The following is a 115,343-nucleotide window of genomic DNA, read 5'->3' on the forward strand; positions in this document are numbered from 1 at the left end:
TATTCAAATATGGATTAGATTATTTATCCAAATTCCTTTTAACGGGATTTAATTCATTAGAAAACAATATGTTCAGTTTTTTGTCATGTACTTAAACATAAAAGACAATTTGATGTTTGTAAACGATGTGAATAAAGGATTTCATGTTTACGACTATTCTAATCCAAAAAGTCCAGTCCGTACTAATTTTATAAATGTTCCCGGAGCTACCGACTTAGCTATTAGAGACAACACTATTTATATTAATCAAGCAGTCGATTTAGTTACTGCTACCTACAATATCACTACAAAGAAGTTTACGGTTACTAACAGAAATAAGAACGTTTTTCCGCAAAAGCAGGCTCCAAACGGACAATCTGAATACACTAAAGATAATCAGGTAATAATTGACTGGACTTTAATTAAATAAGCAATGAGAAAAATTTTATCTTTTTTAGTATTAGCAGTTTTACTAGGCTGCTCGGACGGTGATACCGCTTCAAACGGCGATGTAGGTCAAGGTGGATCACTTGCCGTATTTGCTATCAAAGGAAATTATCTGTACGGAGTGGATCAAATGAAACTTAATGTTTTTTCTTTAATAGATGGTGAAAAACCTGTAAAAGTCAATGAAGTCCAAATAGGTTTCGATATTGAAACCTTATTTTCTTTCGGCGATAATCTTTTCATCGGAGCTAGAAGCGGAATGTTTATCTATTCGATAAAAAATCCAGAAAATCCAATTAAATTGTCAGCAGTGCAACATTTTACAGCTTGTGATCCAGTAATTGCGAATACTACGCACTCTTACGTAACTTTAAGCTCTAATGCAACATGTGGAAATAATATAAATGTCCTACAAGTTTATGATACTAAAGATTTAACAAAACCCAAATTAATTCACAGTAGAACACTTACTCAACCTCGGGGAATTGGTTTTTTTACTTCTAAATATTTATTGGTTTGCGATGATGTGATAAAAATCTTCGATATTACTAATCCAGCTGAGCCAATATTAGTAAATTCAATACGGAATAATTGCTTTGATGTGATAGTAAGAGACAATACTTTATTTGCTGTGGGCGACACAGGAGTATTTTGTTACGAACTAAACCCAAATAATATAAGCGACATAAAATTAGTAAGCGAAGTTAAATTCTAATTCTCTAAAAAATACCGCTCTTCAATACGCTTTATATCTTTGATTGAATTCTTTGCCCAAGCCAAACGTTTTTCTAAAATTTCATCTTCGGATAGATGCCAGTTGATGTTTGAACTGCGCAAACGGTTTGTCAAATTTTGAATAATGATCGCTGCAGAAACCGAAATATTTAAGCTTTCTGTAAAGCCAACCATTGGGATTTTGAGAAAACCATCGGCACGTTCTAAAATTTCTTCAGACAATCCGTCTCTTTCTGTGCCAAAAAACAAAGCACTTGGTTTTGTGATATCAAAATCTTCCATCGAGCAATCCGTTGAGTGCGGCGTTGTTGCAATGATTTGGTAGCCTTGCGCTTTTATGGTGTCGATACAATTTGTAATGGAATTAAATGTGTTGATATCAACCCATTTTTGGGCGCCCATTGCAATCTCCTTATCAATGCTTTTTCCATAGCGTTGCTCAATCACATTTAATTCTTGAATACCAAAGATTTCGCAACTGCGCATCACCGCGCTTGTATTGTGCATTTGGAAAATATCTTCCACAACAATTGTAAAATGCTTTGTTCTATTTTCCAGCACTTTTAGAAATTTTTCTTTTCGATTGTCTGTTAAAATGTTTTCAAGAAAAGTAAGGTACTCGATGTCAACCATTATAGAATATTTTTTTTGCAAAAATAGCAAAAAGTCCAAATTCACTACTCTAAAATCGAAGTAATAAAAGTAGAGATGATTTTCTCTCCTAAACTTTCTTGTTCAAATTCGGGAAAAATTGGCTCTTGCTCTATATTTTTCATTTCGTTTCCAAGTAGATTTGCTGTATTTGTAAAAGAATAAAAATGTTTTGAAACTATTTTGGTAGCATTAAATCCAGGTTTCGGATTATAAATTGAATATCGACTTTCCTGACTGTAACTATTTACAGAAACCTTTTTAGTTTCAAAATAATTAGCTTTTTCGTTTAAATAACTTTCATTATTGCTAGAAAATCTAGATTTAAAATCAACTTTTTGAGCGAAGCAAAATGAGGAACTTAAAATTATAAAAAGCAGAAAGTATTTATTCATAATTTTCTCATTTTTGGCAAACCAAAAATACTAAATAGTTTTAACACCAGTGACAGTTTTTTAAACTCAATTCCATACTGTTTAAACTCTTTATTAATGAGTTGTATTGTGCATTTGGAAAATATCTTCCACAACAATTGTAAAATGCTTCGTTCTATTTTCCAGCACTTTTAGAAATTTTTCTTTTCGGTTGTCTGTTAAAATGTTTTCAAGAAAAGTAAGGTACTCGATGTCAACCATTATAGAATATTTTTTTTGCAAAAATAGTAAAAAAGAGTAGCTTTATCACTTTAGAATTGGTTTCTGATACCCTTAATTGTTACTTTTGACTAGAAACGGAATTTTGATTATTTACGGGATTTGCGTGAGGGATTGAGGCGATATCCTTTTTAGGGCGTTTTAGCCCAAAAAAGATAAAGCCGAAAGCCCGGTCGCTTTTGCGAACACGCCCAAACAAAAAGGATAACTTCAGTTTTAACTACTCTTCGTTTTATACTGTAGAATAGAAACGGAATTTTGATTATTTACGGGATTTGCGTGAGGGATAGAGGCGATATCCTTTTTTAGGCTTTTTTCAGCCTGAAAAAGATAAAGCCGAAAGCCCGGTCGCTTTTGCGAACACGCCCAAACAAAAAAGATATGAAAAAGAAATTAGTAGTTTTGACAGGTGCCGGAATTAGTGCGGAAAGTGGTATCAAAACCTTTCGTGACAGCGACGGACTCTGGGAGGGTCACAACGTTCTTGATGTGGCGACGCCTGAGGGTTGGCATAAAAATCCTGCTTTAGTTTTAGATTTTTACAATCAAAGGCGCAGGCAACTCAAAGAAGTGTTTCCTAATCGTGCTCATCAAATTTTAGCTGAGTTAGAAAATGAATTTGAGGTTTACGTTATCACTCAAAATGTAGATGACTTGCACGAGCGCGCTGGAAGTACGAATGTGTTGCATTTGCATGGAGAATTATTGAAAGTGAGAAGTTCTGTGGATATGAATTATATTTTAGACTGGCAGGATGATTTGAATTTTGGAGATTTTGACAAAGACAAAAACCAATTGCGACCTCATATTGTATGGTTTGGAGAAGAGGTTCCGGCTCTGGAAGAAGCATTGCAACTAACTCAAAACGCCGATTATTTTGCGGTAATTGGAACTTCCCTACAAGTTTATCCTGCGGCCGGATTAATAGATTATACACCAAGAGAAACACCCATTTTTTACATTGATCCAAAGCCTATTCAGATTCCGAATCTTAAAAATCCATTAGAAGTAATTGCTGAAATGGCTTCAACAGGAGTCGAAATCATGAGAAACAAGCTGCTATCACATCGTTAAAAACTGTAGTTGCTGTCAACATACCTTTTAATTCCAGTCAAATGTCTCAAATAGTACTGCTAATTTCTAAGTTCTGCTTATATTTGCGACTTTCGAACAAACAACAAAACAATGACTACTTTAAACGAATTGAATGCTATCTCGCCTATTGACGGACGGTATAGAAACAAGACTATGTCGCTGGCTCCATTTTTCTCTGAAGAGGCTTTAATAAAATACCGCGTGCTGGTTGAAATTGAATATTTTATTGCTTTGTGCGAAATACCTTTACCTCAACTGACGTCAGTTAATGCTGATTTATTTGAAAGTTTACGTAACATTTATAAAAATTTCTCCACTGAAGATGCGCTTTGGATCAAAGAAACCGAAAAAGTAACCAATCACGATGTAAAAGCAGTTGAATATTTTATCAAAGAAAAATTTGAAACTTTAGGTTTATCACAATATAAAGAGTTTATCCATTTTGGACTGACCTCTCAAGACATAAATAATACGGCGATTCCGCTTTCGACAAAAGAAGCTTTTGAGAAAGTGTATATGCCATCATTGATCACATTAACTTCTAAACTAAAAGATTTAAGTGTGGAATGGAGAGACATTCCGATGCTAGCGCGTACGCACGGACAGCCAGCTTCGCCTACTCGATTGGGTAAAGAAATAGGTGTTTTTGTAGAACGTTTAGAGGAGCAAATGCGTTTGTTGTTCAACATTCCGTTTGCGGCTAAATTTGGTGGTGCAACTGGAAATTACAATGCACATCACGTGGCCTATCCTCAGATTGACTGGAGAAAATTTGGAGGCAAATTTGTTGAAGAAAACCTAGGTTTACATCACTCGTTCCCTACGACACAAATTGAACATTACGATCATTTTGCTGCCTTTTTTGATGCTTTAAAAAGAATAAACAGTATCATTATAGATCTAGACAGAGATATTTGGACGTATGTTTCAATGGAATATTTCAAACAAAAAATAAAAGCGGGAGAAATAGGATCGTCGGCAATGCCGCATAAAGTAAACCCAATTGATTTTGAAAATTCAGAGGGAAACTTAGGAATTGCAAATGCAATTTTCGAACATTTGTCGGCTAAATTGCCAATCTCAAGATTGCAACGTGATTTGACTGACAGTACCGTTTTAAGAAATATTGGAGTTCCAATAGGTCATACGATTGTCGCTTTTGAAGCGACATTGAAAGGATTGAATAAATTGCTATTGAACGAATCTAAGTTCCATGAAGATTTAGAGAAAAACTGGGCTGTGGTTGCAGAAGCTATTCAAACCATATTGAGACGAGAAGCATACCCTAATCCTTATGAAGCATTGAAAGGATTGACAAGAACTAATGAGGCGATTGACAAAAAAGCAATTCACGGATTTATCGCAACACTCACTGTTTCTGATGAAATTAAAAACGAATTAATGCAAATTACACCAAGTAATTTTTTGGGAATATAGAAAAAGTTAAATAAAACAATCCATTTCCCATTGACGAGATTAAATCATTCTTTTCAATGGGATTTTTTTTTAGCTTTTAATTATAGGTAGGCAGCATTAGAAAAATTATAATTTATAAAAAAAAATATTTATCTTACCAAAAAACGTAAAATCACTATCCACATATAAATTTTTATGGACACAGTTGAAGCAGTAGTAAACGTATCGCACCACTTACAGCCTCTAATACGAGATTTAGGATTAATCCTAATGACCGCTGCGGTTGCAGTTTTATTATTTAAAAAAATTAAGCAACCGCTTGTGCTTGGTTATTTAATTGCTGGATTTTTAGCTGGAAACCATTTTGACTTTTTCCCTTCTATTAAAGATATTAAAAGTGTTGAAGTTTGGGCAGAAATTGGGGTGATATTTTTATTATTTAGTTTGGGACTTGAATTTAGCTTTAAAAAGCTAATGAAAGTAGGTGGAACCGCCTCTATTACTGCTATTACCCAAATTATAACAATGGTTGCTTTAGGCTATCAAGCTGGTATGTGGATGGGCTGGAAATCTATGGACAGTATTTTTCTGGGGGTTATTCTATCTATATCTTCAACTACAATTATATTGAAAACCTTTGAAGAACTGGGAGTAAAAACTCAAAAATTTGCTGGAATAGTTCTTGGATCCCTTATTGTACAAGATGTAGTCGCGATCTTGATGATGGTTTTACTTTCTACAATTGCTGTGAGTCAGCAGTTTTCTGGAACAGAATTATTGTTTTCTGTTTTAAAATTAATTTTTTTCTTAACTATTTGGTTTGTTGGCGGTATCTTTTTTATTCCAACGTTACTCAAGAAAGCAAAAAGTCTTTTAACCGATGAAATGTTACTAATTGTTTCATTAGCTTTATGCTTAATGATGGTTATTCTAGCTGCTAATGTTGGCTTTTCTCCTGCATTAGGTGCTTTTATAATGGGTTCTATCATTGCCGAAACCACGCAAGCCGAGCATATTGAACATTTAGTAAAACCAGTAAAAGATTTATTTGGCGCCGTCTTTTTTGTTTCTGTTGGAATGCTTATCAATCCTGATACGCTTTATGAATACGCTTTACCCGTTGGTATATTAACGCTAGTCGTAATTTTTGGACAGTCCATTAGCTCTACTATTGGCGCCTTGCTATCTGGCCAGCCATTAAAGCAATCTGTCCAAACTGGTATGAGCTTATCGCAAATTGGAGAATTTTCTTTTATCATTGCTACTTTAGGAATGACACTCAATGTAACGAGTGATTATTTATATCCTATTGTTGTAGCAGTTTCGGCGGTTACTACGTTTACAACGCCATTTATGGTTAAATTTGCAACGCCTTTTTCAGAATATTTGGAGAAAAAACTACCACGTAAATGGACAAAAAGAATTGAACGGTACAGTGCTAATGCGCAGTCGATCAAACTAGTATCTAATTGGCAAATAGTTTTTCAAGCTTTTCTAACGCAAGTAATTATCCACTCCGTTATAATTGTTGCCGTAATTTTACTTTCCTCGCAATTTATTTCGCCATTAGTGCAAGGATCTAAATTTGGAAACTTAATCGCGGCTCTTATAACACTTGTAATATTATCTCCATTTCTCTGGGCACTATCACTGCGGCGAGTTGCTGTAAACGAAGTCGCGATTTTGAGAGAAGAGCGCAAATACCGCGGTCCTATTTTGATGATGATTTTGATGCGAATTGTACTTACATTGTTTTATATCGGATTTTTACTTAATATATTTTTCTCTCCAATAATTGCCATTATAGCCTTAATTGTGGCTGTAATAGTATATTTAGTTTTTCCAAAAAGATTAAATGCGCAATATCACAAAATTGAAGATCACTTTTTAAAAAATCTTAATGCGCGAGAGGTTAAAAAAGGAGTTAGAAGCAGAAGTGATTTAACGCCTTGGGAAGGTCACATGTCAACTTTTGAGATTGCTGCAGCTTCAAATGTAGTCGGTAAAACATTAAGTGAGTTGCGTATTAGAGAAGAATTAGGTGTCAATATTGCATTTATCAAAAGAGGGGAATTCACCATTAATATTCCAAATAAAAACGAGCGTTTGTTCCCAGGAGATGAGATTTGTATCATTGGAACGGATAACCAAGTGAAAGAATTTGACTCTTACTTGCATAAAAATGAAATTCAAAATCCTGAGGTAATTGAGACTGATATCATTTTAAAACAATTAGAACTAAAAGAGGAAGAATTTATTGGTGCAACTATTAAAGATTCACAATTGCGTGAAAAAACAAATGGTTTGATTGTGGGAATTGAACGAAGAGGAAAACGTATGTTAAATCCCGAATCCAATATGATCTTAGAAAAACATGATATATTGTGGGTGGTGGGAAGCAAAAAACTACTGCGAGATTTTTTTAGAAATTAGAAATAAAAAAAGGCAAAATTAAAATTCTTACGAAAATTAATTTTGCCTTTTTTTATAATTAAATGATTTATTTCACTGGAATATTCGCCAAAATTTCCAGAACAAATTTCCAAAATTTTTGAGAAGATGAAATGCTCGCTCTTTCATCTGGAGAGTGGGCTCCGTGTATTGTTGGTCCAAAAGAAATCATATCCATATCAGGATAATTAGTTCCTAGAATCCCACATTCCAATCCAGCGTGACAAGCCACCACTTTTGGTTTCTCGCCGTTTTGTTTTTCATAAATTGGAACTAAAACATCTAATATCTCCGACTCTGAATTAGGCGTCCAGCCGGGATACGATCCTGAAAATTCTACTTCGCAACCCATTAATTCAAAAGCAGAACGCAAGGCGTTAGCCAAATCAAACTTAGAAGTCTCAACCGAAGAACGCGTTAGACATTGAACCGAAAGTTGTCCTTGACCCAAAATTACTTTAGCAATATTATTAGAAGTTTCTACAAGATCATCAAAATCAGCACTCATTCTGTAAACGCCATTATGAGCAGTGTACATCGATCTCACAAAGTAAAATTGTGCAATTGACGGCATTACTTTGGCTGGAGTAACATCCATTTTCTCAAAAACCACTTCTAAATTAGGTTCCGTTGTTTTAAACTCCGTTTTGATTTCGTTTACAATTTGCTGCATGTCAAAAACAAAGGCTTCGTCATATACTTCGGCAATGATGACTTTGGCCGAGCTTTCGCGCGGAATCGCGTTACGCAAACTTCCCCCAATAATCTCTGAGATTTGCAGTCCAAAATTATCAAAACCATCAAATAACAATCGGTTCATAATCTTGTTAGCATTACCCAAACCTTTGTGAATATCCATTCCTGAATGACCGCCATTCAAACCTTTTACCGTAATTGTATATCCCACAGAACCTTCTGGGGTTTCCTCTTCATCGTACTCAGCAGTTGCTGTTACATCAATACCTCCTGCGCAACCTACGTCAATTTCGTCATCTTCCTCAGTGTCCATGTTCAATAAAATCTGACCTTGAAGAACACCACCTTTTAAGTTCAAAGCTCCAGTCATTCCTGTTTCTTCATCAATAGTAAACAAAGCTTCTATAGCAGGATGCGGAATGTTAGTACTTTCTAAAATTGCCATAATCGCAGCAACGCCAAGACCGTTATCAGCACCAAGCGTAGTTCCTCGAGCACGAACCCAGTCGCCATCCACATACATATCAATTCCAGTGGTGTCAAAATCAAAAACAGTATCCGCATTTTTTTGATGCACCATATCTAAATGCCCTTGAAGCACAATTGCTTTGCGATTTTCCATGCCTGCCGTAGCGGGTTTACGGATAATTACATTGCGTATTTCATCTTCAAAAGTTTCTAATCCCAGGCTTTCGCCAAAGTTTTTTATGAACGCAATTACTCGGTCTTCCTTTTTAGAAGGACGTGGAACGGCATTCAAATCGGCAAACTTATTCCAAAGCGCTTTTGGCTCTAAATTTCTTATTTCTTGACTCATTTATGTTTGTTTGATGTTGAACAATTTAAGTTTCCAAAGTTACAAAGTTTAAAATCGTTTTTCCCTTTACAAAGTTAATTATCATTTAAAATTCGCGAAATCATTTGGGCGTGCCACCACAATAAAAAGGGGCTTCCTATTTTTGTAAATACAAAGCCCCTTTCTATAGTGCTGTCAGGTGATACACACTACTTCGGTAGTTTGCTTCTCCCCTTCACGCGAGAACTGGAAATAGAAAATATTATAAGAAAAGAGAACAGATCTACGAATAATATTTAGAAATAAAATTTGTATTTAGCTTTGATTATTTATTGAATTCCTTCGATTCTATCTTGGAACACATTTACTAATTTATGTCCCTCATTCATTTCGACAACATCGTCCCAGAGTTTAGAAATTGCATTGTAATATTGATTCATTTTCATTTGTAGATACTATTTGTTTTTTATTGGAATATGGAATTCGCATATCTTTATCGGTATTTGCAACCAAATCTAGGTAATGCTCATTTCATGTTCCCAAATCGAATATGAAGCACTTTTGGAGGAGGCGAACTCATGATTATTTTATTAGAAAAATCAGAATCTTTTGATATTATTGTGAGATTATTTTCTTTTGCATAATTCCATATTTTTTCATCTGACCATTCGTCATTGATGTCTTTTTGATGTATGAATTCATCAGTGTTCCAGATAGAAAAATAATAGGGAAGATTTACGTCAATCAGGAAACTTGGCATTACGCGAAAGTTTTGATTGTAAAATTTCTTTTCATTAAGTCACACGCAAATTTTAGGCAAGCATAAATATCTTCTTTTTCTAATGACGGATATTGATGTAATATTTCCTCCTGCGATTCGCCAACACTCAAAAATTCTAAAATAGTCTGCACAGTGATCAGTTTGTTACGGATAATAGGTTTTCCGTTGCAAATTTCAGAATCAACAGTAATTCTGTCTGTGATAAATTCCATAAAAATTATTTTATATTATAAATTTACATAAAAAGAAATGCTAGTTGTCTATTTATACTAATTTTATAACCAAATTAGAAATAATGCAGCGCAAATACATTCTCCCTTTATTCTTAGTTTTTCAAATAATTGCTTTACAAATTCTCCCTTACTTTCCTTTGCAGGTAGAACTTTATTACAGCAACGGCCTTTACCCTATTATTTCTAATTTTTCCAGAATTGTATTAGGAAAAATTCCTTTTTCAGTTGGTGACATGTTTTATTTTGTTTTGATTATTCTTGGCATTAAATGGCTTTTTACAAAAAGAAAAACGTGGAAATTAGATTGGAAAGATAATGTTTTGGCAGTTTTAAGTTTCATTTCAGTTTTCTATTTTTGTTTTCATCTACTTTGGGGTTTTAATTATTACCGCCAACCGTTATTTGAAAAAATGAATATCGAACGCGATTATTCTGATGCTGATCTTTTGACTTTTACCAAAAAAATAATTGCAAAAACTAATGCTCTTCAAAATTTAATAACAAAAAATGACAGTCTGAAAGTAATTGTTCCTTACTCACAAGAACAAGTTTTCACAATGAACTTGAATGGATATAAGACACTTTCAAACCAACATCCGTTTTTTGAATATAATAATCCAAGTATCAAGAAATCATTTTTTAGTTTACCGTTGACTTATATGGGTTTTGGGGGTTATTTGAATCCGTTTACAATTGAAGCCCAAGTAAATTATTTGGGACCTATGTACAGTTTCCCTATGACGACTAATCATGAAATGGCACATCAAATAGGTTTTGCTAGTGAAAGTGAATGTAATTTTATAGGATTTCTAGCTTCTGTAAGTAATGAGGATCAATACATTCAGTATTCTGGTTACAGCACCGCTTTGCGTTATTGCTTAGGTAATTGGTATGCTAGAGACGAAAAAATTTACAATGAATTATTAAAAACGATCAATCCTGGAATCTTAAAAAACTACAAAGAAAGTCAAGATTTTTGGAAACAATACGACACAATTATTGATAAAGGCTTCCATGCTTTTTATGACCAATTCCTTAAAATGAACCAACAAAAAGATGGTTTAGAAAGTTACAGCAAATACGTAGATTTAATGGTGAATTATTATAAAGGAAGGGAGTTATAAAATCCTCTCTCCCAGAGCCTCTTCGAAGGAGAAGGGAGCCGATACTCGACTATAATTCTTGCATATTTTGGACTAAGGACTTTTGAAATGATTTTTGATTGAAGATTAACGATTTTTGATTTCTGATTTCTGATCTGAGCTACAGTGAAGTGGCGAAGCATTTCAGATTTTGGACTAAGGACTAAAGACTAAGGACTAAAAATCTAACAACTCTTAAAATGATTTTTGATTGTAGATTAACGATTTTTGATTTCTGATCTGAGCGATAGCGAACTGGCGAAGCATTGCAGATTTTGGACTAAGGACTATTGAAATGATTTTTGATTGAAGATTAACGATTTTTGATTTCTGATCTGAGCGATAGCGAACTGGCGAAGCATTGCAGATTTTGGACTAAAGACTAAGCACTAAAAACCTAAGGACTTTTAAAATGATTTTTGATTGAAGATTAACGATTTCTGACCCGAGTGACGGCGAACTGGCAAAGCATTTCAGATTGTAGACTAAGTACTAAGAACTTTTGAAATGATTTTTGATTGAAGATTAACGATTTCTGATCTGAGCGATAGCGAATTGGCGCAGCATTGCAGATTTTGGACTAAGGACTATTGAAATGATTTTTGATTGAAGATTAACGATTTTTGATTTCTGACCTGAGCGACAGTGAACTGGCGCGGCATTGCAGATTTTGGACTAAAGACTAAGCACTAAAACCTAAGGACTTTTAAAATGATTTTTGATTGAAGATTAACGATTTCTGATTTCTGATCTGAGCGATAGCGAACTGGCGAAGCATTGCAGATTTTGGACTAAGGACTATTGAAATGATTTTTGATTGAAGATTAACGATTTTTGATTTCTGATCTGAGCTACAGTGAACTGGCGCGGCATTGCAGATTTTGGACTAAAGACTAAGCACTAAAAACCTAAGGACTTTTAAAATGATTTTTGATTGAAGATTAACGATTTCTGACCCGAGTGACGGCGAACTGGCAAAGCATTTCAGATTGTAGACTAAGTACTAATTACTTTTAAAATGATTTTTGATTGAAGATTAACGATTTTTGATTTCTGATCTGAGCGATAGCGAACTGGCAAAGCATTTCAGATTGTAGACTAAGTACTAAGAACTTTTAAAATGATTTTTGATTGAAGATTAATGATTTCTGATTTCTGATCTTAGCGATAGTGAACTGGCGCAGCATTGCAGATTGTAGACTAAGGACTATTGAAATGATTTTTGATTGAAGATTAACGATTTTTGATTTCTGATCTGAGCGATAGCCAACTGGCGAAGCATTGCAGATTTTGGACTAAAGACTAAGCACTAAAACCTAAGGACTTTTAAAATGATTTTTGATTGAAGATTAACGATTTCTGACCCGAGTGACGGCGAACTGGCAAAGCATTTCAGATTGTAGACTAAGTACTAAGTACTTCTCAATTTTTACCTTTTGGAAAAAGTCTTCTGAAAATTACTCGTGAAAAATAGCCCCGGTAGCAGCGGCATCCCTCGCTTTTTAGCGAGGATACAGCGAATAACGGGACAGCTCGTGTCATGGATGAATAACTTGAGCTCCTAAAAAAAAAGCGCTACTTTGTAACAAAATTAACAATGCCAGTACTAACGTATGTATGAGTGATAGTTTAGAACATTCTTTTGTAAAGCAGCTGCGGGAAAATCAGAATATAATCCACAAGATTTGTCGGTTGTATACTAATGATGATGATGCTCACAAGGACTTGTTTCAAGAAATTACTATTCAGTTGTGGAAAGCGTTTCCAAAATTTAGAGGCGATAGTAAATTTTCTACCTGGGCGTATCGAGTCGCACTGAACACGGCGATTACTCTATATCGCAAAACGAAGCGTTCGATCAATACGGTAGAATTTGAAGGGCGACAACATTTCCTTAATGATGTGGAATATGATTACGAAGAGGAAGAAAAACTGAAATTAATGTACAAAGCGGTTTACCAATTAAATGATATTGAAAAAGCGTTGATATTTATGTACTTAGAAGACAAGGATTATCACGAAATATCAGAAACATTGGGGATTAGCGAGGTTAACGCAAGAGTAAAAATGAATAGGATAAAAGGGAAATTAAAGAAAATATTAAATCCATTAGGAATATGAAAGAGCTGGATTTACTTAAAAAAGATTGGCAAAAGAGTGATAATTCTTTTGCGCAAGTATCAGAAAATGATATTTACAAAATGATTCATAGAAAATCATCTTCAATTGTGAAGTGGATTTTGATTTTTAGCATCTTAGAAGTTTTACTTTGGACTTTTCTAAGTCTTTTTTCTAATATTGATAACTATTTAAAAGAAATAAATCATATTGAATTAATTCTCTACTTTGATATTTTTAATTATGTAAACTATGCCATTATAATAGTTTTTATTTATCTATTTTATAAAAACTACGTTGTAATTTCAGCTACAACTTCTACTAAAAAGTTGATGCAGGATATTTTAAAAACTCGAAGAACAGTTCAGTATTATGTCTGGTATAATTTAGGAATGGTCCTTTTGTCCTGCATAATTGCATTTACAATTGCGTTTGTGTACAATCCTGAAATGGAGCTTGTGAAAGATAAAATTGCGGCAAACAATATTGCAATGTTAATTACGATAGGCTTCTTATTACTAACTAGTATTCTGTTTATTGGTTTGTTCTGGCTTTTTTACAAAGTAGTATATGGCACTTTACTCCGCCGATTATATGCTAATTACAAAGAATTGAAGAAAATAGATTTATGAAACAATACCGCACTACACCATTTACCTACTTAAATCGTTATTGTTGAAACTTTTTCTACGATTATGCAGTAGTGAGAAATTTTTATTGATGCACCGAAACTTTAGACAAACAAACCTTACCTTAAAATTGCTTGTGTTTTTCTAATAATCTATCTTTGCACTCATAAAATTTAAAAAATGATTAAGATTACTTTACCCGACGGGTCAGTTAAAGAGTTTGATGCAAATGTAACTCCTATGGATGTTGCCAAAAGCATTAGTGAAGGATTTGCTAGAAATGTGATTTCGGCTACTTTTGATGGTACAACTGTTGAGACCACAACTCCATTGACGACGGACGGAAATCTTATATTATTTACATGGAATGACGATGGTGGTAAAAAAGCTTTTTGGCATTCTACTTCGCATGTAATGGCGCAGGTTCTTGAGGATATGTATCCTGGAATAAAATTAACGCTTGGTCCTGCAATTGCAAACGGATTTTATTATGATGTAGATTTTGAAGATCATAAAATTACAGATGCCGATTTCAAAAAAATTGAAGATCGTGTTTTAGAAATTTCTAGAGGGAAACATGAATTTAAATTGCGACCTGTTTCAAAAGCTGATGCTTTAGAACTTTACAAAGACAACGTTTATAAAACTGAATTGATTACCAATCTTGAGGACGGAACGATCACTTTTTGTGATCACGATACGTTTACTGATTTGTGTCGTGGCGGTCATATTCCAAACACTGGAATCATCAAAGCGATGAAAATCATGAGTGTTGCAGGTGCGTACTGGCGAGGTGATGAAAAAAATAAGCAGTTAACACGCGTTTACGGAACTTCGTTTCCAAAACAAAAAGACCTTACAGAATACTTAGCGCTTCTTGAAGAAGCCAAACGAAGAGATCATAGAAAACTTGGGAAAGAACTTGAATTATTTGCTTTTTCAACAAAAGTTGGTGCGGGATTACCTTTATGGTTGCCAAAAGGTGCAGCATTAAGAGATCGTTTAGAACAATTTTTGAAAAAAGCACAGAAAAAAGGAGGCTATGAGCAAGTTATCACGCCACATATTGGTCAAAAAGAATTATATGTAACTTCTGGTCACTACGCAAAATACGGTGCAGATAGTTTCCAACCGATTACCACTCCGCATGACGGAGAAGAATTTTTGTTAAAACCAATGAATTGTCCGCATCACTGCGAAATTTATAATGTACGTCCGTGGTCTTACAAAGATTTACCAAAGCGTTATGCTGAATTTGGTACTGTTTATAGATACGAACAAAGTGGTGAACTACACGGATTGACTAGAGTGCGCGGTTTTACGCAGGATGATGCGCATATTTTTTGTACTCCAGATCAATTGGATGAGGAATTCAAGAAAGTTATTGACTTAGTGCTTTATGTATTTGGCTCGTTAGGTTTCGAAAATTTCACTGCTCAAATTTCGTTAAGAGATAAAGAGAATAGAGAAAAGTATATTGGAACTGACGAAAATTGGGAAAAAGCAGAGAATGCAATCATCAGTGCTGCGGCAGATAAAGGATTAAATACCGTTATTGAGTACGGCGAAGCTGCTTTTTATGGTCCGAAACTAGATTTCATGGTCAAAGATGCGTTAGGAAGACAATGGCAACTTGGAACTATTCAAGTAGATTACAACTTACCAGAACGTTTTGATTTGACTTACAAAGGATCTGATAATGAATTGCACAGACCAGTAATGATTCACAGAGCTCCTTTTGGCTCTATGGAACGCTTTATTGCTATTTTGCTAGAGCACACGGCGGGAAATTTCCCACTGTGGTTAATGCCTGAGCAGGCTATAATATTGTCCTTAAGCGAAAAATATGAAATATATGCGAAAAAAGTTTTAGATTTGCTAGAAAATCACGAAATTCGCGCCCTCGTTGATAACAGAAACGAGACTATAGGCAAAAAAATCAGGGATGCAGAAATGCAAAAAATTCCTTTTATGCTAATTGTAGGTGAAGAAGAAGAGAAAAATGGAACAATTTCTATAAGACGTCACGGTCAAGAAGGAAAAGGGAATATAACAATTACAATCGATCAATTTGTTGCTATTGTAAACGAAGAAATCAACAAGACATTAAAAGTATTTACCGTTTAACTTAAATTATAAAGTCATAGCAATAAGAAGCAACAGAGGTTACCAACCTCGCGTAGAAAAAAAAGATGCCCATAGAATAAATGGTCTTATTCGTGGGATACAAGAGGTAAGACTTGTAGGAGAAAACATAGAGCCTGGAGTTTTTAAACTTTCAGAAGCTTTACGACTAGCGGATCAATTTGAATTGGATTTGGTGGAAATTTCACCCAATGCCGAGCCGCCTGTTTGTAAGATCATGGATTATAAGAAATTTGTATACGAACAAAAGAAACGTGACAAAGTCTTAAAGGCAAAGTCTACGCAAGTTATTGTTAAGGAAATCCGTTTTGGACCTCAAACAGATGAGCATGATTACGAATTTAAGAGAAAGAACGCTGAGAAATTCTTAAAAGAAGGTGCTAAATTAAAAGCATTTGTATTCTTTAAAGGACGTTCAATTATCTATAAAGATCAAGGACAAATCTTATTATTAAGATTAGCTACTGATCTTGAGGAATTTGGAAAAGTGGAAGCGATGCCAGTACTAGAAGGAAAGAGAATGATTATGTTCATTGCTCCTAAGAAGAAGAAATAAAAGCCCCCTAACCCCCAAAGGGGGAAATGGGACCAATATATACTTTCCTCCCCTCCTTCGGAGGGGTTGGGGGAGGCCGATAAGTAAGTAAGAATAAATTAAAACACTAGGAAAAAATGCCTAAAATGAAAACCAAATCTAGCGCCAAGAAACGTTTCAAAGTTACTGGTTCTGGGAAGATTAAAAGAAAGCATGCTTTTAAAAGTCACATCTTGACTAAAAAATCTAAAAAACGTAAATTAGCATTGACACACTCAGCGCTGGTTCACAAAACAGATATGAAAAGCATCAAACAACAATTAAGAATTATATAATCCCCACCCCAACCCTCCCCAAAGGAGAGGGAGAAAAAAAGGAAAAGATTCTTTAGGTTAAAACAATTTAAAATAACCTTGGAGTATGGCCATTAAGTGCTTTTGATTCAATTCAAGCCGCCTGCTACAAAAAAACAATAAAATTATGCCAAGATCGGTAAATTCAGTTGCTAAAAGAGCAAGAAGAAAAAAAATAATGAAGCAAGCCAAAGGTTTCTTTGGTAGACGTAAAAACGTTTGGACAGTTGCTAAGAACGCGGTAGAGAAAGCAATGTGCTACGCTTACCGTGATAGAAAAGTGAATAAAAGAAATTTCCGTGCTTTGTGGATTCAACGTATCAACGCTGGAGCTAGATTAGAAGGAATGTCTTATTCTCAATTCATGGGTAAAGTGAAAAAGCATAATATCGAATTGAACCGTAAAGTTCTTGCCGATTTAGCAATGAACCACCCAGAAGCTTTCAAAGCAGTACTTAATAAAGTAAAATAAACGTTTTATAAACATAATTTATATTACTTACTTATTATATCTGAACTTGTTTCAGATTCTAAAAATCCTAGTCGAAAGACTGGGATTTTTTTTGATTAATTTTGACTACAGCACTATAAAGGCATGTCGCACTTTTGTTTATAGTATATATTAGGAATAACTGTGGCTGTGCATTCTTTTTACCAAGCGGAATAACGGGATTGAACTGAACTTTAAATCTCTTGCAGATATAGCTATAAAAGTCTTGAAGCTGTCAAAGCTGTATTTAACGAATTTAAACAAAGGTTTTATCAGCTCTATTTTAGATACTTACTGATTAATTTTAAACTCCACTTAGATTCTATAACCCATTCGAAAGACTGGGATATCTTGTATGTAAAGCCCCTAAATAAAGAAAATATCTTTTAATTTTATAAAAGTCAAATCACGTTTATGTTGTAATTAAAAATTGTACCTTCAAAAAATGATTCTGAAAAAGTTACGTCCCTTAGTCTATTTTTTATCATTGTTTCTTTTATTTATCCTTCATTCCTGTGAAAAAAAGATGCTTAACAATCCTAATGTAAAATCCAATACTGCGTAGATCAACAGATTAATTAGCTTAATAAGAAACAATTCAGGAGATGAATTGAAAAAATATTCTTTGGCGTTTATTCACATTAATGACAGCATAACTAAAGTAAGGCAGAAAGCCAAAAATCAATTTGCTAAAATTAAATACGATTCCACGAAAGAGAAGGAGGAAAATCTTAAACTTAAGGCCCAGAAAATACTTCAATTAGAGCTTCAAAGAAAGAAGAATCTACTAATGTATCTCATCGTAGGAGTCATCTTGGTGATAGGCATTGTTATCACTTACCTGCTTTTAGCTAAAAATAAAAGAGAAAAAACAAAAGCAACGTATGAAACTGAAATCCGGATTTCTAAAAAACTTCACGATGAGTTAGCGAATGATGTCTATCAAACCATGGCTTTTGCAGAAGCTCAAGATTTATCGACAAGTCGTAATAAAGAAATATTAATTTCCAGTCTGGACACTATTTACTCCAGAACACGAAATATTTCGCAGGAAAATAACGCCGTTGAAACTGGCCTATTGTTTCTATCCGATTTAAAAGAAATGATGACCGGTTTTACTACACAAGACGTAAACGTAATTACTAATGGATTGGATTTGATCAATTGGACGGCGTTGGAAAGTAATGTGAAAATTATACTTTATCGCATTATCCAAGAATTACTTGTCAACATGAAAAAACACAGTCAATGTAGTTTAGCGGTACTGACTTTTAATCAAAATGGAAAAAAAATAGAAATAGATTATATAGATAACGGCGTTGGAGCAACAGTAAAACAATTAAAATCAAAAAACGGACTCCAAAATGTGGAAAACCGTATTCTGGCTGTAAAAGGAATAATTAACTTTGACACTAAATCAAATAAAGGTTTTAAAGTACAATTTAGTATACCAATTTAATTCTCGATTCTATGTTCCAAAAAGTTTTAGTAGCCGAAGATTTAGACAGTATCAGTATAGCAGTTGTTCAAGCGCTAAAACAAATTTCTGTCTCAGAAATTCGTCACGCCAAATACTGTGACGATGCTTTTTTACAAATAAAAAAAGCGCTGCATGATCGAGTTCCTTATGATTTGATTATAACGGATTTATCTTTTAAAATAGACTATAGAAAAGAACAACTCACTTCAGGCGAAGAACTTATTGAAGCAGTAAAAAAAATTCAACCAACTATAAAAGCGATAGTTTTTTCTATTGAAGATAAATCTTTTAGAATTAAATCATTATTTAATAATTTGGGCATCGATGCTTATGTCTGCAAGGGTCGCGATAGTATTCAGGAACTTCAAACTGCGGTAAAACGTATTTATGAAGCTGAAGAGGTAAAAATTTCGCATGAATTATCGTTGACGTTAAGAGACAAAACACTTTTTGAAATTGAATCGTATGATATTTCAATATTGAAATCTTTAGCTAGAGGACTTACGCTAGAAGAAATTTCAATCGCGTTCAAAGATTCTGGAATTGCGCCAAACGGAAGTAGCAGCTTAGAAAAACGCATTAACAAATTGAAAGTGTACTTTAAAGCCAACAATAATGTGCATTTGATAGCGATAAGTAAGGATTTAGGATTGATCTAAAAATCGAATATTTATATTAGAACTTTCAAATTTTAAATTTGGCTGCAGCCAAAAGTTTTTCAAACGCAACTAAATTACTTAGCTTTTAAGAAAACTGGTGATAATACTAATTCCTATTTTATTTATAATCGCAGCAACAAGGTAAGCAAAGACCTTTGAATTATCAATTTTCTGTATCAAATTCAGAGAACTTATAAAGTTGCAAAGCTACTCCTGATTTAGACTTCGTCTTTCAAAGCTGTTTTTGTAACAAACTTTCTGAAAAATTTATAAATTTTGAATTTATAAATTCTTCAACTATTTACTGGACAGCGACTTTATGACAAAGCAACGTTTAATTCAGTATTTTTTTCTCTGCTTTACGGAAAACCGTATTCTTTTGATTTTTTGTAATTCTACTTTTGACTTTTCAAATTATTATTTCAACAATAGATGATCCACACACTAGATACAAAAGTAATATTATCCTTTTCTCTACAAAGAAGGCAACAAATTACTCTTAATAGTAGGCCGCCAATCCTAAGGAACCGCCACAATTACAGGAATGAATTTATAAAATTGTCTCAAAAATCAGTTATCCTAAATTGCGCAGTCTTCTCTAGACTATTACAAACAGCAGCACAATCAACAGCAGATAGAAAGAATTTGAATAGAATGCAGCAAAAAAAATTGATGATAAATGGGTCGTTGCAAAATAGTAGGCTTGCATTAAGCTATCACTGTTTATTTAATGTCAAAAAAATATAAAAAGAATACTGAGCATCAACATATCATTGTTGCTATTGCTTATTGCTTTATTTTCATGCCAAAACAAAAAGACAAATACTGTAAAAAATGAATCTACTGAAACTAAAGTTTATTATAAAAATGAAGCCATTAAATTACTAGAGCATAGAAAATATGATGATGAGCCTGCTACCACAAGTAAAAACCAAATCAATTATTTCAGCAAATATTATAGAAAACCCCCCTCCTATTTAAATGTAAATACCACTACTAAAAATTTATCACAATCTAGCCACAGAAAAGGAAAATTCATCTATATGCAAAGAATAACTATTCCCTAAAAAGCTGTGGTTATATTATTTAGAAAAGTTTAAAATTTAAATTTGTTTTTTTTTGTTGATATGATTTAAAATTTGCGATTCATTTTGCATGGTTTAAATATTGTTGGTCAGATAAGTAAAAGTGGTAGACTATTTTTCAATCTCAGCAATTTCAAAATTTATTATTTCCAAAGTATATCCAAAAATAAGTTCTAACAATTAATTTAACTGAAGTTTGTAATGGCAAATTAAGTATAGCATTAAACAATTGTGTAAAATTATTTTCCTGACAAAAGCTCAACAAGTATATACCTATTAGGAAACGTGTACAAGTGTATTTATACGTACGATGTCGTCAAAAACTGCCAAAGATAGTTCTAAAACACTATCTTGTGAGTTCATAAATTTTTGAATTTAAAAAAATTACACACATTAATAAGCAAAGATTTTAAAGCCAAATAAATTAAACCATGTTTTTGAAACAAAGCAAAGTTTTATTAGCGAGCATAAAAGAACATACACTTTGATTTGCAAATTTATTGTATCAAAAGAAAATTCAGTACTAAATAATTTTTTATTTTTTATTTAAATAGGTTGATGACGATGAAAATAATATTTTATTTCTTTCTCTTACTTGCTTCAACAGCACTATTCTCCCAACCCAAACTCCTTTCCTGGAATATTCAGAATCTTGGCAAATCTAAATCCAATATTGAAATTGCTTTTATAGCAGCAACTATAAAAGACTTTGACATCATTGCCATCCAAGAAGTCGTTGCGGGTTTTGGTGGGGCTCAAGCAGTAGCCAGATTAGCAGATGAACTAAACCGGAAAGGAAATAAATGGGATTATACCATCAGTGACCCCACAAGCAGTAGCGCTCACAAAACCGAGCGTTATGCATTTATATGGAAAACGAGTAAAGTCAAGAAAATAGGAAAAGCTTGGTTGGAAAAAAAATATCATTTAGAAATTGACAGAGAACCGTATTATTGTACGTTTCAATACGAGAACAAAAAATTTACAGTAGTCAACTTTCATGCAATTACCAAAAATAAACAGCCAGAAACAGAAATTAAATATTTCAAATTTTTACCCGAACAGTACACGAACTTGAACTTGATTTTTTTGGGTGATTTCAATTGTCCACAATCGCATACCGTTTTTTATCCTTTGAAAAAAATGGGTTATCAGTCTGTTTTCGTTGGTCAAAAAACATCGCTAAAAAAAGAATATAAAAATGGAAAGTGTCTCGCATCAGAATTCGATAATATTTTTTATAAATCATCTAAAATCAAAACTCTAAATTCAGGAGTTTTACATTTTTATAAAAACTTCAATTCGCTTAAAGAAGCGCGCACTATCTCAGACCACATTCCCATTTGGTTTGAGTTTTCTTTGAATTAAATAAACTAAAAGGAGACGCAATAATTAGAAGTGAGAACTTAACTTGCGACGCTGTTGTAAAGATACAAGTAGCTACTTTATTTTAGTTGTGAAATATTTACAGTACTATTTACCAACTCTAGCTTTTATTTAATCTATTGATGATTTATGGCATTTTAATTCAAGAATAAAAAAAACTTGTACTTTCTTCTATTTCTTACATGGTTTAAAAACGGTATTCCATTTTCTAAATACTGATCCATTTCACCGCATTAATAAATCAAAAATTTATTTATGTTTTCAGTTTCTTTTTCTTAGCCGCTGGAAATAGCACGTTATTTAAAATTAGTCGGTAGCCCGGTGAATTAGAATGTAGATCTAAAACCGTAGGAGGATCACCCACTTGATGCTGAAAATCTTCTGGATCATGTCCAGAATAGAACGTAAACATCCCTTTTCCTTTTTGACCATGAATGTAACGCGCTTCCCCGTTTAGCTCACAACTGCCCATAATCAAAACATTAGATTTAATGAACTCCGAGTCAAAAGCAGTAGTTTGTCCCATAAATCCTTTTACTAATTGCGTGTGATTCTGGCATAGCATACTAGGGATAGGATCCCATTTGGCTGAAAATTCCATCAATGTAAAATAATCTTTTTCCATTGGAATTTTGCGTTTTGCAGTCATATCAATATCTGAAAACTCATATACTTCGGGACGTCTTTCTAAAGTAAAATTCTTAAATGCAAAAGAGTGATTATAATCAATTTTTGACTGGTAACTTGCTTCGCTAGCATCGCCGTCAAACATTGCTTCGCAAATATCATGTCCATCAGCGGCAAGCGCAATATCAAAACTATCCGTTGCTGAACACATAGCAAACATGAATCCGCCACCAATTACAAAATCCCTAATTTTTTTGGCAACCGCTCCTTTTTCTTGCGAAACTTTGGCATATCCTAGCTTGTTTGCCAAGTCCTCAGCTTGTTTTTTTTGATCAATATACCAAGGCACATTTTTGAAAGAGGAATAAAACTTACCATATTGTCCAGTAAAATCTTCATGATGTAAATGCAACCAATCGTATAGCAATAACTGATCGCCTAATACTTCTTCGTCATAAATAGCTGTAAACGGAATTTCGGCATACGTTAATACTAAAGTTACAGCGTCATCCCAAGGTTGTTTACCTTTTGGAGTATAAACAGCAATCTTAGGTGCTTTTTCTAAAATAACAGACTCCATATTTTGTGATGCACTCGATATCTCGTTTAAAATATTAAATTGTTCACTGTCAGAAATTAATTCGAAACTAACGCCTCTAATTTGGCATTCTTTTCTAATTTCTGCTGCATCAGGCAATAAAAATGAACCTCCTCGATAATTCAGCAACCAGCTCGCTTTGTAATTTTTATCCAAACACCAAAAGGTAATACCATACGCTTTTAAATGATTTTGCTGCGTCGTTTCGTCCATTGGCAACAAAATAAAGGATGCTTTAGTTGTAATTGAAACTAATAAAAGGAATAGAATTAGAAATGATCTGTTCATACTGTAAAACTTTGGTCTCCCAAAGATAGAAACATAGCCGTTCAATTAGCTGAATTTTAACTATTAAATAAATTACAAAAAACAAAAAAATGATAAAAACACGTAAAAATACCTATAAAGTAAAGCTATTAAAATTTTAACTTTGCCCATGAAACAATTAATAATCTTAAAAACAAAGTGATGGATACTGATGAAAACAATACACCGCTCAATTTACTTGATGTTGTCAAAAAAATAGGAGTTTGTTTATTGATATTACTTATTGTTGCATTTTATGCGCTTTGCTACCATCAATTTACAAACTGATCGTTGTAACGAAAAAGAAAATCCTACGCAAATTTATGTTATAGATTTAGCAATTACATTATTCAGTAAAAACTAAAATTTTGTAGTAACGGAACATTTGCAAACGCTTCAACAAGAATAATTTTACAGATAAATCAATCTTTGAAAGCCTATTTATACAATAATTTGATTAAGGCAGTTTTTACAACACAAGTTAAAGGTGGCTAAACATCAAAATTAATAATCTCATTTTGAACCGCATAGACTACCAATCCCGCCATATTTCTTGATTCGGTTTTCAATAATAAATTATTCCTATGACCCTCTACGGTTCTGGGACTTATATAAAGTTCTTCGCCTATTTCAACTGTGCTTTTTTGGGAGCAAATAAGTTTGAGCACTTCAAGTTCTCGAGCAGTTAAAAAACTGTTGTCAAACATACTTTTTACTTTTTTTGTAGTCAACACATTATCCTGAATAATCTTCATTACATAATCAGTGTAATAAAATCCCTTAGCCGCAACTTCATTTATAGTGGTTAATAATTCTAAAGGCGTTGCATTCTTGATTAAATAAGAAACTGCCCCTACGTCTATCATATTAGCAACAAAAGATTTAGAATTATAACTCGTCAACGCGATAATTTTAATGTTTGGAAACTGTATATGGATAATTTTCGTTGCTTCAACTCCATTAACTTTTGGCATTTTTAAATCCATAATTATAATATCGGGGTGTTTATTTTTGTTCGTTTGAAGATATGCAATCAACTCTTCGCCATCAGAAGCCTCAAAAATAATATCAATATTTTCTTCACGAGCCAATAAAAATGAGATTCCTTTTCTAAAAAGAATTTCATCGTCAACTATAATTATTTTAATCTTATTTTTCATTGTTTAAAAATTAAAAACTACAGAAATTCCTTTATTCACTGCCGATTGAATTACCATAGTTCCTTTTAAAAAAGTAATTCTACTTTCAATATTTTTTAACCCAAGTCCTTTTTTACTTTCACTACTTTCTATTTCAAAACCAACGCCATTATCAGTGTAAGTGCAATTTGTAAAGCCATTTATGTCTTCAAAAAGGATTGAAATCGTCGTTGCTTTTCCATGTCGCACTGAATTATTCATCAATTCTTGAAGTATTCGAAAAACATGTAAATGCCTATCATTATCTAAAAGACTGAAATTGCTGTTGCAATTATAGTGTACCTCAACATCTTTTAAACTACTAAACTCCAAGCATAATTCTTGCAACCCCGCATGCAGTCCAAATTTATCTAAAACAGGAGGCAACAAACCGTGTGCAATTTTTCTTGCATTATCTAATGCTTTGCTTGTGAGATCAATGATATTTCTCGTTATTTCAAGAACCTCACTGTCAGTTAAATTAGGCCTTGTTAGTAAATGGCTATTCAGTGCTACGATATTAAGCTTAGAACTAATATCATCGTGTAGATCCTGAGCTATGCGTTTGCGTTCCTCCTCTTGCGTGATAATTACAGCACTCAAAAGTTCTTTTTGATACTGAATTTCTAAATCTTTTTTTTCGATTTCTTTTTGAGTAATTTTTTTTCTCGAAAAATAGAAGAATAAAACTAAAACAATCGCCATGACAATAAAAAAACCTGAGGTATAAAAAATGATAGTGACTATCTCTTTCTCGTATGGAGTGTTTTTTAACATAATTTAGTTTGAACTGCCTTTTTGTAAAAACTATTTTTCCATTCGAATAGTACAAATAATTGATTTAAAACAACTAAAATCGCGTTTAATGTCCACGTGAAAAATTTAAATTCCGTACTTAATCCAATGGTTAAGTTTCCAACAAAAAACAAAACCGTACTTCCTAACAGATAGATAATCATTCCAATTGTCACATAGTAAAATTCTTTTTCTCCGGCAAGTATGTTGTACAAGTGCATCATTGCGAAAACTACCACGAGTAAGGACGTTAGAGCAATTTGGAATAAATTAAATTTAAAAAATTGGCTTGGTTCTAAAAAAAAGTTGACACTTAGAACCATTAATCCCAATATAATACTGCATATTATAAATGTTTTTTGTCGTATGGTTTGCATCAATTTATTGTAAAACAGACCCAGTAATACCATTTGTCCAATAAAGAAAAAGTTAAATAAAACAAGATTATTCATTTTCAGAAGAAATAAAACCTCACTAATCATTTGCAGTAAAAAAGAAAAAACTAGAAAAACAACATAAAAGCTAATACCCTTTTTTTTAATAAAAAAGCTGTAAGAATACAGTATTAAGTTAACTAGTAGTAAAAGGTATCCTGAGTAAATGATAAAATCATCCATAATAAATTATTGTTCCAGTGGACTTGTGGGATCTCCATAGGGTGGGCAAGGTCTAGATAAATCATAGATTCCAATCTCCTCGTTTGTATCATTATCTGACGCAAGAGGTATCATATCCTCATATATTCCGGTTTCCAAATTTAACTTTGTAGCCACAAACATTAATTTTTCAACGTAAGTTGGTTTTTCCCCTTTTGTAGTTGGTGCAATCTTTTCTACGCCAATATACGCTCGTACATATTCAGAACCTTTTTCTGCTAAAACTTCGGCTAGATCAATACTGGGAATTAAAAAGGCACTGAGCTCGTTGTATTTATTGTAGCTACTTTCTTTGTTTCTCCATCTTTTCGCCCATTTTTGTGCTGTTTTTAATGGAATAGAATTAACTGTTTTTTTTTGGTTCTGATTTGTAACGGTTGGTTTTTGAGTCATGTATTTAATTCTTGGTTAGAAATATAATTAGTTAGATAGCTAAACTACTAATTTTTATTGTTTTACCAAAGGCTAATTTGTAAAGAACAGTAAAAAGCCTAAATCAATATTTATTAATTTAGGCTTTTTGTGTGTCTTCATAGTATTAGAAGATCAGCATTTAGTTAAAAAGGCACATCACTATCATCATCAGGATCATTAAAATTACTGCCAAAAGCTTCGTTAGCAGAAGGTAAATTTTTAGTAATAAATGGATTGTCATCCTGATTCATACTTGACGGTAAGTCATCATAGTTGCCATTATGATCTTCAAGATTATCAAACTTTCCAAGATGTCCTATAAATTTTAATCGCACGTTTTCAATGCTACCATTACGGTGCTTGGCTATCATAATTTCGGCCTGACCAGCAGTAGGCGAAGCTTCGTCATCATCCCATTCGTCTATTTTATAATATTCAGGTCGGTATAAAAAGGAAACAATATCAGCATCTTGCTCAATTGCCCCTGATTCCCGTAAGTCAGAAAGTAACGGTCTTTTACTCGATCCACGCGTTTCCACGGCGCGCGATAATTGAGAAAGCGCAATTACTGGAACATTTAATTCTTTGGCTAATGCCTTTAAATTTCGAGAAATTGTTGAAATTTCTTGTTCCCTATTTCCACCACCTTTCCCATTTCCTCCGGCTGTCATTAATTGTAAATAATCGACAATGATAATTCTAATTCCGTGTTGTGAAACTAATCTTCGTGCTTTTGCTCTTAAATCAAAAATTGATAACGATGGTGTATCATCAATAAATAAAGGTGCTTTTTCTAAATTCTTTACCTTAGTGCTTAGCTGTTCCCATTCGTGTTTTTCTAATTTTCCAGTACGTAATTTCTCTGATGACAATCCCGTTTCTGATGAAATCAAACGGGTGATTAGCTGTACAGAAGCCATCTCTAGTGAGAATAATGCGACAGGCATTCCATAATCTATCGCCATATTTCTAGCCATAGATAATACAAAAGCTGTTTTTCCCATTGCCGGTCTTGCTGCAATAATAATTAAATCACTTGGCTGCCAGCCCGAAGTTATTTTGTCCAATTTATCAAAACCTGTTGCAACGCCACTCAATCCCTCCTGTCCTGCAATTTCCTCAATTCGTTTCTTGGCTTGCAAAACTAAGCTTTGAGCCGTTTCGGAACTTCGTTTTATATTACCTTGTGTAATCTCGTATAATTTCGATTCAGCTCTGTCTAATAAATCAAAAACATCAGTAGTTTCATCATAAGAATCTTCAATAATTTCAGTTGAAATCCGAATCAAACTGCGCTGAATAAACTTTTGAAGAATAATCCGAGAGTGAAATTCGATATGCGCCGAAGATGAAATCTTTTGCGTAAGCTGAATAAGGTAAAAATCACCGCCAGCAAGCTCTAACTTAGCGTTTTTCTTGAGTTGCGCTGAAACGGTTAATAAGTCAATAGGCTGCGTTTCTGTAAACAGCTGAACAATAGCTTCAAAAATATGTTTGTGTGCTTCTTTATAAAAAGCATCAGGTTGAAGAATGTCAATTACATCATCTACTCCTTTTTTGTCAATCATCATAGCACCCAGCACAGCCTCCTCAAGATCAAGCACTTGTGGTTGCAATTTTCCCTTTTCAAGGCTTATAATAGTAGTTTTATCAACCCTGACTGGACTGATATTTCTAAAGTTTTCCATAAAGCGAAAGTAGCAAAAATTAAAAAAAGATAAGCTTTGAGTTGTTACAAATAATTGTTGATAACTAACTATTATTTGTTTATAACCAAAAAAAAATCCGAAACTGTAAGGCTTCGGATTAAATTTACTTTTGTAAGATTTTACTCTTTATATTCACCCATTTTACTGTATTTAGCCATTCTTTGAGCGATTAATTTTTCTGTTGATAAGTCTTTTAATTCATTAAATCCTTTCATGATGTATTGCTCTACAGTTTTAAAAGCCGTTGCTCTATCATAATGCGCTCCACCTAATGGTTCTGGGATAATATCATCTACTAATTTTTGCTTTTTCATGTCAGCAGATGTCAGTTTCAAAGCCTCGGCTGCCTGTTCTTTATACTCCCAACTTTTCCATAAAATAGACGAACATGATTCAGGCGAAATAACAGAATACCACGTATTTTCCATCATATAAACTTTGTCTCCCACACCTATTCCTAAGGCACCACCAGAAGCTCCTTCTCCAACAATAACTGTTATAATAGGCACTTTTAATCGAATCATTTCAAAAATATTTCTAGCAATAGCCTCTCCTTGTCCTCGTTCTTCAGCTTCCAATCCTGGATATGCACCAGGAGTGTCAATTAAAGTTAGAACTGGAATACCAAATTTCTCTGCCATTTTCATCAAGCGCAATGCTTTTCGATAACCTTCTGGATTTGCCATCCCAAAGTTGCGAAACTGACGCGTTTTGGTGTTAAACCCTTTTTGTTGCCCTACAATCATAAAAGATTGTCCATCAATTTTACCTAAACCACCAATCATCGCTTTATCATCTTTAAAACCTCTGTCTCCAAAAAGCTCAAGGAAAGTTTCGCCGCACAAAGCCCGTACGTGATCCATAGTGTACGGCCTACTAGGATGTCTCGAAAGCTGGACACGTTGCCAAGCAGTCAAGTTTTTATATATGGTTCTTTTGGTCTCTTCTAGTTTCTTATTGATTTGCTTACAAGTGTTAGTCACATCAACATCTGATTCTTGTCCAATAATGAGACATTTGTCTAACTGCTCTTCTAGTTCTTTTATTGGAAGCTCAAAGTCTAAATATTCCATAGGATTTTTGCGTTTTTGTTTTATTTCGAACGACAAAGATAAAATTTTAAATCGTTCGAATTGGCTATTTTTCTATTTATGTGTAAAAATTCAATTGTTTAAAGTAGAGTTATTTTTTTTGAATTTTGTCTTCTCATATTGTTTAATTACGCCATTAAATATTACTGTGAGAACAATAATCAATGCTCCAATATAAAACTCAAAACTCATTTTTTCTTTGCCACCAAGAATAAAATAAGCCAAAATAATTCCATAAACAGGTTCTAAATTTGTGGTTAGCATCACTGTGTAAGGCGTTAATTTCTGCATCACTTTTACCGAAGCTGTAAACGCATAAGCAGTACAGATTGAAGCCAAAATAAGAATTAAAATCCAGTTATTAGCAGTTAAAATAAAGAAGTCTGAAGTGAATTTTTGTTGAAACAAAAAGTAAATAGATATAAAAAAAACACCTGCTAAAAATTCATAAAACGAAATTACAGATGGATCATGATCAGCAATTAATTTGCCATTCATTAACGTAAATAAAACGCCTAAAATAATTGCTGCCAACGCGTAAAGCATTCCGTCTAAATAATTTATTTCGACTTTAATAATCAATGCTAAACCTGCGATAATAATTAAGCCAAAGAATACTTCATACCAAAGTACTTTTCGACCATAAAAAAGTGGCTCTAAAATCGAAGCAAAAAATGCACCAAGAGAAAACACAGATAAGGTAATAGAAACATTAGAAACATGGATCGCTTTGAAAAAAAAGATCCAATGCAGAGCGATGAGTAATCCAACGAAAATTAATTTTAAAAAGGATTTCAATGGAATTTTAAACGACTTTTTTTGGAATACCAGAAAAAAACCGAGAAAAATAGCCGCAAAAAACATTCTGTACCAGACTAAGGCATTAGCTGTGATGGTAATTAAAGCGCCAAGAATCGCTGTAAAACCCCAAATAAAAACAATTAAATGAAGATTGAGGTAACTTTTTAAATTATCGTTTCGCATTTCGTAATAAGTAAATGGCTAAAATTCCAAAGGCAATATTGGGCAACCAAACCGCTAATAATGGCGGAATACTCGATTTTTCAGCAAGTACTCCAAAGATTTTGTCAAAAAACACAAACGCAAAAGCTAGTGCAATTCCAATAGCTAGATTTGTTCCCATTCCTCCTCTTCTTTTCATAGAAGATACCGCAACAGCTATAATAGTTAAGATAAATGCTGATACTGGTACACTATATTTTTTATATAAAACTACTAAATACACGTTAATATTAGAAGAGCCACGCTCGCTTTCTTTTTTAATAAAGGCATTTAATTTCCCCAAACTTAAAGTCTCTGCAATATAAATTACTGGTGTCAAATCCTCCAAATCAAAACTGAAACGAGCGATTTTTTCAGGTGCTTTTTCAATTTTATCACTTAGTTCACCCACAGTTCTTTTTGTGTAATCATACATTGTATAATTCTTTTCCTTCGGGTTCCATTTAATTCTTGTAGCAGTAATTTTATGTACTAATTTCTCTTTATTAAATTTTTCGAGTGTAAAATAGAAAGCTGTTTTTGACTCTGTATTGAAGCTATTTACGTAAATAAATTCCGTATCGCTTATTTGGCGATAAACATCAGTATTATTTCCGCGCATTGCTTCCTTTCCTCCACCTTTTAAATAAGTGTATCTAAAGTTATTGAATCCTTCACTGGCAGCGGGAACAACAAAAAATCCCATTAACAAAACCACGACAGAAACAATTGAAGCGCCTATAATGTACGGACGCAAAAACCGAGTGAAGGATATGCCTGAACTCAAAATAGCAATAATTTCAGTATCATTTGCCAGTTTTGATGTAAACCAAATCACCGATAAAAATAAAAATATTGGAAAAAGAGAATTGGCAAAATAAATGGTAAAATTGTAATAGTAAAACGCAATTTCTAAAAACGGCACTTTGTTCTCAAGCAATTTATTGATTTTCTCGGATACATCAACAACAATCCCAATGGGAATAAACAACAATAACATTACCACAAATGTGGCTAAATATCGTTTTAGGATGTATTTATCAATTATTGTCAAGCCCCCTAACCCCCAAAGGGAGAACTTTCCAAATTTCTTTTTACTCATATCAATATTTTTTACACATCAATTATTCCTTTTTGGGGGACAGGGGTTTTATAATCTCTGATTCATATTTTTGACCATCATTTCTTTCCAAGGCTTGAAATCGCCAGCCAAGATATGTTTTCTGGCTTCCCGAACCAGCCACATATAAAAACCAAGATTATGGATTGTTGCAATTTGTTTTCCTAAGTATTCATTGGCAGCAAAAAGGTGACGTAAATATGCCTTAGTATATTCAGTATCGACAAATGTGATTCCCATTTCATCAATTGGAGAAAAATCAGCTTCCCATTTTTTATTTTTGATATTAATCGATCCATTTGCGGTGAAAAGCATTCCGTTTCTAGCGTTACGGGTTGGCATCACACAGTCAAACATATCTACACCAAGAGCAATATTTTCAAGAATATTAATTGGAGTTCCCACGCCCATTAAATAACGCGGTTTATCTTCAGGTAAAATTTCGCAAACAACCTCAGTCATAGCGTACATTTCCTCTGCAGGTTCGCCTACTGAGAGTCCGCCAATAGCATTTCCTACTTGGTTGCTATTTGCAATGTATTCTGCTGATTGCCTGCGTAAATCTTTATAAGTGCTTCCTTGAACGATAGGAAAAAAAGCTTGATCGTATCCATATTTTACTGGCGTTTTAGCTAAATGATCCACACAACGGTTCAACCAGCGGTGTGTCATGTGCATTGATCTTTGCGCGTATCTGTAATCGCAAGGATATGGTGTGCATTCATCAAATGCCATTATAATATCTGCACCTATTGTACGCTGAATTTCCATCACATTTTCTGGTGTAAAAAAGTGGTAGGAACCGTCAATATGTGATTTAAATTTTACGCCTTCTTCTTTGATTTTTCTATTGGCCGAAAGCGAATATACTTGGTAACCACCAGAATCAGTCAAAATGTTGCGATCCCAGTTCATGAATTTATGTAATCCGCCTGCTTTTTCCAAGATTTCAGTTTGTGGTCGTAAGTACAAATGATAGGTGTTTCCTAAGATAACATCTGGATTTATATCTTGTTTCAATTCTCTTTGATGCACCCCTTTTACAGAAGCTACAGTTCCTACAGGCATAAAAATAGGTGTTTCAATCACACCATGATCAGTAGTAATACTTCCCGCTCTAGCCTTGGACAACGGGTCTTTTTTCAATAAATCAAATTTCATCTGTCTTTCTTAATATTTCTTTACGGTTAAATTTCATTAGCCCTAAATACTTTTTGTCCCGACCATTCGGGTGCGCAAAGATAGCTTAATTAGACAATTGGGAAATTAGATCAAGTAAAAATTTAAGTAGTTGTCTAAATTTATGGCGTAAATGATTTTACAACAGCTATTTTCAATCTGCAATTCTCAAAAATAGGACCTCAAGCTCAGTACAAAGCACTCGCTATTGATTGATCAAATTCAGCTCCAACTGGAATAAATAATTGCGCCTTTTAGTTTTTAAAGTTGTTTGAATCCAATCCGTTTTTAGAAAAAATTTCATTTTTATTGCGGTTCACAGACATTATTTAACCGTTCAATGTATAAAAAAAATTAATAGACATGATAAAATATATATATAAAAACATTTTAACCTTAATTCTTAAATTTATAAAAAAATCATGAAAAATAAAATCATAATCTCCGTATTTTCCCTACTTCTTTTGCAAAGTTGTGTGGTTGTTCGTCCAGGTGAAGTTGGTGTTAAACAACGATTAGGAAAACTTTCCGATAAAATTACAACTCAAGGCCCAGCTTTATACAATCCATTTACTAGCAAAATTATAAAAGCGTCCATTCAGACTAATGATTTAGAGCAAAACCTCAGTTTACCTAGTAAAGAAGGATTAAGTGTAAATGCACAAGTATCTATTCTTTATCGTCTTGAACAAGAGCGTGTCGCAAAAATTATAGAAACATATGGTTTATCGTATGAGAATATAATTTCAAATGTATTTCGTTCTGCAGCAGCTGATGTAAGTTCTAATTTCTTTGCTAAAGACATGCACTCTGGTAGGCGATCAAATATTGAAGCTGAAATTAAAAGTAAAATGGGAGAAGTTTTAACAAAACAAGGAATAATTGTGGAGTCGGTTTTGATGAAAAGTATTCAACTACCTGCTGGTTTGGCAAGTTCAGTTGAAAGAAAATTGCAAGCCGAACAAGAAGCTATGCGAATGGAATTTGTGTTACAACAAGAAAAATTAGAAGCTGAAAGAAAAATTATCGCAGCTCAAGGAACACGAGATTCTCAAAAAATAATTTCGGAAGGTCTTAACAATGATATTATTAGATTACGATCAATTGAAGCGTTTCTAGAATTATCTAAATCACCCAATGCAAAAGTTATTATTACAGATGGTAAATCACCTTTCCTGATTCAATAATAAAATACGCATGATCACAAAATCGGTTTTAGTCACTAAAACCGATTTTTTTTTTGCTTTTAAAATTAAATTTATGGCAAAAGGTTCTTTCGCATATTAAGGAAGTGTGGCGTTGTTAAAAAAAACTACGAAAACATTTTTTATCTTTCAATTTTTATTTTGACTGTAGTTTTACAAATTCAATTATCTCCTCAAAGCGATCACTATTCGAATTAAAATATTGTGTCACCATAGCTGCATGTTTTTTATTTATCCTTATTTCAGTCACATCAGGTTGGAAAGGCTTCAGAGCTTTTAAAAAACGACTGTTAGCAACTTTAATTGAATTATAGGTTTTATCGCCAACATAAATAAGAAAAGGCGGTGTGCTGTTGTTCAAAAAATAAATAGGTGAAGCATCTTTCCATTGCTGTGGATCTCTTGTCCAAGTTGTTAGATAATTATTTTTAGCAGTTGGCGGATTTTCTTCTAAATAATTCTTCATGTCTAATCCAGCAGCATCGTTCAAAATAATTCCCGAAATACTTTTGGCATCGACTCCATATTTAGGATTCATAACCGCTAAAGCTGCTAGATGACCTCCAGCAGAGTGTCCAGTAATAAAAACTTGATTTGGATTTCCGTTGTATTGAATTACATTATTTTTAGCCCATTTTATTGCGGCAGCTACTTGTTTTGTCATACCATTATAATTTGCATCTGGACTCAAAGTATAATTTGGTATAATTGTAATTATTCCTTTCTTAGCAAAATTTCTACCTAGCAAATCATAAATCCCTTTTCGACCACTATCCCAATTACCACCATGTACAAAAATTAAAACAGGCAATGGCTTGGAGGGACGCCTTGCGCGGAATAAAAACATTTAATTTTGGATCAGGAATGCTGTTTTTGTCGTTATATCCAATATAGGAGATATCGGTAATTTTTTTCGAACTGCAATTCACTGAAAGGAAAGCACTAAACAAAACGATAATATAGACGGAAAAACGCATAGTTTATTTTTTACGAAGATAAGATTAATAAAAAAATTGTGGAAGATCTATTGCAAATTAGTATTTGTCAATAAATGAATAATTTAGTACTATGGAAACACTTAAATTATCTTGGTCTTTAGCGTAACGTAGCTTGAAACTTGACGAGCAGAGTGAATTATGTTGGTTGATAAAGAATAAATTATAAAGATTTTTAATTTCAGTGTCAATTGTCAAGGTGGAATATATTCGAAGAATGAATAACACTTTAATGAAAATATTAAACTTAGAGTCTTTCGCACATTTTAAAAAAAATTAAAATCCTCTTCTGTAACAAAAGTTACTAAACACAGTTTTGTGTTACATTACTTTTGTATAGTAAAAATTAAAACATCACGAATTGTGAAAATTTAATGAAGCTAATTTTTAAAATGGTAGAATTGATGAAAATAGAAAATTTAATTAAAGAAAAGGCATGTACGATTGTGGACGTGCGTTCCCATGAAGAATTTATGGGTGGTCATGTTGCTGACTCAATAAATATTCCTTTAGGGGAAATTCAACAAAGAATGCAAGAGATAGAAAATCTTAAACAGCCTTTAATATTGTGTTGCGCGTCAGGAAATAGAAGTGGACAAGCACAACAATATCTTTCACAAAAAGGAATTCACTGCCACAACGGCGGTTCATGGTTAGATGTAAATTATTATCAATCACAAACAAGTTAAAAAAATGTTCGATAAAATAAAAAAATTACTCGGTTTTGGTGCAAGTGTTAATTTCGCTGATTTAGTAAAACAAGGTGCTTTAATAGTGGATGTTCGTAGCAAAGGAGAATTTTCAAGCGGGCACATTAAAGGTTCAATCAATATTTCAGTTGATACTTTAAGTAGCAACTTGAACAAATTAAAAGATAAAAATAAAACGATTATTACATGCTGCGCTTCTGGTATGCGGAGTGCTTCGGCTAAAAGTATTTTGAAATCAAATGGTTATACGTCAGTTTATAATGGTGGTGGATGGAGCAGCCTTAAAAATAAAATATAAGTATTAAAAAAGTACTTATTCTTCTCTCTTGATTCGTTTATTTCAATATAAAAATTATTATTTTGTTCCAATATTCAAATAATTCTGCTTCATAAAACCTGCCTCGCGCAGGTTTTATTGTATGTAAAAAGTACTAAAATAAAAGGCTTTGAAGCCACGATAGCCATTTCAGTGTTGTTTAATTAATAAAAAAAGTATTGCCTTAACCCTAAATAAAATTTACATTTGCAGCACTTTAACACTTACACAAAAAATGAAGCCTAACACACAACAATTAAACGATTTAACGATCCAAGTTAGAAGAGACATTCTTCGAATGGTACATGCTGTAAACTCAGGTCATCCTGGAGGATCTTTAGGATGTACTGAATTTCTCGTAGCCTTGTACCAAAACATAATGGATCGCAAAGAAGGTTTTGACATGGACGGAATGGGAGAAGATATTTTCTTTTTATCAAACGGACATATTTCACCTGTTTTTTATAGCGTTCTAGCTAGAAGCGGCTATTTTCCAGTAGCAGAATTGGCTACTTTCAGACTAATTAATTCTAGATTGCAAGGGCACCCAACAACTCATGATGGTTTACCAGGAGTACGAATTGCTTCAGGTTCACTTGGTCAAGGGCTATCAGTAGCTATAGGCGCTGCACAAGCTAAAAAATTAAATGGTGACAACCATATTGTTTATACGCTTCATGGAGATGGTGAATTACAAGAGGGTCAAAACTGGGAAGCTATTATGTATGCTTCTGCAAAAAAAGTGGACAATCTTGTAGCTACAATTGATTTAAATGGAAAACAAATTGATGGTACTACTGATGAAGTTTTGGCTATGGGAAGCATCAAAGCTAAGTTTGAAGCATTTGATTGGGATGTTTTAGAAATTGAAAAAGGAAATGATCTGGAAGCAATTATCGCTGGAATGAATGATGCTAAATCAAGAACTGGAAAAGGAAAACCGGTTTGTGTATTGTTACATACTGAAATGGGTAATGGAGTTGATTTTATGATGTTTAGTCATGCTTGGCACGGTAAGGCACCTAATGATACACAACTAGAAATAGCGCTTGGTCAAAATTATAATGTTGGCGGTAATTTAGATTACAGCCCCCTAACCCCCAACGGGGGAACTCCAGTTGAGTCTCATAAAATAGAAAAAAATAGTATTGTAACAACAAATAAAATACCTCATTTAGTAATTCCCCCTTCGGGGGTTAGGGGGCTTAATACAGGAAGTAAAGATACGCGCTCAGGTTTTGGGGCGGGAATGACCGAGTTAGGTCAAAAAAATGAAAATGTTGTAGCACTTTGTGCAGACTTAATAGGTTCCTTAAAATTTGATGATTTTAAGAAAAACCATCCAGAACGTTTTTTCCAAATAGGTATTGCAGAAGCAAACATGATTGGAATCGCTGCAGGATTAACAATAGGTGGGAAAATTCCTTTTACAGGAACTTTTGCTAATTTTTCTACAGGAAGAGTTTACGACCAAATTCGTCAGTCTGTTGCTTATTCTGAGAAGAATGTCAAAATTTGTGCTTCACATGCAGGATTAACTTTAGGAGAAGATGGTGCAACACACCAAATCCTTGAAGACATTGGTTTGATGAAAATGTTACCTGGAATGACTGTGATCAATACTTGTGATTACAATCAAACTAAAGCAGCAACTTTAGCAATTGCTGATCATCATGGTCCTGTTTACTTGCGTTTTGGTCGTCCCGTGGTTCCTAATTTTATGCCAGCTGATCAGCCATTTGAAATTGGGAAAGCAATTGTTTTAACAGAAGGTTCTGATGTGACTATTGTTGCTACAGGTCACTTAGTTTGGGAAGCTCTTATTGCAGCCGAAGCATTAGAGGCTCAAGGAATTTCTGCTGAAGTTATCAATATTCACACGATTAAACCATTAGATGAAGAAGCAATTCTACAATCATTGGCTAAAACTAAATGTATTGTAACTGCTGAAGAGCATAATATATTGGGAGGTCTTGGCGAAAGCATATCTAGAGTTCTCGCATTAAATAGCCCATTACCGCAGGAATTTGTCGCTGTGAATGACAGTTTTGGAGAATCAGGAACACCAGAGCAATTAATGGATAAATACAAACTAAACAATCAAGCAATTGTTGCAGCTGTAGAAAGAGTGATGAAAAGAAAATAATCTTTCATTTGATACCAAAAAAAAACCAGTTCGCTTTATCAACGAACTGGTTTTTTTGTTTTATTCTATTTTAATTACACTTCACTAAATGTCGTTTTTTTCTACTAGGATCAGTTGTATTTCCGTCACAACTAGGAATTGATTCAAATGGAATTAAAACACCGTTCGCAGCTGTTATTTCTGTGCGGGTACTTACACCGTCACCGTCATCGTCAGTATCTATAAAATCAGGAAATCCATCTCCATCTGTATCATCAGGATTAACAACACCTGCATTTAACTCTTCTTTAAGCCACATATAACCATCGCCATCAATATCTTCATGATAGGACAGAATTCCATCGGGTGAAGGAGCAGATGTAACTATATTGATTTCATGATCTAAACGCAAAGTAGCTAACAATTTAAAACTAAAAATTAAAGGAACGTAACCCGGAATACTGCCCTTACCAGTTGCATAGTACGCTAATCCAGATGGAATAAACATGGCTCCTGCTCCAAAATTAATATTAGAAACTGTACCATCAGGATTAGAGCTTGCAGTTCCTGTTTTAAACTGAGGAAAAATCTCTTTCCATCCTCTGACCGAATTAATTAAATTTATGCGTTGCACCTCAAAAATCCATTCTATAAATTTAGTTGTTGTAAGTGTCGTTGCGCCTTCAACTTTTGCGCTTTGTAAATAATCACCTCTATACGTTGTGGAAACTTGATCTACGTTAGACGGAGATGTACCCGTTCCTTCTCTCAAAACTAAATAATACAAGGTATAATTAATTTCATGCAGCTTAACCTCTCTACTAAGCAATTTAGGGAAAGTTGCACTATTTTTATAAGACATAACAGATGGTTGTGTTCCTCCTGCTGGAATCTTAGTAAAAACTATATTTTGATCTTCAGGATTACCTGGACTATTGGTAACAGTGATATAATAGGTATTCAAATATTGCTCAATATCTTTTATTTCAGTTGCGTACTGCACTGCAAATTCTCTTGCCGGAACGGGTACAAAAACTTCTTGATCTTTTGTGCAAGAAAATAAAGTGATAGTTGTAATTAATAGAATAAAATAATACTTAAATTTGTTCATTATAGCTGAATTTTTTAAGTGCGCAAGATACAATATTGATTGATTTTTGTGAACTATTTAACTTTGATTTTTGAAAATATATGAGAATTGACAAATATTTATGGTGCGTGCGCTATTATAAAACTAGAAACATGGTTACTGAGGCTTGTAAAAAAAACCACGTAACAGTTAATGGTCTTGTGGCCAAGCCTTCTAAGGAAGTTTTTGCTACGGATAAAATTACGTTTAGAAAGGATCAAATCACTCAGATTATAACCGTTCTAGATATTCCTGAAAATCGTGTGGGCGCAAAGCTGGTAGATATTTATAGAAGAAATGATACATCTGCAGAAGCTTATCAGCACTTAGAACTTTTGAAATTATCGAAAGAGCATTATCGAAAAAACGGAACAGGAAGACCTACTAAAAAAGATAGAAGAGACATTGATGAATTTATCCCGTCCTCAAACCTCAATGAAGGAGAGGAAGCTGAGTCTTAAAATATGAATTTCAAAATATGGTAGTAGGGTTGCTTTAATTTTTAAGCGTATCAAAACTCTAATTTCCAAAATACTTTCAACAAAGCTTTAAAAAATAAAATGCAACAATAATGAGCAAGAAAATTATATTGACCCATCAAGAAATAGAACACAAAATAAAAAGAATTGCCTATCAAATCTACGAAACATTTGTTGATGAAGAAGAAATAGTCATTGCTGGAATCGAAGTTAATGGATATGTGTTTGCTGAAAAATTAGCAGCAGCATTAGAATTAATTTCCCCGATAAAAGTAACGCTATGCAAAGTACAGATTAACAAGCAAGACCCACAGTTGCCTATTCAAACTTCTATTACAAAAGAGCAATACTCAAACAAAGGCTTAATATTAGTAGATGATGTATTAAATTCGGGCACTACGTTGATTTACGCGGTTAGGCATTTCATTGATGTTCCTTTGAAAAAATTTAAGACCGCAGTTTTAGTAGACAGAAACCATAAAAAATATCCCGTAAAAGCTGATTTCAAAGGAATTTCGCTTTCAACCTCTTTATTTGAACATGTTCAAGTGGTTTTTGATGAAGATGATAATAGTTATGCTTATCTAAGCTAAAATTGTAATGATATCTTCAACGACCTCATCGATAGTCTTATCATCAACCACCACTTTATATTGCGCTTGATTATAATAAAAACTTCTTTCAAAAAGGTGAATGGCAATAAACTCCTTCATCTCTGAATCATTTTTATCTGCAATAAGTGGTCTTTTACTTTTATTAAGCGACAATCTATTGAATAAGGTGTCGATAGATGCTTTTAAATATATTGCGACAACACCTTTCTCTTTTAATAATTCGTGATTATTAGCGTAACAAGGAGTGCCGCCACCTAATCCTATAATTAAAGTCTCGGGAGAATTCAATAATTCAACAAATAATTGGTGTTCTAATTTTCTAAAATAGATTTCCCCATGCTTTTCAAAAATTGCATTTATAGATAAATTTGCTTTCTCTTCGATCTTTTTATCCAAATCGACAAAAGGGATTTCAATACAATTAGACAATTTATTTGCAATTGTCGACTTCCCGCACCCCATATAACCTAACAAAATAATTTTTTTCATCTTAATAAAACCTTACAAATTAAGGTGTTGAGAATTTATATTTAAAAAAGACAAATTTATAGCAAAATTGCTTGCAAAACTCTAAAAAAAGTCCTTATATTTGCACCCGCATTCAAGGAAAGAATATGACTCGATAGCTCAGTTGGTAGAGCACATCACTTTTAATGATGGGGTCCTGGGTTCGAGCCCCAGTCGGGTCACAATTTTAGTGATTAACACATAATTTTCTTGAAAGCATTGACTCGATAGCTCAGTTGGTAGAGCACATCACTTTTAATGATGGGGTCCTGGGTTCGAGCCCCAGTCGGGTCACAAGGATAAAGACGTTGCGTTGCAACGTCTTTATTTATTTTAGGCCACGTGGAGAAACGGTAGACTTGCCAGCTTGAGGGGCTGGTGCTCGCAAGGGCGTGTGGGTTCGAATCCCATCGTGGTCACGAATAAATAGAAATGCTCTAAAAATAATCAAGCTTGCTTGAAATTATTTTTAGAGCATTTCTATTTTCAAAACGGAGCTTTGTGGGAAAGACGCAGTCAATCCCAATTGTGTCTCATCCATAAAAATTAATGAGAAAATAATCAAGCTTGCTCGAAATTATTTTTAGAGCATTTCTATTCTCAAAGCGGAGCTTTGTGGGAAAGACGCAGTCAATCCCAATTGCGTCTCATCAATAAAAACTAATGAGAAAATAATCAAGCTTGCTTGAAATTATTTTTAGAGCATTTCTATTTTCAAAGCGGAGCTTTGTGGTAAAGACGCAGTCAATCCCAATTGTGAGTCATCAATAAAAACTAATGAGAAAATAATCAAGCTTGCTTGAAATTATTTTAGATCATTTCTATTTTCAAAGCGGAGCTTTGTGGGAAAGACGCAGTCAATCCCAATTGTGTCTCATCCATAAAAATTAATGAGAAAATAATTAAGCTTGCTTGAAATTATTTTTAGAGCATTTCTATTTTCAAAGCGGAGCTTTGTGGGAAAGATGCAGTCAATCCCAATTGTGAGTCATCAATAAAAACTAATGAGAAAATAATCAAGCTTGCTTGAAATTATTTTTAGAGCATTTCTATTTTCAAAGCGGAACTTTGTGGGAAAGACGCAGTCAATCCCAATTGTGTCTCATCAATAAAAACTAATGAGAAAATAATCAAGCTTGCTTGAAATTATTTTAGATCATTTCTATTTTCAAAGCGGAGCTTTGTGGGAAAGACGCAGTCAATCCCAATTGTGCGTCATCAATAAAAACTAATGAGAAAATAATTAATTAGCGATGATATAAGATTGCACAATCTTTATTTAATACAAAACATTTTTAGAAAGAGAATAAATCCGCCTCTATCCTTTTTCAATAAGTAGTCCAATTAAACTGCGTTACATTGTGTTAGCGGAAACAATTATATGCTAGAAAACGTGTTAACGCATCTAGTAACTTACCCAAAAAATCCTCTTAGTATATCTCACATCCTACTTTTAGCTGGCTTTTTTACTGATATATGCCAAAATCATATAAACATAAAGTGTTACTGGTAATTAATTATTTGAAATAATAATTTTTCAAAAAACGAATAATTTTAAATTGTTTGAGCTGTAGAAATCATTAAAACTATTTATATGTTTGATAAAAAATATAAATAATATTTATGTTATAAAAAACACAACCTTTGTAATAGATAACTTAAATAAATAAAAATGAAAAAAACTAGCACATTATTAGTCTTTATTATTGCGCTGCTTTCAACCTTAGCACAAGCGCAAGTTTCTGCAGATTCAGCATTAAAAAGTTTAAAAGAAGGAAATAAACGTTTTGTTGAAGGAAAAAGTATTAAACCTCACCAAGATTTACAGCGTATTAAGGAGGTGTCCTCGGGTCAAAAACCTTTTGCTATAATTATAGGATGTTCTGACTCTCGCGTCCCAAACGAAATTATTTTTGATCAAGGTTTGGGCGATCTGTTTATAATAAGAACTGCGGGTCAAGTTTCAACATTTGCCTCTTGGGGTAGCATAGAATTTGGTAATGCAGTTTTAGGAGCTAACCTTATAGTCGTTATGGGTCATACTAAATGTGGAGCTGTAGCCGCCGCTTGTCAAATACCCGATGTGCCAGGTCATATTGTTACGCTAATTAATGCTATTAAACCAGCGGCACAACTAGCTAAAACACAAAAGGGTGATGAGGTAGAAAATGCTGTTAAAATAAACGTAGCCATGCAAGTGCAACAGCTTGAAAATCTGGAGCCAGTTTTAACAAAAGCTGTGATAAGTAAAAATCTTAAAATTGTGGGTGCTGTTTACAATTTAGAAACTGGAAATGTAGATTTTCTAGATCCTAACTATTTACAAACGCTAAAGAAATAGAATGGATTTATTTTCAGCATTTGGATCTAGTTTAGCATCACCTATGGTGCTAGCATTTGCACTAGGTATTATCGCAACGCTTTTAAAAAGTGACCTTAAATTCCCAGAGGGAATGTATATGGGATTGACTATATATTTACTATTTGCCATTGGAATAAAAGGAGGCGTAAAGTTAACATCAGTAAATATCGTTGATTTTTATAAACCTTGTCTGACAGCTATAGCCATGTGTATTGCTATCCCCATTGTTTCCTATTTTATTTTAGTAAAGATTGGGAAAATGGATAAGTTAAATGCAGCCGCTATAGCCGCGCATTTTGGATCTGTATCGGCAGTAACTTTTAGTGAAGGGACTGCGTTCCTCGATTTAATGAAGATTTCGTATGAAGGATATATGCCAGCGATGCTGGCAATCATGGAAATTCCTGCAATTATCATCGCGATTTATATTGCAAAAAAAGCACTGCCAAAAACGCAAAGCAACATGGGTAAAGTATTGCATGAGCTTTTTACCAATAAAGGAACCATTTTATTATTGGGAGGGATTTGCATTGGCTTAATAACAGGAAAGAAAGGGTTTGAACAAGTTGCACCATTATATGATGGATTGTTTAGAGGAATACTTTGTTTATTTTTGTTGGAGGTTGGTTTGGTTGCTGGACGCCGACTTTACGACTTGAAAAAAGTAGGATTCTTTCTTTTTGCATTCGGTATAATAATGCCGGTAATTCATGCAACAGTGGGAATTTATTTAGGATATTGGGCTGGCTTGTCAATGGGAGGATCCACCATATTTGGACTTTTATGCGCTAGTGCAAGTTATATTGCGGCACCTGCGGCAGTGCGAATTGCAATACCAGAGGCTAATCCTACCTATTATCTAACAGCAAGTTTAGCCATTACATTTCCTTTTAATGTTACATTTGGACTTCCATTATATTTAACAATTGCGCAAAACTTGTATGCTTCATGACACAATTAGTACCTATTAAGATGATAACTATTATAGCGTTAGATTCGCTACAAAATCGCCTTGTAGCGGATTTAAAAAACTGCGGTATAAAAGGCTACACTATAGTTGAAGTGGAAGGAGAAGGGTTGTACGAACAACACTTCACAGATTGGGAAGGTCGCAATATAAGAATAGAAACACTTGCCTCTGATGAAAAGGTTTTAAGTATTATGAAAATTCTCAGCGAGAATTATTTTGAAAAATATGGTGTAATTGCCTTTGTAACTAATGTAGAGGTTTTTCGAAAAGAGCGTTTCGATTAGAATCATCAAAAATTAATTTCTATTATGTCAATGCAATCAACAGTAAACCGTTGACTGCATTGACTTTTTTTTCTTTCTTACTAGTCTGTGTCATCGGAAATATTAAATTCTTGTCAATGGCAAACTTATTCTTCAAAGCATGACAATCTTTTATCTGTTTCAATTATTTCTGCTTATTTAGAAAAACATTTCTTGGTTTTCGCTTTTGTTCTATTTTGGAAAAAAATGTTTTTTCACAAATGACTTTGCCTTTTTAAAATTTGTTGAAAAACAAGTCTTTAGTATCTGCCAAGATTACAATAAAAATAAAAGTTTCTAAATAATTTGAAATTAGTCAATAATTTTAAAGTTTCACTAAAGCAAGAAAGCCAGTCTCAATGGAACTGGCTTTTTTATTCATCTAATTTTATTTCCAACCGCCACCTAGATCGCGATACACATGAACTACTGCATTAAGTTGGGCTTTTTTGGTTTCAATCAATTCAAGCTTCGACTCTAATGCGTCGCGCTGGGTCATTAAAACCTCAAAGTAATCTACTCGAGCTGATTTAAATAAATCGCCCGCCACATCAATAGAACGGTTCAAAGCAGCTACTTCTTGAGATTTTAAATCATAGCTTTTTTCTAAGTTATTAATTTTAGAAAGCTGGCTAGAAACTTCCAAATACGCATTCAAGATAGTACGCTCATAGTTAAATAAGGCTTGGATTTGTCTGGCATTAGCAGAACTATACTCCGCTTTTAGCGCATTCCTATTAATTAATGGCGCTACAAGATCTCCAGCTAACGAATACAATAAGGATTCAGGCATTCTAAATAAATAATTAGGCTTGAACGCATTTACTCCCACTGCTGCTGTAATATCTAATGAAGGATAGAACTCAGCACGAGCCGTTTTTACATCTAGTTTAGCGGCTTCTAATTCTAATTCAGCTTGCTTTATATCAGGACGATTAGCAAGCAGTTGTGCTGGAACTCCAGATTGAACCATTGCAGGCAACAACTCATCAAAAGTAACGCTGTTGCGTTTGATCTCTTGCGGATATTGTCCTAGCAAAAAGTTGATCATATTCTCTGTTTCTTTGATACTTTGAAGAATCGTAAACTCCATACTTTTAGAAGCTAGCACCTCGGCTTGGAACTTTTGAACTGCTAGTTCTGTACTTCTGGAAGCTAATTTTTGGAATTTTACGATTTCCAATGCGTTTGACTGCAAGCTAATCGTTTGTTTTACAATTGCAAGTTGGTTGTCTAAAGCAACTAATTCAAAATACGAATCCGCTACCTCAGCAATCAGGCTGGTGATTACAAAGTTTTTACCTTCAACAGTTGCTAAATAACGCCTTACAGCTGCTTTCTTTGAATTGCGAAGTTTTTTCCAAATATCTACTTCCCAATGTGCATAAGCTGCAATTTTTAAATCGCCTAGTGGATCTGGCATTTCATTCCCAGGCATTATTTCAGTCGAGGCGTCGCCGGCTCCTTGGCTGGTATACCGACCTACTTTTTCAATACCGCCTCCTGCTCCCACGCCCAGTTGTGGCAGTAAGGCGCCTTTTCGAACCCGAATATCGTTTTTAGCAATTTCAATTTCTTGTAATGTGATTTGCAATTCCTGATTGTTTTTCAAGGCAATGTCAATCAAATTAATCAAATTAAGATCTTTAAAATAAGTTCTCCAAGGCTTTAAGGCAATGGTATTTGTATCCACACTCTTTTCAAAAGCTTCTGGAATAACTTTGGTCGCTGCCAATGGTGCTAGTGCTGGCGTACAACTTACCACCGCCAAGCATACGCCTAGCGGTATAATATATTTAAATGACTTACTTTTCAGCATGATTGTTATCAATTTCTTCGGTTAATGGATTTTCATTTTCGTTTTTTACTAATTTGTATTTTTCGGCAATTCGACCAAAAACATAGTACAATCCCGGGATAATAAACACTCCGCAAATTGTTCCTAACAACATTCCTCCTGCAGCGGCTGTACCTATAGTTCTGTTACCAATTTTACCGGGACCACTAGCAAATACTAAAGGAAGCAATCCTGCAATAAAGGCAAAGGACGTCATCAAAATAGGTCGGAATCTTGCTTTTGCACCTTCCATTGCGGCTTCTAGAACTGTTTTGCCCGCAGCATGTCTTTGTATCGCAAATTCAACAATCAAAACAGCGTTTTTTCCTAGCAAACCTATTAGCATGACCATCGCAACTTGCGCGTAAATATTATTCTCTAAACCTGTAAATTTAAGTAACAAGAATGCTCCAAAAATACCAGCTGGTAAAGAAAGTATCACTGATAATGGCAAAATAAAACTTTCATACTGCGCTGCTAGGACTAAATACACAAATCCCAAACAGATTAGAAAAACCCAAATGGCTTGATTACCTTGCGCCACTTCATCTGCGGAGATTCCCGCCCAGTCAATTCCAAAACCACGAGGTAATTTTGTTTGCGCCACTTCTTGAATTGCTTTTATGGCAGCACCACTGCTATAACCTGGCGCGGCTGATCCACTAATTTCAGAGGAGTTGTACATATTATGCCTTGTAATTTCTGAAAGTCCGTACACCTTTTCTAATTTCATAAAAGCAGAATACGGCACCATTTCGTCCTTATTATTTTTGACATATAATTTCAGAATATCCTCAGGCAAAGCACGGTATTCTGGCGCGGCTTGTACGATTACTTTATAATTGAAACCGTACTTGATAAAACTGATTTCGTAATTACTACCTACTAATGTAGAAAGTGTGCTCATAGCATTTTCTATGGAAACCCCTTTTTGTTGTGCCAAATCATTATCGACTTTCAACATAAATTGCGGAAAACTGGCACTGTAAAAACTAAAAACAGACGCTAATTCGGGACGTTTGTTCAACTCCTTAACGAAATCATTATTGACCGATTCCATTTTTTTATAATCTCCTGAACCTGCTTTGTCTAACAAGCGAAGTTCAAAACCGCCCGCAGCTCCATAACCAGGTACCGCTGGTGGTTGAAAAAATTCAATATTGGCTCCGGGCAGATCTTTGGTCTTCTCTTCTAATTCTGTCATAATCTCTTGTACCGAATGCTTTCGCTCACTCCAGTCTTTCAAATTAATCAAACATGTTCCTGCATTGGCGCCCGTTCCTTCGGTAAGAATTTCATATCCTGCCAAAGCAGATACCGACTGTACTCCTTCCACTGTTTCAGCAATTTTCTGAAGCTTTTCAGCAATATTATCCGTTCGCTCTAGTGATGAACCAGGCGGTGTTTGAATAATCGCATAAAACATCCCCTGATCCTCATTTGGAATAAATCCAGAAGGGACACTGCTACTTACCAACCAGATTCCCGCACAAAAACCTATAAGTGCAATAAAAGTGATTACTCTTCTATTGACAATACGGTTTAAAACCTTTTGATACTTCTCAGCAGTGTTATTAAACGTAGCATTAAAGCCATCTAAAAAACGGTTTATTGGTGTTCGTTTTCTGGGTTTTCCATGATTGTTTCTTAGCATAATCGCACAAAGTGCAGGTGTAAGAGTTAAAGCCACAATTCCTGAAAGTATAATAGCAGTTGCCATCGTGATGGAAAACTGACGATAGAAAATTCCAACGGGTCCTGACATGAAAGCCACTGGAATAAATACTGCTGCCATCAAAAACGTAATGGCAATAATGGCACCTGCAATCTCGTGCATCGCTTTTTTAGTTGCCTTCAACGGCGAAAGATGTTCTTCTTCCATCTTGGCGTGCACCGCTTCGATGACGACAATGGCATCATCGACGACAACTCCTATGGCTAAAACCAAAGCAAAAAGCGTGATTAAGTTTAAGGTTATGCCAAATAATTGCATAAACATAAAGGTTCCAATAAGGGAAACTGGAACAGCGATGGCTGGAATTATAGTAGATCTCCAGTCACCTAGAAAAATAAACACCACCAACCCTACCAAGATAAAAGCTTCGACTAAGGTGTGAATTACTTTTTCTATCGATGCATCTAAGAATTTAGAAACGTCATAGCTGATTTCATAATCCATTCCTTTGGGGAAAGAATTTTTCTTAATCTCAGCCAATTTTAACTTCACATCTTTAATTACCTGACTAGCGTTACTCCCATAGGACTGTTTCAACACAATAGCCGCAGAGGGTTTTCCGTTCAAATTTGAATAAATATCATACATCGAACTACCGAATTCAACATTGGCAACATCCTTCAACCGTAAAATTTCGCCTTCAGGATTAGATCTTAAAATTACATTTCCGTATTGCTCTTTGGTGGTAAATCGTCCTGAATATTTCAATACATATTCAAAAGCTTGGGATCTTTTACCAGAGCTTTCTCCTGTTTTGCCCGGCGAAGCTTCAAGACTTTGACTGGCCAAAGCTTCCATAATTTCATCTGTCGAGATTTTATACGCTAGCATTCTGTCGGGTTTCAACCAAATTCGCATTGCATATTCACGAGTTCCCAAAACATCGGCAAATCCTACCCCGTTTACCCTTTTTAATTCGGATAAAATATTAATTTCGGCAAAGTTGTATAAGAATTTCTGATCCGTATTTTTATCGGTACTATACAAATTTACGTACATCAACATACTGGACTCCTCGCGAGTGATCTTAATCCCTTCTCTCACCACTAATGGCGGCAATTTATTAACCACGGAGGCAACTCTATTTTGAACATTGATAGCAGCCTGATTGGGATCAGTTCCCAAATTAAATATTACTTGAATACTAGCTTCTCCATCATTTCCTGCATCAGAAGTCATGTATTTCATTCCCGGAACACCATTTAAGGCTTTTTCTAACGGAATAATAACTGATTTAATCATCAATTCCCCATTGGAACCCGGGAAATCAGCGATAACATTTACCCTTGGTGGCGAAATGGAGGGAAATTGGGTCACTGGCAAATTAGTTAGGGCCAGTGCTCCCAAAAAGACAATTATGAGCGATATTACTATCGACAGCACTGGTCTTTGAATAAATTTATTAAACATTATAGATATATTTTAATGATTAAACCAAATTGGAAATTGTTCTTATCCGTTTTAAATTTTCAGTGTTTTTGGGATTCATTATCATCTTTATAAACTAAAATTTTTAAAACGAATCATTTAAATTTACTCAGCTTTTAAGCGCAGGTGACTAATAACCTCTTTGGGCGACACATAATCATACTTAATTTTCTCACCGTCTTTTACTTTCTGAACTCCTTCCAAAACTATCTTATCATTAGCCGTAATGCCGCTAGTAATTACATATAAATCAGGTATTTCCCCAGTAACCGTAATTTCTTTAGATTCTAAAATATTATTTTTATTCAATACAAAAACATACTTCTTGTCTTGAATTTCATAAGTCGCTTTTTGGGGAATCACTATTGCGTTTTTAAAAGGGACAATCATTTGCACTGAACCTGTTTCGCCGTGTCTAAGTAATTTGTTAGGATTTGGAAATCGTGCCCTGAAAGCGATGTTTCCAGTTTCATTGTTAAACTCACTTTCAATAACCTCAACATTCCCTTTGGATTGGTACAACTCATTATTGGCTAAAAGCAAGCTGACATTAGTATTTGCTCGATCTTTTACATTCATTTGATAATCCAGATATTCTGGTTCGGAAACATTAAAATAGGCAAACATTTGACTGTTGTCTGAAAGGCTAGTCAACAATTCTCCTTCTTCAATTAGACTTCCTAGTTTTTTTGGAATTCGGTCAATTGTTCCGTCAAACGGAGCTCGGATTTCGGTAAATGATAAATGAAGTTGAGCCAGTGCTACTTCGGCTTTTGCTTGTTCTAATTTGGCTTGAGCCAAAGCTTGCTCATTTTTTGAAACAATATTTTTGTCGGCTAGCATTTTTGCGTTTTGCAGTTCTATTTCAGCACCCTTTGCTTCTGCCTTTGCTTTTAGCAATTCTGCTTGGTACATTCCTGGCATAATTCTAAACAAGAGCTGCCCTTTTTTTACAAATTGGCCTTCATCAACATAAATATTTTGTAGATATCCTTTTTCTTGCGCCCGGATTTCAATATTTTGGATAGAACGAATTTGAGAAACATATTTTTTAGTAAATGAAGTATCAATTTTAATCGGATTGGTAACAATAAATTTATCTCCTTCCTCTTTTTCTTCTTTTTTAGTTGTGCAGCTTGAAAGGCACAAAAAGGCAATTAAGCCCGTGCAAACGAGTAATTTATTCATGGTGTAAATTTGAAAATTAAGCAATAAATACTTGGAATTAAGAATTCCTAAGGATGTAAAAGGCATCGTTTATAAAATAATTTCAACGATCAAACAATGAATGTATATTTAACATTTTCACAAAGTTGATTAAATCAAAAAAAGTTTAAACAGAATGCAGCATTTATCAAATTCTTAATACTCGCTGAAGAATATAAATAGGATTGGATTGTCCACAAGATGGTGAGAAGATTTTACAATTCTGATGGTAGTAGTTTAAAAGCGATTGACAAGAAAAACGCTGGTACCAAACTTGCAGTAAATGATATTTTCCATCAGAAATGGAGGTATTTGTAACTTTGAAACTGTCACTGCTTGAAGATTCTTCTTCTAAATCAAATTCAGCTGTAGTAAGCAAAGTGCCGATAGGAACAGTTTTTATTGCTTTAACTTGGCTTCTATTTGATAAAAAAGCTTGTAGGTCGTTGGCAGTAACATTGCCATGCGAAACCGCATGATCAACATTTCCCCCGCCTAGCAGATGGAAAAACAGGTACAGAAAAAAAACAGCTATCTTCATTTAGTCGCCAAAAGTAATCAAAGTAGCGAAAGAAAAAAATAATTTAAAATATGTTTAACATGTAAAACAAAGCGAAATCGATTTCATCGAACCCACCAAAAAAACTTACAGCATAATTAGCTGTTCGCTGAATAGTAACAACCTTCTTTTTAACAATGATCAACCAAAAAGAATAAAAAACTTTAGAAAGACATATTTTGGTAAAATCATTTTCGCAATTGTTGAAATGATTATTGTATTAAAAACCAATAATATGATGAGATAATCTTGTTGGAATAGCAATCAATATAACTTAGTAACTTTTAAAAAGATTTTTTTAAAATATTTATAAGAAGCAAAACTGCTAAAATTAATATAGAAACAGTTACTGCCATCAAAATAAAAGTACCTATATATAAAAATACTTTGTTGTTTCTTTCTGAAAATGTTTTAGAAATGTAACTTCCTTGTGCTTGATCTTTCAATGAGTTTCAATTTAAATATGGTTAATGAGTAAAAAGTTGTTTTGAGTAAAATTACATGTCTAATAAGTCTTACACAATACCCGTTTTTAGTGATATTTACCACCTCGATCAAATTTATTTTAATTTTAATCACTTATTGTAAGAAATTTATTCTTTTCCTTCTAAAATTAACATTGAAAATATAAATCTTTCTTTTAATGACTTTAAGGAAGTAATTCGATTGGCGATCAAAAAATTACCTTAAAATATATTGTGAAATAATTTAGCACCCAAAAACTATTTCATAAAAAAAGCGTCTTGAATAATTCAAGACGCTTTTTGATTTTAGCAAAATTTACTTATTTCATTAATTGCTGCAGTGGTTTTAATTGTTCTAAATCAATCTTCGATTGCTGTAGAACGCTCATCATTGTCATGACAGCAGTGGGATTCATATCTTTACCTAAAACTCGAACCACGGCAAAACCATTTTCTTTTTTATTGGCATAAAAAACAAACTCGTCAATGTGTTCATCTGTTCCAACAAAGCATATCGAAGCGCCCTCCTTTCCTGAACTAAATTTCATTAGCTGTTGATACTTTTTATCTTTTAAGATTAAATCTACCTTCGCACGCTCCGTTTCGAACTCTGCTTTGTTTTTGTCAGTGAGTTTAAAAGCCAAAACATTCATTTTATCAAAGGATTTCAAAGCATCATTTTGAGCAACTGTCAATTTTGACGGATCGATATTCAGAATTTCTGGAGATAAATCAAGTGCAATAAAATTTTTGTTTTCGGTATTTTCTACAAAATATTTTTGCAGGGTGGGTTCCGCGTTGCAACTAAACAGTAACAAACTGAAAAGTGGAGCAACTCCATAGATTGCTTTCATCTTATTTTTTACCTTTAGTTGCTTTTTTCAAATCATCACCACCCGGAATTCTCATCTTATCTGTAAGAACTGAAATTTCGTTTAAATCAAAATTACCTGTCAATGACATTAATATCGTATCATCATCTTTCGCACCTTCGATAAACATTAATAATTCTCTGATTTGTGAATCTGCTGCTCCTGATTTGACCAAAATTTTAATATTTCTGCCATTTTCATTTACGCGCATCAATTCTTCTAAACCAGCCGACTTAATATATTTATCAGCAGCTAACTTCATTTCACTTTCTACTCGCGTACTCTTTGTGGTAAAGACTTTTAAGTTATCGAGTTTTTTGATCAATGCTAGATATTGTTGTGTTTGCTTATCAGTAGCGTCGACTTTGACCTTGCTCATTAAATCGAACATTTTTTTATTGACAATGATTGACGTCACATCATCTTGCCCATCAAATTTATCAAATGCTGCTTGCGCAAAAGCTGGACTTGCACAAATCACCAATATTAATGTTATAAAAAAGTTTTTAGCACCATTGAATCGGCTGTCGTTTTGGTTTTGTTTTCGTTTTGTGAAAACGCTTGCATTTAAATTGATTGCTTTCATTTTTTTGAATTTTATGTTTATTAATAGTGATTGTTATTCGTGTTATATTTTACAAAGGAAATCACAATCCCTCTGAATTATTTTCTGCTTTTCTAAATATCTTATTTTTTGTGACTTGGTACTCTCCGATATAGTGCACCGTTTTTATGCCAACATTTACGTTGCTTGACAACAAAGACAATGCTTTTTGTGTAGCTGCTAAAGCTACTTTTGGATCGTTGTACGTACCTAGTTCGTTAGTATTTTTTACAACTTGTGAACTATAGAAAATATAGCTTCCAATACCTATCATAACTACCACAGAAGCTGCGACCGAAATGGCATAAAAATTTAATTTCCTTAACCCCTTCTCACTACTAAATTCTTTTAATTTTGGCAGTGATTTTGTAAACTTATCCGTTTTGGCTGCAGCCAAATATCCAAAAATAGATCGATACTGAAATAAATGCGGGGCAATATCTTGAGAACAAAAATAATCGTGCAATTCTTTCTCTTCAATTAATGAAGTTTCGGCGTCAAAATATTTTTCTAATAGTAATTCAATTCTACTTAATTCCATAATTATTTATTTTTGTCATCTTTTCTCGTACTGTTTTTCGAGCTCGAGAAAGTGCTACCCTAATTGTGTTTTCACTTATCTCTAACATTTTTGCGATTTCTTCAAATTCGTATTGTTCCACATCGCGCAACTGAATAATCATACGTTGTTGTTCTGGCAATTGATTGATACTTTTTTCTACCCAAGTTAAACTATCGTGATCTTCCAGTTTTTTGTCTAAAGCTGGGCTAAAATCTTTAAAATCCGAAGCGTCAATTTTAATATTTGTTGATCTCTTGGCTTTAAGTTGGTCTAAACAATAATTTCGTGTCATTGTCATCGCAAATGCTTCAACACTTTTGTAAGATGCTAAACTTTCTTTTTTAGTCCACAATTTTACTAAAATCTCCTGCGTAACATCTTCAGCTTCCTCAGTGCTGACCAGCAACCGCTTGGCCAGTCGAAAAACTTTATCTTTAAATGCGGTGGTCAGTTGCACAAATTCATTTTGATTCATAAAGATTATTTATTGTGGGAATGCTATAGTGAAGACGATTGATTTAATTTTTTGTTACAAAAAAGATAAAATAAAAACTAAAGTTAGTATTTTTACGTTTATATCTAAATTAGATCTCAATAATATGAAAAAGACATACCAATTCGTACTTTTATTATTTGTAGTACTTTTTACTTTTCAAAGTTGTCAAGATAATGATGATGTAGCTCCCACAGCCAATTTAGAAATCCAAGATTTTATCTGGAAAGGATTAAATCAATATTACTTATGGCAAGCTGATGTTCCTAATCTAGATGACAAACGATTTGCAGATCAAGCTGCACTCAATGCTTTTTTAAGTGGATATCCAGAACCTGAAACTCTTTTTGATGCGTTAAGAGTAAATAAATCTATTGATAAGTTTAGCTGGATTGTTGATGATTACTTAGAATTAGAAGGACAACTTCAAGGGACAACAAAAAATAACGGAGTAGAATTTGGATTAAGTCGCATGCCAGGTAGTACAACTGAAATCTTTGGTTTTGTTCGTTATGTGATTGCTAATTCAGATGCTTCAAGTAAGGATATAAAACGTGGAGATATGTTTACCGCTGTAAATGGAACGGCTCTTACAACTAGCAATTATCAAGCTTTACTTTTTGGCGCAAATGAAAATTATATACTTAATCTGGCTGATTTTAATGGAACAACCATTGTAAGTAATGGTAAATCAGTTTCATTGACAAAGACCGTTTTATCTGAGAATCCAATTTTAGTTAAAAAGATAATAACTTCTGGCTCACGCAAAATTGGATATTTAGTTTACAATGCGTTTTTTGGCGATTATGACGTTCGATTAAACGATGCTTTTGGCGAATTCAAATCAGCTGGTGTTACTGATTTTATTTTAGATTTGAGATACAATAGTGGCGGATCTGTTCAATCAGCAGCTCGTTTAGCAAGTATGATTACCGGAGGATTTACAGGAAAAGTATTTGCAAAACAACAGTGGAATAAAAAAATCAATGATTTTTTTGAAGCTGAAAATCCTGCAGCTTTATTCAATTATTTTACTGATAAAATTGGTTCTACACCCATAAATAGTATCGGTATGTCCAAAGTATATATTTTAACCTCCAATAGTTCAGCATCCGCAAGTGAATTAGTGATTAATGGACTTGAGCCACACATCAATGTTATTCAAATTGGAGATGTTACTGTTGGTAAAAATGTAGGATCTGTTACGGTGTATGACTCACCTGACTTTAGTGACAAAAATAGAAATCCAGATCACAGATATGCTATGCAGCCTATTGTTTTGAAAATCGTAAATTCAGTTGGTTTTGGAGATTATTTTAATGGATTACAACCTGATTTCCCCATCAAAGAAACTATTAGCACATTTGGAACCCTAGGCGATACTTCAGAGCCTTTACTTAGTTTAGCAATTAGCAAAATTACTGGAACTGCTAGAATGATAAATAGAGTACCCGGGGTTGATTTTGAATTTTTTATAGATTCTAAATCAGTAAGAGGATTTCAAAACCAAATGTATATTGAGAAAGCGCCGGAAGGACTTTTGAAAGCTTTGGAATAAAAAGCAAACATATTTTAAATCTTGGAATCAAATTAAAGACATACAATTAAAAAAAGCGGACCCTTTTTGACACATTAATGAACAGGATAAATTGCATCCAATTTATCCTGTATATTTCAGAATTAAAATACTTTTAATAATATATCAAAAAAGGCGTTTTCAATTTAAGAAAACGCCTTTTGTATTTAGTAATACCAAAAAGTCTTTGAAATTATTGTCATGTTTTTGTCAAATCGAGCCCAGTCGAGATTACAAACGACTGACAAACAACGTTTCGTGATTGATTACAATCATTATCACGTGCGCAACCTGATAAATTTTAATTCTTTTTAACAGTAAATTCAAAACATAAATTATATAACTAATAATTTTTAGTTATTGAAATAAAAACCATTTGGTGCAACTCCTACTGTAAACTCTTTTTGTAGTGAACCGGTTAAAGAATAAACATATACCTTGCTATTTGATGCAAAATCACCACCATCAGCAATGTAAACTTTATCATTCTCAACGGCAAAACCATACATAACTCCATATTGCGAAGTAGAAGTATATTTAAAAATGGGAGTTTCTGCAGGTTGAACATCTGCTATATCCATATTATATACTCCTGTACCTTTTGTAAAGTAAATTTTAGTCCCATAAATATCTAGATTTTCCGCACCTTTCAAAGCCGCTGGAAAAACAACTTCAGTTACGGATTTATCAGATAATTTTATTTTTGCAATTTTACTTGCACCTCCAAAAGGTGAAGCCAACACATATAAAACACCATTTTTCACTTCCATAGTATTGGCACTTGCGCCCACAATTATTGGTGATTCTAATGTTTTTGTTACCGTATTAACAACTAAAACTTTGTCGTTATTGAAAGGCTCAGAAATATATAATTTATCTCCTTCTAAAACAATACGATTTGCTGTGGCATTCAAATTTATTTTCGACTCCACTTTATTGCTGCTCAAATCAATAACGGCTACAAAATCATCAATATTTCCTGTCGCAGGATTAGCAAAAGAATACGTATTTGCATTGGTCACGTACGCCTTACCGTTTCTTGCCACTCCATATCTTGGGTTGACTAAACCGGTTTCAATTTTGGCAATCAGCTTGAACGTGTAACGATTCACGACATTAATTACATTAGATCCCCCCGCAATGATATACGCTTTGTCTCCATCAAAAAAGATGTTTTGCATGTATTTTCCAAAAACATCGCCTGGATTCTCCGCTCCATATACATCTTGTTTGAAGGTTACCATATCATCTCCTAAAAAAGAAACAGATCCTCCCGAAGAATTTCCTTCATTCAAAACAAACACTCCATTATCATAACTGCCTTTGGACACATTTTCATTGTCGTCATTAGTACAAGACGACAAAAAAGCAATTGATAACGCTACAAATAATACTCTAGTTAACTTCATTATATTAAAATTTAAAAATTAGATACAGGTTGTAATTTCGTCCAGGCATAATTCTATTTTCTAGACTTTCATATTTTTCATTCCAAAGATTGAGGACTTGAACGCCTATTTTAGAATGAGCAAAAAACGGCACTTGATAATCAATACCTATCTGCCCAACTAAATAAGAAGGGACAACAGCGGTAGGATCATTATCTGACTGTGTATAAACGAATCCATTATAAAGCATTTGGTAATTAGCACTCCATTTTTTATAGGAAAGAGCCACAGCACTAGTTATTTTGTGAAAAGGCACAAAAAACAATTGCTTTCCAGTTGCTTCGTTTTTTGAAATCGTATAAGCATACGTACCATTAACTTCAATAATGCTTTTTCCTATTTCCTTTTTCCAAGAAATCATGGTTTCTGCGCCGTAGGCCTCTATTCTATCCGTGTTTTGAGGAGACCAAATACCATTATTTCCGGGAACCCAGCGCAGCAAATCTTTAATTTTATTGAAATAAGCCGTTTGGGTTAGCATTAAATTTTCATGCTTGAAAACATTCGCTATTTCCATCTGATAAGAACTTTCAGGTTTTAAATCCGGATTTCCTCCCTCTTCCCAGTACAAATCATTGTAAGTGGGAATTCTAAAATTGTGAGAGGCGTTGATTTTCAATTGGTATCCTTTTGTAAGTTGTAGCGCACTTCCTAGTGAAAAGAGCAAAGGCGATTTATAGTTATTAGTAAACTCTTTGCGAATTCCTAACTCATTCTGCCATTTTGACGATACCTCCTGCTTTATTAAGAGTGCCACACCAGTAATTTCCCGCTCATGATAACCAAAACCAGAGCCTTCACCCGTTGTCTTGTTGTATTCTAAAATCGTATTAAACAAGAGAGCTGTATTGGCTTGAAAACTCACATCGGCTTTCGAGATCAACATTTTAGTTCCGCCGTAACTAAATTGATTCATAGTATTATCTGGGAAATACTGGTAATCTTCGGTAATAAAAGCAGTTTTAAAATTGGCTATCCAATCTCCGAGCACATTATTGTATTCGAGTAGGTTACGGCTGAAATCGTTTTTGTACTTCGTTCTAGACTCTGACGACGAAAGCAAAGAAATATTTCTATCGGTGCTAGATGACTGACTGTATAGCTTCAGTAATTGTTGGTCATCGATTTTAAATCCGATGTTAGCATTAAGTGTATTGACTTGATATTCTCCATTTTCATTATACCGTTGGTTCCCTTTCCAATCAAAAGTATTTGGAAAATCATAATCATTATCTGAATAGTTACGTGAAAAGCCAATTTGAGTAGACCATTTTTTATCAGAAAAATGGCTTTTGTAACTGATGCCCTGCGTGTTAAAACTACCATAATCTAGTCGCAATTCATTTGAAAAAGAAGTGTCAAATTTCAAATCATTGTTCAGATGAACAGTTCCTCCAATGGCACCACTACCGTAAATGACACTTCCGCCGCCGCCTTTTATGTCAACGTAGTTGTAATCCATTGCAGAAAGCGTATTAAAATCGGTACTACCATTCATTTGAGAATTAATGTTAATACCATTCCAAATCACGGCTGTTTGTGATGCGGTCGTTCCCCGAAAAGCTACTGTAGATAGCATTCCACGGCCGTATTCTTTAAAATAAATAACGGAGTTGTAGTTGAGAAGATTGGTCAACAAAGCACCATTTTTTGAAATAATAGAGTCATTCAAAAGATGAATCGTTTGCGAGCTGGAAAATTTGCGCAATTTAGCATCAGACACGATTACTTCGTTTAAACGAGTAATAGTATCCTTATTTTGAGCCAACACGATTTGGCTTGCGATTATGCAAAAACAAAAAAAATGTTTAAAATAAGTCATAATGTCCTGAACCTTTTTTCCCGAAAGTTCGATATTCGTTAATAAAAAAAGGCAGGTCTCCTGGCTTGCGTCTTGTTGTTGACCTTCCCATTCGCCGCGGCAAACAGTGGTTTTGTAGATAACAACAAGCTTTGATAGCTTACAGTTGCGGGTACAGCGCTAGATTTTTGAATTTTGAATTTTAAATAATGATTTTAGATTTTAAATCTAGAATCAAAAATCATTAATCATCAATTTTCAATCACTCTCTTCCCTTTTAATGCGATTTAAAAAAAATTAAACCACAACCTTAATACGGTGCCAAAGATAGAATTATATTAATCTAATAACCTAAATAATTGCGAATTTTATAATATAATTTTAATTACCGCTCCAAAATCTACTTTATTCTGAAAAGCATCTTTTAAAGGCAAGTCTGAAATTTTACACAAAAAACTGCGAATCACGCCAGCATGTGCTACAATAATTACTGGTTTTGAATTAGTAGATTGAAGTTCATTATGTATAAAATCTATTACTCTATCGTGCAGATCAGTAAAAGATTCTCCATTTGAAACGCGAATATTTACAAAATCGATCATCCAAGGATTGAGTTCTTCTGGTTCGATTACGTCCCAATTTTTCATTTCCCAATCTCCAAAATTCATTTCCATCAAACGGGAATCTTGATTAACAGTAGTAATTTCTGAATTGTCCTTGATGTAATTTGCTAAAAGAACACAGCGCAGTAAAGGGCTGGTATACAATATTGCATCTTGAGGCAATTGACTCATTATAGAAAAAAAAACAGAGTCATAAGGTTCCCTGATACTTACATCCGATTGCCCATAACAAATTCCTTTTTCGCAAACTGTTTCCGTGTGACGAACTAAATAAACTTCCATAATGCAATAACTGATATATAAAATATTATTTCACAAACTTGTTGGGTGGCACCCAAACAATCCCCTGTATAGCCGTCAATCCATTTCTGAAAATAGCGTGCTAGAAAAAATCGTGCTAGAAAAACAGGTAGTACAACCAGAGTCATTTGCCATTGATCATAAGACAAAATAATCAAGGGAAGTAGTCCAAAAAAGAAAGCGCCCACCACTTCTCTCCACGAATAACTTTGCGCTATGGGCTTGCTTTTACTGGATGCATCCTCTCGAGAATATTGATGTGTAAAAACAATTGAAATTGCCGCTAACCGACTAAGAGAATGCGCTGTAATAAACAACAGCAACAATGTGAATTGTGAATTAATTATAAAATTAGAATTATCCGAGACATGAATTAATTGAGTCAAGACTTGAAATTTAAGCAGTAACAAAAGTACCAAACCTATTCCCCCATAAGCGCCAATAGCACTATCTTTCATGATAATCAATATTTTTTCTTTGGTCCAACCACCTCCAAAACCATCGCACACATCAGCAAAACCATCTTCATGAAAAGCCCCCGTCAATAAAACGGATGCAATCATAGAGAAGATTATTGCAATTTCTGGAGTCAGTAAATAATTAAAAATACAGTACACTCCAAAAGCAACGCACCCTACTATCCAACCGATTAATGGGAAATAACGAGAAGCTTTGTTTAAATAATCCGGATTGTGATCAATAGTTGCAGGACAAGAAATCCTAGTGTAAAACATCAATGCTGTAAAAAAAATATGTATTTCTTTCTTCATTTTTATAATTATTTGGCTTTAGCCAATTGTATCTCTACTTTTAAGTTAAAGTTTTTTACTACTTACTCCTGCGCTTTCAAAGCTGGCCATATCATTCAAAAAAGCAACCGCTGACTCGATAATGGGGAACGCAAGGGCGCAACCAGTACCTTCTCCCAATCGCAAATCGAGCTGAAGAATCGCATCAACTTTAAGATAATCCAACAATTTTTTGTGCGCTTGCTCTGCTGACTGGTGACTAAAAATCGTATTTTTCTTGATTAATGGGTTTTTAGTAAACGCAACTAAGTACGCCACCGTACAAATAAAACCGTCTACTAAAATAAGCATATTATTTCTGTAGGCTTCCAGCATTCCGGCCGCCATTTGAAGAATCTCAAACCCCCCAAAATAAGCCATTTTACTTTCTAGATCAGCTTCTCCCGTATAATTTTCAATCGATTTCTTTAAAATTTCTATTTTTTGTTGCAACTTTTCATCATTTATTCCTGTACCCTTTCCTACGCATTCTTCAATTAAAAAACCCGTAATAACACTCATTAAAACAGATGCCGTAGAAGTATTTCCAATTCCCATTTCACCAAAACCAATACAATTACTGCCTGTTTTTGCAATGGTTTTAACAATTGTCGCCCCTTTGCTAAAACACAATTGCATTTCGGTTTTACTCATCGCAGCGGTGTGTAAAAAGGATTGTGTTCCTTTGCCTATTTTTGCCGAAATCAAATCCATTTTCATAGGAAAATCATAATTCACACCTGCATCAACAATGGAAAGGTTAATCTCATTCTGTTTACAAAACACGTTTATCGCCGCGCCACCATCAAGAAAATTAGTAACCATTTGACGCGTAATATCTTGTGGATAGGCACTCACGCCATGATTTGCAATTCCATGATCAGCGGCAAAAACAACGATATTTGGTTGTACTATTTTCGGTTCTAAAGTTTGAAAAACCATTGCTATTTGTTTGGCAAGTACTTCTAAAACTCCTAACGAACCTGTCGGTTTAGTTTTTTGATCTATTTTATATTGAACGGCTTTTGCAAAAGCAGCACTATTTATTTCATTTGGAACTTCAAAAAATGTAGTTTCGACTTTACTTTGATGCAAAATAGAAAGTTCCTCAACCAATGGGTTTTGTTGTTTTTGCTTCCAATTGAGTTGCTGCAACATGGGCTGATTATCATAATCTGTGGCTGGTTTACCCACGCAGAAATACCCTATCGGCTCCATATTATCGGGTAAGCCTAATAATTCTTTGAACTGATAATAATTCAAGATCGAAACCCATCCCATGGAATAGCCTTGCTCCGTTAAGGAAAGCCAAATGTTTTGCGCCGCACAAACCGAACTAAATTTTATTGCTTCATTACTCCCAACGGTACCGATGGTAAAATTATTTAAAACGGAACGGTCATAGCAAATAACTAATCCGAGTGGTGCTTCCTCTATTGCTTCTAATTTCAGCGCTTTATAGGCTGCTTTTTGTGGTTCGTTCTCTGTCAGGGCAATTGCTTTTTGATCATAATCCAAAAACAAATCTTTAATGGCTTTCTTCATTTCGACCGACCTGATGAGATAGTATTTTGTAGCATCAGTCAAACCTACAGAAGGCGCCCAGTGACCAGCTTGCAGTGCTTTTTCAAGAACAGCATCCGGTATTTGTTCCTCCGTAAAATGACGCGTGTCCCGACGGGATTTTAAAATTTCATCTAAATAAGTCATCTTAAAATAATTTTTTATGTTTCTTCCCAAACGATGAAACAATAATTCTCATAGGTCATTCGAGTAAATTCAGGCAATTCAATTGCATCCAAAAACAACGGACAATTAAGCACCAAAGTATGAAACTCTCCATTTTCGCCGCAGGGATCAATTCCCTTCTCCAGTAATTCTTGCACTAATTCATTGGTCAATATTTTACCTAAATAGCTTTCTCCCATTGTTACATTACATGAAACAATCATCGTTTCAATACCATTTTCTAGCATTTCGTTTACCAAAATAAGGCGGTCTTGTTGCCACAAAGGCAGTAAAGCCTTTAGCGAGGCAGTAGCACAAACTTTGTCCTCCCAGTCTTTATGCGCTTGTAAATCAATATCCCCAAAAACAGCAATCTCCAAATCATATTTGGCTTTTAGCGATTTTAAAACAGTAATAAACTTGGCTTCGTAATCTCCCCAAGTTGCTGGAACAGTTTCTATAGGTAAACCCATTTTTTGAGCCTGTTGATTTAAAATAGATATAGGCAATCCGTGAGAACGGGAAACTTTTCCGTTCTCATTCATCATATTTAGCAGCACTTTTGGGACAAATCCTTGCTGTACTGACTGCATTACTGCATAACAACTGTCTTTTCCCCCACTCCAAGAAGTTACAAAATTCATTTTTTTTCTTTTATTGTTACAGGTATACCGGAAATCATTAGTACAACCGTAGTAGCATTTTTAGCTATGTATTGATTCATCCAACCTTGAAGCTCCGTGAATTTTCTTCCAATGAGAGTGTCTGCATGAACGCCCATTCCTATTTCATTGGTTACAATAATAATTGTCGCGTTTTCTTGTTTGGCGATAGCGTCAAATTCGGCTTTCGCTTGTTTTAAACACAAGGGAACGTCATTTTTAGTATCTACAAAAAAGTTAGTCAACCACAAAGTAACACAATCAACAACTGCAACTTTCCCAGAAAAATCAATTTCGCTCAAATGTTTTTCTTTTTCTATGGTCATCCATTGTTCATTACGGTCTTTTTGATGGCGATCAATTCTTTTTTGGAAATCATTATCCCATTTTCTGGCTGTAGCCACATACATTGGTTTTTCCGATAATTCTTTTGCTAAATTCTCGGCATAACTACTTTTGCCGGAGCGTTCTCCTCCTGTGATTAAAACTATCATTGTAATTATAATTGTTAATTATTTAAAATACCAATCTTCCTACCATTCATAGAAACACAATCCATTTTTAGATGAAATTACGATTTAAAATAAAACTCCCATTTTCTAAATAATAGTGGATTCCTTCTATCAGACTAGTTGTTGTTTTTTTCAATAATCTTTAACTTTATTATTTGTTTCATTTTTAGACGATAGCGTTGCAACTCATCTTTCAATTGCAGTTTAGCAAGCAGTCACACATACATGGGAATAGATAAAAATTCACAACTTCAAGAAGAATAAAAATTACTAGAGAATTATTGCTCTTAGCTTTACTTCCGCCAGCGGTGCCTCATCAAAAAAAAGAAGTTTTGCAGGTGGATCATTTTTTTCTCGAATAGTAATAAAATTTTCTCATGAATTACTTTACTTTTTCACTAGCGTGAAAAGAAAGGTATTTGTTTTCTAACTTCTTTGGAACTTCAAATAAATCAGGATGAAATAGTGCCGCAAGCAATTCAATTCCGTCTACAACAGTTGTACTAGGCTGCGTAAACAAATCGGCATCAGCCAAAAAAACTGCATTATTTTGGACTGCCTGTAGTGTATCCCAACCTTCTAATTTTGTCAATGCCTCCAATTCCTGACTGGAACGATTCACATCAAAGCCGCAAGGAGCCACCACCAATACTTCAGGATTATATAACAATATTTTTTCCCAAGCCGTAACTATAGAATATCCCGAAGGATTCGAAAGCATGTCTACTCCTCCCGCTTGTGCAATTTGGTAAGGTATCCAATGTCCACAATTGTATATTGGGTCGAGCCATTCCATAACCATCACCCGCTTTAGTGGAGCGTTATTTTTGCGAAGCGTATCAAGGATGAAATCGGTTCTTTTTTTGAGTTTTGCTAGTAATTCATACCCGCGTTCTTCTTGATCGAAAGCTTTGGCAATCGTAATTGCATTCTGATAAATGTCCTCTAAATTCCGCGGGATAAGTGGTATTAGTTCGGGCTCTTTGGTTAATTTATATACCGAACGAGCTACATGACTCGTATCTATTTGGCAAACGTCACACACGTCTTGCGTAAAAATAATATCGGGAGCTAAAGATGCTAATAAAGAGTCATCTATGTAATATAAACTTTTGCCTTGTGCCTTAGATTGCGATACAATCTGGTCAATTTCTTGGCTCGTGTGATTGGTACCTTCAAGGTAAGAACGCACTACTTTCGGTTTGTCAGAATGGCATTCAAAAGTAACACCAACTAATTGATTTTCTAATCCCATTTCGTAAATCATAGAAGTAGCAGCGGGCAAAAAAGAACAAATTTTAATCATCGTATCAGAGTTTAAATCCTTGTTTTGGTTTAAAATAGTTTTTAAATAAATTCATTTATGCACGACACAAAAGCGACACACAAAGCAAGCGAAAACAATATTTATTAAAGTAGCGTTCCGATCTATTTTTATTTCAAACAAAAAAAGCCAGATATCCAAATACAAATATAATCGTATGACTATAACTATTAGCATAGATATCTGTTTATGTTTTGCGTTGTACCGCGATTTTCAAAATACTTTAAAAAGTTTGTCCCTGATTATAAAAAAATTATAATTTACCTTTGTCTTCAAATTCGCAAAAAATTATGAACCAAAATTATATTAAATTTTCATTTTTCGTATTATTTTTAATGCTGATTGGGTGCAAAAAAAACGAACAAAATACCAATAAAACCAACACTATTGTTGGAAATACGATAAGCTATTCCAAAAATTTAGCTATTTATAAATACGAAGGCTATTCAGTAGTAACCGTTTCAAATCCTTGGCCGCAAGCCAATAAAAACTATACATACATATTAAAAGAAAAAAACAGCAGCATTCCTGACAGTCTACAAAAATACACTACAATTTCAGTTCCTTTGCAATCTGTTGTAGTTACATCAACAACCATTATTCCTTTTTTAGAAACTTTGAGAGTTGAAAAATTATTAGTCGGTTTTCCTAATACCGATTATGTTTCTTCCGAAAAAACCAGGAAATTAATTGACGATGGTGCTGTTAAAAACATTGGAAAAAACGAAAAATTAAACATAGAACAACTCATTGAATTGGATCCTAATTTAATTGTAGCTTATGGAGTTGACAACAACAATCCAATGTTAGATAACTTACAAAAAAGCGGCTTAAAAGTTCTAATTCAAGCTGATTGGATGGAGCAAACGCCACTGGGCAAGGCCGAATGGATAAAGCTGTACGGCGCTTTATTTGGAAAAGAAAAAGAGGCCAAAACGTTTTTTGATAAAATCCTTAAAAATTACAACGACGCCATAGATTTGGTTGCCAACAAAAAACCAACAGCTACCGTTTTATACGGTTCCATGTATCAGGATCAATGGTATGTGGCAAAAGGAAACAGCTGGGTAGCCCAATTTATGAAAGATGCCAGATCTAATTATTTGTGGGCGAATGAGGCAGGAACTGGAAGTCTTAGCTTGTCCTTTGAAAAAATATTAGACAAGGCAAAAACAGCAAGATATTGGATTGCAACGGGTTCTTTCAAAAATAGTGCTGAATTCGAAAACAGTAATCCGCATTACAGTCAGTTTGATGCTTTAAAATCTAACAATGTCTATACTTTTGAAAGTAAATTAGGCCGCACTGGAGGAACAATTTATTATGAATTAGCTACAAGCCGGCCAGATCTAGTCTTAAAAGATTATATTAAAATCTTCCATCCCGAAGTACTTCCCAATTATACTTTTACTTTTGCACAAAAACTAAATTAAATACTTACATGCACAGTAGTATAGGGGCTTTGCAAAGTAGAGGGCGGTGAAACTGAAAGTAAATATATTTTAAAATTAAATATTAAATCATCTTGCTGAAACAAATGACAATTGAATAATCAAAAACAAAATACGATTCTATTTTTCTTGCTCACTTTGGGTCTTGTGCTTTTGTTTTTCATAAACATCAGTTTTGGTTCCATCAAAATCCCTTTTAAAGATATTTATACTAGTTTGACGGGTGGACAAGCGAGTAAATCCAGCTGGGAATATATCATCGTTAATTATAGACTACCCAAAGCAATTACGGCAATTCTCGTGGGAATGGGATTGTCAATAAGCGGTTTGCTAATGCAAACTCTGTTTCGAAATCCACTGGCAGGACCGTATGTTTTAGGACTGAGTTCCGGCTCTAGTTTAGGCGTTGCTTTTGTAATACTAGGAGCGAGTTTACTTCCTCCTTTTTTAAGTACTATTTTATTGTCCTCTTATGGCGTGGTTTTAGCCTCCACTATTGGAAGTTCTATTGTATTGCTCGCAGTTTTAGCAGTATCACATCGGTTACGCGATACAATGGCTATCCTTATTGTAGGCTTAATGTTTGGTAGTTTTACCAGTGCAATAGTGGGCGTTCTTGCCTATTTTAGTTCGGCTGAACAATTGCAAAAATTCACTTTTTGGTCGATGGGAAACTTAGGCAGCTTGTCATGGTCTTCGATAATAGTATTAACGGTTTGTGTATCGATTGGCTTGCTATTAAGTGTCTTTAGCATCAAACCGCTCAATGCTTTATTGCTGGGTGAAAATTATGCTCGCAGTTTAGGTTTAAATTTCAAAAAAACACGATTGATTATTATTTTTGCAACCAGTATTTTGGCGGGAAGTATCACTGCTTTTGCAGGTCCAATCGCATTTATAGGATTAGCGGTTCCTCACATAGCAAAATTAGTATTTCAAACCAGCAACCACTCGGTTTTATTTTGGAGCACCTTACTTCTAGGAGCATCAATTATGCTTTTTTGTGACGTAATTTCAGAAATACCGGAATTAGAGATAACTCTACCAATCAATGCAGTAACATCAATAATTGGTGCTCCAGTTGTCATTTGGTTATTGGTTAGAAAACGAAAAATGATTGCATAATGGAAAATAAAATCATCTTAAAAGCTTCTCAAATTAACATTGGTTATTCTCATAAAAAAGAGAAAATCGTAGTGGCTTCTGATATCTCTATTTCTTTAGAAAAAGGAAAACTGATTGCTTTAATTGGTGCCAATGGCGTTGGAAAATCAACCCTTTTAAAAACGATAACAGGAATTCTGAAACCTTTGTCTGGCAATGTTTTATTAAATGAAAAGAAGATTACTGCTTATGATCCTTTGGAGTTAGCTCAAAACCTAAGTATCGTTTTAACAGAGAAATTACCACCCAGCAACTTGACCGTTTTTGAATTAATCGCCTTAGGAAGACAACCTTACACCAATTGGATTGGGAAATTAACAGCTACTGATTTAAGTAAAGTAAACGAAGCAATGGAGCTCACACAAATAAGTCATTTAGCTGATAAAAAGCATTATGAAATTAGTGATGGTCAATTACAAAAAGTATTGATTGCAAGAGCGTTGGCTCAAGATACACCGTTAATTATTTTAGATGAACCCACTACTCATCTCGATTTATTGCATAAAGTTTCTCTTTTTAAATTACTAAAAAAGCTAACGCAAGAAACAGAAAAATGCATTCTTTTCTCTACTCATGATATTGATATGGCAATACAATTGAGCGACGAAATGATCATAATGACTCCTGAAATTGTAATTCAAGATGAACCTTGTAATTTTATTTCCAAAGGAATTTTTGCAACATTATTCAACGATGAACATATTATTTTTGACCAAGAAAAAGGGAAGTTTATTATTGTTTAAGTTTTACTTTTTTAGCGCGATTTGTCTTTTTGCTTCACCAACAACAAATGCAACAGAATTGGCAACATTAAAACTTCGAATTAATGGTGACATGGGAATTGTCAAATGATTTTCGAATTGGGATAAAACTTCGGCACTCAATCCTACACTTTCTTTACCAAAAACCAACCAATCTCCATCCTGAAAATCAATTTCAAGGTATGATTTATTAGCTTGGGAACTCGTTAAGAAAACTCGGGATAAATCCGGCACAGTTGCTTTCCATTCCGCTACATTTTCATATTCAGTTACGTCAAGATGTGGCCAATAATCCAATCCGGAACGTTTTAAGTTTTTATCACTGATAACAAATCCAAAAGGGTGAATCAAGTGCAAGCGGCTTTCAGTACCTACGCACAAACGCCCTATATTTCCGGTGTTGTTTGGTATTTCGGGTTCTACTAAAACGATGTTTAACATTTCTTATTGATTAATCGGTTATTTGTTTATTCGGTTGTTTGAAAATCTTCCACTTCAACTACTTCTCCTGCCTGCAAATCATTAAGATGAATATTCCCTATTCGCACGCGCACTAACCGCAAAGTGGGAAAACCAACAGCAGCAGTCATTTTTCGCACCTGACGAAACTTTCCTTCATTGACAGTAATCGAAGCCCACGAAGTAGGACCATGACGCTCATCTCTTATTTTTTTTCCTCTAGCACCAAAAGCTGGAATTTGATCTATCAAAGAAGCTTTGCAGGGTTTGGTCATATATTTTGTACCATTAAAACCTATTTCAACTCCTTTTTGGATCTGCTCAATAGCCTCCTGATTGATAATTCCATCGACTTGAACATAATATTCTTTATCTACTTTTTTACTTCTAATGTTTTCACTCATCATTCCGTCTGTGGTCAGCAACAACAATCCTTCTGAATCTTCATCTAGACGGCCTATTGCCATAGTACCTTTTGGGAAATCGTATAATTCGCCAAGTAGTTTCTTCTTTCTTTTCAGTTCGTAAATAAACTGACTTAAATAGCCATACGGTTTGTGAATGATGAAGTGCGAATGAGCCATTTTATACTATTTTTAAAACTTGCAAAGATAGATTTGTTTAAAGAATTTAACAACAGAAGCGTATCACAATTCAACTAAAAATCCAAAATCCGCGTTAAATGATTTCACGAAACCATTAAAAAATCGTAATCTTATAAGTAATAACATTTATAAAAATTAAATAAATCACCATGGAAAATAACGATCTAGGTTCAAAAAAGACTAATAATAAGCAAAGTACTAATGAGGGTTTCAGCGGTAAAAATATTCCCGAAGATTATAATTCTGCTGATTTAAATTTAAAAGAAGAAGTTGAAACCGATGCCAAAGGAAATAAAAAAATTGTTCAACGTGCCCGTAATGTTGATGGAACTGAAGCCTCAATTCCCGATGAAGAAGAGAGAACATGGGATGAAAATGAAAGTTTGAGTAGAGGTGTAACCACCGAAAAAGAAGCAATGAAAACAGTCGAAAATGAAGACCTAAATTCGGATATTACCGCCCATCGATATCCAAATTCTCATCCTGACAATCACGAAGATAGAGGCAATATAAAGCTTGACGAATAGTATTTTAGATTAAATTTTTAAAGAAACCAGCAAGAATTAAATTTCTTGCTGGTTTTTTTGGTTTAAAAATTATTTTTAAGCCAAAAGAAAATTATGTTAAAAATGAAAAAAGCGACCCTTTTGAGGCCGCTTTGAATGTTTTCACAACGGAATAATCCTTATTGTGAATTGCTTCAAAATTGTTATGCAATAGTACAACAAAAATTTTAATATTGATTTACGGTTTCCCGTAGAGATGGTAAATTTCTTTTGATTATATTTCGAAACTAAAATTTTAATAGTAGAAATCTATATGAAAACATCTAAATTATGAAACGAATATTAGGATTAGATTTGGGGACAAATAGTATTGGATGGGCATTAACAAATAATGACTTTGACAATAAATTTGGAAATATTGAAGGTATTGGAAGTCGAATAATTCCTATGAGTCAAGACGTTCTTGGTAAATTTGATAGTGGAGTTTCCATCTCTCAAACTGCTGAAAGAACAAAATATCGAGGCACAAGGAGATTAGTACAGCGTTTTTTATTAAGAAGAGAACGTCTCCACAGAGTTTTAAATATTCTTGATTTTCTACCTAAACATTATGCAAGCGCCGTTGATTTTGATAAAAAGTTTGGACAATTTAAACCAGAGAAAGAAGAGAAATTTTCTTTTTTTAAAGATGAAAGTGGTAAAAACCAATTTTTATTTTTGGAAAGCCATCAAGAAATGCTTGCTGAATTTAAATTAACAAATCCTGATTTAAAACAAGTTCCTTATGACTGGACTATTTATTATTTGAGAAAAAAAGCATTAACTCAAAAAATATCAAGAGAAGAATTGGCTTGGATAATATTAAATTTTAATCAAAAAAGAGGTTATTATCAATTGCGTGGAGAAGAAAAAGAAGAGAATAAAAACAAACTAGAGGAATTTCATACGCTTACAGTTGTTAATGTTATTGAAAGAGAAAAAGGAAAATCAGGTATCTGGTATAATGTAATTCTTGAAAACGGTTGGGTTTATAAACGTGAAAGCAAAATAGGATTATTTGAATGGGTTGGTAAGCAAAAGAATTTTATCGTAACTACCGAATTAAATGATGATGGTACAGTAAAATTAAACAAGGACAACGAAGAAAAAAGAAGTTTTAGAGCTCCAAAAGAAGACGATTGGGGATTGGTAAAAATAAGAAGTGAACAAACTATTAATCAAAGCGGAAAATCAGTTGGTTCTTATATCTATGATAATTTACTTAAAAACCCGAATCAAAAAATAAAAGGTGAACTAGTACGAACTATTGAGAGACATTATTATAAAAGCGAATTAAAACAGATACTTGAAACTCAAATTGAATTTCATTCAGCTACGTTAAAAGACAGAAATCTTTATAAAAAATGTATTGATGAATTGTACAAACACAATGATTCTCATAAAAACAGCATAAAAGAAAGAGGTTTTGACTATATATTTTTAGATGATATCATCTTTTATCAGCGTCCACTCAAAAGTAAAACTTCGTTGATTAATGATTGTAGTCTGGAATTTAGACCTATTAAAGATAAAAGAGGTAATTTAGTTAAAGATGTTAATGGATATCAAATTCTAAAACCTTTAAAATGTATTGCTAAATCAAATCCTATTTTTCAAGAATTTAGACTGTTGCAATTTGTAAAGAATCTAAAAATATATAAAAAAGATATTGCAAATGATGTTGATGTAACTAATGATTATTTAAAAACAGAAGAAGATGTAGTCGAATTATATAATTGGCTAAATGATAAAGCTGAAATAAGTCAAAAACAATTTTTAGCGTACCAAAAATTTAAATTAAAAGAAGATAAATTCAGGTGGAATTTTGTAGAGGATAAGATATATCCTTGTAATGAAACCAGAAATCAATTTTTAAATGCAATTGCAAAAATCGATATGGACAAATCATTTTTTGATGCAAAAAACACTCAGGATTTGTGGCATATCCTATATTCTGTAACTGATAAAATTGAAATTTCTAAAGCAATTACAACTTTTGCCAAACGATATAGTTTACCCGATGGATTCATAATAAATTTTTCAAAATTAAAGCCATACAAAAAAGATTATGGCGCTAATTCTGAAAAAGCAATAAAAAAATTACTGCCGTTAATGCGTTTCGGAAATCATTGGAATGAAAAAAATATCGACACCAAAACATTGGCAAGAATTGACAAAATAGAAACAGGAGAATTTGACGAAAATATTAAAACTCGAGTTCGAGAAAAAGCATTGCATTTAAATGTCCTTTCAGATTTTAAAGGACTGCCTTTGTGGCTGGCTTCCTATATCGTTTATGATAGACATAGCGAAACTAGTGATATTTCAAAATGGAAAACTCCCGCAGATATTGAACACTTTTTGAAACACGACTTCAAACAACATTCACTTCGCAACCCTATTGTAGAACAAGTTATTACAGAAACTTTACGAGTTGTAAAAGATATTTGGCAATATTATGGAGAGGGAAAAGAAAACTTCTTTAATGAAATTCATATTGAATTGGGTCGTGAGATGAAAAACAATGCGGCCGATAGAAAAAAAATAACTGACAATATTAGTCACAACGAAAACACAAACTTGCGAATTAAAGCCATTTTAACAGAATTGAAAAATGATGGCATTAGTGACATTCGTCCTTACTCACCGAGTCAACAAGAGATATTAAAAATTTATGAAGAAGGTATTTATAGCAGTGAAAACAGTAAAGAAAAAATAGAAGAAGTTGATAAAATCAGAAAAAATGCAAAGCCAACAACTTCTGAAATCATCAAATACAAACTTTGGCTGGAACAAGGATACATTTCTCCTTATACAGGAAAGCTGATACCATTAAGTGATCTTTTTACAACAAAATATCAAATCGAACATATTATTCCGCAATCAAGATTATTTGATGATTCATTGTCAAACAAAGTCATTTGTGAATCTGAAGTGAATGATTTAAAAGGAAATAAGACTGCATTAGAATTCATTCTAAAAAATGAGGATAGAATTGTGACTTTAACTGGTGGAAAAACGGTTAAAATATTTACTAGACAAGCCTATAATCAACATATAACTAGCTATTACAGTAAAAACAAAAGCAAGCAAAAAAGACTTTTAAGTGAAGATATTCCAGAAAAATTTATCGAAAGACAATTAAATGATACTAAATACATCAGCAAAATTGTAAAAAATCTTTTGAGCAAAATAGTTCGAGAAGACGACGAACAAGAAGTAACATCAAAACATATCATTTCATTGAATGGGTCAATAACTTCAAAAATGAAACAAGATTGGGGACTGAATGATGTTTGGAATAACATAGTTACCCCTCGCTTTAAACGATTAAATACCATTACAAATTCCAGTGACTTTGGAAAATTAGAATTCAAAAAGGATGAATTTGGAAACACAGGCAAGCAAGTATTTCAAACTACTGTTCCAGATGCTATAGCAAAAGGGTTTTCTAAAAAAAGAATTGATCATCGACATCATGCTCTTGATGCTTTGGTAATTGCGTGTGTAAGCAGAGCGCACATTAACTATTTAAATAATCTAAATGCAAGAGATGAAAATGACAAAACAATTAAACACGAATTAAGGAATAAACTTTGTTTAAAAACTAAACCCGATGCAAATGGAAATTACAACTGGGAATTTCACAAACCTTGGGAAAATTTCACCAAGCACACCGAAGACGAATTAAATCAAACCATCATTAGTTTCAAAAAAAATACTAGGGTTATCAATAAAACGGTAAACAAATACGTGAGCTATAAAGATGAAAATGGAAATTTAAATTTAAATTTAGGTAAGAATGGATTGGTAGAAAAGAAGATTATACCACAAAAAAAAGGTGATAACTGGGCGATTAGAAAACCAATGCACGCTGAAACTGTAAGTGGAAAAGTGTTTTTAAAGCGAATTAAACAAAGTCATATTACCATTGCAAATGCAATCGAGCAAATTGAATTGATTGTTGATAAAGAAGCTAAAAAACAACTGGCGGTAAGAATAAAGCAATATCCAAACAATGCTGAAGGTTTAAAAAAACACCTAAAAGCTTTTCCTGTAATGATTGATGGAAAAGCTATTGATAAAGTTCAGATTTATGAAAATTTAGAGGCAACTGCAACAAGAAAAACGCTAGATATTACTTTTGATGAAAAAAGAATTGAAAAAATAACCGATACTGGAATTCAAAAAATTCTATTGAATCATCTTAAACAAGAAATCTACCAAAATACTATTGATGAAAATGGCAAAAAAATTCCAGCTCACGAAGTTGCTTTTTCTGAAAATGGTTTAGATGACTTAAATAAAAACATCACTGCATTAAATGACGGCAAAAAACATCAGCCTATTATAAAGGTTCGCGTTTTTGAGGAAGGTGGCAAATTTAGCTTAGGACAAACTGGAAACAAAGCTGATAAATATGTAGAAGCTGCAAAAGGAACAAACTTGTTTTTTGCAATTTATCAAGATGAGAAAGGGAAACGAAACTATAAAACAATCCCTTTCAATGAAGTTATTGAAAGACAAAAACAAGGATTAAGTTCAGCTCTAGAAAAACACGAAAACGGAAATCGTCTTTTATTTACGTTGTCTCCAAATGATTTAGTTTATGTTCCAACTGAAGATGAAAAGGAAAATTTGACTCTCTTAGATTTCAATAAATTATCTAAAGAACAAGCAGAACGCATTTATAAATTTGTAAGTTGTACTAGTGGTGAAGGACATTTTGTTTCCCATAATTACTCAAAAGAGATAATTTCTAATGAAAATGGCTCCAATAATAAAAATGAACGAATGTTAGAATTTAACCCCTCAAATACTATTTATGATGAAAAGGAAAAACCTGTGATGATCAAATCTGTTTGTTGGAAATTAGAAATCGACAGACTTGGAAAAATTAAAAAAATTATCAGATGATAAATAATGATTTCAAAAATCAATAAAATTGGGTTTTAACCCAATCAATAAAAATAAATTAAAATAGGCTTCAGCCAAAATAATTCGGCTAAAGCCTAATTTTTATAATATCAAATATCCCTCCAGCTAAAGCTGGAGGCAATTCAAAAGCTGATGGCAATTCAAAACATGAAATTAAATCAAAATTCTAAATTTAATATATTCCAAAATCAATACAATTAAGCTAAAGCAAATAACATAATAATCAAAACCTCATCCCTCTAAAGCTGGAGGCAATTCAAAATCAGGAGGCAATAGAAAACCTAAAGATATTTTTAAAAAAGACAGCATTAGATTTTTGCACATTAAAATAACAATAAACATTCCAAAATCAATAGGTTTGGGCTTTAGCCCATTCAATGAAATTTAAAGTTAACACAAATGGCTTTAGCCAAAACATTTTATTTAAAATTAAAATCTATGCCATATATCAGCACCTATATCCATTTTGTTTGGAGCACAAAAAACAGAATTCCTTTTTTGGACAACAAAGAATTAAGACAAAAAGTGTGGTATCATATCAAGGAAAATGGCAAAGAGAAAGGAATCTTTGTTGATTTTGTTAATGGATATACTGACCATTGTCATTGTTTAGTTTCCTTAGGAGCCAATCAGACCATACAAAAAGTGATGCAACTCATCAAAGGAGAATCTTCGTTTTGGATTAATCAAAATAAATTGTGTCTAAATAAATTTGAATGGCAAGATGAATATTTTGCAGTTTCAGTTTCAGAATCGATGCTGGATAAAGTGAGAAATTATATTAAAAATCAAGAAGAACATCATAGCAAACAATCTTTTCAAGAAGAATATAATGAATTTATCGCTAAATATAAATTCAATAAGGAATAGTTTTTTGGCTAAAGCCAATTTCATTATTAACATTTTTATCCCTCCAGCAATCCCAATAATTATCAGAAGTTCCAACATCAATAGGAATGGGCTTTAGCCCATTCAAAACTATAAAATAATTCAAATTGGCTTTAGCCAAAATATTATATAAAACATTTTTAAAATTTATAAAATGATAAAACGAACCCTTTTCTTTGGCAACCCCGCTTATTTGAGTACCAAAAATGAGCAGATCGTCATTTCTTACCCAGACAAGGAACAAGAAACCAAAACCGTGGCCATTGAAGATATTGGGGTTATAGTTTTAGAAAATCAGCAAATCACAATTACCAATGGTTTGCTGGAAAAACTAATCAACAATAATGTTGCCTTAATCAATTGTGACCAATACCATTTACCTATTGGTTTGTTGATGCCTTTGAGCGGCCATACAGAACAGTCGGAACGATTTAAATATCAAATCAATGCTTCTGTTCCGCTGAAAAAGAATTTGTGGCAGCAAACCATTAGTGCCAAAATTATGAACCAAGCCGGATTGCTCAAAGAAAAAGGAATTGCGTGCCGTAAAATGGAACTTTGGGCAAAAGAAGTTACCTCAGGTGACGCGCTCAACCACGAATCGAGAGCAGCAGTTTTTTACTGGCAAAACCTCATCCCGCTAGAAAATTTTACACGAGGGCAAAAAGGAATGCCGCCGAATAATTTATTGAATTATGGTTATGCCATCCTCCGAGCGATTACAGCAAGAGCGATTGTTAGTTCTGGAATGTTGCCCACTTTAGGCATTTTTCATCGGAATAAATACAATGCCTATTGTTTGGCTGATGATATTATGGAGCCGTATCGCCCTTATGTGGACTTAATTGTTTGTCATATTATGGAAACCGAGGATTCTTATGATGAATTGACTATTGAAATTAAAAAACAATTGTTAGGTATTGCAACAATCGATGTGTTCATAGATGGAAAAAACAGTCCATTGATGGTAGCGATGAGTAGAACTACACATTCCTTACACGAATGTTTTGAAGGAACCGCAAGGAAAATTTTATACCCTATTTATGTATGACGAACATTACACCCGTTTAAATCAATATAGAAGTTTGTGGATATTAGTATTTTTTGATTTACCAACTGAAACACGCAAAGAGCGTAAAATTGCTAGTTCATTTCGCAAGAAATTATTAGACGATGGCTTCTCTATGTTTCAATTTTCAATCTATATGCGTTTTTGTGCCAGTAGAGAAAATGCTGAAGTCCATACCAAAAGAATAAAAAAGAATCTCCCCGAACACGGAAAAATTGGTATCATGCAAATAACTGATAAACAATTTGGGATGATGGAACTTTTTTATGGTAAAAAACAAGTCGAAACTGACAAACCATCCCAACAATTAGAGTTGTTTTAAAGCATCAGGATTAGAAAAATGACTAACTCCCTGTACTGCAAGAAAGAAGCAGCACTCCTTTTCGATTTCAAAATAAACTCATAACTCTCAACATATCAAACACTTGAATCGCGGTATGTTGGGAATTATAAGCTAAAATACAATTTTGAAAGCAATTCACAACTGTAAATCGCTACTTAAATTATTTGAAATTGTTGGGAATTATAAGCTAAAATACAATTTTGAAAGCAATTCACAACAAGCGGGAAGCGTGAAAGACAATTTAGATCGTTGGGAATTATAAGCTAAAATACAATTTTGAAAGCAATTCACAACTGGATTTTGTTCGTTTTTGTTATAAAATCCGTTGGGAATTATAAGCTAAAATACAATTTTGAAAGCAATTCACAACCACCAAAAACCGTTACTATTTGACTCGCCCGTTGGGAATTATAAGCTAAAATACAATTTTGAAAGCAATTCACAACTCAGTCGCATTTGTAAATTCTTCTTTGACGTTGGGAATTATAAGCTAAAATACAATTTTGAAAGCAATTCACAACTATGAGGAACCTAATGTAATTGTTGAGAAGTTGGGAATTATAAGCTAAAATACAATTTTGAAAGCAATTCACAACAAGATCAACTTCGTCCTGTTCCTTCTCTTGTTGGGAATTATAAGCTAAAATACAATTTTGAAAGCAATTCACAACAGCATCGACAAATATGGATCATTTTCTATTGTTGGGAATTATAAGCTAAAATACAATTTTGAAAGCAATTCACAACATAGATCAGAAACTCGAATATTTAAAATCAGTTGGGAATTATAAGCTAAAATACAATTTTGAAAGCAATTCACAACCCAAGACTATTGGTGTTTGTTCTGCAGTTGTTGGGAATTATAAGCTAAAATACAATTTTGAAAGCAATTCACAACGCGAAACCACTACCGTGACTAAGACCTTTGGTTGGGAATTATAAGCTAAAATACAATTTTGAAAGCAATTCACAACTTGCCCAAATAGGTGTTTCATTTTTAAATGTTGGGAATTATAAGCTAAAATACAATTTTGAAAGCAATTCACAACTTGTCCTCGCCAATATATCAAGTGCTTGAAGTTGGGAATTATAAGCTAAAATACAATTTTGAAAGCAATTCACAACATGCTGTAACAGCTTCATCCGATCTACCTTGTTGGGAATTATAAGCTAAAATACAATTTTGAAAGCAATTCACAACTAGATCTAAAACCAGCCATTTGTAAAGCCAGTTGGGAATTATAAGCTAAAATACAATTTTGAAAGCAATTCACAACACAGTATGGCATCCTCTTTTTTAGATTCAGTTGGGAATTATAAGCTAAAATACAATTTTGAAAGCAATTCACAACTAATTAAACTCCACACATCAAGTCCTGTGGGTTGGGAATTATAAGCTAAAATACAATTTTGAAAGCAATTCACAACTAAATATAATCACGCAAATCAGGCGATTGGTTGGGAATTATAAGCTAAAATACAATTTTGAAAGCAATTCACAACACAAGATTGGTAAATTAAATATATCCGATGGTTGGGAATTATAAGCTAAAATACAATTTTGAAAGCAATTCACAACTCAAGCTATCAATATCGCTAATACCTAAGTGTTGGGAATTATAAGCTAAAATACAATTTTGAAAGCAATTCACAACGAATTGATGTTGATTCGCAAAGAAAAAAAGTTGGGAATTATAAGCTAAAATACAATTTTGAAAGCAATTCACAACTACTGAGGAACAATATCCTCAAACATTAGCGTTGGGAATTATAAGCTAAAATACAATTTTGAAAGCAATTCACAACAGCAAATTAGCATCATGCAATACTAATTTAGTTGGGAATTATAAGCTAAAATACAATTTTGAAAGCAATTCACAACCTAGTTTCTCAACTTGAAAGTAGGGAAGGGGTTGGGAATTATAAGCTAAAATACAATTTTGAAAGCAATTCACAACTAAATGGAGAAACGAAAGTATAAAAGGCTAGTTGGGAATTATAAGCTAAAATACAATTTTGAAAGCAATTCACAACGTGTTTGATGCATCGCCTCGTCAATATCGTGTTGGGAATTATAAGCTAAAATACAATTTTGAAAGCAATTCACAACCCATTGTCCATAATTGCGCAATATCCTCCGGTTGGGAATTATAAGCTAAAATACAATTTTGAAAGCAATTCACAACGCAAAGCTCATACATACGTTGGCTCCATTTGTTGGGAATTATAAGCTAAAATACAATTTTGAAAGCAATTCACAACTAAATCAACTCGTCGAAATTACACATCAATGTTGGGAATTATAAGCTAAAATACAATTTTGAAAGCAATTCACAACAGCCGCTATCGTTCCGTTCTCAATTTGTTTGTTGGGAATTATAAGCTAAAATACAATTTTGAAAGCAATTCACAACTGGCTGTCTTACTACCCGCCAAATGGCTGGCGTTGGGAATTATAAGCTAAAATACAATTTTGAAAGCAATTCACAACACTACATAAAGATAGGTAAAACTTATCATGTTGGGAATTATAAGCTAAAATACAATTTTGAAAGCAATTCACAACCTAGCTCCTCTTTACTTTTCATGTAATATGGTTGGGAATTATAAGCTAAAATACAATTTTGAAAGCAATTCACAACTAGCCAATACTGCTTGTAATTGTCTCCCATGTTGGGAATTATAAGCTAAAATACAATTTTGAAAGCAATTCACAACAGTGTTCTGTTCGCTGAACTTGGTAAATCTGTTGGGAATTATAAGCTAAAATACAATTTTGAAAGCAATTCACAACAGCAGTTAGCAGATAATTTAAAAATATCTAGTTGGGAATTATAAGCTAAAATACAATTTTGAAAGCAATTCACAACTTGTCGATGAACTTATTCTGATATTGGTAAGTTGGGAATTATAAGCTAAAATACAATTTTGAAAGCAATTCACAACTAATATCTAACTGTTGCTTTTCTAATTCCAGTTGGGAATTATAAGCTAAAATACAATTTTGAAAGCAATTCACAACTGATTATTGCCATGTGTGCAGCAGTCAAACGTTGGGAATTATAAGCTAAAATACAATTTTGAAAGCAATTCACAACTAATAATAAAGATTTTCTTAAATCTGGATCGTTGGGAATTATAAGCTAAAATACAATTTTGAAAGCAATTCACAACTAAAAAGGCCGTTAATAAAATTATAATTTTGTTGGGAATTATAAGCTAAAATACAATTTTGAAAGCAATTCACAACTATTATTTCAAAGTATAAGCGTCAAGATCTGTTGGGAATTATAAGCTAAAATACAATTTTGAAAGCAATTCACAACTAACAACAGAAGCTATTTCGAAGAAAATAAGTTGGGAATTATAAGCTAAAATACAATTTTGAAAGCAATTCACAACAAGGAAGGATTAAGGCTTCTTGTTTGATTCGTTGGGAATTATAAGCTAAAATACAATTTTGAAAGCAATTCACAACTCGATTAGCGTCAGCTCATAACGGGAAGTAGTTGGGAATTATAAGCTAAAATACAATTTTGAAAGCAATTCACAACTAGCATCAACACCACCCACGTAGGAGATATGTTGGGAATTATAAGCTAAAATACAATTTTGAAAGCAATTCACAACTTACTGAAACATACATCCCGTCTGAAAGTGTTGGGAATTATAAGCTAAAATACAATTTTGAAAGCAATTCACAACAGTACTGCTATAATTAACAAAACAGTTACAGTTGGGAATTATAAGCTAAAATACAATTTTGAAAGCAATTCACAACTAGCCACTAAAGAAGTTAAAGCTTCGTTAGGTTGGGAATTATAAGCTAAAATACAATTTTGAAAGCAATTCACAACTAAAGTTTTGGCATCGCTAAGTGGATATGGTTGGGAATTATAAGCTAAAATACAATTTTGAAAGCAATTCACAACTAATGGAAGATGTAAAGGCTAACGATCTTAGTTGGGAATTATAAGCTAAAATACAATTTTGAAAGCAATTCACAACAGATCTGTTGTATAAGGCAAAACAGAAATGTTGGGAATTATAAGCTAAAATACAATTTTGAAAGCAATTCACAACTATGTTTTGTAACTACTTGACTTTCAACGTGTTGGGAATTATAAGCTAAAATACAATTTTGAAAGCAATTCACAACACAAAACAAATGAAGAACTCTTAAAAATGTGTTGGGAATTATAAGCTAAAATACAATTTTGAAAGCAATTCACAACATATAAGACGGAATAAATTTTATAAGTTCAGTTGGGAATTATAAGCTAAAATACAATTTTGAAAGCAATTCACAACTTAAAGCGGGGTTTGAAAAAATACAATTTGTTGGGAATTATAAGCTAAAATACAATTTTGAAAGCAATTCACAACAAGTAAGGAGCTTTGAAAGTGTAATCTGTTGTTGGGAATTATAAGCTAAAATACAATTTTGAAAGCAATTCACAACCGGTTCTACCAAACTGACGGCTAACGTTTGGTTGGGAATTATAAGCTAAAATACAATTTTGAAAGCAATTCACAACAGAAACGATGTAAAGCCTTTTTTAACTGCGTTGGGAATTATAAGCTAAAATACAATTTTGAAAGCAATTCACAACCCGTTTTGACATATTGCTTTAAAATAAGGGGTTGGGAATTATAAGCTAAAATACAATTTTGAAAGCAATTCACAACGGCTTAGTTTCAAATAATGATAAATCAATTGTTGGGAATTATAAGCTAAAATACAATTTTGAAAGCAATTCACAACAGATATTAAGCAAAACTATCGTGCCTTTGAGTTGGGAATTATAAGCTAAAATACAATTTTGAAAGCAATTCACAACATATTGCGTAGTCTTTTGTCGGAACCGCTTGTTGGGAATTATAAGCTAAAATACAATTTTGAAAGCAATTCACAACCGTGCTCAACTAAATTAAATTTTTCTCTAAGTTGGGAATTATAAGCTAAAATACAATTTTGAAAGCAATTCACAACTAAAAATAGAAGGAGTTTATAGTAATAATTTGTTGGGAATTATAAGCTAAAATACAATTTTGAAAGCAATTCACAACGGATTAACTATTAGTACTGCAAAAATAGAGTTGGGAATTATAAGCTAAAATACAATTTTGAAAGCAATTCACAACCATCTTTTACTTTTATATAAAATATGATAAGTTGGGAATTATAAGCTAAAATACAATTTTGAAAGCAATTCACAACCATCGTCAATGCCGTGTTCCAGGTGGCCACGTTGGGAATTATAAGCTAAAATACAATTTTGAAAGCAATTCACAACAGGTCGATTATAAGCGTGCTTTGACCGGTAGTTGGGAATTATAAGCTAAAATACAATTTTGAAAGCAATTCACAACTACCTGTAAACAATTAAAATCTTTAATGTGTTGGGAATTATAAGCTAAAATACAATTTTGAAAGCAATTCACAACACATTCGTTTAATACTTTTATTCCATTAGCGTTGGGAATTATAAGCTAAAATACAATTTTGAAAGCAATTCACAACAAGGTAAATAATTATAAAAACATTAAACAAGTTGGGAATTATAAGCTAAAATACAATTTTGAAAGCAATTCACAACTGGTACGAAGTGAAGCATTGGAACAAATGCGTTGGGAATTATAAGCTAAAATACAATTTTGAAAGCAATTCACAACCAAAACTACCTGCTGATCATTGGGCTAAAAGTCGGGAATTATAAGCTAAAATACAATTTTGAAAGCAATTCACAACTCAAAAATATTATGTCTCTACTACGTAGACGTTATAACTTTGAGTTGTGAGTTGGAGGACTAAGAGTTAAAAAAACAATTTCCTTTCCTACCCAAATCCCATAGCCCTGAGTGAAATGGAATTCCTTATGCAATGGCCTTGCATTTTTTTCTTGACGATAAAGAGCGACTCAAAGAAGCTCCTTTATTGTCTTAGAAAAAATCAAGGATATAAGTAAGAATGAAATGTAAGGCAGGAAAAAGCTCCAATAAATATTGGTACTTGAGCTTCCTAATACAGTTGAAAGAAGAACCTATTTTTAAATCTTGGCTTTTTTTTGAAAAGCTAAAAAAACAAACAAAAGACCGTCTCCTATATTTCGTTGTAAGTCTAAAATTATTAATTTTATAATATTCTCTTAACGTAATAAGTATTAATTTCGTACCCAAATTAATTAAAAATTATATGAAACACAATTACCATTTACGCCAAATGCTGGCCTTTTTGACTTTTTTTTATTGCTTTTCGGCAGCTATTTTTGCACAAGGAACAGCTCCCGTGCCACAGGAATTGCCTTATTCGCAAGATTTCTCCTCTTTGCTGACAACAGCTACTGCCTACCCTGCAGGTTTTCAAGGCTGGACTGCAAGTGTAGCACCAGGAGCTACTTTCAATACATCAGGAACACTAGTAGCTGATAGAGCCTTATTTCCAAACAGTAATGCTAGTATAACAAGCGGAAATATCCATAACTATGATCGCAAAATTGGGTTTTTAAATACTGGTTCATTAGATTTAACCATAGGATTTGCATTTAAAACAACTGGCAAATCTGGAATTACAGTTGAATATGATGCGATGGTTATTCGTAATCCACATAATGGCACGACAAATACCCGTATTAACGAATTAGTACTGCAGTATCGCATTAGCACGACCGATGCTTTTGTTACTTTATTGCCAACTGTATATGCGAATGGTACAACGGCTCAAACATCGGGCACAACCGAACAAAGTAGTCAAAAAATCAAAATAGTGTTACCAACGGAATGCGATAATCAGGATGTCGTACAAATTCGTTGGATTTCGAGACAAGTTTCCGGTGGTGGTTCTCGTCCGTCTTTTGCAGTTGATAATATTAGCATTATCAACGATGTAACTCCTCCAGTAAATGCTATTGGTTATCCACAAATCACCAATATTCTTTCTAATGGATTTGATTTTTTATCTCAATTAGATGAAATTGGAAAAACATATTTCGTCATATTGCCTGCAGGAAGTCCTGAACCCACTGTGGCTCAGATAAAAGCGGGAACAGATATTACAAATACCGCAGCTATCAAAGCTGGTCTACTTGCAGTAGATGACGCTACACTTGTCTATACGCAAAATAATACAGGCTTGATATTAGGAACAACTTATGTAGTTTATTCTATTTCTGAAGATGCTTTTGGTAACATTCAAACCGTAGTAAAGAAACTGGACGTAACAACCTCCAGCGCTGCTGTTCCCTCCTTATCTACTACTAAAACTTCGTTAGAGTTTAGTTTTGTCGAACAAAATTTCAGTTCATCTGTACTAAGTTATGAACTGCAAGGGGCTAACTTAAATGGAGCTGTGACACTCACTTCAACTGGAAATTTTACAATTTCTAAGGATCAAAATAATGGTTTTCAACCAATATTAAATTTCACAGCTGCTGATTTTAGTAGTGGAGCTTCACCAACTGTTTATGTAAAATTTTCACCTAATGCAACTGGCATTTTCTCAGGCCAAATTACACATGAATCAACTGGCGCAACAAATAAAATAGTTGCACTATCAGGAACAGGAATAAATCCTTATACACAGGATTTTAATAATCCCAATGTGCTAACAAATAGTGGATGGTTTGAATATAGCATTGCTGGCAATACGATTAAATGGGCAAGTACAACCACCCGTTTTAATAGTGCTCCAGCGGCCGTACAAATAAATGGCTTTGCAGAGACTGGACCTAGTAAAGATTGGTTGATTTCCCCAAACTTACGCTTAAGCGCCTTTGACAAATTCCCTTTGTTGTCTTTTCATTCGCGTAAATTTTTCTCAGGACCTTCGCTTAAACTAATGGTTTCAGTAAATTATGATGGAAAAAGCAACCCAGAGACCGCTACATGGATCGCTCTTGAAGGAGATTTTCCAACTAATACTGGAACTTTCAAACAATCACAATATATCAATTTGGAGGCTTATAAAACTGATCGTACTTATTTAGCTTGGGTTTATGAAACCACAGCTGGCGGTGGTGCAAATACCGCTGAATGGACAGTTGATGATGTAAATATCACTAATAATGCTTCGTTTATAGCTTCAATTCCTGATTTAAATTTTGGAGAAGTAAATCCTAATACGGCATCACCAAGCCAATCTTTCTTATTTACGGCAGGTGGTTACGGTAATATTACAATTACAGCTCCAGCTGAATATCAACTATCTCTCGATAACGTTACTTTCACATCGAGTGCAATAGTTTTAGCAGCAGATGCAATTGCAGGTAAAACTATTTACGCTCGTTTTTCGCCATCTTCAAAAGCATTAAGTATTTCTGGAGCATTGACGGTAGTGGGAATAGAATTGAACCAAGCAATAGGTTCGTTTAAAGGTTCTTCATTTCCTAAAACAGAAACATTTGATATTGTAACCTATAACTTAGAATTTTTTGGTAGTGATGTAAAAAATACAAGCAATGTAGAATTTGGCCCAATAAACGATGCGTTACAAATTGACAATGTTGCAAAAGTGATGAATACCTTAAATGCTGATGTTTATGCAATTCAAGAAGTTTCAGATGATGCAGCTTTAGATATTTTAATTCAAAAAATAAGCATCAACGGAAAAACCTTTGATAAAGTAATCTCTCCGGTCTGGTCGCGCTCTTTTCAGACGTCAGATCCTAACTTTCCTCCACAAAAATTAGCCGTAATCTACAATACGCAAACTACTACCGTAAAAAAAACAAGGGTAATGTTTAGCCAACTTTATGATGAACTTCGCGCAGGAACAAAAACGCTGCCTAATTATCCCGATGTTGGTTCGAGTTTCTTTGCTTCAGGAAGATTGCCGCATTTGGTGGAAATTGAAACAAACATTGGTGGTGTAAAAAAAGATCTAAAAATAATTAATATTCATGCCAGAGCAAACAGTGGTAGCGACATATCAAGGTTTAATATGAGAAAATATGATGTTGAATTATTAAAAGACAGTTTAGATGCTCAATATCCTGATGCCAATTTAATTATTTTAGGAGATTATAATGATGATGTTGATGTGTCAGTAATTGCAGGAAACCCTTCCTCATATCAGAAAATGGTAGAAGACACTGCTCGTTACAACCCTCTAACTCTAGATATTAGTAGAGCCGGCGCTTTTAGTTTCTTGTCTTCTGGAGGTTTCTTAGATCATATTATTGTTTCTAATGAACTGACTGCGGATTATGTGCCAAATTCAACTCAAGTTTACGACCCTCGTTTAGATGTGGTAAATTATGTCACTACTACTTCAGATCATGCACCAGTAATTGCTCGCTTTGAACTTAAGGCTGATACAAATTTATCTACAAAAGACTTCACGCCTAAAAAAGGATTGTCTGTAGTTGCGTATCCAAATCCGACTTCGGAATCATTCAATGTTGTGGTAAATTCAGAAAATAAATTAGATTTAGAGCTAAATATTTATGATATTCTTGGTAGATCAGTGGGAGCTCCAACTAAATTAAAAGGTTCCATTGGCGAAAATACTTTAAAAATTAATAGTGCGAGTTTACCAGCAGGTATCTACATTTACACTATTTCTAATGGCAATAAAGTAGTTTTTAAAGACAAAATTGTTAGAAAATAAAGTATAAATTCAATTTTTCAAAAAAGCCAGATTTCATATTTGAAATCTGGCTTTTTAATTAAAAATACCGCATGCATTAACCATATTAGAAAATTCCATCAATTGGCTTTTTTTTTAAAGCAGTATACTTCATGAAAGCATCTTATTTTTCTACATTGCAACAACGTCTAAAAACTTAATTCAGTATTTTATTTTCTGAAAAGAGAATAGAAACTTTTACCTATTTTTACAATCGTACAAATAAAAATTAAATGTTAGATATACTTCCATTTTCACTGATTTTCATCGTTGCACTAGCATTAGGTGTTGTCATTGGCAAACTTATATTTTCTGCGCGATTTCTGTTGGAAAAGATCAGCTTAGAAGAAAAATTGATTGCTGCAAATTCGCAGATTGAACAGTTAAAAGAACAGCAACTAGCCGATAAAACTAATTTCGAAAATCAGGTTCAGTTAGTAAATATTGAAAAAGAAAATATTCGAACCGAAAAAGACAGTTTGGCAATTCAACTTTCTAAAAAAGAGGTTGACTTTGAGAATCTTTGGGAACGCAATAAAGAACAAAAAGAAGAGGTCGAAAAACTACAAGATAAATTCACAAAAGAATTTGAAAATTTGGCCAACAAAATATTAGACGAAAAATCAAATAAATTTACTGAGCAAAATAAAGAAAACATGAAGAATATCTTGACACCGCTTCAAGATAAAATTCAATTATTTGAAAAAAAAGTGGAAGATACTCATAAAGAAAGTATTGATTACCATGCAGCTTTACGCCAACAAATTCTCGGTTTGCAGGAAATGAATATCCAAATGAGTAAGGAAACTATTAACTTAACTAAAGCACTAAAAGGCGATAGTAAAATACAAGGAAACTGGGGCGAACTGGTTTTGGAACGTGTTTTGGAAAAATCAGGATTAGAAAAAGGACGCGAATACGAGATACAAAAAGGGTTCACATTACAGGATGGCAGTCGGGTTTTTCCTGATGTAGTGATCAATTTACCTGACGGAAAAAAGATGATTATTGATTCTAAAGTTTCGCTTACGGCTTATGAAAAATATATCAATGAAGAAGATGACTTATTGAAAATTGGTTATTTAAAAGAACATGTGCTGTCAATAAAACGTCATGTAGAACAATTAGGCAATAAAAATTATCACGATTTATATCAAATAGAAAGTCCTGATTTTGTGTTGTTGTTTATTCCAATTGAACCTGCATTTGCTATGGCTCTTAATGAGGATACAAGTTTATACAATAGGGCTTTCGAAAAAAACATAGTTATTGTCACTCCAGCTACGCTACTTGCTACTTTACGCACCATAGATAGTATGTGGACCAATCAAAAACAACAGGAAAATGCTGTTGAAATAGCTAGACAAGCAGGTGCTTTATACGATAAATTTGAAGGTTTTGTGGCTGACTTAATTAAAATTGGTAGAAAAATTGACGAATCAAAAATCGAATATAGCGGTGCGATGAGTAAACTTGTGGAAGGAAAAGGTAACTTGATTGTAAGTGTTGAAAAATTAAAAAAAATGGGTGCTAAAGCAAAAAAATCTCTTCCAGAAAATATTCTGGAACGAGCAGAAAAAGATCAAAATCAACTTTTAAATTAAATAATAAATGAAGAAATTTTTATTAATTGTCGCTGCAATAGGTGTGCTAGCTCTCGTGTTGTATTTTACTTTTTTGAATACTGCCTCTTACAGTGAGGGAGTTCGCTCTGGCGAATTAATCAAAGTGAGTCATAAAGGTGTCGTGTTTAAAACATGGGAAGGCGAAATAAGTCAGGGAATTGCTGGTGCTCAAATTTTTGCGTTTTCTGTATTAGACAGTGAAAAAGAAGTGATTGCCAGTCTAAAAGAAATGGAAGGACAATATGTGCAAGTAAGCTACAAGGAGCGTTATAGAACGTTCCCGTGGTGGGGCGACACGCGCTATTTTATCAGTTCTGTCAAAAAAGTTAATTCACCGTTTAAAGTTAAGTAATGAATCGTATTTTTAAAACTGTTGCATCTTCAGACATTAGTATTTCACAACTAATGCTTCCCAGTCATTCCAACTTTAGCGGAAAAATTCATGGCGGTTTTGTATTATCGCTGCTCGATCAAATTGCATTTGCTTGTGCTTCTAAATTTTCTGGAAATTATTGCGTCACAGCTTCAGTAGATACTGTGAATTTTCTAAATCCTATCGAGGTAGGAGAACTAGTAACGATGAAAGCGAGTGTGAACTATGTAGGATCCAGTTCGATGATTGTAGGAATTAAAGTTGAGGCAGAAAATATACGAACAGCACAAATTAAACATTGTAATTCCTCTTATTTTACAATGGTTGCTAAAGACTCTGATGGAAATAAAGCAGCCGTTCCTGGATTAATTCTGTCTAATAGCAATGATTTGCGACGATTTTTAAATTGTGTCAAACAAATTGCTTTAAAAAAAGAAAAAGATTTACACGAGGAAATATTTGATTACACCTCAAAAGAGGCGATAAATAGTTTAACCAAATATAATGTGAAATTAGAGTTTTAACTTTTTAAGCCTTAATGGAGTTTATGCACAACTTAATTCACTTCTGATATTTCGCTAAATTTTTATTTTTATTTCTTTTTTTTATGGTTTGCTGCTATTTTTCGTAATTTTAGATAAATAACGCAATAACATCATGAGAAAAATTACTTTGTTGCTGCTATTTCTAATTACATTTACATCTAAGAGCCAAGAAAAAATGCATTCCACTACTGGAATCACATATTTTGAAGCTTCTATACCTTTATTTGAAGAAGTTAAAGCTGTCAATAAAAAAACTACCTGTACTTTAATTACTGCCACTGGCGACCTTAATTGTTGGCTCTCTGTAAAAGATTTTGAATTTAAAAGAAATTTGATGCAAGAACATTTCAATAGCATCTATATGGAAAGTAATCGTTATCCAAAAGCACTTTTTAAAGGGAGAATTGACAACTTCGACTTAAAAACCATTTCCTCAACCACCTCATTTTATCAAATAAGAGGCAAGATCACTGTAAAAGGCAGAACGAAAAATATCATTATTGAAGGATCGCTCAAGAAAGTAAATAATGCTTTAGAATTTAATGCTGAATTTCCATTAAACACTGATGATTTTCGTGTTGAAATTCCGTTTATCGTTCGTAATAAAATATCAAAAATCGTCACTACTCAAATTAATTGTGTGCTGAAGTAAAATTTACTTTGTAAGACAATCTTTCAATGCTTCGTCTAGCTTTGTGTATCTAAACTCAAAACCAGTTTGTTCAATTTTATCAGATGAAACTCGTCTTCCCGTTAGTACAATTTTGGACATTTCGCCTAAAGCTAATTTTAATAATAAAGCTGGAACATTTGGTAACCATATTTTATATCCAAAAAGCCCCGCTAATATTTGTGAAAAGCCTTTATTAGTCATGTTATCATTAATTGCGGCATTATAAGGTCCTGACATTTCAGTGTTTGTCAATGCGTGTAGGTAAATGGCACATAAATCATCAACATGAATCCACGGCATATATTGCTTTCCATTCCCTAATGCGGAACCTAACCGATACTTGAACAATGGAATTAATTTAATTAAAAAACCATCATTTTTCCCTAAGACTAATCCTGTTCTTATTTTTACAGTTCGAATGTTTAGATTTTCAATAAAATTTGTAGAATCTTCCCATTTTTGACAAGCGTAACCTAAAAAATCATTAGCTGGAGCATCATTTTCAGTACAAATTTCTTCGCCGTTTACCGCGCCGTAAAAGCCTATCGCCGAAGCTGAAATAAATGCATCAAGTTTCTTATTATTTTTTTTAATTGCTGAATATAGCAGTAAAGTGGATTGTTCCCTACTTTCTATAATTGCTTCTTTTCGTTTAGCAGTCCATCGTTTCTCAGCAATATTTTCACCTGCAAGGTGAATAATATAATCGGCTCTTACAACGCACTCCTCGTCGATAAATAGACTTTTAACATTCCATTTATAATAAAAAACATCTTTCTTATTTTTCTTTTTAGTTCTACTTAAAATAGAAACTGAAAATCCTTTTGCTAACAATAATGCTGTTAAGTGACTTCCTATAAATCCTGCGCCACCGCTAATTAATACGTTTTTTTTCATAAGACCGTAAAGCTAATCATTTTTTGATTGTATAAAATTATAATAAATTTTGTTTAACTTTATTAATATATCGTTAAACATTTATTACCTTTATACCCTAAATATAAATATAGCAAAAATGGCTACAAAAAAAACAAAAATAACGAAAGATAGAATAGTTTCTTTGTACATGGACTATGTATTAGAGAATAGCGAAAAACCAAAATCAGTTTATATTTTTACAAAAATGAACGATTTTTCAGAAACAGAATTCTATGCCTTTTTTGGTACTATTGAAAGTATTGAAAAAGAAATATTTAAAATGTTTGTTGAAAAAACAGTCGAATTACTTAGCCTAAATCAGGAGTATGAAACTTATGATATGAAAAGTAAAATGCTCAGTTTTTACTTTACATTTTTTGAAATTCTTACTGCTAATAGAAGTTATGTTGTTATGGTGCTAAAGGAGCATAATAATGATCTTAAAAAATTGAATCTTCTTGCGGGACTCAGAAAAAGCTTCAAAAGTTATTTAGCAGAAATTATTACTGACGACTTTAGAACACAACAAGAAAGCTTACAGAATTTTCAGGAAAAAGCATTTCAAGAGTCCTCGTGGTTTCAATTGCTTTTAACAATGAAATTTTGGCTTGATGATTCTTCACCGTCTTTTGAAAAAACAGACATTTATATTGAAAAATCAGTAAAAGCAAATTTTGAATTGATGAATATTGCCCCAATAGATAGCTTAATCGACTTTGGAAAATTCATTTTCAAAGAAAAAATATATAATAAATAATGAAAACCATAGACTATATCCCAACTTCAAAAATTGAAAGAGCGACAAAGCTTGTTCAAACTGGTGCAAAAGTGGGAGTAAATTACTTAAAATATTATGGTGAGAAAATCGTAAATTCTGATTTAACTCGCGATAAATTGAATGAAGATAATGCCGAAGATATTTATGACGGTTTAAAAAGCTTAAAAGGAAGCGCGCTGAAAGTAGCTCAAATGTTGAGTATGGACAAGAGTTTTTTGCCACAAGCGTACGTAGAGAAATTTTCACTGTCTCAATTTTCAGTTCCTCCACTTTCTGCTCCCCTAGTATTGAAAACGTTTAAAACAAATTTTGGCAAAACACCATTTGAAATTTTTGATGAATTTAATGCAACATCGGTAAATGCAGCAAGTATTGGTCAAGTACACGTTGCAATGAAAGATGGTAAAAAACTAGCGGTAAAAATTCAATATCCAGGAGTCGCAAATAGTATTTCGTCAGATTTATCAATGGTTAAGCCAATTGCGATTAGAATGTTTAATCTTCAAGGTAAAGATTCCGATAAGTATTTCAAGGAGGTTGAAGATAAACTTATTGAAGAAACCAATTATTCATTGGAACTAAAACAAAGTCAAGAGGTTGTTGACGCATGCAAAAAAATTGATAATCTAGTTTTTCCAAATTACTATTCGGAGTTTTCGTCAGAAAAAATTATTACGATGGACTGGATGACGGGAAAACACCTTTCAGAATTCACTAAAATTAATACAGATCAAACTGTTGCAGATAAAGTGGGTCAAGCTTTATGGGATTTTTACATGTACCAAATTCATATTTTGAAAAAAGTACACGCTGATCCACATCCTGGAAATTTTTTAGTAAATGATAAGAATCAACTTGTTGCACTTGATTTTGGCTGCATGAAAAAAATTCCTTTGGAATTTTATACACCTTATTTTGAACTGATAGATAAAAACGTCATCAATAACGCAGCAATTTTTAACGCGAAATTGTTTGAACTTGAGATTTTAAGAACAGATGATTCCAAAGAAGAAATAACGTATTTCACTGATATGTTTCATGATTTATTGTCTTTGTTTACAATGCCTTTTCAGGCGAAAACATTTGATTTCTCGGACCAAAGTTTTTTCGAAAGTATCGCACTTCTCGGAGAGCGATTTTCAAAAGATACGAACTTGAAAAAAATGAATGGAAATAGAGGTTCCAAACATTTTATCTATATGAATCGAACTTTCTTTGGATTATACAACTTGATGTTTGATTTGAAAGCAAAAGTAACAGTTAATGAATTTGAAAAATATAAGTAGTGAAAAAGCAAAATCTGCCTTCTAAATTGTGTCTGGTTTGCAACCGACCGTTTACTTGGCGGAAAAAATGGGAAAAAGTTTGGGATGAGGTAAAATATTGTAGTGAAAAATGCAGAAGAAACAAAAAGGATTAGTTTGGTTTAGAAATGACTTAAGAGTTAATGATAATGAATCTTTAACAAAGGCAATGGCTGAAAATGAAACAGTCTTGGCTGTTTATTATTTTGATCCAAGGCATTTTGAAGAAACAAAATTTGGATTTAAAAAAACGGAGAAGTTTAGAGCTAAATTTTTAATTGAAACTGTTACAGAATTAAAACAAAATCTCTCAAAACTGAACATCTCACTTTTGATTTACAACCAAAAACCTGAAGATTCTATTGTTAAAATATGTAAGGAGTTTGATATTCAAACTATTTATACTCAAGAAGAATGGACCAGCGAAGAGATGGAAGTTTTAACTAACGTTAAAAAAAGTATTCCTGAATCTACAATATTTAAAGCAACTTATAATCAGTTTTTGTTTCACCCTACGGATATCCCGTTTGAATTGAAGACAATTCCAAACGTGTTCACGCAGTTTAGAAACAAATGTGAAAAATATAGCAAGGTGAGAACAGAATTTGCTGTGAAACCGATGCCAATAGAAAATTTGCGAGAAAATCTTACTGATATACCTACAATGAAAATTTTAAGTTTTGAAGATTTTGAAATAGATTCTCGAACAGCATTCCCTTTTAAAGGTGGAGAAAATGAAGCATTAAAAAGATTAGAAAGTTATTTTTGGGAAACCGAAAAACTAAGTTTTTACAAAGTGACTCGCAATGGCTTAATTGGCGCTGATTTCAGTTCCAAATTTTCACCGTGGTTAGCCAATGGAAGTATTTCGGCAAAGACAATATATTGGGAAATTAAAAAATATGAAGAGCAAGTCGAAAAAAATGATTCCACTTATTGGTTAATATTTGAATTGATATGGAGAGATTATTTTAAATATGTTTCATTGAAAAATGGAAATTCAATTTTCAAAATTGGTGGCATATTAGACAAAAATTACGATTGGAAATCCAATAAATCAGCAATAGATAGTTGGATAAACGGAACGACGGCTGAACCTTTTGTTAATGCAAATATGATTGAATTGCAGCAAACGGGTTGGATGAGCAATAGAGGACGACAAAATGTAGGTTCTTATTTTGCCAAGAATCTGATTTTAGATTGGCGCATAGGAGCAGCATACTTTGAATCGATGCTAATTGATTATGATGTTCATAGTAATTATGGCAATTGGATGTACGTTTCCGGCGTTGGCAATGATCCAAGAGATCGTAAATTCAACATAAAGTTACAAGCTGAAAATTACGATGGACAATCGAAATTTCAAAAATTGTGGTTGCAACAAAAATTATTTTAAGAAAATGAATACTAACAAGAAAACAATTAATGTAGTTTGGTTCAAAAGAGACCTTCGTTTACAAGATAACGAAGCGATCTTTAATGCAATAAAAACAAATACACCTACTTTATTGCTTTTTGTATTTGAAAAATCTTTAGAACAAGATTCACATTACAGCGCAAGACATTGGAATTTTATCAAACAATCGCTAGTTGATGTTAACAAACAATTGGAGCAATGCAATACGCGTGTTTTAGCAGTTTCATCAGAAGTGCTTCAGGTTTTTAATATTCTTGAGGAAACTTATAAAATTGATACTGTATTTTCACATCAAGAAACAGGTTTAAAAATTACCTACGAGAGAGACAAAACATTTAAGAGATTTTGCAAAAACAATCAAATCAATTGGATTCAAAATATAAATAACGGAATTTTTAGAGGTTTAAAAGATAGAACTAGATGGGTTTCTGGTTGGGAAAATTACATGAACGAGCCCCTTTTGGATTTTAATCCAAAAGAAGGTCAATTTTTAACTGCGGACGCAATTACCGAATTGGAAAACGTCTTAGAAAAAACTAATTTAGAGACCACTCAAGATGCCATTTTTCAAAAAGGAGGCTCTACAATGGCAGGGAAATATTTAAAAACTTTCCTTGACGAACGTTATCATTTTTACAGTTACAACATTTCTAAACCATTATTATCTAGAAAAAGTTGTAGTCGCCTTTCACCATATATTGCATGGGGTAATTTATCTACGCGTCAAGTTTTGCAAAAAACAGCGACTTTCAGACTGACCTGCAAAGACAAAAAACAAATCGATTCTTTCGTTTCTAGATTGACGTGGCAAGCACATTTCATTCAAAAGTTTGAAATGGAGGAAATCATGGAATTTGAAAGTGTCAATAAGGGCTTTCACTCAATAAAAAAGAAACCAAATGAAAATCACATTGAAGCTTGGAAAAAAGGAATGACTGGATTTCCACTAGTAGATGCTTCGATGCGCTGTTTGAACGAAACAGGCTATTTGAATTTTAGAATGCGAGCCATGCTTGTTTCTTTTTTTACTCACAATCTATGGCAACCTTGGCAAGAAGCAACACAACATTTATCACAAAAATTCCTTGATTTTGAACCCGGGATTCATTTTCCGCAGTTGCAAATGCAAGCTGGCGAGACTGGAATTAATATGTTACGAATTTATAATCCTATTAAAAATAGTTATGAACACGATCCTGAAGGAGAATTTATAAAAAAATGGGTTCCTGAATTAGAGAATTTACCAAGAGTTTTTATTCATGAACCGTTTAAAATGACCTATCTAGATCAAAAATTTAATGATTTTGAAATAGGAATAAACTATCCCAAACCAATAGTCAACATGGAAAGAACAAGAAAATTTGCGAGTGATTTTCTATGGAAAATGAAAAAAGATCCGATGGTAAAGGAAGAAGCGTTGCGAATATTAAAATTGCATACGATGGCTGACATTGGTGACAGCGAATAAATTTTTTAAAAATAAAGATACTAGTTAATTAAAATTTTACAATTGTGACTGACAAAAAAGAACTCACAGATTTAGACAAAGACCGGATCATTGAAATGGCTTGGGAAGACAGAACAACATTTGATGCAATTTTACTTCAATTTGGCTTAAAAGAGCAAGAAGTTATTGACTTAATGCGCAACGAAATGAAACCTTCAAGTTTTAGAATGTGGCGACAACGAGTTCAAGGCCGTAAAACCAAACATGAAAAACTAAGAGACTTTAGAGAAGGACGCTTTAAATGCACAATGCAAAGACAAATAAATAATAATAAAATTTCTAAAAGGTAGTTTTTAGAAAAATAAAAAGAATATTTTAACAATCGATTGAATCAATAAATATGAAAAACATAGTAATCATTGGAGGTAGTAAAGGAATTGGTAACGCTATTTTGTTACAACAATTAGAAACTAACTTGGTTTACAACATCAGCAGAAACGCACCAGAAATCACACATCCAAATTTAACGCATTTTTCTATAAACGTTTTAGAAGAGGCATTGCCAGAAATAGAAAATGTTGACACTCTAATATATTGTCCAGGATCTATCAATTTGAAACCGATAAGCAGTTTAAGTATTGATGACTTCAAAAACGATTTTGAGATTAATGTAATTGGTGCAGTAAGAGCTATTCAAAAATATTTACCTGTTTTAAGAAAAGGAACCGATCCTTCGATTGTTCTTTTTAGCACCGTTGCAGCTAAATTAGGAATGCCGTTTCACGCAAGTATTGCTACTGCAAAAGCTGGAGTTGAAGGTTTAGTAAAATCACTGGGTGCTGAACTGGCTTCGGTTATTCGTATAAATGCGATCGCTCCTACTATTACCGAAACAACACTTGCAGCCGGAATATTGAGAAACGATCGAATGAAAGAAAATATGGTGGAACGTCATCCGATGAAAGGATATTTAAAACCTGAAGAAGTTGCGGCAATGGCTAATTTTTTAATTTCTGAAAATGCCAAATCAATTTCGGGACAAGTCTTTGAAATGGATTACGGTATTGTCACCTTTAAAATTTAATAATAATAATAATAATAATAATAATAATTGTATATAATAATTGAAAATAGAATAATGATAAAAGAAATAAAGAGCTACGAAAAGATCGATCAATACGATACTGAAATAACTGAAGTATTAGCTGATAGTTATAGAATTATAATTGAAAATTTGGGAGAGGATGTGACACGCGAAGGCTTAGAAAAAACTCCAGAACGCGTAGCTAAAGCAATGCAATATTTAACCCATGGTTACGGCTTAGATCCTTTAGAAATATTAAAATCAGCAATGTTTACTGAAGATCACCAACAAATGATTGTAGTAAAAGACATTGAAGTTTATTCTATGTGTGAGCACCACATGCTACCTTTTTTTGGAAAAGCACATGTGGCTTACATTCCAAATGGTAAAATTGTAGGATTGAGCAAAATTCCTAGAGTTGTTGATGCGTTTGCAAGAAGAATGCAGGTGCAAGAGCGTTTAACGGATCAAATTAAAAATTGCATTCAAGAAGCATTAAATCCGCTTGGAGTGGCTGTTATTATTGAAGCGCAACACATGTGCATGCAAATGCGTGGTATTCAGAAACAAAATTCGGTTACGACAACCTCTTCATTTACAGGGGCTTTTGAAAAAGACAAAACGAGAAAAGAGTTTATTAGCCTTGTTTCGAATAAATTGAGTTAACTTTATTTTTATAAAAATAGGATAGCGAATTAAAAAAAAACTTGAAGGCGCAAATATTAAAAGAACAATGTCATTTATTCCGGCATAAAATTTTATGATTTTGCGCCTTTTTGTTATAAATATAAAAAATGAAAATTCTCTTAACTGGCGCAACAGGTTACATCGGGAAGCGACTTTTACCTTACTTGGTTGGAGAAGGTCATACTGTAGTGTGCTGTGTAAGAGATAAAAATAGGTTTTACTGCCCTGATGAATTACAAGATCACGTTACTGTGATTGAAGTTGACTTTTTAAAAAAAGAAACACTTAGTTCAATCCCAGTTGATATTGATGCCGTTTATTATTTAATTCATTCAATGTCGGGTTCTGCTACTAATTTTAGCAAGTTGGAGAGTTTATCCGCTGAAAATTTTGTCACAAGAATAAACGAAACTGCTGCGCAACAAGTTATTTACTTAAGTGGAATTGTCAATGACAAATCGTTATCCAAACATTTATCATCTCGAAAAAAAGTAGAGGAAATTTTAAACACGGGTGCTTTTGCGTCAACAACTTTGCGAGCAGGAATAATTGTTGGGTCTGGAAGTGCATCATTTGACATTATTAGAGATTTAGTAAATAAATTACCGGTGATGATTACTCCAAAATGGTTGAATACTAAATGTCAGCCAATAGCAATTCCTGATGTTCTTGATTTTTTATCTAAATCTTTATTAAATCCCGCTACTTACAATCAAAGTTTTGATATAGGCGGACCAGATATTTTAACTTATAAGGAAATGCTTTTAGGATTTGCTGAGGCGAAAAACCTGAAAAGATGGATTTTTACAGTTCCTGTCATGACGCCAAAATTATCATCGTATTGGTTGTATTTTGTCACCTCAACCTCCTATAGACTTGCATCAGCTTTAGTCAGCAGTATGAAAGTAGAAGTGGTTTGCAGCGATACAAGAATTAATGAATTGCTAGATGTTACTCCTATGACATACAAACAAGGACTGTCGCGAGCCCTCATCAAAGTTGACGAAGATAAAGTTGCCTCAAGCTGGAAAGATTCTTTAGTAAGCGGTAGATTTAGCAGCAATTTATCAGAATACCTCAAAGTTCCTAAAAAAGATTGTTTCATCGATCGTCGTAAAATGGAAATTATTGACCGCGATTTTACAATTAACAGAATATGGTCTATAGGTGGTGAAACTGGTTGGTATTACGGAGACTGGCTTTGGAATTTAAGAGGATTTATTGACAAATTATATGGCGGTGTGGGTTCACGAAGAGGAAGAACTAATAGACATGATATACACTCAGGTGACGCTTTAGATTTTTGGCGTGTTTTATATGCTAATAAAGTGGAAGGAAAACTAATCTTGTTTGCAGAAATGAAATTACCTGGTGAAGCTTGGTTAGAATTTAAAATAATAAATGATACATTATATCAATCGGCAACGTTTAGACCAAAAGGAATTTGGGGAAAACTATACTGGTATTCTGTACTTCCGTTTCACGGATTTATTTTCCAAGGAATGTTAGAGAAATTAATAAAATAATTCTCTTAATTAATAAGTCATTTTATTTATTATTGTTTTGGCGCAAAGACCAAATGACACTATTTTTAGATAATTATGCCAAGCAAAACCAACACAAATTTTACAAATTTTCACAGACATTGAACAGTTGATAATTATAAATTTGAAGAAAAAACAGAAGTTACACTGATAATTTATCGGGAATTAAATTAATTTGTCTTTTATTATGCAAAAGCTGTTAACTTGAAAGACTAGCTATAACCTTTAATACCTCATTGCAAAAAATAGTTTTTTTTTATAAAATCATATTGAATCTCTCAAATCGAACACAAAAAAATCTTCGGTAATCTGTTCAATCTATGTTACAATATTTTCTACTTGATAATCCCCGCTTTGTAAGTTGCAATTGCTCTATCCCTCGCCATAGCGTGCTCGACCATTGGTTTTCCATATCCTAAATCAAATTCTTTTATCCATTTCCTAATGTAAATTCCTTTTTCATCAAATTTCTTTTGCTGAATTTCCGGATTAAATACTCTAAAATACGGAGCTGCATCGCAACCGGTTCCAGCTGCCCATTGCCAGTTTCCTACGTTTGAGGACATGTCATAATCCAGTAACTTCTCAGCAAAATAGGCCTCGCCCCACTGCCATTCGATCATTAAATGTTTACACAGAAAGCTAGCAGTTACCATCCGAACTCTATTGTGCATATAACCCGTTTCATTAAGTTGGCGCATTCCTGCATCAACCATGGGATAACCAGTTTTTCCTGCACACCAGCGCTTAAAATCATCTTCGTTATTACGCCATTGGATTCCATCATAGGCAGCCTTGAAATTGTGGTCTTTTACTTTAGGAAAACTATATAAAATTTGCTTAAAAAATTCTCTCCAAATTAACTCACTTAAAAAAACTTCATTTTTATGAAAAGCCCAATTAACTAATTTACGAACACTAACGGTCCCAAAACGCAAGTGCGGCGATAGATAAGAAGTTTTATCCATTGCAGGAAAATCTCTCGTGTCCTGATAATTAGCAATAAATTTAAGGTTGTGAGCTTTGACTTTAATACTACTCTCTTTAAATCCTATTTGTTCTAAAGTGGGGAAATCAAAACTATTTTTATGAAAATTAACAAAGAGCTCAGTTAAATCATACTCTTGAACTGGAGCTATGGATTTATACTTCTCTAACCATTTATTTTTAAAAGGAGTATAAACGGTGTATGGCAATCCATCGGCCTTGGTAACTTCTTTTTCTTCAAAAATTACTTGATCTTTGAAAGTATATAAACCGATACTATTTGACTCTAACAATTTAGATAAAGCATTGTCTCTTGCAGTAGCGTACGGTTCATAATCTTTATTAAAAAAGACTTTTTTAATATCAAATTCTTGTAAAAGTGATTCCCACACTTCTAACGTTTTTCCTTTTCTTACTAAAATTGAACTATGCAAATCAAGTAATTCTAAGTTGATCTTCGAGATATTCTCGTAAATGAAACTTACCCGAGCATCATCATTTGGTAATTTATCTAAAATTTCATCATCAAAAATAAACAATGGAATTACAGGATATTGTGATTGTAAAGCATGAAATAATCCTACATTGTCATCCAGACGCAAATCTCGTCTAAACCAGAAAAAAGAAACCGCTTGCTTGCTCATTATTTCCCATTAAACATTTCATCCACTTTAGTTACTCGATAAGCAAAGATGGATTTTAATTTATTTTTCACGACTAAAGTATTCATGATACGTCCAATAAAACCAAGTGGTAATCCGTAGTGAACTACATCAGTCATTTTTGTTCCAGTTGCTGTAGCTTCGAAAAAATGTTTGTGGTGCCAAAAGCTGTAAGGACCATACCGCTGTTCATCTATAAAATAACTATTTTCTTTTACGCAGGTAATTAATGTCATCCATGATAATGTAATTCCAAAAAGTGGGGTTACTTTATACTGAATAATTTGTCCAGGGTACATTGATTTTTGATCAAAATCAGTGATTTGAAAACCCATTCCTTCTGGCGTAATTTTTTGCAGGTTTCTTGGATTAGAAAAGAAAGCCCAGCATTCTTGAACGGTTGCATTCACATGTTGAACCGTTTCTTGTTTGTATATTTTCATGTTTGTGTTTTAAGGATAAGCTGCTCCTATTTATTTTTTTGTCCAATCGAGCGCAGTCGAGGTAATGAAATATTAATTAAAGGGTTTCGACTGCGCTCAACCTGACAAAAAAACAAACATTACAGTATTGAAATTTATAATTTTTCCTAATCATAAATTTGAGCGCTTTGATATTTCAATTAGCTATCAAATTTATCAGTTTTAAAAAATGTTCTTTTAAGGCTAAATAAAAAAAACGAAACCAGTTATTTTAACCTCGTTGTAATAATCGAAAAATGTAGCATTCTCGATTAAATATCTATATATAATAATATTTGAAAGGAACGAAAAGCATACCAAAACACTCTCCATATTCCTTACCTAAATGTTTATGATGCGCTTTATGTGCTTTTCTTAAACCTATCAAATACTTGTTGTTAGTATGTTTAAACCATTTAAAACGTTGGTGTATTAATACATCGTGAATCAAAAAATAGCATAATCCATAAAACATAATTCCTAAACCGATAAAGAATTTATAATTAAATGTATCTTCTACTCCAAAGTAAAAAAGTGCAATACTTGGAGCGGCAAAAATTATAAAGAAAACGTCATTTCGTTCAAAAATGTTAGCGTATTTAGGTTGGTGATGATCTGCATGAAAATACCACATTGAACCGTGCATTACATATTTGTGAGTTACCCATGTCACACATTCCATAATCAGGAAAGTACTAAGGAAAACCAAAAAAAATATCATTCTAATTTTAAATTTAATAACTGTTTAAAAAAACGCTACTATTTATACTAACTTCAATTTATAAGATACAAATGACTTAGCTAATAATCCAGCTTTAGTGTAGTTCGAAACTCGTATTCTTGCACTTCCTATTTCGTGACAAGGCGTGTTTTCTAACTTTTTGAGTAACTTTTTGTAATAAACAAAAGCGGTATAGACACCAAATTTAGCTTCAATAGGCAGTTTTACAATCCCTTGGAAAGCAATTCTAAAATCCTCTTCTATCTCGTTGATAATACTTGTCTTTGCATTTTCATCAAAAGAATTCAAATCAACTCCTGGGAAATAGTTCCTGTTTAAAACCAAATTATCATCCTTTAAATCACGAAGGAAATTTACCTTTTGAAACGCTGAACCTAAACGCATTGCTTCATCTTTCAACTGATTGTAACGCTCACTATCACCCGCTACAAAAACTTTGAGACACATTAACCCCACAACATCGGCAGAGCCATAAATGTAGGCATCATACTCTTCTTTACTGTGATAATCTGATTTTGTCAAATCTAATTTCATGCTACGCAAAAAAGCCTGTATTAAATCATCAGTGATATTGTACGATTTTACAGTTTGCTGAAAAGAATTTAAGATCGGGTTTAAACTTATTCCTCTGTTATAGGCTTTGTAATATTCCTCTTCAAACTCAGTGATCAGATCTTCTTTATCGAAACCGTGAAAACTATCTACGATTTCATCCGCAAAGCGAACAAATCCGTAAATGCTATAAATTGCATCTCTAATACTTGGCGAAAGCATATATACTGCCATTGAGAAAGAAGTACTGTAACTTGTAGTAACTAGCTTGCTACACTTAAAAGATACATCGTCAAATAATTGCTTCATATTATTGCTCTGAAAATTGCTTATTAATTAATTCCGACACTAATTTTCCAGAAATTAATGCAGGCGGAACGCCTGGACCGGGAACAGTTAATTGTCCTGTAAAATATAAATTATTAACTTTTTTACTCTTTAATTTTGGTCTTAAAAATGCGGTTTGTAACAAAGTATTTGCCATACCATAGGCATTTCCTTTGTACGAATTATATTCAGAAACAAAATCATTTTTGCAAAACGATTCTTTAAATATAATATTGTTTCTTACGCTTTGCTTGGTTAAAGATTCGAAGCGCTCTATTATTTTATCAAAATATTCTTCCCTCAACGCTTCGGTATCACTAATTCCAGGTGCTAAAGGTACAAGAAAAAAAGCAGACTCCATTCCTTCTGGTGCTGCAGTTTCATCAGTTATAGAGGGGAAATTAGCATAAAATAATGGCTCTTTTGGCCATTGTGGTTCATCGTAAATATCTTTAGCATGTTGATAAAAATCGACATCAAAAAATAATGCATGATGTGAAATGTTATCAATTTTTTTATTGAATCCTACATAAAACAACAAAGACGAAGGCGCAAAAACGCGGCTGTCCCAATATTTCTCTGAATAAGCACGATGTTCCTGATCTAACAAAGTTTCGGTATGATGGTAATCAGCGCCACTCAATATTACATCAGAATGAATTGTTTGTCCATTTACAACTATAGCTTTGGCAACTTTATTTTCTACGATTATTTTTTCAATATTTGCATTCGTTTCAAATTTTACGCCTAACTCTGTAGCTAAACTTTCCATAGCACGAACTACATCAAACATACCTGTTTTAGGATGCCACGTTCCCAATCCAAAATCAGCATAGTTCATAAAACTATAAAAGGAAGGCGTATCCGAAGGTTTTGCACCAAGAAACAAAACTGGAAATTCCAGAATTTGAATCAATCTCTTATTTTTGAATTTCTTTCGAACATCTTTACTGATATTACTAAAAAACTGCCCCACTTTCATTGCTGTTTGTGGTGTAATAAGCTCTAGTGCCGATACTCCTGGACGATAAACTAAGTCTTTTATCGCAATATCATAATTGCTTTTGGCCTCAGCCATAAAATTTTTAAGTAAGATACCACTACCCTTTTCAATATTTTCAAAAGTCCCTATGATTTCCTCTAAATTATCAGCAATTGTTATAAAATCATCAATGCCATAATAAACTCTATAGGCCGGAGATAACTTTATTAGTTCGTAATAATCCGTTGTTTCTTTTCCAAAATCAGCAAAAAAACGTTCAAATACGTCTGGCATCCAGTACCAACTTGGTCCCATATCAAAGGTAAATCCTTCCTTTTTCATTTGTCTGGCTCGTCCGCCAATACTTGCATTTTTCTCGTAAACGGTAACTTCATGTCCGCTTTTAGCTAGGTAGCAAGAAGCTGCCATGGCTGAAAATCCTGAGCCTATAATTGTAATTTTATTCTTCATCTTTTTAGCAAATGTGCTTTAACGATTAAACTAAATTTTAAATTCGATCTACTAATTCAGCAATGGAATTAAAGGTTGAAATTCTCTCGGGTAGTTTTTCTTGATTTATAAATTCAACTAATCGACCTATGTACCATAATTCTGTACTTTCGTCAAGTAACTCCTCTGTCATTTTCTGAATATACTCATTTAAAAAATCTCGCTCTGGTTGCACCGTAAGGTAAGAAACATAAACTATAGAATCAAAATGCTTTTTTAGCTCTTTCAAATTATCAATGGGCATGCTTTCTCCCAAGTAAACAGATTTATAACCTTGTAATAAAATTTCATAATTGAGATACATCAAACCTAATTCATGGATTTCATTCATGGGTAGTGAAAGTACAAAAACTTTATCCGTTTTAGTAGGTTGTAAAATTTGGACTTTCTCCGTATTTATTAAAACTTTTTGTTTAATCAGATATGTTATGAAATGTTCATGGGCAGGTGTTATGGTATCTGACTGCCACAATAGCCCCAATTCATTCATCAATGGTATAAAAACTTGATGAAAAATTTCTTTAAATGATTTTTCTGCTATTAACCAATTATAAGTTTTAAAAAATAATTGATGATCAAAATTCATCATAGCCATTTTCAATTCACTTATAGCATGACTTTTAGCCGTTTTGTTCGAAATTATTTCACGTACTAGTGACGGTATTTTATCTTGTGGATAAGTTGCTATTTTAGAAATTTTATACCCGTAATCGTGCAACAACGTTATGTTTAATAGCTTTTGTAAACTAGCCAGATCATATAAACGAATATTAGTGTCGGTGCGCATCGGCTGCAAAATGTCATATCTTTTTTCCCAGATCCTTATGGTATGTGCTTTTATACCTGAAAGGTTTTCTAAGTCCTTGATACTAAAGACATTTTTTATATTGTTCATCATTTTTTCGAATTTATTAAACAAAAGTAAAATAATTTTTTTACATATCCCATTAAATAGACTTTAAACTTTAAAAAAAGGTCAATTGTTTTTATAAAAACGTTAAACAAAATTATTGTTGGAGATTTACTCTTTTGACAAGAGATAAATATTTTTTGACCCTGAATATATTGGATTATTCCTAAATGTAAAAAACCTTAAATAACTGATCAGCCGTATCTTTTTTATGGAAAATTTAAATATTGTTTGTGCTAATTTAAGTTTACAAGTAAAAATCTCCTCATTACTATTTTTAATTTTGGTTCGGTAAAATAAATGGTACAAAAATCTTTTTTTATTTCATTAGTTGTCTGAAAAATAGGCTGTTAAATGAGAATGACTTTGATTTGGTCGCAAACACCAATGAAGATATGCGAATTCCTCCTGATCGATCGGTACCAATAAAAAAACAAATATTATCTGCATATAAAATGTCAATCACGGTTTTCACAACAATATAACTATCAGATATGATGAAGCTGCCACAAATTTATCTTGGACTCGAACTATAGATTTTTTTAAAAAAGAGCTAAAAAAAATTATTTTAAAAAAAAAATAAAAAAAAGTGGTAACAATTTTCATAGTTCTGAATCAAAAGAGAAATCTTAAAAATCATAATCATGAAAACATCAATTTTTATTTTAGTATTTGTTGGAATTCTTTTCACAACAAAATCATTTTCACAACAGTCGTTTGAAGTAGTTGTGAAAGGAGAAGGAGCTCCCGTTTTATTATTCCCTGGTTTTGGCTGTACCGGCCAAGTCTGGGATGAAACCGTGACAGAAATATCAAAAAGCAAAAAATGTTATATCTTTACTTTTGCTGGATTTGGTAAGGTAAAAGCAATTGAAAAACCTTGGTTTGCAACTATTAAAAACGATTTGGAAGATTATATTTCAAAAAATAATCTACAAAAATCGACTTTATTAGGACACAGCATTGGCGGAACATTAAGTTTATGGCTTGCATCAAGTAACCCAGACTGGTTTGACAAAATTATTTTAGTGGACGCTCTTCCCGCTTCGGCTGCGTTGATGATTCCTAATTATGATGGAACCGTAATTCCGTATGATAATCCTCAAAGTAAAAGTATGCTAACTATGACTACTGTTGAATTTGAAAAAAGTAACGATCAATCAGTGGGATATATGTGCAATAATAAGGAGAAGCAAAAACTTATCGCTACAATGATGAATCAATCAGACAGAAAAACTTTTGTTTACGGATATATTGACATGTTAAATCTAGATTTACGATCTGAACTTACAAAGATCAAAGTTCCTGTAACAATCTTAGCAGCGTCATTTCCCAATAAAGATATTGTTTCAAAAACATATCAAGCTCAATATAAAAATCTACCGCAAGTTAATGTGTTATACGCCGAAAACGCTGCCCATTTTGTAATGTATGACCAACCCGAATGGTTCATCAATCAATTAAATACAATCTTAAAATAACTTGGAACGAGATATTTTTTTTGATTCGCTATATAAATCGTACTTCCCAAAAGTGTATAGGCTTTGTAAAGGATACTTTAATGGTGATCATGATGTAGCTTCTGATGCGACACAAGAAATTTTCATCAAAGTTTGGGAGAACTTGCCCAAATTTAGAAATGAGTCCAATATTAGTACATGGATATTCAGGATTTCTTCCAATACTTGTTTACTGTATTTAAGAAAACAATCCTATAAAAAGGAAGTGCACTCTAATCAATTTGTTGAAAGGACAAATGAAGACTACGCGCAGGAGACCGACGAACAATTGTTACAGGTTTACGACTGTATTCAAAAACTAGAACCAACTAGCAAATTGATCATAATGATGGTTTTAGAGAGTGTACCTTACGATAAAATTGCCGAAATTATCGGTATTTCCGATAAAACGTTGCGGGTGCGAATCCATAGAATAAAAACAAAACTAACAAAATGTGTACAAAATGGAAAAATTTAACGACATCCAGTCTTTATGGACTAAGCAAGTTGATGCCTCACCCCCAAACGACAGTAATACATTGATAAAAGTCGCAAATCAAAAAATTAAGATTATAAAACGAAATCATGTCGGGACAATTGTGATACTTTCAGCAACGATTGCCGTTTTAGTCTACTATTATTTATGGCTATTTAATGCGGCTATTTCTAATAAAATCATAGGATTGCAGCTAATGATTTTTGTGTTAGTGGCAAGGGTAATCCTTGAGATCATAAGTATCATCCAATTCTATAAGATCGATTTTACAGCTGATTTCAAAAATTACACGAAACAATTAATGTCATTTTATAAATTAAGAAAAGCAATTCATTTCATACTAACTCCCATAATTTACATTGGTTACATTGTAGGTTTTACATCGATGTTGCCGTTGTTTAAAGAAAATTTTTCAACAGGCTTTTACATTTATATACTCGTAAGCGGTTTTGGATTCCTTATTTTGTTTAGCTACTTCTTGCTAAAAGTCATTAAAAAAGACATGAAAAATTTAGACGTTTTAAAACAGCTTGATTGAATCTGAGTAAAGAGAAAAGTTTTTTGATTACTATTACAACTTACGAACAACTATAAAAAGGAAATGTGAGTTTACAAATCTAAAGCAATAGCGTCTTTAATGATATTGCTTTAGGTTTGACAGTTTATATTTAACATGATCTCTATTTTTAGTAAAATGACCAAATACTAAGGTACTGTGCATTTTTTCTACCTAAATCCCACGGTTGAAACCGTGGATTATAATTGAAAGTTTTACTGAGCAATAAATTACTGTTTAGTGATCGAGCAATAGTATTAAGCAACTACTTTGTCATACTCAGTAAACATAGATTTTTATATAGAAGTTATTATTAATAATTTATGATTTGCGAAAAAAATGTGGAAAATAAATTCCGAATCACAATAAATTCAAATTCTAATCAAAAAATATTTATGTTATATTTGATATTTGCAAGAATAAAAACTTTTAGAAATTAAAATGTATGGCTTCGGGAATTTTTGCATTACTAGATGATATTGCAGCGTTAATGGACGATGTTGTATTAATGAGTAAAATTGCTACCAAAAAAACGGCAGCCATTTTAGGTGATGATCTTGCGGTAAATGCGGAAAAAGCATCAGGATTTGTCTCCTCACGAGAAATTCCAGTATTATGGGCAATTATGAAAGGCTCTTTTCTAAACAAGTTAATCATATTGCCATTTGCTTTCTTGCTGAGTTATTTTATACCGTGGCTCATTACCGTTGTTTTGATATTAGGAGCTGTATATCTCGCCTATGAAGCGGCCGAAAAAATTTACGAATACTTTGTACCACATAAACACGAAGCCATTAAAACAGAAGCTGATGCCTTAACGCCAGAACAAGTTTTAGCAAGGGAAAAGGAAAAAATTAAAGCAGCCGTAGTTACTGATTTTATTCTCTCTATAGAAATTGTGATTATTGCGCTTGGAAGTGTTATCGGAAAACCTATTTCAACCCAAATTATCGCTGTTTCTTTTGTAGCTGTTGTGGCAACAATTGGAGTTTACGGAATTGTCGCTGCCATAGTGCGAATGGACGATTTTGGAATGTTATTAGTTGCCAGAAAATCTAAAACATCAAAATTTATAGGTAAACAATTAATACAATTACTTCCTAAAGTCATTAAAACATTAGCTTTTGTGGGTACTATTGCTTTAATACTTGTCGCTGGCGGTATTTTTATGCACAATATCAAACCATTACATTACGTATTAGAAAGCTTACCACTGCTTGTAGGCGAATTCATTGCTGGAATAATTGGCGCAGTAATATCCTTTGTGGCTGTAAAAGGAATTATGGTTTTATGGAGGAAGATAAAAGGAAAATAGTCAGAGCTCAAAATCTCATAATCTAACTTTCGAAGACTACAGATTTCCTTTAACCGTTTTCGCCACGACAACCGAGCTTTACGTTTCACTCTTTTGATTTTTTTTCACAACACAAATACATTTCCACTGCTAATGCAGTTCATCAAATTCGTATGCAAAACAGAAAGTAATGAGATAATATCACGTAAAATTGCGGTAAGTGTGAAAATTTTCCTTTTGATCGATAATCAAAAAAGAGAATTGAGAAGACTCAAATTTATAATTAGCATTATATTCTAAATTTAATTAATAATCGTTATTATTCGATTGTGATATTGTTGCCGAAACCTCGAGAGATTATCCATGATTCTAAAATATCTCAATTTACTTGCAATTGCGCGAAATTTTCTGCCATTTCGATTGGGTAGATCGCGGATAATCTAAGCTTTTTAGTTGAACACAATTTTTTTGAGAAAAAAATTACCTTTCAATTAACCGTAAATTTCCAATCTTGTTGCCTACTGTTATTTGCTGAACTTTTGTACGATTGAGATGACTATAAAAGGAATACAGGTTGCCGCAGTGCAAACTTTAGTTATTACTAAAAAAGGTACTATTGATCATTTAAATTTAAGAAAAAAGAGTACTAAATAAATTACGAATTACAATAAAATCGGAGTCTGATCAGAGGAATTTTTTAGCTATATTTGGATTTTAAAAAAGTAAAAATATTAGAATTAAAATATATGGCATCAGGATTTTTTGCATTGTTGGATGATATCGCAGTACTCATGGATGACGTTGTGGTAATGAGTAAGATTGCTACAAAAAAAACTGCGGGAATATTAGGAGATGACTTAGCTGTAAATGCCGAAAAAGCATCAGGTTTTGTTTCCTCAAGAGAAATTCCGGTTTTGTGGGCCATTACCAAAGGCTCTTTTATAAACAAAATAATTATTTTACCCCTCGCCTTTTTATTAAGCTATTATGCACCAACGGTTGTCACAGTAATATTAGTCTTGGGTGCTGTTTATCTAGCCTATGAAGCGGCCGAAAAAATATACGAATATATTGTGCCTCACAAGCACACCGTAATCTCAACGGACGAAGTTACCTTATCTCCTGAGGAAATTGTTGCGATAGAGAAAGCTAAAATAAAATCGGCTGTTGTAACTGACTTTATATTATCAGTTGAAATTGTAATTATAGCGTTAGGTAGTGTTTTAGGAAAACCCATTTCTACGCAAATTATTGTAGTTAGTTTTATCGCCTTGCTAGCTACAGTGGGAGTTTACGGCATTGTAGCTGCTATTGTACGCATGGACGACTTAGGTCTTATCTTGACTGCAAAGAAAAGTGCCACCTCAAAATTTATTGGTAATTTACTAATACGAGCGCTTCCATTAATTATAAAAGGACTTGCATTTGTGGGAACGATCGCGCTTGTTCTAGTAGCCGGCGGGATATTTGTGCATGAGATAGAACAAATTCATCATTTAGTTGAAGGTTTACCGTCTATAGTTGGCGAATTCATAGCCGGACTCGTGGGCGGAATCATCGCCTTTTTAATTGTAAAAGGTTTTATGATGATTTGGGCGAAGGTAAAAGGGAAGTAAAAATGATTTAAATTATATGAAAAGTGGAAATGCTAGGTTTCCACTTTTTTTGTGTTTTATGCGAAAGAAATACAGTATTTTTTCACAGTATTTCAGATATGTTCTAAGGTTTTCCGCATTTTTCTTTCGTTTCCTTTTTCCTATATTTACAACTTTGCAATTTTTAATTTAATAATTAGCGCACAAAACTTACTTTAATGGATAACCTTATTGAAAATTTCTCTATAAAATCAGTTACTGATTTTTTTAAAAATAAAATTTCTGCCTTCTCTCCAAATAGCGAGAACCTAGACTACATATTGAAAGATGCCGATTTTGTTAATTTCTCAAACCTACAAAAAACAGGAGAAGTTGAATTCAATAACTCTGACGAACTAATTGTTTTTACTTGTAAATTTCAAGGAGTATTATCAGAACGTTCTTCAAAGAAAAAACAGTTCGAAATTGCCAAAAAAGTCCTGAAAGAAGATTTTAAAGATGGTGCTATTTTTATTTTCTATGATGATAATGATTGCTTCCGATTTTCTTTCATTCGTAAAAATTATGGTAATAAGGACCAAAAATTCTCCAACTGGAAACGTTACACCTACTTTGTTGATCCAGCAAGAACCAACAAAACGTTCAAGAACAGAATTAACGGCTGCAATTTTAGTTCGTTAGAAGATATTCAAGAAGCATTTAGTGTTGAAAAATTAAACAAGAAATTCTACGAAGAAATTGCCACTGCTTTTTATGGTCTTATCGGTGGTAAAGTGAGCATCAACAAAAAAGAAGTTTCATTTGATGCCAAGTTGCAGCTACCATCAACACCTGTTGAGAATAGAAAAGTATATCAAGAATTTGCAGTTAGATTAATTGGTAGAACAATTTTCTGTTGGTTTCTAAAAAATAAGAAGTCTGATAGCGGCATCCCATTAATTCCCGAAGAATGGCTTTCGTCAAATATGGTAATAAGCGTTAACAACGACCAACACAATTACTACCATTCCATTCTTGAAAAGCTGTTTTTTTTAGTGCTAAACAAAAAGCACGAAGACAGAAAACCCTATGTTTTGCCTAACAATCACGAGTTTGTTCCGTTCCTAAACGGTGGCCTTTTTGAAGCACAAGACGATGACTTTTTTCCAAAAGACAGCAAAGGCATACATAGTCAAAATTTTGCATTAAACATTCCCAATCAATGGTTTCAGGATTTTTTCGAAACATTAGAACAATATAATTTTACTATTGATGAAAACAGCATCAATGATTTTGAAGTAAGTATTGACCCGGAAATGCTAGGTACAATATTCGAAAATCTATTGGCAGAGATTGACCCTGATACTGAAAAAAGTGCCCGTAAATCAACAGGTAGTTTCTATACACCGCGTGAAATTGTTGATTATATGGTCGAACAATCACTATTGCAATACATTAAGACCAAAACAAATATCGAGGATGAAGAACAGTTAGAAGTATTGCTAAAAGACGATACCGAAAACCCATTCAACGAGAAACAAACCATTGCCATATTAGAAGCGTTAAGCGAAGTCAAAATTTTAGATCCAGCTTGTGGTTCGGGTGCGTTCCCAATGGGCGTATTGCATAAAATTATTGCACTACTTAAAAAACTAGATAAAGGTGCCGTGTGGTGGAAAGCAAAACAATTAGAAAAAATTGATAATGCTTTGGTTAAAAAAACAATGGAAGCTAAACTTGACAATGCCAATAGCGATTATATCCGTAAACTAGGCGTTATACAACACTCAATTTATGGTGTGGATATTCAGCCTATTGCTGCCGAAATCTCTAAATTAAGAAGTTTTCTTTCGTTGATTATTGATGAAAATATTGATGACAACCATCCGGATGGTAACAGAGGAATTGTACCATTGCCTAATTTAGAATTTAAATTTGTCACAGCAAATACTTTAAATGGTTTGTCAGCCGAAAAACAACAAACTACTTTTGACTTTGGTGAAAATGAAGAAATATTAGTTGAATTACAGAAAATAAGAAATTCGTATTTACAAGCTAGCCCTGAAGAAAAATCGGCTTTAAAGAAGAATTTTAAAACAGTTCAAAACAAAATTAACAAGACGAACAACACTAATAATTTATCAGCTCGTGAAAGTCAATTATATCATTGGGAACCATTTAGTAATGACAGTTCCGCTTGGTTTGACCCTGACTGGATGTTTGGAGTTAAAAACTTCGATTTAGTTATTGGTAATCCACCATATTCAATAATTTTTGACAAAGTGATAAAAAAGAATTACGATAATAATTTTGTAGTTTTTAAAAGGAATAATGACATTTATACAGCATTTTATGAGAGAGGTGTTAAAATGTTAAATAAATCTGGTTTGATTAGCTATATAACTCCTAATACATTTTTAAATGGGGATTACTATAAAGAATTAAGAAAATTTCTTTCACATTCAACTAAAATTATTGAAATTTTTGATTTTAAACAATCAAAGGTTTTTCAAGACCCAACAGTTTATGTGTGTATTTTTATTTCTCAAAAATCAGCTGAAATTAAAAATTATGATACTAATTTAAAGATTATTAATTCAGATATAAATGACTATCAATTAATTAATTTAAAAATTGAAAGAAATAGCGATAAAAAATTTAAACCTTCTAATTTAATTATAGACAAAATATTTAATAATAAAAATGTTTCATTATTAGATAATGAATTTTATGTTAAGGATGTTGGGTTTAATTATTGGAGCATTGGCAAAGGAAAGAAAAGAGATGGTAATTCAATTGGAGATAGAATTTTATACTCTGGCGAAAAACAATTTGACATAGACAAATCTTACATTAAGGGTAGAGACATTGACAAGTATCATTTATCTGAACCTAGTAATTTTTTAAAACATAATTTTCAAGATTTTTTAGTAGATAAGGTTGATGTGTTTAGGTACAGCGAGGATTTTTTATTAAAAACTCCAAAATTAATCTACAGGCAAACATCAAATAGAATAATTGCAACAATTGACTACAAACAAAATTTAGTTGATAAGACAATTCATATAATTGTACCAAAAACAAACAAACCTATCTTTGACTTGATTTGTTTATGTGGTTTAATAAATTCTAAATTATACGATTATTTATATAAATATATTTCTCAAGAAACTGATGGTAGAGCATTTGCTCAAGTTAAAACAATATACCTGAAACAATTTCCAGTTCTTTTGATTAAAAAAGATTTAGAGGATGAAATAGTATCGATGATCAATATTATTCTTGATAAGAAAAATCAAAACGGCGACACTAGTGATTTAGAAGATAAAATAGATCTAATGGTTTACAAACTCTACGAGCTTACTTATGATGAGGTTTTGATAGTTGAGCCTGCATTTGGGTTGAGTGAGCAGGTGTATAATACCTATAAAATTTAGTGATATGGCAAATAAGTACATAGTAATTATAGAAAATAAAAAGAACAACAATCCATATCGTAAGGCAGATAATGATTTTTTAGATGATGTAGCACAAGACTATTTTGATAATTTTTATACAATCAGCAATAACTTAAAAAACAGCTATCAAAATAATATTATTCAACTAGCTATTAATTCATTTATTATTTCATCCAATTTAGAACTTGATATTTTGCTAGCCGAAATTCAAAAAAATACTGAAAGTTATAGCTCTTACAATGCCAATGAATTTCAAATATACGTAACTAAAATTAGCCACTTCAAACATTCAACCACCAGAGAAAAAGAAGTGGAACTACAATATATTTTGCAAAAATCACAATAGTAAATAGATTAAAATAAAATAGGTAATACAATGAACAGCTACATCAATCGTTTAACAGAAACAAAATTGTATTTAGAAGATATTCAATCCGAATTTCCAAATTCAGTTCTCTGGGAAATGCTCCATAGAGCAAGTTGGCATTACAAGATAGATTGGATAATGTGGATTGACCAAAACAAAGACTTTATCCAAAAAATAAAATCTTTACCTTTTGAAGCTATTATAACTGAAGAAATAAGAGGCGAGTTTTATAAAACGGTTGAAGAAATAATAAAAAGTAGAAAATGAACATTAACTAAACATAATAATTTACAAATTCTACGAGCTTACTTATGCAGAAGTATTGATAGTTGACCCTGCATTTGGGTTAAGTGAGCAAGAGTATAATTAGTATACGTACTAAAAAGTTAATAAATAAGTCAAAAATAATCTAAACGTTAACACCAGTAAACAAAGGGGTTTTAATGATTTTACCATGATGTTACCCTCATCAATGAGGGGAACATACAAAAGTTATTAACATTTTTTGCAATTATTGATAAAAATTAGTATTGTCCAAAACTAAGCTAAAAGTATAATGAAAGATTTAACAATTTCCAATATAGACCGCCAAAACATACTAAACAATTATGTAGTGCTAACACAATTGCAAGACTACATAGGGCTACCAGGTATGTATTATAACGAGCAGTATTATTTTACAAAGCAGCAATTAGCAGACTTTTATCAAATAGATATAGTAACTATTGAACGTTATCTGGAAGGCAATGAAGAAGAACTAAAACATAATGGCTATAAAGTAATCAAAGGTAAAGTACTAAAAGAAGTTAAAGAACAATTTGGTCCTATCTTAAACATTCCTAGCAAAACATCACAAT

The 115,343-nt window shown here is 33.1% G+C and carries 101 protein-coding genes, 3 tRNA genes, 2 pseudogenes, 1 CRISPR repeat array and 1 riboswitch (1 of these 108 running past the window's edge); of the genes and pseudogenes, 61 read left to right on the forward strand and 45 right to left on the reverse strand.

All coding sequences use genetic code 11. The features are described 5' to 3' along the window. The first annotated feature begins 85 nt into the window (after positions 1–85). On the forward strand, positions 86–409 hold the full coding sequence (locus tag BUB42_RS02190; RefSeq protein WP_139257257.1) for a hypothetical protein: 324 nt from the start codon (positions 86–88) through the stop codon (positions 407–409). A 3-nt stretch (positions 410–412) separates the two neighbouring features. Continuing rightward, positions 413–1,141 (forward strand): LVIVD repeat-containing protein, encoded by a 729-nt coding sequence (locus tag BUB42_RS02195; protein ID WP_073016780.1) that lies wholly within the window; start codon positions 413–415, stop codon positions 1,139–1,141. Here the strand turns inward: BUB42_RS02195 and BUB42_RS02200 are convergent. The 3 genes and pseudogenes from BUB42_RS02200 to BUB42_RS16175 form a co-directional block, all read right to left on the reverse strand. Next, the gene (locus BUB42_RS02200; RefSeq protein WP_073016781.1) at positions 1,138–1,794 is read right to left on the reverse strand and encodes a TrmH family RNA methyltransferase; all 657 of its coding nucleotides are present in this window, start codon (positions 1,792–1,794) and stop codon (positions 1,138–1,140) included. The genes BUB42_RS02195 and BUB42_RS02200 overlap by 4 nt on opposite strands. A 44-nt stretch (positions 1,795–1,838) precedes the next feature. After that, positions 1,839–2,207 carry a hypothetical protein gene (locus tag BUB42_RS02205; protein ID WP_073016783.1) on the reverse strand — a complete coding sequence of 123 codons (369 nt, stop codon included), beginning with the start codon at positions 2,205–2,207 and terminating at the stop codon, positions 1,839–1,841. Between the two features lie 99 nt (positions 2,208–2,306). Continuing rightward, positions 2,307–2,447: pseudogene (locus BUB42_RS16175) on the reverse strand (TrmH family RNA methyltransferase); the annotation flags it as partial. A 399-nt stretch (positions 2,448–2,846) separates the two neighbouring features. Here BUB42_RS16175 and BUB42_RS02210 point away from each other — a divergent pair. The 3 genes from BUB42_RS02210 (at position 2,847) to BUB42_RS02220 (ending at position 7,409) form a co-directional block, all read left to right on the forward strand. Continuing rightward, positions 2,847–3,539: an SIR2 family NAD-dependent protein deacylase gene (locus BUB42_RS02210; RefSeq protein WP_073016785.1), complete on the forward strand. Its 693-nt coding sequence runs from the start codon at positions 2,847–2,849 to the stop codon at positions 3,537–3,539. Between the two features lie 111 nt (positions 3,540–3,650). Next, positions 3,651–4,997, forward strand: coding sequence for an adenylosuccinate lyase (purB, locus tag BUB42_RS02215; protein WP_073016786.1), 1,347 nt, complete (start codon positions 3,651–3,653; stop codon positions 4,995–4,997). Between the two features lie 174 nt (positions 4,998–5,171). Next, positions 5,172–7,409 (forward strand): cation:proton antiporter, encoded by a 2,238-nt coding sequence (locus tag BUB42_RS02220; protein WP_073016788.1) that lies wholly within the window; start codon positions 5,172–5,174, stop codon positions 7,407–7,409. A gap of 67 nt (positions 7,410–7,476) precedes the next feature. Here BUB42_RS02220 and BUB42_RS02225 read toward each other — a convergent pair whose 3' ends face one another. The 3 genes from BUB42_RS02225 to BUB42_RS02235 all read right to left on the reverse strand — a co-directional run bounded on the left by BUB42_RS02225 (position 7,477) and on the right by BUB42_RS02235 (position 9,912). Further along, the gene (locus BUB42_RS02225; protein ID WP_073016790.1) at positions 7,477–8,940 is read right to left on the reverse strand and encodes an aminoacyl-histidine dipeptidase; all 1,464 of its coding nucleotides are present in this window, start codon (positions 8,938–8,940) and stop codon (positions 7,477–7,479) included. A 505-nt stretch (positions 8,941–9,445) separates the two neighbouring features. Further along, a complete protein-coding gene (locus BUB42_RS02230; RefSeq protein WP_073016792.1) occupies positions 9,446–9,679 on the reverse strand; it encodes a DUF5615 family PIN-like protein in 234 nt (77 codons plus the stop codon). Beyond that, entirely contained in the window at positions 9,679–9,912 is a 234-nt protein-coding gene (locus tag BUB42_RS02235; RefSeq protein WP_073016794.1) for a DUF433 domain-containing protein, read from the reverse strand. The genes BUB42_RS02230 and BUB42_RS02235 overlap by 1 nt, the downstream gene beginning before the upstream one ends. Positions 9,913–9,995: 83 nt before the next feature. On the opposite strand from BUB42_RS02235, the gene BUB42_RS02240 reads away from it, so the two are divergent. The 11 genes from BUB42_RS02240 to BUB42_RS02290 all read left to right on the forward strand — a co-directional run bounded on the left by BUB42_RS02240 (position 9,996) and on the right by BUB42_RS02290 (position 21,937). Further along, positions 9,996–11,057: a DUF3810 domain-containing protein gene (locus tag BUB42_RS02240; RefSeq protein ID WP_073016795.1), complete on the forward strand. Its 1,062-nt coding sequence runs from the start codon at positions 9,996–9,998 to the stop codon at positions 11,055–11,057. 1,635 nt (positions 11,058–12,692) lie between these two features. Next, complete coding sequence (locus tag BUB42_RS02245; RefSeq protein WP_073016797.1) at positions 12,693–13,196, forward strand: RNA polymerase sigma factor; 504 nt, start codon at positions 12,693–12,695, stop codon at positions 13,194–13,196. After that, on the forward strand, positions 13,193–13,825 hold the full coding sequence (locus tag BUB42_RS02250; protein ID WP_073016799.1) for a hypothetical protein: 633 nt from the start codon (positions 13,193–13,195) through the stop codon (positions 13,823–13,825). The genes BUB42_RS02245 and BUB42_RS02250 overlap by 4 nt, the downstream gene beginning before the upstream one ends. Before the next feature lie 177 nt (positions 13,826–14,002). Further along, positions 14,003–15,949 carry a threonine--tRNA ligase gene (thrS, locus tag BUB42_RS02255; protein WP_073016801.1) on the forward strand — a complete coding sequence of 649 codons (1,947 nt, stop codon included), beginning with the start codon at positions 14,003–14,005 and terminating at the stop codon, positions 15,947–15,949. 16 nt (positions 15,950–15,965) lie between these two features. Continuing rightward, a complete protein-coding gene (infC, locus tag BUB42_RS02260; protein ID WP_396177539.1) occupies positions 15,966–16,523 on the forward strand; it encodes a translation initiation factor IF-3 in 558 nt (185 codons plus the stop codon). A gap of 116 nt (positions 16,524–16,639) precedes the next feature. Then, entirely contained in the window at positions 16,640–16,837 is a 198-nt protein-coding gene (gene rpmI, locus BUB42_RS02265; protein ID WP_022827375.1) for a 50S ribosomal protein L35, read from the forward strand. A 145-nt stretch (positions 16,838–16,982) separates the two neighbouring features. Further along, positions 16,983–17,327: a 50S ribosomal protein L20 gene (gene rplT / locus BUB42_RS02270; RefSeq protein ID WP_073016805.1), complete on the forward strand. Its 345-nt coding sequence runs from the start codon at positions 16,983–16,985 to the stop codon at positions 17,325–17,327. 628 nt (positions 17,328–17,955) lie between these two features. Continuing rightward, complete coding sequence (locus BUB42_RS02275) at positions 17,956–18,804, forward strand: sensor histidine kinase (RefSeq protein WP_139257258.1); 849 nt, start codon at positions 17,956–17,958, stop codon at positions 18,802–18,804. 11 nt (positions 18,805–18,815) lie between these two features. Beyond that, a complete protein-coding gene (locus tag BUB42_RS02280; protein WP_073016808.1) occupies positions 18,816–19,484 on the forward strand; it encodes a DNA-binding transcriptional response regulator in 669 nt (222 codons plus the stop codon). A gap of 776 nt (positions 19,485–20,260) precedes the next feature. Continuing rightward, complete coding sequence (locus tag BUB42_RS02285) at positions 20,261–20,551, forward strand: hypothetical protein (protein WP_139257260.1); 291 nt, start codon at positions 20,261–20,263, stop codon at positions 20,549–20,551. A 582-nt stretch (positions 20,552–21,133) separates the two neighbouring features. Further along, a complete protein-coding gene (locus BUB42_RS02290) occupies positions 21,134–21,937 on the forward strand; it encodes an endonuclease/exonuclease/phosphatase family protein (RefSeq protein ID WP_073016812.1) in 804 nt (267 codons plus the stop codon). Between the two features lie 271 nt (positions 21,938–22,208). On the opposite strand, the gene BUB42_RS02295 is transcribed toward BUB42_RS02290, so the two are convergent. The 10 genes from BUB42_RS02295 to tgt all read right to left on the reverse strand — a co-directional run bounded on the left by BUB42_RS02295 (position 22,209) and on the right by tgt (position 32,612). After that, positions 22,209–23,468, reverse strand: coding sequence for an asparagine synthetase B (locus BUB42_RS02295; protein ID WP_073016814.1), 1,260 nt, complete (start codon positions 23,466–23,468; stop codon positions 22,209–22,211). Positions 23,469–23,977: 509 nt separating this feature from the next. Then, positions 23,978–24,646, reverse strand: coding sequence for a response regulator transcription factor (locus BUB42_RS02300; protein WP_073016815.1), 669 nt, complete (start codon positions 24,644–24,646; stop codon positions 23,978–23,980). Positions 24,647–24,649: 3 nt separating this feature from the next. Continuing rightward, positions 24,650–25,441, reverse strand: coding sequence for a sensor histidine kinase (locus BUB42_RS02305; protein ID WP_073016817.1), 792 nt, complete (start codon positions 25,439–25,441; stop codon positions 24,650–24,652). Beyond that, the gene (locus tag BUB42_RS02310) at positions 25,435–25,911 is read right to left on the reverse strand and encodes a hypothetical protein (protein ID WP_244533867.1); all 477 of its coding nucleotides are present in this window, start codon (positions 25,909–25,911) and stop codon (positions 25,435–25,437) included. The genes BUB42_RS02305 and BUB42_RS02310 overlap by 7 nt, the downstream gene beginning before the upstream one ends. Positions 25,912–26,082: 171 nt before the next feature. After that, entirely contained in the window at positions 26,083–26,508 is a 426-nt protein-coding gene (locus BUB42_RS02315; protein ID WP_073016820.1) for a hypothetical protein, read from the reverse strand. Positions 26,509–26,672: 164 nt separating this feature from the next. Continuing rightward, complete coding sequence (dnaB, locus tag BUB42_RS02320) at positions 26,673–28,217, reverse strand: replicative DNA helicase (protein ID WP_073016822.1); 1,545 nt, start codon at positions 28,215–28,217, stop codon at positions 26,673–26,675. 140 nt (positions 28,218–28,357) lie between these two features. Then, positions 28,358–29,311: an acetyl-CoA carboxylase carboxyltransferase subunit alpha gene (locus BUB42_RS02325; RefSeq protein ID WP_073016824.1), complete on the reverse strand. Its 954-nt coding sequence runs from the start codon at positions 29,309–29,311 to the stop codon at positions 28,358–28,360. 90 nt (positions 29,312–29,401) lie between these two features. Then, positions 29,402–30,313 (reverse strand): DMT family transporter, encoded by a 912-nt coding sequence (locus BUB42_RS02330; protein WP_073016825.1) that lies wholly within the window; start codon positions 30,311–30,313, stop codon positions 29,402–29,404. Further along, positions 30,300–31,433 (reverse strand): LptF/LptG family permease, encoded by a 1,134-nt coding sequence (locus BUB42_RS02335; RefSeq protein WP_084118272.1) that lies wholly within the window; start codon positions 31,431–31,433, stop codon positions 30,300–30,302. The genes BUB42_RS02330 and BUB42_RS02335 overlap by 14 nt, the downstream gene beginning before the upstream one ends. 48 nt (positions 31,434–31,481) lie before the next feature. Next, positions 31,482–32,612: a tRNA guanosine(34) transglycosylase Tgt gene (gene tgt / locus BUB42_RS02340; protein WP_073016827.1), complete on the reverse strand. Its 1,131-nt coding sequence runs from the start codon at positions 32,610–32,612 to the stop codon at positions 31,482–31,484. Positions 32,613–33,052: 440 nt separating this feature from the next. Here tgt and BUB42_RS02345 point away from each other — a divergent pair, with 440 nt between their 5' ends. Further along, positions 33,053–33,817, forward strand: coding sequence for a prohibitin family protein (locus tag BUB42_RS02345; RefSeq protein WP_073016828.1), 765 nt, complete (start codon positions 33,053–33,055; stop codon positions 33,815–33,817). A 154-nt stretch (positions 33,818–33,971) separates the two neighbouring features. Here BUB42_RS02345 and BUB42_RS02350 read toward each other — a convergent pair whose 3' ends face one another. Beyond that, positions 33,972–34,682 carry an alpha/beta hydrolase gene (locus BUB42_RS02350; RefSeq protein ID WP_244533868.1) on the reverse strand — a complete coding sequence of 237 codons (711 nt, stop codon included), beginning with the start codon at positions 34,680–34,682 and terminating at the stop codon, positions 33,972–33,974. Between the two features lie 522 nt (positions 34,683–35,204). Here BUB42_RS02350 and BUB42_RS02355 point away from each other — a divergent pair. The 3 genes from BUB42_RS02355 to BUB42_RS02365 all read left to right on the forward strand — a co-directional run bounded on the left by BUB42_RS02355 (position 35,205) and on the right by BUB42_RS02365 (position 38,002). Beyond that, positions 35,205–35,519 (forward strand): rhodanese-like domain-containing protein, encoded by a 315-nt coding sequence (locus BUB42_RS02355; RefSeq protein ID WP_244533869.1) that lies wholly within the window; start codon positions 35,205–35,207, stop codon positions 35,517–35,519. A gap of 4 nt (positions 35,520–35,523) precedes the next feature. After that, the gene (locus BUB42_RS02360; protein ID WP_073016830.1) at positions 35,524–35,838 is read left to right on the forward strand and encodes a rhodanese-like domain-containing protein; all 315 of its coding nucleotides are present in this window, start codon (positions 35,524–35,526) and stop codon (positions 35,836–35,838) included. 253 nt (positions 35,839–36,091) lie between these two features. Further along, entirely contained in the window at positions 36,092–38,002 is a 1,911-nt protein-coding gene (locus tag BUB42_RS02365) for a transketolase (protein ID WP_073016832.1), read from the forward strand. 70 nt (positions 38,003–38,072) lie between these two features. Here the strand turns inward: BUB42_RS02365 and BUB42_RS02370 are convergent, their stop codons facing one another. Beyond that, positions 38,073–39,092 carry a BamM family beta-barrel-assembly machinery protein gene (locus BUB42_RS02370; RefSeq protein WP_073016834.1) on the reverse strand — a complete coding sequence of 340 codons (1,020 nt, stop codon included), beginning with the start codon at positions 39,090–39,092 and terminating at the stop codon, positions 38,073–38,075. An 80-nt stretch (positions 39,093–39,172) separates the two neighbouring features. Between BUB42_RS02370 and BUB42_RS02375 the strand changes: the two genes are divergently transcribed. Together BUB42_RS02375 and BUB42_RS02380 are read left to right on the forward strand one after the other, a co-directional pair. Beyond that, the gene (locus BUB42_RS02375; RefSeq protein ID WP_073016836.1) at positions 39,173–39,571 is read left to right on the forward strand and encodes an RNA-binding S4 domain-containing protein; all 399 of its coding nucleotides are present in this window, start codon (positions 39,173–39,175) and stop codon (positions 39,569–39,571) included. 110 nt (positions 39,572–39,681) lie between these two features. Then, positions 39,682–40,182 (forward strand): phosphoribosyltransferase family protein, encoded by a 501-nt coding sequence (locus tag BUB42_RS02380; protein WP_073016838.1) that lies wholly within the window; start codon positions 39,682–39,684, stop codon positions 40,180–40,182. Here BUB42_RS02380 and BUB42_RS02385 read toward each other — a convergent pair. After that, positions 40,174–40,692 carry a shikimate kinase gene (locus BUB42_RS02385; protein ID WP_073016840.1) on the reverse strand — a complete coding sequence of 173 codons (519 nt, stop codon included), beginning with the start codon at positions 40,690–40,692 and terminating at the stop codon, positions 40,174–40,176. The genes BUB42_RS02380 and BUB42_RS02385 overlap by 9 nt on opposite strands. A 127-nt stretch (positions 40,693–40,819) precedes the next feature. On the opposite strand from BUB42_RS02385, the gene BUB42_RS02390 reads away from it, so the two are divergent. The 6 genes from BUB42_RS02390 (at position 40,820) to BUB42_RS02415 (ending at position 44,326) form a co-directional block, all read left to right on the forward strand. Further along, positions 40,820–40,892 (forward strand) — tRNA-Lys (locus tag BUB42_RS02390). Positions 40,893–40,931: 39 nt separating this feature from the next. Beyond that, positions 40,932–41,004: transfer RNA gene (locus BUB42_RS02395), tRNA-Lys, on the forward strand. A 42-nt stretch (positions 41,005–41,046) separates the two neighbouring features. Beyond that, positions 41,047–41,129, forward strand: a tRNA-Leu gene (locus tag BUB42_RS02400). Positions 41,130–42,382: 1,253 nt separating this feature from the next. Further along, entirely contained in the window at positions 42,383–43,051 is a 669-nt protein-coding gene (locus BUB42_RS02405; protein ID WP_073016842.1) for a carbonic anhydrase, read from the forward strand. 1 nt (position 43,052) lies between these two features. Continuing rightward, positions 43,053–44,024, forward strand: a complete 972-nt coding sequence (locus tag BUB42_RS02410) for a sodium-dependent bicarbonate transport family permease (RefSeq protein WP_073016843.1) — start codon at positions 43,053–43,055, stop codon at positions 44,022–44,024. Next, entirely contained in the window at positions 44,021–44,326 is a 306-nt protein-coding gene (locus BUB42_RS02415) for a P-II family nitrogen regulator (RefSeq protein WP_073016845.1), read from the forward strand. The genes BUB42_RS02410 and BUB42_RS02415 overlap by 4 nt, the downstream gene beginning before the upstream one ends. 406 nt (positions 44,327–44,732) lie before the next feature. Here BUB42_RS02415 and BUB42_RS02420 read toward each other — a convergent pair whose 3' ends face one another. The 9 genes from BUB42_RS02420 to BUB42_RS02455 all read right to left on the reverse strand — a co-directional run bounded on the left by BUB42_RS02420 (position 44,733) and on the right by BUB42_RS02455 (position 54,086). Further along, positions 44,733–46,163, reverse strand: a complete 1,431-nt coding sequence (locus BUB42_RS02420; protein WP_073016846.1) for a TolC family protein — start codon at positions 46,161–46,163, stop codon at positions 44,733–44,735. Beyond that, a complete protein-coding gene (locus BUB42_RS02425) occupies positions 46,150–49,326 on the reverse strand; it encodes an efflux RND transporter permease subunit (protein WP_073016850.1) in 3,177 nt (1,058 codons plus the stop codon). The genes BUB42_RS02420 and BUB42_RS02425 overlap by 14 nt, the downstream gene beginning before the upstream one ends. A 123-nt stretch (positions 49,327–49,449) precedes the next feature. Next, on the reverse strand, positions 49,450–50,532 hold the full coding sequence (locus BUB42_RS02430) for an efflux RND transporter periplasmic adaptor subunit (protein WP_073017338.1): 1,083 nt from the start codon (positions 50,530–50,532) through the stop codon (positions 49,450–49,452). A 166-nt stretch (positions 50,533–50,698) separates the two neighbouring features. Further along, a complete protein-coding gene (locus BUB42_RS02435; protein WP_073016852.1) occupies positions 50,699–51,091 on the reverse strand; it encodes a hypothetical protein in 393 nt (130 codons plus the stop codon). A gap of 302 nt (positions 51,092–51,393) precedes the next feature. After that, positions 51,394–51,555, reverse strand: a complete 162-nt coding sequence (locus tag BUB42_RS16355) for a hypothetical protein (RefSeq protein WP_170857174.1) — start codon at positions 51,553–51,555, stop codon at positions 51,394–51,396. Between the two features lie 338 nt (positions 51,556–51,893). Next, a complete protein-coding gene (locus BUB42_RS02440) occupies positions 51,894–52,427 on the reverse strand; it encodes a DUF4252 domain-containing protein (RefSeq protein ID WP_073016854.1) in 534 nt (177 codons plus the stop codon). 1 nt (position 52,428) lies between these two features. Next, positions 52,429–53,031 (reverse strand): DUF4252 domain-containing protein, encoded by a 603-nt coding sequence (locus BUB42_RS02445; protein WP_084118273.1) that lies wholly within the window; start codon positions 53,029–53,031, stop codon positions 52,429–52,431. A 61-nt stretch (positions 53,032–53,092) separates the two neighbouring features. After that, on the reverse strand, positions 53,093–53,590 hold the full coding sequence (locus tag BUB42_RS02450) for a hypothetical protein (protein ID WP_073016856.1): 498 nt from the start codon (positions 53,588–53,590) through the stop codon (positions 53,093–53,095). Next, on the reverse strand, positions 53,577–54,086 hold the full coding sequence (locus BUB42_RS02455; protein ID WP_073016858.1) for an RNA polymerase sigma factor: 510 nt from the start codon (positions 54,084–54,086) through the stop codon (positions 53,577–53,579). The genes BUB42_RS02450 and BUB42_RS02455 overlap by 14 nt, the downstream gene beginning before the upstream one ends. Positions 54,087–54,210: 124 nt before the next feature. Between BUB42_RS02455 and BUB42_RS02460 the strand changes: the two genes are divergently transcribed. Next, positions 54,211–55,662, forward strand: a complete 1,452-nt coding sequence (locus BUB42_RS02460; protein ID WP_073017342.1) for a S41 family peptidase — start codon at positions 54,211–54,213, stop codon at positions 55,660–55,662. A 371-nt stretch (positions 55,663–56,033) separates the two neighbouring features. On the opposite strand, the gene BUB42_RS02465 is transcribed toward BUB42_RS02460, so the two are convergent. The 8 genes from BUB42_RS02465 to BUB42_RS02500 all read right to left on the reverse strand — a co-directional run bounded on the left by BUB42_RS02465 (position 56,034) and on the right by BUB42_RS02500 (position 64,848). After that, positions 56,034–57,089 carry a YncE family protein gene (locus BUB42_RS02465; RefSeq protein ID WP_073016860.1) on the reverse strand — a complete coding sequence of 352 codons (1,056 nt, stop codon included), beginning with the start codon at positions 57,087–57,089 and terminating at the stop codon, positions 56,034–56,036. 4 nt (positions 57,090–57,093) lie between these two features. Continuing rightward, positions 57,094–58,950 carry a TonB-dependent receptor plug domain-containing protein gene (locus BUB42_RS02470; protein WP_073017344.1) on the reverse strand — a complete coding sequence of 619 codons (1,857 nt, stop codon included), beginning with the start codon at positions 58,948–58,950 and terminating at the stop codon, positions 57,094–57,096. 33 nt (positions 58,951–58,983) lie between these two features. Further along, positions 58,984–59,257: riboswitch (cobalamin riboswitch) on the reverse strand. A 40-nt stretch (positions 59,258–59,297) separates the two neighbouring features. Further along, positions 59,298–59,834 carry an alpha-ribazole phosphatase gene (gene cobC / locus BUB42_RS02475; protein WP_073016862.1) on the reverse strand — a complete coding sequence of 179 codons (537 nt, stop codon included), beginning with the start codon at positions 59,832–59,834 and terminating at the stop codon, positions 59,298–59,300. Beyond that, complete coding sequence (locus BUB42_RS02480) at positions 59,819–60,622, reverse strand: adenosylcobinamide-GDP ribazoletransferase (RefSeq protein WP_073016863.1); 804 nt, start codon at positions 60,620–60,622, stop codon at positions 59,819–59,821. Before BUB42_RS02480 ends, cobC begins: the two co-directional genes overlap by 16 nt. Before the next feature lie 45 nt (positions 60,623–60,667). Beyond that, positions 60,668–62,350, reverse strand: a complete 1,683-nt coding sequence (cobT, locus tag BUB42_RS02485) for a nicotinate-nucleotide--dimethylbenzimidazole phosphoribosyltransferase (protein ID WP_073016865.1) — start codon at positions 62,348–62,350, stop codon at positions 60,668–60,670. A 14-nt stretch (positions 62,351–62,364) separates the two neighbouring features. Next, positions 62,365–63,012, reverse strand: a complete 648-nt coding sequence (locus tag BUB42_RS02490; RefSeq protein ID WP_073016867.1) for a Dph6-related ATP pyrophosphatase — start codon at positions 63,010–63,012, stop codon at positions 62,365–62,367. Beyond that, the gene (gene cobU, locus BUB42_RS02495; RefSeq protein WP_073016869.1) at positions 63,009–63,524 is read right to left on the reverse strand and encodes a bifunctional adenosylcobinamide kinase/adenosylcobinamide-phosphate guanylyltransferase; all 516 of its coding nucleotides are present in this window, start codon (positions 63,522–63,524) and stop codon (positions 63,009–63,011) included. Before cobU ends, BUB42_RS02490 begins: the two co-directional genes overlap by 4 nt. 400 nt (positions 63,525–63,924) lie before the next feature. After that, positions 63,925–64,848 carry an ABC transporter substrate-binding protein gene (locus BUB42_RS02500; protein WP_073016870.1) on the reverse strand — a complete coding sequence of 308 codons (924 nt, stop codon included), beginning with the start codon at positions 64,846–64,848 and terminating at the stop codon, positions 63,925–63,927. 308 nt (positions 64,849–65,156) lie between these two features. Here BUB42_RS02500 and BUB42_RS02505 point away from each other — a divergent pair, with 308 nt between their 5' ends. The 3 genes from BUB42_RS02505 to BUB42_RS02515 all read left to right on the forward strand — a co-directional run bounded on the left by BUB42_RS02505 (position 65,157) and on the right by BUB42_RS02515 (position 68,224). Then, positions 65,157–66,299, forward strand: coding sequence for an ABC transporter substrate-binding protein (locus BUB42_RS02505; protein WP_073016872.1), 1,143 nt, complete (start codon positions 65,157–65,159; stop codon positions 66,297–66,299). Between the two features lie 111 nt (positions 66,300–66,410). Continuing rightward, the gene (locus BUB42_RS02510) at positions 66,411–67,442 is read left to right on the forward strand and encodes an iron ABC transporter permease (RefSeq protein ID WP_073016874.1); all 1,032 of its coding nucleotides are present in this window, start codon (positions 66,411–66,413) and stop codon (positions 67,440–67,442) included. Next, positions 67,442–68,224, forward strand: a complete 783-nt coding sequence (locus BUB42_RS02515; RefSeq protein WP_073016875.1) for an ABC transporter ATP-binding protein — start codon at positions 67,442–67,444, stop codon at positions 68,222–68,224. Before BUB42_RS02510 ends, BUB42_RS02515 begins: the two co-directional genes overlap by 1 nt. Before the next feature lie 3 nt (positions 68,225–68,227). Here BUB42_RS02515 and BUB42_RS02520 read toward each other — a convergent pair whose 3' ends face one another. Further along, positions 68,228–68,683, reverse strand: a complete 456-nt coding sequence (locus BUB42_RS02520) for a tRNA (cytidine(34)-2'-O)-methyltransferase (protein ID WP_073016877.1) — start codon at positions 68,681–68,683, stop codon at positions 68,228–68,230. 26 nt (positions 68,684–68,709) lie between these two features. Next, positions 68,710–69,285, reverse strand: coding sequence for a pseudouridine synthase (locus tag BUB42_RS02525; RefSeq protein ID WP_073016879.1), 576 nt, complete (start codon positions 69,283–69,285; stop codon positions 68,710–68,712). Positions 69,286–69,455: 170 nt separating this feature from the next. On the opposite strand from BUB42_RS02525, the gene BUB42_RS02530 reads away from it, so the two are divergent. From BUB42_RS02530 to BUB42_RS02575, 10 genes are all read left to right on the forward strand, one after another. Further along, entirely contained in the window at positions 69,456–69,833 is a 378-nt protein-coding gene (locus tag BUB42_RS02530) for a hypothetical protein (RefSeq protein WP_073016880.1), read from the forward strand. Between the two features lie 309 nt (positions 69,834–70,142). Next, positions 70,143–74,768, forward strand: a complete 4,626-nt coding sequence (gene cas9 / locus BUB42_RS02535; RefSeq protein ID WP_073016882.1) for a type II CRISPR RNA-guided endonuclease Cas9 — start codon at positions 70,143–70,145, stop codon at positions 74,766–74,768. 459 nt (positions 74,769–75,227) lie between these two features. Further along, positions 75,228–75,659, forward strand: coding sequence for an IS200/IS605 family transposase (tnpA, locus tag BUB42_RS02540; protein WP_073017346.1), 432 nt, complete (start codon positions 75,228–75,230; stop codon positions 75,657–75,659). Between the two features lie 172 nt (positions 75,660–75,831). Then, the gene (cas1, locus tag BUB42_RS02545; RefSeq protein ID WP_073016884.1) at positions 75,832–76,728 is read left to right on the forward strand and encodes a type II CRISPR-associated endonuclease Cas1; all 897 of its coding nucleotides are present in this window, start codon (positions 75,832–75,834) and stop codon (positions 76,726–76,728) included. Further along, a complete protein-coding gene (cas2, locus tag BUB42_RS02550) occupies positions 76,721–77,068 on the forward strand; it encodes a CRISPR-associated endonuclease Cas2 (RefSeq protein ID WP_073016886.1) in 348 nt (115 codons plus the stop codon). The genes cas1 and cas2 overlap by 8 nt, the downstream gene beginning before the upstream one ends. 117 nt (positions 77,069–77,185) lie before the next feature. After that, a CRISPR array of direct repeats spans positions 77,186–82,841; the repeat unit is 46 nt; unit sequence GTTGGGAATTATAAGCTAAAATACAATTTTGAAAGCAATTCACAAC. 444 nt (positions 82,842–83,285) lie between these two features. Continuing rightward, positions 83,286–86,696, forward strand: a complete 3,411-nt coding sequence (locus BUB42_RS02555; RefSeq protein WP_073016888.1) for a T9SS-dependent choice-of-anchor J family protein — start codon at positions 83,286–83,288, stop codon at positions 86,694–86,696. Positions 86,697–86,947: 251 nt separating this feature from the next. Further along, a complete protein-coding gene (rmuC, locus tag BUB42_RS02560; protein ID WP_073016890.1) occupies positions 86,948–88,318 on the forward strand; it encodes a DNA recombination protein RmuC in 1,371 nt (456 codons plus the stop codon). Positions 88,319–88,325: 7 nt separating this feature from the next. Continuing rightward, a complete protein-coding gene (locus BUB42_RS02565) occupies positions 88,326–88,691 on the forward strand; it encodes a 6-phosphogluconate dehydrogenase (RefSeq protein ID WP_073016891.1) in 366 nt (121 codons plus the stop codon). Next, positions 88,691–89,236, forward strand: coding sequence for an acyl-CoA thioesterase (locus tag BUB42_RS02570; protein WP_073016893.1), 546 nt, complete (start codon positions 88,691–88,693; stop codon positions 89,234–89,236). The genes BUB42_RS02565 and BUB42_RS02570 overlap by 1 nt, the downstream gene beginning before the upstream one ends. Positions 89,237–89,369: 133 nt before the next feature. Further along, positions 89,370–89,909 (forward strand): YceI family protein, encoded by a 540-nt coding sequence (locus BUB42_RS02575; protein ID WP_073016895.1) that lies wholly within the window; start codon positions 89,370–89,372, stop codon positions 89,907–89,909. Positions 89,910–89,912: 3 nt separating this feature from the next. On the opposite strand, the gene BUB42_RS02580 is transcribed toward BUB42_RS02575, so the two are convergent. After that, complete coding sequence (locus BUB42_RS02580) at positions 89,913–90,827, reverse strand: TIGR01777 family oxidoreductase (protein ID WP_073016896.1); 915 nt, start codon at positions 90,825–90,827, stop codon at positions 89,913–89,915. 118 nt (positions 90,828–90,945) lie between these two features. Here BUB42_RS02580 and BUB42_RS02585 point away from each other — a divergent pair, with 118 nt between their 5' ends. The 9 genes from BUB42_RS02585 to BUB42_RS02625 all read left to right on the forward strand — a co-directional run bounded on the left by BUB42_RS02585 (position 90,946) and on the right by BUB42_RS02625 (position 99,091). Beyond that, positions 90,946–91,605 (forward strand): TetR family transcriptional regulator C-terminal domain-containing protein, encoded by a 660-nt coding sequence (locus BUB42_RS02585; protein ID WP_073016898.1) that lies wholly within the window; start codon positions 90,946–90,948, stop codon positions 91,603–91,605. Further along, positions 91,605–92,912: an ABC1 kinase family protein gene (locus BUB42_RS02590; RefSeq protein ID WP_073016900.1), complete on the forward strand. Its 1,308-nt coding sequence runs from the start codon at positions 91,605–91,607 to the stop codon at positions 92,910–92,912. The genes BUB42_RS02585 and BUB42_RS02590 overlap by 1 nt, the downstream gene beginning before the upstream one ends. Next, positions 92,912–93,046: a DUF2256 domain-containing protein gene (locus BUB42_RS02595; protein ID WP_073016901.1), complete on the forward strand. Its 135-nt coding sequence runs from the start codon at positions 92,912–92,914 to the stop codon at positions 93,044–93,046. Before BUB42_RS02590 ends, BUB42_RS02595 begins: the two co-directional genes overlap by 1 nt. Beyond that, complete coding sequence (locus BUB42_RS02600) at positions 93,022–94,326, forward strand: DASH family cryptochrome (RefSeq protein ID WP_073016903.1); 1,305 nt, start codon at positions 93,022–93,024, stop codon at positions 94,324–94,326. Before BUB42_RS02595 ends, BUB42_RS02600 begins: the two co-directional genes overlap by 25 nt. A gap of 4 nt (positions 94,327–94,330) precedes the next feature. Next, complete coding sequence (locus tag BUB42_RS02605; protein WP_073017348.1) at positions 94,331–95,815, forward strand: cryptochrome/deoxyribodipyrimidine photo-lyase family protein; 1,485 nt, start codon at positions 94,331–94,333, stop codon at positions 95,813–95,815. Between the two features lie 44 nt (positions 95,816–95,859). Next, positions 95,860–96,144 (forward strand): TIGR03643 family protein, encoded by a 285-nt coding sequence (locus tag BUB42_RS02610; protein ID WP_262987396.1) that lies wholly within the window; start codon positions 95,860–95,862, stop codon positions 96,142–96,144. 50 nt (positions 96,145–96,194) lie between these two features. Continuing rightward, positions 96,195–96,878 (forward strand): SDR family NAD(P)-dependent oxidoreductase, encoded by a 684-nt coding sequence (locus BUB42_RS02615; protein WP_073016905.1) that lies wholly within the window; start codon positions 96,195–96,197, stop codon positions 96,876–96,878. Between the two features lie 54 nt (positions 96,879–96,932). Further along, entirely contained in the window at positions 96,933–97,544 is a 612-nt protein-coding gene (gene folE, locus BUB42_RS02620) for a GTP cyclohydrolase I FolE (protein WP_073016906.1), read from the forward strand. A gap of 128 nt (positions 97,545–97,672) precedes the next feature. Continuing rightward, positions 97,673–99,091, forward strand: coding sequence for an SDR family oxidoreductase (locus BUB42_RS02625; RefSeq protein ID WP_073016908.1), 1,419 nt, complete (start codon positions 97,673–97,675; stop codon positions 99,089–99,091). 353 nt (positions 99,092–99,444) lie between these two features. Here BUB42_RS02625 and BUB42_RS02630 read toward each other — a convergent pair whose 3' ends face one another. The 6 genes from BUB42_RS02630 to BUB42_RS02655 form a co-directional block, all read right to left on the reverse strand. Further along, positions 99,445–100,740 carry a cryptochrome/photolyase family protein gene (locus BUB42_RS02630; RefSeq protein ID WP_073016910.1) on the reverse strand — a complete coding sequence of 432 codons (1,296 nt, stop codon included), beginning with the start codon at positions 100,738–100,740 and terminating at the stop codon, positions 99,445–99,447. Further along, a complete protein-coding gene (locus BUB42_RS02635) occupies positions 100,740–101,201 on the reverse strand; it encodes an SRPBCC family protein (RefSeq protein WP_073016912.1) in 462 nt (153 codons plus the stop codon). Before BUB42_RS02635 ends, BUB42_RS02630 begins: the two co-directional genes overlap by 1 nt. Positions 101,202–101,499: 298 nt before the next feature. Next, positions 101,500–101,940, reverse strand: coding sequence for a sterol desaturase family protein (locus tag BUB42_RS02640; RefSeq protein ID WP_073016914.1), 441 nt, complete (start codon positions 101,938–101,940; stop codon positions 101,500–101,502). A 42-nt stretch (positions 101,941–101,982) separates the two neighbouring features. Further along, on the reverse strand, positions 101,983–102,822 hold the full coding sequence (locus tag BUB42_RS02645; RefSeq protein WP_073016924.1) for a phytoene/squalene synthase family protein: 840 nt from the start codon (positions 102,820–102,822) through the stop codon (positions 101,983–101,985). A gap of 1 nt (position 102,823) precedes the next feature. After that, positions 102,824–104,293: a phytoene desaturase family protein gene (locus tag BUB42_RS02650; RefSeq protein WP_073016926.1), complete on the reverse strand. Its 1,470-nt coding sequence runs from the start codon at positions 104,291–104,293 to the stop codon at positions 102,824–102,826. Positions 104,294–104,330: 37 nt separating this feature from the next. Further along, positions 104,331–105,227 carry a MerR family transcriptional regulator gene (locus tag BUB42_RS02655; RefSeq protein WP_073017352.1) on the reverse strand — a complete coding sequence of 299 codons (897 nt, stop codon included), beginning with the start codon at positions 105,225–105,227 and terminating at the stop codon, positions 104,331–104,333. Between the two features lie 481 nt (positions 105,228–105,708). Here BUB42_RS02655 and BUB42_RS16180 point away from each other — a divergent pair. From BUB42_RS16180 to BUB42_RS02700, 10 genes and pseudogenes are all read left to right on the forward strand, one after another. Beyond that, a pseudogene (locus tag BUB42_RS16180) lies at positions 105,709–105,825 on the forward strand (hypothetical protein); the annotation flags it as partial. A gap of 61 nt (positions 105,826–105,886) precedes the next feature. After that, positions 105,887–106,723: an alpha/beta fold hydrolase gene (locus BUB42_RS02660; RefSeq protein WP_073016928.1), complete on the forward strand. Its 837-nt coding sequence runs from the start codon at positions 105,887–105,889 to the stop codon at positions 106,721–106,723. Between the two features lies 1 nt (position 106,724). Beyond that, positions 106,725–107,219 carry an RNA polymerase sigma factor gene (locus BUB42_RS02665; protein ID WP_073016930.1) on the forward strand — a complete coding sequence of 165 codons (495 nt, stop codon included), beginning with the start codon at positions 106,725–106,727 and terminating at the stop codon, positions 107,217–107,219. After that, positions 107,206–107,775 carry a hypothetical protein gene (locus tag BUB42_RS02670; RefSeq protein WP_073016932.1) on the forward strand — a complete coding sequence of 190 codons (570 nt, stop codon included), beginning with the start codon at positions 107,206–107,208 and terminating at the stop codon, positions 107,773–107,775. The genes BUB42_RS02665 and BUB42_RS02670 overlap by 14 nt, the downstream gene beginning before the upstream one ends. A gap of 463 nt (positions 107,776–108,238) precedes the next feature. Continuing rightward, on the forward strand, positions 108,239–109,108 hold the full coding sequence (locus tag BUB42_RS02675) for a DUF808 domain-containing protein (RefSeq protein WP_073016934.1): 870 nt from the start codon (positions 108,239–108,241) through the stop codon (positions 109,106–109,108). 725 nt (positions 109,109–109,833) lie between these two features. Continuing rightward, the gene (locus tag BUB42_RS02680) at positions 109,834–110,703 is read left to right on the forward strand and encodes a DUF808 domain-containing protein (RefSeq protein WP_073016936.1); all 870 of its coding nucleotides are present in this window, start codon (positions 109,834–109,836) and stop codon (positions 110,701–110,703) included. A 197-nt stretch (positions 110,704–110,900) separates the two neighbouring features. Further along, positions 110,901–114,098, forward strand: coding sequence for an Eco57I restriction-modification methylase domain-containing protein (locus tag BUB42_RS02685; RefSeq protein WP_073016938.1), 3,198 nt, complete (start codon positions 110,901–110,903; stop codon positions 114,096–114,098). Positions 114,099–114,102: 4 nt separating this feature from the next. Beyond that, the gene (locus BUB42_RS02690; RefSeq protein ID WP_073016940.1) at positions 114,103–114,465 is read left to right on the forward strand and encodes a hypothetical protein; all 363 of its coding nucleotides are present in this window, start codon (positions 114,103–114,105) and stop codon (positions 114,463–114,465) included. Positions 114,466–114,495: 30 nt separating this feature from the next. Continuing rightward, positions 114,496–114,753 (forward strand): hypothetical protein, encoded by a 258-nt coding sequence (locus BUB42_RS02695; RefSeq protein WP_073016941.1) that lies wholly within the window; start codon positions 114,496–114,498, stop codon positions 114,751–114,753. 289 nt (positions 114,754–115,042) lie between these two features. Further along, a protein-coding gene (locus BUB42_RS02700; RefSeq protein ID WP_073016943.1) for a DNA-binding protein crosses the window boundary here: on the forward strand, positions 115,043–115,343 show its beginning. 701 nt of this gene lie beyond the right edge of the window; only the first 301 of its 1,002 coding nucleotides appear in the window; its start codon is at positions 115,043–115,045; the stop codon falls past the right edge of the window.

The sequence above is a fragment of the Flavobacterium micromati genome, assembly GCF_900129585.1.
In the GTDB taxonomy this organism is placed as follows: domain Bacteria; phylum Bacteroidota; class Bacteroidia; order Flavobacteriales; family Flavobacteriaceae; genus Flavobacterium; species Flavobacterium micromati.

Excerpts from the sequence above, each read along its gene's own strand:
- BUB42_RS02360 (WP_073016830.1), top strand. The coding sequence starts at position 35,524 with ATGTTCGATAAAATAAAAAAATTACTCGGTTTTGGTGCAAGTGTTAAT.
- BUB42_RS02375 (WP_073016836.1), top strand. The coding sequence starts at position 39,173 with ATGAGAATTGACAAATATTTATGGTGCGTGCGCTATTATAAAACTAGA.
- BUB42_RS02405 (WP_073016842.1), top strand. The coding sequence starts at position 42,383 with ATGAAAAAAACTAGCACATTATTAGTCTTTATTATTGCGCTGCTTTCA.
- cas9 (WP_073016882.1), top strand. The coding sequence starts at position 70,143 with ATGAAACGAATATTAGGATTAGATTTGGGGACAAATAGTATTGGATGG.
- BUB42_RS02625 (WP_073016908.1), top strand. The coding sequence starts at position 97,673 with ATGAAAATTCTCTTAACTGGCGCAACAGGTTACATCGGGAAGCGACTT.
- BUB42_RS02675 (WP_073016934.1), top strand. The coding sequence starts at position 108,239 with ATGGCTTCGGGAATTTTTGCATTACTAGATGATATTGCAGCGTTAATG.
- BUB42_RS02290 (WP_073016812.1), top strand. The coding sequence starts at position 21,134 with ATGAAAATAATATTTTATTTCTTTCTCTTACTTGCTTCAACAGCACTA.
- BUB42_RS02230 (WP_073016792.1), bottom strand. The coding sequence starts at position 9,679 with ATGCCAAGTTTCCTGATTGACGTAAATCTTCCCTATTATTTTTCTATC.
- BUB42_RS02190 (WP_139257257.1), top strand. The coding sequence starts at position 86 with ATGTACTTAAACATAAAAGACAATTTGATGTTTGTAAACGATGTGAAT.
- BUB42_RS02345 (WP_073016828.1), top strand. The coding sequence starts at position 33,053 with ATGAAAAATAAAATCATAATCTCCGTATTTTCCCTACTTCTTTTGCAA.
- cobT (WP_073016865.1), bottom strand. The coding sequence starts at position 62,350 with ATGACTTATTTAGATGAAATTTTAAAATCCCGTCGGGACACGCGTCAT.
- BUB42_RS02440 (WP_073016854.1), bottom strand. The coding sequence starts at position 52,427 with ATGAAAGCAATCTATGGAGTTGCTCCACTTTTCAGTTTGTTACTGTTT.
- BUB42_RS02220 (WP_073016788.1), top strand. The coding sequence starts at position 5,172 with ATGGACACAGTTGAAGCAGTAGTAAACGTATCGCACCACTTACAGCCT.
- BUB42_RS02505 (WP_073016872.1), top strand. The coding sequence starts at position 65,157 with ATGAACCAAAATTATATTAAATTTTCATTTTTCGTATTATTTTTAATG.
- BUB42_RS02580 (WP_073016896.1), bottom strand. The coding sequence starts at position 90,827 with ATGAAAAAAAACGTATTAATTAGCGGTGGCGCAGGATTTATAGGAAGT.
- BUB42_RS02635 (WP_073016912.1), bottom strand. The coding sequence starts at position 101,201 with ATGAAAATATACAAACAAGAAACGGTTCAACATGTGAATGCAACCGTT.
- BUB42_RS02415 (WP_073016845.1), top strand. The coding sequence starts at position 44,021 with ATGACACAATTAGTACCTATTAAGATGATAACTATTATAGCGTTAGAT.
- BUB42_RS02350 (WP_244533868.1), bottom strand. The coding sequence starts at position 34,682 with ATGTTTTTATTCCGCGCAAGGCGTCCCTCCAAGCCATTGCCTGTTTTA.
- BUB42_RS02300 (WP_073016815.1), bottom strand. The coding sequence starts at position 24,646 with ATGAAAAATAAGATTAAAATAATTATAGTTGACGATGAAATTCTTTTT.
- BUB42_RS02245 (WP_073016797.1), top strand. The coding sequence starts at position 12,693 with ATGAGTGATAGTTTAGAACATTCTTTTGTAAAGCAGCTGCGGGAAAAT.
- purB (WP_073016786.1), top strand. The coding sequence starts at position 3,651 with ATGACTACTTTAAACGAATTGAATGCTATCTCGCCTATTGACGGACGG.
- tgt (WP_073016827.1), bottom strand. The coding sequence starts at position 32,612 with ATGAAATTTGATTTATTGAAAAAAGACCCGTTGTCCAAGGCTAGAGCG.
- BUB42_RS02685 (WP_073016938.1), top strand. The coding sequence starts at position 110,901 with ATGGATAACCTTATTGAAAATTTCTCTATAAAATCAGTTACTGATTTT.
- BUB42_RS02240 (WP_073016795.1), top strand. The coding sequence starts at position 9,996 with ATGCAGCGCAAATACATTCTCCCTTTATTCTTAGTTTTTCAAATAATT.
- BUB42_RS02575 (WP_073016895.1), top strand. The coding sequence starts at position 89,370 with ATGAGAAAAATTACTTTGTTGCTGCTATTTCTAATTACATTTACATCT.
- BUB42_RS02465 (WP_073016860.1), bottom strand. The coding sequence starts at position 57,089 with ATGAAGTTAACTAGAGTATTATTTGTAGCGTTATCAATTGCTTTTTTG.
- cobU (WP_073016869.1), bottom strand. The coding sequence starts at position 63,524 with ATGATAGTTTTAATCACAGGAGGAGAACGCTCCGGCAAAAGTAGTTAT.
- BUB42_RS02425 (WP_073016850.1), bottom strand. The coding sequence starts at position 49,326 with ATGTTTAATAAATTTATTCAAAGACCAGTGCTGTCGATAGTAATATCG.
- dnaB (WP_073016822.1), bottom strand. The coding sequence starts at position 28,217 with ATGGAAAACTTTAGAAATATCAGTCCAGTCAGGGTTGATAAAACTACT.
- BUB42_RS02480 (WP_073016863.1), bottom strand. The coding sequence starts at position 60,622 with ATGAAGAAAGAAATACATATTTTTTTTACAGCATTGATGTTTTACACT.
- BUB42_RS02605 (WP_073017348.1), top strand. The coding sequence starts at position 94,331 with ATGAATACTAACAAGAAAACAATTAATGTAGTTTGGTTCAAAAGAGAC.
- BUB42_RS02200 (WP_073016781.1), bottom strand. The coding sequence starts at position 1,794 with ATGGTTGACATCGAGTACCTTACTTTTCTTGAAAACATTTTAACAGAC.
- BUB42_RS02430 (WP_073017338.1), bottom strand. The coding sequence starts at position 50,532 with ATGAATAAATTACTCGTTTGCACGGGCTTAATTGCCTTTTTGTGCCTT.
- BUB42_RS02195 (WP_073016780.1), top strand. The coding sequence starts at position 413 with ATGAGAAAAATTTTATCTTTTTTAGTATTAGCAGTTTTACTAGGCTGC.
- BUB42_RS02490 (WP_073016867.1), bottom strand. The coding sequence starts at position 63,012 with ATGAATTTTGTAACTTCTTGGAGTGGGGGAAAAGACAGTTGTTATGCA.
- tnpA (WP_073017346.1), top strand. The coding sequence starts at position 75,228 with ATGCCATATATCAGCACCTATATCCATTTTGTTTGGAGCACAAAAAAC.
- BUB42_RS02645 (WP_073016924.1), bottom strand. The coding sequence starts at position 102,822 with ATGAAGCAATTATTTGACGATGTATCTTTTAAGTGTAGCAAGCTAGTT.
- rplT (WP_073016805.1), top strand. The coding sequence starts at position 16,983 with ATGCCAAGATCGGTAAATTCAGTTGCTAAAAGAGCAAGAAGAAAAAAA.
- BUB42_RS02210 (WP_073016785.1), top strand. The coding sequence starts at position 2,847 with ATGAAAAAGAAATTAGTAGTTTTGACAGGTGCCGGAATTAGTGCGGAA.
- folE (WP_073016906.1), top strand. The coding sequence starts at position 96,933 with ATGATAAAAGAAATAAAGAGCTACGAAAAGATCGATCAATACGATACT.
- cas2 (WP_073016886.1), top strand. The coding sequence starts at position 76,721 with ATGTATGACGAACATTACACCCGTTTAAATCAATATAGAAGTTTGTGG.
- BUB42_RS02655 (WP_073017352.1), bottom strand. The coding sequence starts at position 105,227 with ATGAACAATATAAAAAATGTCTTTAGTATCAAGGACTTAGAAAACCTT.
- BUB42_RS02565 (WP_073016891.1), top strand. The coding sequence starts at position 88,326 with ATGAAGAAATTTTTATTAATTGTCGCTGCAATAGGTGTGCTAGCTCTC.
- BUB42_RS02470 (WP_073017344.1), bottom strand. The coding sequence starts at position 58,950 with ATGACTTATTTTAAACATTTTTTTTGTTTTTGCATAATCGCAAGCCAA.
- BUB42_RS02450 (WP_073016856.1), bottom strand. The coding sequence starts at position 53,590 with ATGGAATTAAGTAGAATTGAATTACTATTAGAAAAATATTTTGACGCC.
- BUB42_RS02455 (WP_073016858.1), bottom strand. The coding sequence starts at position 54,086 with ATGAATCAAAATGAATTTGTGCAACTGACCACCGCATTTAAAGATAAA.
- BUB42_RS02365 (WP_073016832.1), top strand. The coding sequence starts at position 36,092 with ATGAAGCCTAACACACAACAATTAAACGATTTAACGATCCAAGTTAGA.
- BUB42_RS02640 (WP_073016914.1), bottom strand. The coding sequence starts at position 101,940 with ATGATATTTTTTTTGGTTTTCCTTAGTACTTTCCTGATTATGGAATGT.
- BUB42_RS02585 (WP_073016898.1), top strand. The coding sequence starts at position 90,946 with ATGGCTACAAAAAAAACAAAAATAACGAAAGATAGAATAGTTTCTTTG.
- BUB42_RS02310 (WP_244533867.1), bottom strand. The coding sequence starts at position 25,911 with ATGAATAATCTTGTTTTATTTAACTTTTTCTTTATTGGACAAATGGTA.
- BUB42_RS02435 (WP_073016852.1), bottom strand. The coding sequence starts at position 51,091 with ATGAAGATAGCTGTTTTTTTTCTGTACCTGTTTTTCCATCTGCTAGGC.
- BUB42_RS02370 (WP_073016834.1), bottom strand. The coding sequence starts at position 39,092 with ATGAACAAATTTAAGTATTATTTTATTCTATTAATTACAACTATCACT.
- BUB42_RS02690 (WP_073016940.1), top strand. The coding sequence starts at position 114,103 with ATGGCAAATAAGTACATAGTAATTATAGAAAATAAAAAGAACAACAAT.
- BUB42_RS02670 (WP_073016932.1), top strand. The coding sequence starts at position 107,206 with ATGGAAAAATTTAACGACATCCAGTCTTTATGGACTAAGCAAGTTGAT.
- BUB42_RS02410 (WP_073016843.1), top strand. The coding sequence starts at position 43,053 with ATGGATTTATTTTCAGCATTTGGATCTAGTTTAGCATCACCTATGGTG.
- BUB42_RS02525 (WP_073016879.1), bottom strand. The coding sequence starts at position 69,285 with ATGGCTCATTCGCACTTCATCATTCACAAACCGTATGGCTATTTAAGT.
- BUB42_RS02385 (WP_073016840.1), bottom strand. The coding sequence starts at position 40,692 with ATGAAAAAAATTATTTTGTTAGGTTATATGGGGTGCGGGAAGTCGACA.
- BUB42_RS02315 (WP_073016820.1), bottom strand. The coding sequence starts at position 26,508 with ATGACTCAAAAACCAACCGTTACAAATCAGAACCAAAAAAAAACAGTT.
- BUB42_RS02515 (WP_073016875.1), top strand. The coding sequence starts at position 67,442 with ATGGAAAATAAAATCATCTTAAAAGCTTCTCAAATTAACATTGGTTAT.
- rmuC (WP_073016890.1), top strand. The coding sequence starts at position 86,948 with ATGTTAGATATACTTCCATTTTCACTGATTTTCATCGTTGCACTAGCA.
- BUB42_RS02335 (WP_084118272.1), bottom strand. The coding sequence starts at position 31,433 with ATGAGTAAAAAGAAATTTGGAAAGTTCTCCCTTTGGGGGTTAGGGGGC.
- BUB42_RS02630 (WP_073016910.1), bottom strand. The coding sequence starts at position 100,740 with ATGAGCAAGCAAGCGGTTTCTTTTTTCTGGTTTAGACGAGATTTGCGT.
- BUB42_RS02460 (WP_073017342.1), top strand. The coding sequence starts at position 54,211 with ATGAAAAAGACATACCAATTCGTACTTTTATTATTTGTAGTACTTTTT.
- thrS (WP_073016801.1), top strand. The coding sequence starts at position 14,003 with ATGATTAAGATTACTTTACCCGACGGGTCAGTTAAAGAGTTTGATGCA.
- BUB42_RS02500 (WP_073016870.1), bottom strand. The coding sequence starts at position 64,848 with ATGATTAAAATTTGTTCTTTTTTGCCCGCTGCTACTTCTATGATTTAC.
- BUB42_RS02650 (WP_073016926.1), bottom strand. The coding sequence starts at position 104,293 with ATGAAGAATAAAATTACAATTATAGGCTCAGGATTTTCAGCCATGGCA.
- BUB42_RS02695 (WP_073016941.1), top strand. The coding sequence starts at position 114,496 with ATGAACAGCTACATCAATCGTTTAACAGAAACAAAATTGTATTTAGAA.
- BUB42_RS02600 (WP_073016903.1), top strand. The coding sequence starts at position 93,022 with ATGCAGAAGAAACAAAAAGGATTAGTTTGGTTTAGAAATGACTTAAGA.
- BUB42_RS02615 (WP_073016905.1), top strand. The coding sequence starts at position 96,195 with ATGAAAAACATAGTAATCATTGGAGGTAGTAAAGGAATTGGTAACGCT.
- BUB42_RS02325 (WP_073016824.1), bottom strand. The coding sequence starts at position 29,311 with ATGGAATATTTAGACTTTGAGCTTCCAATAAAAGAACTAGAAGAGCAG.
- BUB42_RS02280 (WP_073016808.1), top strand. The coding sequence starts at position 18,816 with ATGTTCCAAAAAGTTTTAGTAGCCGAAGATTTAGACAGTATCAGTATA.
- BUB42_RS02250 (WP_073016799.1), top strand. The coding sequence starts at position 13,193 with ATGAAAGAGCTGGATTTACTTAAAAAAGATTGGCAAAAGAGTGATAAT.
- BUB42_RS02530 (WP_073016880.1), top strand. The coding sequence starts at position 69,456 with ATGGAAAATAACGATCTAGGTTCAAAAAAGACTAATAATAAGCAAAGT.
- BUB42_RS02555 (WP_073016888.1), top strand. The coding sequence starts at position 83,286 with ATGAAACACAATTACCATTTACGCCAAATGCTGGCCTTTTTGACTTTT.
- BUB42_RS02520 (WP_073016877.1), bottom strand. The coding sequence starts at position 68,683 with ATGTTAAACATCGTTTTAGTAGAACCCGAAATACCAAACAACACCGGA.
- BUB42_RS02235 (WP_073016794.1), bottom strand. The coding sequence starts at position 9,912 with ATGGAATTTATCACAGACAGAATTACTGTTGATTCTGAAATTTGCAAC.
- BUB42_RS02420 (WP_073016846.1), bottom strand. The coding sequence starts at position 46,163 with ATGCTGAAAAGTAAGTCATTTAAATATATTATACCGCTAGGCGTATGC.
- BUB42_RS02330 (WP_073016825.1), bottom strand. The coding sequence starts at position 30,313 with ATGCGAAACGATAATTTAAAAAGTTACCTCAATCTTCATTTAATTGTT.
- BUB42_RS02295 (WP_073016814.1), bottom strand. The coding sequence starts at position 23,468 with ATGAACAGATCATTTCTAATTCTATTCCTTTTATTAGTTTCAATTACA.
- BUB42_RS02680 (WP_073016936.1), top strand. The coding sequence starts at position 109,834 with ATGGCATCAGGATTTTTTGCATTGTTGGATGATATCGCAGTACTCATG.
- BUB42_RS02445 (WP_084118273.1), bottom strand. The coding sequence starts at position 53,031 with ATGAAAGCAATCAATTTAAATGCAAGCGTTTTCACAAAACGAAAACAA.
- BUB42_RS02355 (WP_244533869.1), top strand. The coding sequence starts at position 35,205 with ATGAAGCTAATTTTTAAAATGGTAGAATTGATGAAAATAGAAAATTTA.
- BUB42_RS02225 (WP_073016790.1), bottom strand. The coding sequence starts at position 8,940 with ATGAGTCAAGAAATAAGAAATTTAGAGCCAAAAGCGCTTTGGAATAAG.
- BUB42_RS02305 (WP_073016817.1), bottom strand. The coding sequence starts at position 25,441 with ATGTTAAAAAACACTCCATACGAGAAAGAGATAGTCACTATCATTTTT.
- BUB42_RS02660 (WP_073016928.1), top strand. The coding sequence starts at position 105,887 with ATGAAAACATCAATTTTTATTTTAGTATTTGTTGGAATTCTTTTCACA.
- BUB42_RS02570 (WP_073016893.1), top strand. The coding sequence starts at position 88,691 with ATGAATCGTATTTTTAAAACTGTTGCATCTTCAGACATTAGTATTTCA.
- BUB42_RS02205 (WP_073016783.1), bottom strand. The coding sequence starts at position 2,207 with ATGAATAAATACTTTCTGCTTTTTATAATTTTAAGTTCCTCATTTTGC.
- cas1 (WP_073016884.1), top strand. The coding sequence starts at position 75,832 with ATGATAAAACGAACCCTTTTCTTTGGCAACCCCGCTTATTTGAGTACC.
- cobC (WP_073016862.1), bottom strand. The coding sequence starts at position 59,834 with ATGGAAGTTTATTTAGTTCGTCACACGGAAACAGTTTGCGAAAAAGGA.
- rpmI (WP_022827375.1), top strand. The coding sequence starts at position 16,640 with ATGCCTAAAATGAAAACCAAATCTAGCGCCAAGAAACGTTTCAAAGTT.
- BUB42_RS02590 (WP_073016900.1), top strand. The coding sequence starts at position 91,605 with ATGAAAACCATAGACTATATCCCAACTTCAAAAATTGAAAGAGCGACA.
- BUB42_RS02380 (WP_073016838.1), top strand. The coding sequence starts at position 39,682 with ATGAGCAAGAAAATTATATTGACCCATCAAGAAATAGAACACAAAATA.